The following is a 112,200-nucleotide window of genomic DNA, read 5'->3' as shown; positions in this document are numbered from 1 at the left end:
ACTTCGCCGGCGTCGATGTCTCGAGCCGCCAAGAGCCAAACGGCGAGGGCGGTGTCGATACCGTCGTGATGCTGCGGCAACTCGAAGGCGCGATGGCCTCCAACGTCTCGGCCGGTGCCGGTCCGATGTACCGGGCCATGAGCCAGCAATTCGCACGCGCGGGAGCCCGTTGACCATGGCAGCACTACCTTCCTACGTGCGGTTCAAGCTCGCCGGCGCGAGCGAACAGCCGAGCCCGATCGTCGCGCGCAGCGAGATGGAGCGCGGCGTGCCGCGCACACGCCGAACCGCCACCGACCCGCTGATCACGCTCAGCGCAACGCTGATGTTCCGCACGGCCGCCGATGAGGCTGGATTTCGTGCCTGGTACTACAGCCCCGCCGGTGGCGGCGCCGGTGCCGCCTGGTTCGATTGGACCGACCCGCGCACGAACACCGTGCGCAGCGCGCGCTTCGTCGCGAGCTCCATGGGTGCCCTGGTGCCCCTGAAGGGCCGTTACGAGATCTGCGAGCAGGCCTGCGCCATCGAATACGTCCTGAGGACCTGAATTCATGACCACACTCACCCAAGCGGCTCGCGCGCAGCTGCAGCGCGTCGACGACCCTGACGGCCTGCTGATGCTCGTGCTGATCGATCACCCGAGCTTCGTGGGTGGCATCCGTATCGTGCAGGACACCCGCGACTGGACGATCGGCGGCACCTCTTACATCGGCCTGCCCATGAGCATCCAGCTGCCCCAGGATGTCGACCGTGAGGCGTCGCGCGCCCAACTGCGGATCGACAACGTCGGACGCGACCTGCTGGCCGAGCTCGAGGGCTTGCCGCCGGGCGCCTCGCTCGATGTGATGCTGCGCCTGGTCAGTCGCGCGGCGCCCACCGTGATCGAGTGGGAATACATGGCCGGCGCTTCGGCCGCCAGCGTCGACACCGATGCTGTCGCCTTGACGCTGGGCGATGAGGAGCTGCTGCGGCGCAACGCCGTCGCGCTGCGCTACGACCCGACCACCGCCCCGGGCATCTTTGCGGACTGACCCGCAGATGACCTTGGCACCCACGTCCCACGTTCCCATGACCCTCCCCACCCTGAGCGACGCTGAGCGCTACGTCGGCCGCGCCTACGTCGAGGGCGAGTTCGACTGTGCATCGCTCGCCGTGCTCGTGCAGCGCGAACTGTTCGGCCGCGAGATCGCATTGCCGGCGGCAGCCGATCGCGCGCGCGGTCGGCGCGGCCAGGCCCGTGACATCCGCGCCTTCCAGCCCACCCTTGCAGACCCCATCGACGCGCCGCAGACAGGCGCCGCTGTGATCTTCTGGCAGCACACCGCCCAGGGCGTGCCGCCGCTCAATCGCCTGTGGCACGTCGGCACGGTGTTCGTGCAGGCCGGCGAGGCCTGGGTGCTGCACTGCGCGAATGAAGCGCAGGGCGTCGTGCTGCAGCGGCTCGATCAGATGCTGCGCCACGGCCAGCACCTGGACGGGTTCTATGCCTGGCACGACGAGCCCAAGCACCTCGAGCTGGCGATCGCCGCGCATCCGCTGATGGGCCAGGTCGAGACCCGCACCACGCCGGCGGGCCGGACGCTGGCCGAGACGCTGGCTGCGGAGGGCGTCACTGGCTCCGGCTGGACCGTCACCGTCGGCGGCCTCGCAGTGCCTCCGGCGATGTGGTCGCGCATGCGCGTGAAGCCTGGGCACCTGATCGAGGCGCACGCGGTCGTGCGCAAGCAGGCGCTCAAGATCATCGCGATCGTGGTGCTGAGCTACTTCACCTTCGGCGCGGGCGGTCTGGGCGCCGGCGGCCTTTTCGCGGCGGGCGGCGCGATCGGCGGCGGCTTCCTGGCTGCGGCGGCCGTCTACGTCGGCGGCTCGATGATGATCAACAAGCTGCTCACGCCCAAGGCGAGCAGCGCCGGCGACCAATCCGCCAACCAGCCCCCGCCGACCTATGCACTGCAGGGCGGCCGCAACCGTGCCCGGCCTTACGAGCCCCTTGCCCTGGTGCTGGGCGAGACGAAGGCCGTCCCTGACAACGCGAATCAGCCGTTCACCTGGTTCGAGGGAGACGACCAATATCTCTCGACGATGTTCCATGCCGGCATCAACTGCGGCACGGTCTCCGACATCCGCCTCGGCGACACCGTGATCGAGGCCTACGACGGCGCGGCCGTCACGCGCTACGGCTTCCCGGACGGCAACAGCGCGCAGCCGCCGATCCTCGGCACGTCGGTCGACAGCGTGCAGGGTGGGCTGCTCGATGCTCCCACGGCCCCAGGCCCGTGGGTCACGCGCACCACCAGCGCGGGCACGGTGCAGATCGCCGTCGACCTCGAGATGAGCCTGTCGTCCATGAATGGGAAGGGCAACTACGAGGCGATCAGTGTCTGGGTCGAGGTGCAGGCCCGGCAGATCGACGGCTTCGGTGGCGCCTGGTACGCCCTTGCCGTGCCGCAGTTCTCGAACAACGGCAGCAAGCCGGTTCGCCGCACGCTCAGCTACACGATGCCGACGCCCGGCCAGTACGAGATCCGGCTGCGGAAACTCGACATCAACGCCAGCGCCGTGGGCGCGTCCAACACGGTGAGCTGGGCCGCCCTCAAGAGCTACCAGAGCGACACGGCGGACTATGGCAGCCAGCCCCGGGTGAATCTGCAGCTCAAGGCCAGCGGCCAGCTCAGCGGTGCGCCGGATGAGGTCAACTGGATCGCACGCGCGGCCGCGATGCCTTATTGGAACGGCTCGCAGTGGGTCACGGCCACCGAGCCCGGTGCTGCGGGGCTGAGCAACCCGGGCGCTCAGATCCTGATGCTGCTGCGCGGCCTCTACCGTGCGAGCGACGGCCGGCTCATCGCGGGCGCCGGGCTCTCGGACGCCCGCATCGACATCGAGAGCCTGAAGGGCTTCATGGTGCGTTGTGCCGCTAAGGGCTTCCGCTTCGATGCCTTGATCCAAGAGGCGATGAACCTGCAGGATCTGCTCGAGAGCATCGCAGCAGCGGGCCTGGGCTCGCTGTCGCGCCATTCCGGGCGCATCGGTGTCGTCTGGATGGCGGAGGACCAGCCGATCGAGGGCGTGGTGAACATGGCCTCGATGAAGGCGCGTTCGTTCACCGTGCAATACGACCTGATGGCGACGGCCGACGAGTACCAGCTCGAGTTCTTCGACGCGGAACGCGGGTGGTCCTGGCAGCCGGTGCGGGTCCAAGCACCTGGCACCGTCACGCCGCAGCGCACCAGCACGGAGAACGTGCGCGGCGTCACACGCGCGGCGCACGCCGCCGTGATGGCGCGCTTCGCGATGGGGCAGAACATCTATGGCCGCAAGTCGATCAGCTTCGAGATGGACCTCGAGCACCTGGTGTACCGGCGCGGTGCGGTACTGTCCTTGTCGCACGATCTGACCCAGTGGGGGTATGGCGGTCGAGTGGTCGCCGTGACGACGGCCGCCGGTGCGTTCACCGTCGAAGTGGACGAGCCGGTGCCCACGGTGCAGCAGCCGGGCCGCACGCTCGGCCTGCGCCTGGTGGGCGAGCAGCAGATGCGGGTCTTCAACGTCGCGAGCGTCTCCGTTGACGGTCGCGTGCTCAGCATCGCGCAAGCCTGGCCAGCCAGCGCGGCGTTACCTGGTGTCGGCGGCGCCGCGCATGACGCGCTGTGGATGTACGACTTCAAGGCCACGCCCGGCTATCGCGTGCGGGTCACCAGCATCGAGCCAGGTGACAACATGGGCGGCGCCCAAGTCACCGTGGTGCCAGAGTCGCCGGAGTTCTGGAACTACGTGCTCAACGGCACGTATGTGCCACCGCCGAACAACTCGTCGCTCGCGCAGGATCTGCCGGTCGCGATGAACCTGCGCGTGACGCGCGCGAGGGTGCGACAGGGCGAAGGGTGGGGGCACGAGCTCACGGCCACCTTCGACGTGGTGGGGCGCTTCGATCACGCGCAACTCTGGGCGGCGCCGGCTGGCAGCGCGTTGGCCCAGATCGGCGGGCCGGTGCACGGCACGCAGGTGACCTGGGCGGTGCCGTCCGATCAGGTCTGGACGGTCGAGATCCGGCCCTTCGACCCCCTGGGCCGCATGGGCACGCGGGTGTCGGTGAACTTCGTCGATCCGGCTGAAGTCGTGGCGGGGGTGACCGCCTTCACGGTGACGGTCGAGGCGACCGGCGTGGTGGCGCGTTGGAACGCACCGCAGGGCCTGGACGCGGTAGCGTGGGCGGTCACGCAGATCCGGGAGGGCACCACCTGGGAGACCGCCTCGCCGATCTTCGAGGGGCGCGTCGACAGCGCCTCTCTCGGCTGGCTCGCGGCCGGCGCTCACATCTTTTGGGCGGCACACCGCAACAGCGCGGGCGATTGGTCGGCCCCGGTGGCCGCTGCGATCCAGATTGACGCGCCGTCGCAGCCGGTGGTGACCGGCGAAGCCTGGCGCGATCAGGTTGAACTCGGATGGCAAGAGTGCACGACCACGCAGCCTCTGCGCGGCTACGAGATCCGCGTTGGCGACATCTTCGACCAGGCGGCCGTCCTGAGCTTCGTCAATGGCCTGGGCTACGTGCGGACTGAGAGCGAGCCGGCCACTCGGCTGTATTGGGTCACGGCGGTCGACCTGGCCGGCAATCGGGGTGCGCCTGGCTACAAGTCCGTCACCACGCTGCCCGGCATCACCGAGGCGCTTGATGAACTGCAGGAGGGGCTCGACGGCGTTCTCGAGAAGATCGACGGTCTGGAGACCTACGAAGGGAAATGGGGCGTGCGGGTGGTCGACGCCGACGGCAAGAAGGTCAGCGGCATCATCCTGAACAACGACGGTGAGCAGAGCGACTTCATCGTGCTGGCCGATCGCTTCGCCTGGGCCAGCGAGATCAATGGAGAGGTGAAATACCCGGTGGTCTTTGGGCAGATCAACGGAGAGGCGTCCTTTGGTTTCGCGGGGAACATGTTCCTCGACGGCGTGCTCAAGACGCGCATGCTCGAGGCCGAGGCGGTCACCGCAGACAAGATCCGGGCGAAGAGCATCACGGCAGACCAGATCAAGGCCGGCGCGATCACCGCGGACGTGGTGAACGTCGGGACCGGCCGCAACATGCTGCCCAATGCCTCGTTCACCGCGAGCCTGGACTACTTCGGCACGGCCGACACCATCGGTGGCCAGGTCTTCGGGATCGACGTCGCCGGCGCCGACTGGAAGCTGCCGAACTACGGCACGGCCACGATCCAGCAGCCGAACGCCAGCTATGCAGGCCAAGACAAGAACCTGCGATATGGGGAGATCTACTCGACCGAGATCCCGGTGCTGCCCGGCTCGCGCTATGAGTTCTCGATCTACACGGCCGCGCACCGCTGCGAGGTCTATGCCGTGGTGGGCTACAAGGACGCGGTGGGCGCGTGGATCAGCACGGGCTACGTCGAGACCAACACGAACAATGAGCAGGCCAACGGCGGGCGGGTGCTGTCGGCGTTCAAGCGGATCTCGTGCTTCTCGGTGGCCCCGCAGAACGCTGCGAATGCGGTCGTGATCCTGCGCAAAGGCCCGACCAAGCCGGGCCAGGCGAACAGCTACGGCTTCTTCACCTTGGGGTTCTTCGGTGAGGCGACAGCCTCGCAGACGGTGCTCTCGGCCTGGTCGAGCAGCGGGCAGGGCGTGAAGATCACCGCCAGCGGCATCAGCACGCCGAGCATCTCCGCGATCAGCGCCAACCTCGGGACGATCACTGCGGGTCAGATCAATCTGCAGGGCACCGACGGCACAGCGAGCTTCGTTCGCACAAACAGCAAGTGGTATGGGGACGGGCAATGGGGTTTCGTCATCGCCCGGGAAACGAACGGCGTGGTGTTTCTGGACTTCAAGGCCGGCCCCTGCACGATGTGGATGCACAGCGATGGCTCGGCAGGCTGGCAGTCGCCCGGCATCACGATGAGCAATGGCGGGTTGACCATCAGCCAGGCCAACGTCATCAACACGCTGAACGTGGCCGGAGGCGCGGTGGCGTTCTCCGAATGGACCCAGGGCAACATGAACGCTGCGATGGGAATCTCGGTGCCAAGCGGCGTGATTTTTCGTGTCCTCCTCGTGGCGCACTTTGCCGGTGCGCTTGGCCATGCCGCAGGGACACGCGGAAACGTAGTTGACTGCAGTTTGACCGGTGTCGCTCCATCCACTGTGCTCATTCAGTCGTATGCCGCAGGCGACAGCGAGGGCGGCACGAACTACGGTTCTGTGCGCTCGCCACAGACGATGACGAGTCTGATCGACCTCGGCCCCGGCTACCACACCCTCAGCGCATCCATGACGCAGCTTGGCGGTATGAGTTGCCTCATCACCTTGACTGCAAGCATCGTTAAGCGGCCCCAGTAATGCAAGCTCAGATCACATACCTCGAAGGCACCCCGCTGGAGGACGACCTACCGGTCGTCGTCGACGGCGAGCCGCACACCTCCTTCCCATTCACCGTCTACGAGGATGCGACCGGTCGAGCTCTCTTCGGCGGCACCACCATGCACATGCGCGACCTCGCACCAGAAGGCTGCATTGCCGTCGCCGAGCCATTCGTGCCGAACAGCTACCGCAAGGACGGCGTGGTGAAGTTGTACCCGGCCCAGCCCTTCGACGGCGCGACCTTCAACCATGCGACCGAGATGTGGGAGGACGGCCGCACCCTCGAGCAGGTGCAAGCGGACAAATGGACTCAGATCAAGCGCACCCGTGACTCGCTCGAGGCCACCAGCTTCCCCTACCTCGGCAAGGTGCTCGACAGCAACAGCCGCAGCGTGCAGCGCATCAATACCGCGGTGCAGGCGGCACAGGCCGCCATGCTGGCCGATGAGCCTTTCGAGATCGCCTGGACGTGCTTCGACGACACGGTGCTCAAGCTCGATGCGGTGGGAATGATCGGCATGCCGGCAGCGCTCGCGCTGTACGGCGACCAGCTGCATCAGACCTCCCGAGCGTTGCGCGCCCAGATCTACGCAGATGACGCGACGCGCGAATCCATCGCGGCGATCGCCTGGCCCGCATCTGCGACGGCGCCGCTGCCGTGAGCACGCCACAACAACCTGACCAACCCGCTACGGCGGGTTTTTTTATGCCCAAAGGGAATGCATGAAGCAAGAAATCAAAGACATCGCCGTGGAGCTCGCTGTGCGGACAGCGCCTGCGAGCGGAGTCGCCTGGTACACAGACATCAGTTGGACCACGACACTGACTTGCGTGCTGGTGGTCCTGCAGATTCTCTACCTGCTGCGCAAGTGGTGGCGCGAGGAGTCGGAGTGGGGCGTGAAGCTGCGCGACTGGGCAGAGCGCCATGGCATCACCAAACCGGCGCCGCTCGAATGAAGGCGCGCATGGCCATCGGCGCGCTGAGCCTGAGCGCGGCCGCACTCGTCGGCATCTTCGCGCGCGAGGGCTACACCGACCGCGCCGTGATCCCTACCAAGGGCGACGTGCCGACCGTGGGCTTCGGCAGCACGATAAAGGAGGGGGGCGTGCCTGTTCGCATGGGCGACACCACCAACCCCGTGCAGGCTGCGAAGCGCTCCCTGGCGCATATCCAGAAGGACGAGGGCGTCATCAGGCAGTGCGTCAAGGTGCCGCTGAGCCAGGCTGAGTACGACGTTTATGTCGATCTGGCCTACAACATCGGCGCCGGCGCGTTCTGTGGGTCGACCATCGTCAAGCGGCTCAACGCAGAGAACTATGCCGGTGCGTGCGAAGCGATCTTGATGTGGCGCTACGCCGCAGGCTTCGACTGCGCGACGCCGGGCAACAAGCGCTGCGCCGGGCTGTGGACTGACCGACAGCGGTCGCATGCCAACTGCCAGGCGGCGCAATGAAGACGCTGCTGTCGATCTGGCGCCTGGTCCTGATCGCCGTGCTGCTGGCCGCGCTGGGCCTGCAGACCGTGCGCCTGGCCAGCCGCGGCGAAGAGCTGGCCGCCGAGCGCTTCGCGCGCGCCACCGAGACCAATGACCGCAATCGCGCCGCGCTGCGCGAGTCCGAGCGTGTCGCCACCCTGCAACTCACCCACGCTGCCCAGCAGCAGGAGACCGTCCATGCCTTCGAGCAAACCATCCGCACCCTGGAAGCTGGCCGCGCTGGCGATGCTGCTCACGCTGAGCGCGTGCGCCTCCAGTTCGCCGCCACCGCCGCCCGTGATCGCGCCGCGGCCCGTAGCGACCCCGCTGCCTGCGAGCGTGTCGCAGATCGATCCGAACTCATCGCAGCCGCTGCTGCAGAGGGTGGAGAGCTACTTGCAGAAGCTCGACGTGCTCTCGCGCGGCGAGACGCCGAAATAGCCCTGCTGCTGGGCATCGTGCGCAGCGACCGTGCACTGCTCGCACCCTGAACAAGACATCGAACAGAAAGGTTCACTCAATGTCCTCTTGCTACGACTCGTGGAGGGACTTCAAGGCCGGCAGCACGTTTGCCCAGGTAGGCACGGCCGCGCTGCCACCGGGCCTCTGGTCAGCGTCCTGCCAGCTGCGCCACTTCGACACACACGAACTCATTGCGCCGCTCGAGATCGCGCTCGGCACGCCCGTGGACGGCCTTACGCCCTTCACGCTGAGTGCTGATGCCTCAGTCACCAAGGCATGGAACAGCGGCCCGATCGCGCGCCTGTTCGTCTTCGACTTTCGCTTCGTCGACCAAGACGGAAATTCTCTCAACAGCCAGACCAAAGGTCTGCGCGTCCTCCGCGCCATCACGGAACCCTCAGCATGAACCAGGTAGCAATTTCTTTCGGATCGGACAACCCGCTTGTCGTGGCCCAGTGGCAGGCGATGCTTCGCGGTCTTCGCGGGCTCAGCGCCTACGAGGTTGCCGTCAAGAATGGCTTCGTCGGCACCGAAGCGGAATGGTTGGAATCCCTCCATGGCGGGGGCTCCGGCGGAAGCGGACCCCCTGGCCTCAGTGCATATCAAGTCGCCGTGAAGAACGGCTTCGTGGGCACGGAAGCGCAGTGGCTGGCGTCCCTCGAAGGCCGGCCAGGAGTCGATTCGACCGTGCCAGGGCCGCCGGGTCTCAGTGCTTACGAGATCGCGGTCAAGAACGGCTTCGTCGGCAGTGAATCGGCCTGGGAGGCCTCTCTCATCGGACCACCTGGCCAGGACGCCCCGGGCGGCGGCGAGCGCTCGCGCGCCGATCGCGTGCTGCAGACCCTCATCAGCAAAGCCGCCTTCACGATGGGCAACAACCGATTCCGCACATCGGCGCTGCGAGACGCGCCCACGATGACGCCGGTGGGCGCGATCGAGGGCGCCATGACGCGCGGCTACAGCGCCATCACGGACGGCCCTAAGCCATGGCAGATCCTGGGCGGCGCGCCGGTGGTCGACGGCTTCGGCATCCGAGGCATCAATACTAGTTTCAAGCCGGGCGTGCAGCTCAGCATGCTCTACTGGGTCGACCAGATCATCGACGGCAACGCCTGCAATGTGATCTTGGAAAAGGGCACCCCGTACCGGCTGCTGGTCGAGGAGGACAGCGTCATGAAGTACGTGCCCGATTCGAGCATCACCCTCGCTACCGGCACCGGCCAGCAGGTGTATCGCATCGCGTTCCCGAACCCGACCGGCCCCCGCGCGCGCCGCCGCTTCTGGATCGAGTCGCCATTTTTCCAACCGGTCGAGGCCACGGCCACCGCCGGGCGCTTCGGCGGCACCTATGTCGCCAAGCAGGATCAGATCGTGCGGCCCGCGAAGCAGCTCCTGCGCGCGGTTCACATCGGGGACAGCAACATCCAAGGGGTCAACGGCCCACACGGTGGCAGCCACTCGTGCGTCATGGCCGCCCACCTCGGCATCGAAGACCACTGGATCTCGGCTATCCACACCACCGGCGAGCTGCAGGCCAACATCGGCGGCTTCGTCTGGCACGAGCGCCGCAACGACTGGCGAGACCCGAAGCCGGACATCCTGTTCTTCAATCTGTCGTGGGTCGACCGGGAAGTGGTGAAGAACGGGGAGTTCACCCTGTCGGCCGCCGTGACGCGGATCATGGGCGAGTTCAACGCCGCGCGCTTCGAGTTCCCGCAGATGCCCGTCATCGTGCTGGGCCTGCTGTGGTCGGCGGAACAGTACGCGCTGAACCCCGACATCCAGGCCTTCAATGACGCCTTCCAGGCCGCTATCGCTGCCAAGGCGGACCCGTTGCTGATCTTCGTGGACGGCGCACGCTACCCCGAAACTCCCATCACCGGGCTTGGCAAACAGGGCAGCGAGACGGGGGAGGGGAACGCCGATGTCTACCTCGGCAGCGATGGCCACTACACGCAGGCGGGTGACGAGTGGGTCGGCATCACCGGGGCCCAGAGCGTGCTGGAGAAGCTGACCGAGGCCTTCTACGGCGGCATCTCGCCACCGCCCAGCGTGGCCATCAGGCCGTCGTCTCTGACAATCACCGGCGCCCCGGGTAGCTCGGCCGCAGGCAACCTCGGCACCGTCTCCAACGGCACCGCGACCGGCATCGTGTCGGTCACGCCGGCCGTGCCGGGCGTCACGTTCTCCATGTCCGGCCAGACCCTCGTGGCGGCTGGCACCTTCCCCTCGACCGCCGGCACCTACCAAACGGCCATCGTGGTCGGCACCTCGGCGGGTAATGTGACGTTCAACCTGGTCGCGAACGTCGTGGCTGCAGGCCCATCGATCAATCCGGCCTCGGCAGATGTCGCGGCCAGGGCGAATGAAGCGATCGACGTGCTCCTGACCACGGTGTCGGGTGGAACGCTGACCGGCATTACCGGCGCCCTGCCGGCGGGACTGAGCTACACGCGCAGCGGCCAGGAGGTGCGGCTCACAGGCACGCCCTCGGCCCCAGCTGCACAGTCTGCGCGCGCGGCGGTCATCGCCACGTCGACCGGCAACATCACGCTCAACTGGAGCCTGACGATCGGCGCAGCCGCGGCCGATGAACGGACAGTCGCGGAGCTGCGATTCGAGGGGACGCAGGGCTCGCAGGTCATCACCAACTCGGCGACCGGGCCGGGCGCGCTGACGTTCTCGATCCCCAGCGGGGCAACTTGGATCAGCACCGGCCTCGGCGTGAAGGAAGGTCTGCGCGCGCTGCAGCGCCGCGATCCGGGCTTCAGCGACCCGGGCGTTGTGTCGACCGAAACGCTGACGCTGAACGGAAAATTCTTCTGGGGCGGCTGGGCCGTGCATGACGGCAATGGGTGCGTGTTCGCGCTCGGCGACTACAACGGCGCCAGCTATCTCGACATCGAGATCAACGGCGAGAAGCTGGAGGTCTACCGCCAGCAAAGCGCCGTGGGCGGCGATCAGTTGATCGAAGCCTCTGCCGCCGGCTGGCCTGCCAACACGCCGGGCTATCTCTCGCTGAGCCGCGACGACGCCAACACGCTCGCCCTCGGCCTGAACGGCATCGCGCTGGCAACTCGCACAAACGTCACGGACGTGTTCACCGGTCGCTTCGGCATCCTGAACCAGCCCGAGAACCCAGGCTATGGCCTGCAGGGCGGGTGGGCTGACCTGTGCAAGGTCATCGTCGGGGGCAGCGGGCCGGCCTTCCCCTTCATGCCGCCGACAACATGAGGCCTGGGTTCGTTGAGCCTGACCAGTCCGCCGTGTAGCCCCTGGCGCTTCGGCGCAGGGGGGGCGGCGTTGCCAAACCGCTTGCAGATGTCCTTCCGTGCGCGCACAGTGACGCCGATGAACCAAGCCATGACTATTCGAAAGATGGTCGAGCTGGCGAAGGCTGGTGGCAGTCCTCCTGCCGATGAGGCCCTAGCTAGTCTTGCCGCGGTGATCGACCGTCTCGACATGAACAGCGACACCTATGAGGCAGATGTAGTGGCCCTAATAGGTGCAGGCGCGACGGTATGGGCGCTGAGCGGGCCGGGCGATGAACAGGCTAGGGCAGCCCCTCATTAGGGTCCGCGCTGCAGAAAGCCAACTGGCGCCACCGCTGAGTGCGTGCAACGCTACGCGTCGATCCTCACGGGCGTATCGTCGGCAGAGATCAGCACAGCCGGCGCTCCATCGTCGATCTCTATCGCTACACCCATGAAGCGTGTGGGGTCGACCTGGGCCGCCTCGGTTTCGGTCTTCGTCATCTTCCGCCGGCGCATCAGGTCCGCGTGCTGTGAGGTCGACAGGATGAGCTTCTGCGGGTTCTTGTTGGCGTGCGCTTTCCAGTGCGCCGACAGGGCCTTCGTGATCGCGTCGTAGATGTTGCTCATTCTGAAATTCGGGCTTGCGCGTTCAGGTCGTGCTTATCGCCCCGCTCCTCGAGCGTGCATCTCAGTGCATGCAGTGCGCTCTCCGTCGCGTCCAGCATATGTGTCACTTCCTCCGAATTCAGAGCAGGATATCCCGGCGTTGCCTTAAGAAAGTGGTGAAGCTTCTCGCAGGCAGCGTTCCAAGCAAGGGCGGCGCTCTTCTGTTCGAACGTGAGGCGAGGGTTGTTCTGTGGCATTGAAATATCGTAGCGCTCGCACTTCTCGCAGCTACAAATCCCCCAACTCAAGTAGCGTTTTGCTCAGTGCAAGGTGGGCGCCGCGGCGCTCGGTTCTTCTTCGCCGATCAACTGGAAATACTCGCACTGGGCCCGGAATTTGCCGTCATCGGCGGGGGTGAAGGTGTCGGGGCACTCGTAGACCCCGCGCGCCAGGTACGCATTCGCGGACTCGTAGAAGGCGGTGTCGCTCGGGAACTCGACTAAGCGAGTGCCGAGGTACTTGAATGTCAGGTTTGCCGGGGTCCCGAGTGGAGCCTCCCCCACCATCGTGTGCGTGCTGGTGAGCAGGAGGGGGCCACGGACGGCGGCCAGCGCGCTCACGAGCGAATCAAACGGCTTCAGCGGCCCTTCCAGCTCTTCCTTCGAGATGTCGACCAGGCCGATCGAGATCTGGCCTTCAGCGGTTTCGAGGTAGGCGATGAACATGGCGCCACCTCAACCCAGCCGAACTTCGAAGTAGGCCTCGTCGGAGCCGCCGAGGTCATGGAAGCCGGCCATCTTCGCCTTCTCGTAAGCCTTGGGCCAGGCGCTGGCCAGGGCGTGCTCGTCGGCCGACATCTCGTCGGCGCCAGACTCGGCCGCCGAACTGTAGGCCTTGAGCACCAGCTCGAGGCTGTCGCCCAGGTCCTTGTCCAGGGTGGCGCAAAACCGCTTCTCGGCAGCAGCGATCAGATCGGCCGGAAGGCCTGGAAACTCTCTCAGCTTGGCGGTGTAGGCCATGGTGGGACTCCTTCAAAAGATCAGAATGGCGCCAGCGACGTCGACACGTCAACCGGTCCGATGCCGTCATAGACCACCTTGCCGGTGGCGCGCTCGACGACCTGCACGCGATCACCCTTCCGGACGATCTCGTATTCCTCGGCGGGCAGCACCAGGGGGATCTCGCTGTCGAGGCCCGGAATCCACGAGGGAGTGCGCAGTAGGGTGGGGTGGCGTTGTTCGGTCATGTTTCGGGATGGGTACGGTGGTACGTGGCTCGTGCCCAGTCGGCCTCGGTGCCGGCCGCGGGCTGGCACAGCCACACCTGGCGGTGCTCCCAGATTTTTCGCCCGCCGTCCGTGCAGTGGATTTCTGTTCCGGCGATGAGCAGGCCCTCGCTCTTGTTGGGCAGCAGCACAGGATCTATCAGCGTGGCCAAGCCACGCATATGCGACACGCCGAAAGCGGCCCAGAGCTCAACCTTCAGGATGTTGCGCTTGAAGTGGTTGGTGTCGCGGTCCATTTCGGTGATCTGAAAGGTGCCACGCAGGGGCGGCTCCCACTGGCTGCGTGGCAGCCGGAGGCCCTGTTTGCGAAGAAGTTGGACATCAAAAAGCACTGGATGAATATACAGTGTTTCGGTAGACTGGCGCAATGGACCAGAGACCCGGCACCGAATGGATAGCCGCCTGCGCCCACCGGCTGCACCGCCACTGGCGCACCGTCGACCCGCTCGAGCTGGAGGCCGTGGCCACCGATATCTCGCGCGACCAGCGCCTGCGCGCGATGCGTCCGTCCGAGGCTGCCACGGAGTGGCTGAAGCCAGTAGAGTCCGCCCATGTGCACTCGCTACATCCCGCCGGAGGTTGCTGAGATCGAACGCTTCTGGAGCCTGCCTCGGGGGCACCAGCCGGACCTGTGGCCGCGCGAGATGTTTCCGCGGTCGCCGGGCCCGTTCATCCGCCGCCGGCGCGACGCCACTTTCTACGAGCGTGAGCTGGTCGTTGGGCGGTGGGGCCTGATCCCTGAGCGCTCGGAGACATCCACGCCGCGCAAAAAGGACGGCAAGCTCTTGAGTACTGAAAATTCGCGCGGGGAAGAGGTCCACTGGAAGGACAGCTACAAGGGCCCCTGGGGCCTTGGACAGCGCTGCATCATCCCGGCGGCCACCTTCGACGAGCCGAACTGGGAGACGGGCAAGAACGTGTGGTGGCGCTTCCGCCGCGCGGATGGCGCGCCATGGGGGCTGGCCGGCCTGTGGAACACTTGGACTGACAAAGCCACGGGCGAACTGCACGAGAGCTACACGATGCTCACGCTCAATGCGAATGCCCATCCGTTGATGAGCCGCATGCACCTGCCAGTGGTTGACCCTGTCACCAAAGTGCCGCTGCCGCTCGACAAGCAGGACAAGCGCAGCGTCATCCCGCTTGACGCCAGCGACTTCGACCAGTGGCTCGAGGGGACAGTCGAGCAGGCGAGGGCGCTGATCGACGTATTCGACGCCGGGCCGGTCACCGAGTCGGCCTAGCGCCGAAGCGCGTGGACTCCGGTTTGTGTCTGAGCCTGATACCTAGGCAACCGTCAACGCGTCGACCGCTCTTCGGCATTCATCAAGGCGCTTCTGCAGCAGCATCAGTTCGGTGAGTGCGCCGGGCGCTCCCGCTCCAGCTCAGTTAGCTGAAGAGCATATGCATCTGAAGCGAAGTGCCAACGAGCGCATGCCGAACTTAGACTTTCGATCGGAACCGTCATTCGAATCCTCCTATCTTGGGAAGCGGCGGAAACGGCTACTGCGTCAGTACGCTGCCATGGGGAAACGTCGAAGAAGCACGGACAGGCGCATCAAGCCCTCCAACGCGGGACGAGCCAACATTCGCCGATGACTATCCAGCGCCTTCAGCCAATCGGCAGCAGAAGGCTGTCGTCTACCCTCCTCTGCCGAAAGGGCTTGGATGCGAGCGATAGCCTCGAGGCGACGTGACATCTGCGCAGTGTGTTGCACGAAGACACGCGCTAGCGTAGGGGAAAGACCTCAATCTGCTGAGGTTCCACCTGTTTCCCGAGTTTCGACCCAGTGAGTGCGAGGCCCGTAGACGACGTCTCCCGCCCTGACCATCAACTCAAGGTTTAGTGCGCAGGCGTCCGTCCTCACGCACCAATCGCGCAAGACCAGAATCTCTGCTCGGACGTGGAGGATTTCTGGGCTCCACTGCAGACGTATTTCGGTCATCTGTGCGCATTTTCCTTCACGCGCGTACAGACTTCCAATGTCTTAAGACAGTGCCGACCTGACTGCTCACCCAGCACTCGACTCTACTGTTGACAGATACGAACAGCGTCTGCAACTACTTAAACAACAGTTGGCGTGCTTTTTTGAGTGCGCCTCAGCCATTGCCATTCCGAGTATTTATCCCCCCTTTGGCGGATGTGCGTGTAGCGGCGAAGCGAACTCCAAGTCCGATGGCCGGAGACGCCCGCTACATGGGGAATATTCCAGCCCAGCTCAAACAGCCGGCTGATGCCGTCATGCCTCAGGTCATGGAAGTGCAGATCCTCAATGCCTAAAAGCGTGCATGCATCTGAGAAAAGCCGGCTGATCGTGTTGCTGTTGTAGGGGAAGATTCGGCCTGTTTGCTCGGGTGACTTGCGTCGATTTAAGACGATGGCCAGTGCCTCGGGCGTGAGGGTGCAGCGGACGTCGTTCCCATCCTTCTCGCCCGGATGTTTCATGTCTCGAACCCATAGGTCAGGTTGCGCTTCGTCCAGATCCTCGAAGGTCTGTCTAGTGATCTCTTCTTGCCGGCGCGTGCTGAAGATCGCGTAGCAGATGATCTCCTGCATCGGTGTGGTGTGTTTGCGCTTGACGCGACCGAAGTGGGCCATCAGCTTGTCGAGTTCCTCCAGGGTCGGACGCCTGTCGCGGCTTCTAGACCTCGACGTGAGGCCAAGAGATTTGCTGACCTTGCGTGCATCGGCAATAACCTGAGGGTCTAGCTGGTAGTTCCAAGCAGGTCGGGCCAGGCTATAGATCGAGGAGATGTGAGAGAAGTAGTTGCCTACCGTCTGAGGCTGCACGCCCAGGTCCTTGCCGAACTGCACCCAGTCGGCGCTGGTGATGGTCGATCCGCGCCGTTTGGCCAAGCTGCTTGCCGCCACCTTCTTGAGCACCTGCGCCTTGGTCGTTCCGAGTTCCCTGCGTGACTCGTCGATGTACTTCTGAATGGTCTCCGCAAAGGTTGGGTCCGGCGCTCGGAGCTTTTCGAGCGCGCCGGGCTTGCCCAGTTCGGCCTCGCGGGTCCTCATCCAGAGCTTGGCCGCGGCCTCGCGATCAAACGTCTCCGTTTCGCTATGGACGACCAGGCTGCCTTCCTTGATTCGGATGCGGGCCATGTGCGCTACGCTTCCGTCTGCGCGCTTGCGTTTCGTGATGGTACCCAAGGGTGCCTCTCTGGTGGTACATGAGTTTTTTGTGGCACGAAATGTACCACCGAGGGCGAAAAAACAGCGTTAAACGAGATCGAATGACACTAAACGAGAACCGCATAAACACTGGGCTGCAGCCTGATTCTCCTCTCGGCGCTTGGGTGGTCGATCCGATGCGCATGTCCGTTGCGCCGATGATGGACTGGACCGACCGCCACTGCCGCTACTTCCACCGCCTGCTCACCCGCCACGCGCTGCTCTACACCGAGATGGTCACCACCGGCGCGTTGATCCACGGCGACGTGCCGCGGCACCTGCGCTTCAACGCCGAGGAGCATCCGGTGGCGCTGCAGCTGGGCGGCAGCGAGCCGGCCGACCTGGCGCATTGCGCGAAGCTGGGCCAGGACTGGGGCTACGACGAGATCAACATCAACTGCGGCTGCCCCAGCGAGCGCGTGCAGCGCGGCGCCTTCGGGGCCTGCCTGATGAACGAGCCGCAGCTGGTGGCCGACTGCGTGAAGGCCATGGTCGACGCGGTCGACGTGCCGGTCACAGTCAAGCACCGCATCGGCATCGACAAGATCGAGAAGTACGAGTTCGTGCGCGACTTCGTCGGCACGGTCAGCGAGGCGGGCTGCCAGACCTTCATCGTGCATGCGCGCAACGCCTGGCTCAAGGGCCTGTCGCCCAAGCAGAACCGCGAGATCCCGCCGCTGCGCTACGAGCTCGTGCACCGGCTCAAGCACGACTTCCCGGCGCTGCGCTTCTCGATCAATGGCGGCATCTCGCAGACCGCGCAGGTGCACGAGCAGCTGCGCCTGCTCGACGGCGTGATGGTGGGCCGGGAGGCGTACCACAACCCCTGGTGGCTGGCCGAATGGGACGCCGCCTTCTTCGGCGCCGCGCCGCGCGAGATCGACCGCGAAGAGATCGAGCGGCAGATGTGCGACTACATGGTGCGCGAAGCGGCCGAGCACGGCACGCCGTGGTCGAACATCGCGCGCCACATGCTGGGCCTGCGCAACGGCCTGCCCGGTGCGCGGCGCTGGCGCCAGGTGTGGAGCGACCACAAGCAGAAGGGCCGGCCTCCGCACGAGGTGATGGCGCTGGCGCACGAGGCGGTCGAGCAGCCGGTCTGAGGCCGGCCCGGAAACTCAGGCGGCTTGCAGTGCCGCCTGGGGCTTGAAGGTCTGGGGGATGCCCGCGGCGGCCACGCCGCTTCGCATCGGCTCGTCGGGCAAGGACTCGCGCAGCAGCGCGCGCGCGGCCAGCAGCGCCGGCAGGTCGATGCCGGTGCGGTGGCCCATGGACTCGAGCATGAACACCAGGTCCTCCGTCACGATGTTGCCCGAGGCCCCCGGCGCGAAGGGGCAGCCGCCGAGGCCGGCCAGGCAGCTGTCGAAGTCGTGGATGCCCTGTTCCAGCCCCGCCAGCGCATTCGCCAGGCCCAGCCCCAGCGTGTCGTGCAGGTGCAGCTTGGTCAGGCGCGCGCCGATGGCGTCCTGCACCGCGCGCACGGTGTCGCGCACCAGGGCCGGGTGGGCGTAGCCCACGGTGTCGGCCAGGGCCACGCGGTCGACGCCGGTGGCGGCCAGGGCCGCGGCCACCTGCACCACGCGCTCGCGCGACACCAAGCCTTCCATCGAGCAGCCGAAGGCGGTGGCGGCGGCGGCGTCGATGCGCATCGGGCGCGACTGCGCGCGCACCCAGTCGACGATGCTACGCACCATCTCCACCTGCACGTCGGTGCCCTTGTTGACGTTGGCGTGGCTGTGCGTGTCGCTCACCGAGATCGGGATGGCCAGCACGTGCGCGCCGGCCTCGTGCGCGGCGATCGCGCCCTTGAGGTTGCAGGCCAGCGCGCAGACCGTCAGGCCCTCGATGGCCAGCGCGCCGCGCACCACCTCGCCGGTGTCGGCCATCTGCGGGATCATGCGCGGCGAGACGAAGCTGCCGACCTCGATCTCCTTCAGGCCGGCCGCGGCCAGCTGGCCGATCCAGCGCAGCTTGGTGTCGGTGGCCATGCGGCCGTGGGCCATCTGCAGGCCGTCTCGCGGCCCGACTTCGCATACGTTGACGTCAGGGGTCATGGTGAAGATTCCTGTGGTGCTCACTCGATCTTGATGCGGGCGGCGGCGATGATCTCGCGCGACTTCTGGATGTCGGCCCTGATCAGCGCGGCGAATTCTTCGGGCGAGCTGGGCGCGGCGTCGAAGCCCTGGGCCTGGAAGGCGGTCTTCACGTCGGGGCGGACCAGGATCTTGTTGATGTCGGCGTTTAGCCGCGCGACCAGCGGCGCCGGGATGCCGGCCGGGCCCATCACGCCGTAGAAGCTGATGGCGTTGAAGTCCTTGTAGCCGAACTCGGCCACGGTGGGCACCTCGGGCAGGCTGGCGTTGCGCTTGGCCGAGGTCACGGCCAGCGCGCGCACCTTGCCCGCATGGATCAGCGTGGCGGCCGACGAGATCGACGAGCCGGCGAAGCTCAGGTGGCCGCCCATCAGGTCGGCCAGCGCCGGGCTCGAGCCCTTGTACGGCACGTGCTGCATCTTGCAGCCGGCGGTGATCTGCAGCAGCTCCATCGCGATGTGCACGCCGCCGCCGGTGCCCGAGGTGCCGTAGGTCAGCTTGTCGGGGTCGGCCTTGGCGGCCTTGATCAGGTCGGCCAGGGTCTTGAAGGGCGAGTTCTCGTGGACCAGGATCACCAGCGGCGTGACGGCCGCCAGCGCGATCGGCGTCAGGTCCTTGATCGGGTCGTAGGCGGTCTTCATCAGCAGCGGGATCAGCGAGACGTTGTCCGACTGGGCCACGACCAGCTCGTAGCCGTCGGGCTTGGCCCGGGCCGCCTCGGCCAGCCCCAGCGCGGTGCCGGCGCCGGGTCGGTTGTCGGGCACCACCGACCAGCCGTTCATCTCCGACAGCTTGGTGCTCAGCAGCCGGCCCGTGAAGTCGGTGCCGCCGCCCGGTGTCGACGGGATGATCAGGCGGATCGCCCGTGCCGGCCAGGCCTGGGCCCAGGCGGGCAGGGCGCTCAGGCCGCCGGCGGCGCTCGCCAGCGCCATCAGGTTGAAGTGGCGTCGTTGCATTTTTTGTCTCCTGTCGTTTTTGGGATTCGTTTTCTTGGCGCGCAGCGTGGCCCCTGAGGGCTCGGGGCTACACCGCCACCACGCCCTGGCGCACCAGCTGCGCGATGCGTGCCGCGTCCAGGCCCAGGCCGTGCAGGATGTCCTGCGTCTGCGCGCCGATGGGTTGCGGGTCGAGCCGTTTGCCCACCTTCTGGCCGTCGAATTCGATGGGCAGCGCCGCGGCCGTGACCTGCTGGCCGTCGGGCATGGTGGTGGCGATCAGCGCGCCGCCGGCATGCAGGTGCGGGTCGTCCAGCAGGTCGTGCGGCTGGCGGATCGGGCCGTAGGACAGGCCCGAGGCCTCCAGCGCGGCGCACAGTTCGACGGTCTTCCAGTCCTTGAGGATCTCGGCCACGGCGGGCACCAGCCAGGGCCGGGCGGCTTCGCGGTCGATGGCGGAGAACAGGCGTTGGTCGTCCGCCCAACTGGGCGGCAGGAAGTCGCGGCAGAAGGTGCGCCAGTTGGCGTCGCTCACCACCGCCACGAACACGCGGCCGTCCTGGGTGTCGAAGATGTCGTACACGCCCCAGGGCGGCGTGCGCTTGTCGCCCATGGGGATGGGCGGCGTGCCGGTCAGCTGGTACTGCGCGATGAACTGCGCCACCAGCAGCAGGTTGTTCTCGAACAGGCCGGCGCGCACATGGCGGCCGCGGCCGGTGCGCTGGCGGTCGTTGAGCGCGGCCAGCGCGCCCACCACGCCGAAGGTGCCGCCCAGGATGTCGTTGACCGAGGGCGCGACGCGCTGCGGCGCGCCGGTGCCGCCGTTGATGTAGGCCATGCCGCCCATCATCTGCACCACCTCGTCGAGCGCGGTGCGCTGCTTGTACGGCCCCGAGAGGAAGCCCTTGAGCGAGACGTAGATCAGGCCGGGGTTGTCGGCCGAAAGGGATGCGTAGTCGAGCCCGTACTGCGTCAGGCTGTCGTCGCGGAAGTTCTCCACCAGCATGTCGCAGCCCTGCGCCAGCTGGCGCACCAGCGCCTGGCCTTCGGCCGACTTGAGGTCGACCGCCAGGCTCTTCTTGTTGCGGCTGAACACCGGGAAGTAGCCGATGCCCGAGCCCTTGAGCCGGCGCGTGCGGTCGCCGTCCAGCGGCTCGACCTTGATCACCTCGGCGCCCAGGTCGGCCAGCACCAGGCCGGCGGCCGGGCCCATGATCATGTGCGAGAGCTCCAGCACCTTGATGCCGCGCAGCGGCAGGTCGTCGTCGGGCAGGAAGTTCGGGGTCTTTGTCGAAGGGGTTGCAGTCATCCGGGGATGATCCGCCGCCGCCGCGAAACGAGAAAGTGGTGCTTCGGCACCGTTGCGCTCTCGTTCGAAGAGGGCCGGGTCAACCCCTAGTCCGTGACCGCGGCGCTGGCGCGCAGGTGGTCGACGAAGGCCCGCGCCGCCATCGGCAGCGTGTCGAGGTCGCGCACGGCGATGAAGCTGCGCGGCTGGGCCCAGTCGTCGGACAGCGGCACGAAGCGCAGGTCCAGCGTCTTCTTCTCGGCCGCCAGGTACAGCGGCGCCACGCCCACGCCCAGGCCGCGCGCGACCAGCGTGCAGATGGTCTCGAAGGAGCTGACGCGCGCGCGCACCGTGCGCGAGGTGCGCGCCTCGCGCGCGGCGTCGTCGAACACGTGGCTGATGCCGCTGTCGCGCGTGAGCTCGACCAGGTCGTCGCCCAGCAGCTGCGCATAGCGCAGCTTTTGCGCGCCCGCCAGCGCATGGCCGCCGGGCAGCACCGCCGCCAGCGCATAGCGCCGGTAGGGGAAGACATGCAGGCCTTCGTGGCTGGCGAACTCCGAGGCCACGCCCACGTCGGCCAGGCCTTCGCGCACGCGGCGGTAGATCACGGGCGTGGTGCGTTCCTCCACGTCGATCTCGATTTGCGGGCGCTCGGCGCGGAACTTCATGATGTCGGCCGGCAGGTCGCCCGACAGCGAGGTCACGCTGGCCAGCACCTTGATCAGCCCGCGCACGCCGTCGACGTAGCCGGCCATCTCGCGCTGCATGCGGTCCATGCCCTGCAGCAGCGCGCGCGCGTGGTGGGCCAGCGCCTCGCCGGCCGGCGTGGGGTGCACGCCCTTGACGCTGCGGTCGAGCAGCGGCACGCGCAGTTCGGACTCCATCTCGGAGATGCGCTTGCTGACCGCCGAGGGCACGATGTTCTCGCGCGCCGCGGCGCGGGCGATGCTGCCTTCCTCCAGGGTGGCGAGGAAGAGGCGGATGGAAACGGGGTCGAGGTCTCGCATGGTGGTCCGCCTTTCACATGCCCGAGGCATAGGGCGCGAAGCCGCGCTGGTTCTCGTCGATCTGCAGCGTGCGGCCCAGCGGCGGAAAGGCGCGCTGGGCGCAGTCGGCGCGGTCGCAGACCTTGCAGCCGGCGCCGATCAGCGTGGCGGCGTCGGGGTCGATCAGGTTCACGCCCTTGGCGTAGACCAGGCGGTCGGCATAGCGCGCGTCGCAGCCCAGCGCCACCGCGAACATGCGCTTGGGCGTGCCGTAGCCGCTGCGCCGGTGCTCGACGGTGCGGGCGATCCAGAGGTAGGTGCGGCCATCGGGCATGCGCGAGAGCTGCGTGAGGATCGTGCCGGGTTGGGAGAAAGCCTCGTAGACGTTCCACAGCGGACAGGTGCCGCCATGGCGCGAGAAATGGAAGTCGGCCGTCGACTGCCGCTTCGACACGTTGCCCGCGCGGTCGACCCGCACGAAGAAGAAGGGGATGCCCTGGCCCGGCGCGTGCCGCATGGTCGACAGCCGATGCTCGATGGTCTCGAAGCCGACGCCGAAGCGGTCGCTCAGCAGTTCCAGGTCGTAGCGCAGCGCATGGGCGGCTTCCTGGAACAGCCGGTTGGGCAGCACCAGCGCGCCCGCGAAGTGGTTGGCGAAGCCCAGCCGGGCCAGGCTGCGGGCCTGCGAGCTGTTGAAGGACTCGGCCGTGGTGAAGGCATCGATGCGGTCGCCCATCTCGAGGAAGGCGAGCTGCACGCCGAGCTGGAAGGCCTGCTGTCCCGCGTCCATGTCGGTCGCCAGCGAGAGCGTGCCGGTGGCCGCGTCGTAGCTGCGCAGCGCCTGGTCCGATGTGCGGCCGGCCGTGTCCTGCCGCTCCTGGATCAGCACCTGCACGCCGTGGCGCTTGCGCAGCCGCTCCAGCAGGCGGGCGCGCAGCTCGACCGCGCTCACGGTGCCGGGCGGCAGGCCGGCCATCAGCGTGGCGTGCAACTGCTCCGCGAGCTCGTCCAGCACGGCCATGTGGTGGTGGCGCGCATAGAAGAACTCGCGCACTTCCTCGTAGGGCTGCAGCCGGGCGGCGGGGTCGCCGGCCAGCCGGTCGCCGTCGGCGCCGGCGGCCAGCGAGGACAGCTGTTCCTCGACCGCGCGCGAGCGCTTGTGCAGGTTCAGCAGCACCCGGGTGACCGCCGGCAGCTGCGAGGCCACGACCTTGGCTTCGGCCAGCGGCACCGCGTTGGCCTCGGAGCCGTCTGCGAACACCGGCTGCAGTTCGCTCAGCCGCCGGGCGTTCTCGTCATCCGAGAACAACTGCAGGTCGATACCATGGGCGGCCTGCAGGCGCAGCAGCACGGGCACGGTCAGGGGGCGCTGGTCGTTCTCGATCTGGTTGAGGTAGCTGGGCGAGATCTTGAGCGACGCGGCCAGCGCGGCCTGGGTCAGTCCCTGCTGTTCCCGCAACGTCTTGAGGCGAACGCCCATGTAAGCTTTGGTCATCTTCGCAAACCTTGCAAATTTACAGGGGCCATTGTCCACATTCCTTGCCCTCTGCCGTTGTTGATCGCCTCTATTTTTGCGAAGATTGCAACGTTATGACAGACTCGATTGAGAAAAACATGAGCAACGCCGCGGATCTGGAATCCTGGAACAAGGCCGCCGCCAAGTCCGCCCCCGGCGGCGACGTGAGCGCGCTGAACTGGCGCACGCCGGATGGCATCACGGTCAAGGCGCTGTACACCGCGGCCGACCTGGTGGGCCTGAAGTACACCGACACGCTGCCCGGCTTCGAGCCCTACCTGCGCGGCCCGCAGGCCACCATGTACGCGGTGCGCCCCTGGACCATCCGCCAGTACGCGGGCTTCTCGACCGCGGAAGAGTCGAACGCGTTCTACCGCAAGGCCCTGGCCGCCGGCGGGCAGGGCGTGAGCGTGGCCTTCGACCTGGCCACCCACCGCGGCTACGACAGCGACCATCCGCGCGTGACCGGCGACGTGGGCAAGGCCGGCGTGGCGATCGATTCGGTCGAGGACATGAAGATCCTGTTCGACCAGATCCCGCTGGACAAGGTTTCGGTGTCGATGACCATGAATGGCGCCGTGCTGCCGGTGCTCGCGGGCTACGTGGTCGCGGCCGAGGAGCAGGGCGTGGCGCAGGACCAGCTGAGCGGAACCATCCAGAACGACATCCTCAAGGAGTTCATGGTCCGCAACACCTACATCTTCCCGCCCGCGCCGAGCATGCGGATCATCGGCGACATCATCGAGTACACGGCGCAGAAGATGCCCAAGTTCAACTCGATCTCGATCAGCGGCTACCACATGCAGGAAGCCGGCGCCAACCAGGCGCTCGAACTCGCCTTCACGCTGGCCGACGGCAAGGAGTACGTGAAGACCGCGCTGGCCAAGGGCCTGGACGTCGACGGCTTCGCCGGGCGCCTGAGCTTCTTCTGGGCCATCGGCATGAACTTCTACCTCGAAGTGGCCAAGATGCGCGCCGCGCGCCTGCTGTGGTGCAAGATCATGAAGGAGTTCAACCCCAAGAACCCCAAGAGCCTGATGCTGCGCACGCACTGCCAGACCTCCGGCTGGTCGCTGACCGAGCAGGACCCGTACAACAACGTGGTGCGCACCACCATCGAGGCCATGGCCGCGGTGTTCGGCGGCACCCAGTCGCTGCACACCAACGCGCTCGACGAAGCCATCGCGCTGCCCACCGAATTCAGCTCGCGCATCGCGCGCAACACGCAGCTGATCATCCAGGAAGAGACCCACATCACCAGCGTGATCGACCCCTGGGCCGGCAGCTACATGATGGAGAAGCTCACGCAGGACATGGCCGATGCGGCCTGGACCATCATCGAGGAGGTCGAGGCCATGGGCGGCATGACCAAGGCGGTCGACAGCGGCTGGGCCAAGCTCAAGATCGAGGCCGCGGCCGCCGACAAGCAGGCGCGCATCGACTCGGGCCGCGACGTGATCGTGGGCGTGAACAAGTACAAGCTCAAGACCGAGGACGCGATCGACAGCCTGTCGATCGACAACGTCAAGGTGCGCGACGGGCAGATCGCCAAGCTGCAGGCCATCCGCGCCACGCGCGACACCGCTAAGACCCAGGCCGCGCTCGATGCGCTGACGGCCGCCGCCGAAAGCGGCGAAGGCAACCTGCTGGCACTGAGCATCGACGCGGTGCGGCTGCGCGCCACGGTGGGCGAGATCAGCGACGCGCTGGAAAAGGTCTACGGCCGCCATCGCGCCGACACCCAGAAGGTCACGGGCGTCTATGCCGCGGCCTACGACTCGGCCGAAGGCTGGGAAGCGCTGCAGCACGAGATCGCGGCCTTCGCCGAAGAGCAGGGCCGCCGCCCGCGCGTGATGATCTCTAAGCTGGGCCAGGACGGCCACGACCGCGGCGCCAAGGTGGTGGCCACGGCCTTCGCCGACCTGGGATTCGACGTCGACATGGGCCCGCTGTTCCAGACGCCCGAGGAATGCGCGCGCCAGGCGATCGAGAACGACGTGCATGCGGTGGGCGTGAGCACGCTCGCCGCCGGCCACAAGACGCTGGTGCCCGCGATCATCGCGGAGCTCAAGAAGCAGGGCGCCGACGACATCATCGTGTTCGTCGGCGGCGTGATCCCCCGCGGCGACTACGAGATGCTCTACGAGGCCGGCGTGAAGGGCATCTACGGCCCGGGCACGCCGATTCCGGCGAGCGCCAAGGACGTGCTCGAACAGATCCGCGCGGCCGTCGCCGCCTGACGATGGCGGTGGTTCCAACTTCCGTCACGGCCGAGGGGCTGCTGGCGGCCCAGGGTCCGTTGCAGCGGCGCGCGATCGCCAAGGCCATCACGCTGCTCGAATCGACCCGGGCCGACCATCGCCTGCGGGCCGACGAACTGCTGACCGCGCTGCTGCCGCACACCGGCCGCTCCTTCCGACTCGGCATCTCCGGCGTGCCCGGCGTGGGCAAGTCGACCTTCATCGAGACGCTGGGCCTGTTCCTGATCGAACAGGGCCACCGCGTCGCGGTGCTGACCATCGACCCTTCTTCCACCGTCTCCGGCGGCTCGATCCTCGGCGACAAGACGCGCATGGAGCGGCTGTCGGTGCACGAGCAAGCGTACATCCGGCCCAGCCCGTCCAGCGGTACGCTGGGCGGCGTGGCCGAGAAGACGCGCGAGGCCATGCTGGTCTGCGAGGCCGCGGGCTACGACGTGGTGATCGTCGAGACCGTGGGCGTGGGCCAGAGCGAGACCGCGGTGGCCGGCATGACCGACATGTTCGTGCTCATGCAGCTGCCCAATGCGGGCGACGACCTGCAGGCCATCAAGAAGGGCGTGATGGAGATCGCCGACCTGGTAGTCATCAACAAGGCCGACCTCGACCGCGACGCCGCCACGCGCGCCCAGGCGCAGATCACCTCGGCGCTGCGGCTGTTCGGCCACCATGGCAACCCGGCGCATGCCGAAGCCATGAAGGCGGCCCATGCCGCGCCCGGTTCGCCCGATGCCGAGATCCGCTTCTGGCAGCCGCAGGTGATGCAGCTCAGTGCCTTGCTGGGTACCGGCGTCGATGCCTTCTGGGCCGCGGTCACGCGCTTCAGGCAGCTGCAGTCCGCCAACGGCAAGCTCGAGACGCGGCGCGAGAAGCAGGCGCTGTCGTGGATGTGGGAACGCATCGACGCCGGCCTCAAGCAGGCCTTCCGCCAGCATCCGCGGGTGCGCGAGCTGCTGCCCGACACCCTGGCCCAGGTCGCCGCGGGCCAGCTGCCCGCATCGACCGCCGCCCGCAACCTGCTCGCCGCGCAAGCGACGCGAGCCTCCTGAATCCCATCGCTCTTCCGATTCATCTTCACGATCGAACGCCATGAAAGAAATCCTCGAACAACTCGAAAAACGACGCGCCCAGGCGCGCCTCGGCGGTGGCCAGAAACGCATCGACGCCCAGCACAAGAAGGGCAAGCTCACGGCGCGCGAGCGCATCGAGCTGCTGCTCGACGACAACACCTTCGAAGAGTGGGACATGTTCGTCGAGCACCGCTCGACCGACTTCGGCATGGCCGACAACAAGATCCCCGGCGACGGCGTGGTCACCGGCTACGGCATGATCAACGGCCGCCTGGTCTTCATCTTCAGCCAGGACTTCACCGTCTTCGGTGGCGCGCTCAGCGAAGCGCATGCCGAGAAGATCTGCAAGGTGATGGACCAGGCCATGAAGGTCGGCGCCCCGGTCATCGGCCTCAACGATTCGGGCGGCGCCCGCATCCAGGAGGGCGTGGCCTCGCTCGGCGGCTATGCCGACGTGTTCCAGCGCAACGTGATGGCCTCGGGCGTGGTGCCGCAGATCAGCATGATCATGGGCCCCTGCGCGGGCGGCGCGGTGTACTCGCCGGCCATGACCGACTTCATCTTCATGGTGCGCGACAGCTCCTACATGTTCGTGACCGGCCCCGAGGTGGTGAAAACCGTGACGCACGAGGACGTGACGGCCGAGGAACTGGGTGGCGCGCTCACGCACACCACCAAGAGCGGCGTGGCCGACATGGCCTTCGAGAACGACGTCGAGGCGCTGATGATGCTGCGCCGGCTCTACAACTACCTGCCGCTCAACAACCGCGAGAAGCCGCCCGTGCGCCCCAGCGGCGACCCGGCCGACCGCGCCGACCTGTCGCTCGACACGCTGGTGCCCGACAACCCGAACAAGCCCTACGACATGAAGGAGCTGATCGGCAAGGTGGTCGACGACGGCGACTTCTTCGAGCTGCAGCCCGACTATGCCAAGAACATCGTGATCGGCTTCGCGCGCATGGAAGGCCAGAGCGTGGGCATCGTGGCCAACCAGCCGCTGGTGCTGGCCGGCTGCCTGGACATCAAGAGCTCGATCAAGGCGGCGCGCTTCGTGCGCTTCTGCGACGCCTTCAACATCCCGGTCGTGACCTTCGTCGATGTGCCCGGCTTCATGCCCGGCACCAGCCAGGAGTACGGCGGCATCATCAAGCACGGCGCCAAGCTGCTCTACGCCTATGCCGAGTGCACCGTGCCCAAGATCACCGTCATCACGCGCAAGGCCTACGGCGGTGCCTACGACGTGATGGCCTCGAAGCACCTGCGCGGCGACGTCAACCTGGCCTGGCCGCGCGCCGAGATCGCGGTGATGGGCGCCAAGGGCGCGGTCGAGATCATCTTCCGCGAGGACAAGAACGATCCCGAGAAGCTCGCGGCCCGCGAAGCCGAGTACAAGGCTCGCTTCGCCAACCCCTACGTGGCCAGCACGCGCGGCTACATCGACGACGTGATCCTGCCGAGCGAGACGCGCAAGCGCATCTGCCGCTCGCTGGTCATGCTGCGCGAGAAGAAGCTCGAGAACCCGTGGCGCAAGCACGGGAACATCCCACTGTAAAGGCTTGCCCCCAGTCTTCGCGCACTTCGTGTCGCTTCGCCAACCCCCTACCGGGGGCAACACCAGCGGCCCGGCAAAGCCGGTTCCGCGGTGTTTCCCGAACAGACTTTCTGACGGACAGAACCATGTTTAAAAAAATACTGATTGCGAACCGCGGCGAGATCGCTTGCCGCGTGATCAAGACCGCCAAGAAGATGGGCATCCTCACGGTGGCCGTCTATTCCGATGCCGACAAGGACGCGCGCCATGTCGAGCTGGCCGACGAGGCGGTGCACATCGGCGGCTCGGCCAGCCGCGACAGCTACCTGCAGGCCGATCGCATCATCGCCGCCTGCAAGAAGACCGGCGCCGAGGCCGTGCACCCGGGCTACGGCTTCCTGTCGGAGAACGAGGCCTTCGCGCGCAAGGTCGAGGAAGAGGGCATCGTCTTCATCGGGCCCAAGCACTACTCGATCGCCGCGATGGGCGACAAGATCGCCTCCAAGAAGCTCGCGAACGAGGCCCAGGTCAACACCATCCCAGGCTGGAACGAGGCCATCGAATCGGCCGAGCGCGCGGTCGAGATCGCGCGCGACATCGGCTACCCGGTGATGATCAAGGCCTCGGCCGGCGGCGGCGGCAAGGGCCTGCGCGTGGCGCACGACGACAAGGAAGCGCTCGAGGGCTTCACCGCCTGCCGCAACGAGGCGCGCAACTCCTTCGGCGACGACCGCGTCTTCATCGAGAAGTTCGTGGTCGAGCCGCGCCACATCGAGATCCAGGTGCTGGGCGATTCGCAGGGCAACGTGATCTACCTCAACGAGCGCGAATGCTCGATCCAGCGCCGCCACCAGAAGGTGATCGAGGAGGCGCCGTCGCCCTTCATCTCCGAGGCCACGCGCAAGGCGATGGGCGAGCAGGCGGTGGCGCTGGCCAAGGCCGTGAAGTACCAGAGCGCGGGCACGGTGGAGTTCGTGGTCGGCAAGGATCAGAGCTTCTACTTCCTCGAGATGAACACCCGGCTGCAGGTGGAGCATCCGGTGACCGAGTGCATCACCGGCCTCGACCTGGTCGAGCTGATGATCCGCGTGGCGGCCGGCGAGGCGCTGCCGCTGGCGCAGGCCGACGTGAAGCGTGAGGGCTGGGCCATCGAGTGCCGGATCAACGCCGAAGACCCGTTCCGCAACTTCCTGCCATCGACCGGCCGGCTGGTGAAGTTCCAGCCGCCCAAGGAGAGCATGTTCTCGGCCGACACCGAGCACCTGTACGGCGTGCGGGTCGACACCGGCGTCTACGACGGCGGCGAGATCCCGATGTTCTACGACTCGATGATCGCCAAGCTGATCGTGCACGGCAAGGACCGCGCACATGCGATCGCGCTGATGCGCGAGGCGCTCAACGGCTTCGTGATCCGCGGCGTCAGCAGCAACATCCCGTTCCAGGCGGCGCTGCTCGCGCATCCGAAGTTCGTCTCGGGCGACTTCAACACCGGCTTCATCGCCGAGCACTACGGCAAGGGCTTCCACGCGGAAGACGTGCCGCATGCCGACCCTTCCTTCCTGGTGGCGCTGGCGGCCTATGTGCACCGCCGCTACCGCGCGCGTGCCTCGGGCATCAGCGGCCAGCTCGAAGGCCATGGCGTGAAGGTGGGCGAGCAGTTCGTGGTGGTGGAACTGGGCGCGGACGGCCGGAACGTGCAGCATCCGGTCTCGGTGTCCGACTTCCATGGCAAGACCGGCGCGAGCGCGGTGGCCGTGGGCGACCAGCACTACAAGATCGACAGCGGCTTCGCGCTGGGTGCGATCCGGGTCGAGGGCATCGTCAACGACAAGCCCTTCGTGGCCCAGGTCGAGCGCGGCGCGGGCAAGAACCCGCTGGCGCTGCGCATCTCGCACAACGGCACGCAGATCGAGGCCATGGTGCTGTCGCCGCTGGGCGCGCGCCTGCAGCAGCTGATGCCCTACAAGGCACCGCCGGACCTCAGCAAGTTCCTGATGTCGCCGATGCCGGGCCTGCTGGTCGAGGTGTCGGTGCAGCCGGGCCAGCATGTGCAGGCCGGCGAGAAGCTGGCCGTGATCGAGGCGATGAAGATGGAGAACGTGCTGTTCGCCACGCAGGACGGCGTGGTCGGCAAGATCTCCGCGGCCAAGGGCGAATCGCTGGCGGTCGACCAGGTCATCATGGATTTCGTCTGATGGGAGCCAACGACATGAACCACGCCGTCACGCTGCACCGCCCCGCGGCGCCCGTCGCTGCGCCGACTGCCGTCCGCTGGTCGGTCGAGGCCGTGCAGGCCCTGCTCGACAAGCCTTTCATGGAACTGCTGTTCGAGGCGCAGACCGTGCACCGCCGTCATTTCCCCGAGGGCGACATCGAGCTCGCGACCCTGCTGTCGGTCAAGACCGGCGGCTGCCCCGAGAACTGCGGCTACTGCCCGCAGGCGGCCGAGTTCGACACCGGCGTCAAGGCGCAGAAGCTGATGGAGGTCGACGAGGTGGTGCGCGCCGCGCAGGCCGCCAAGGACGCCGGCGCCACCCGCTTCTGCATGGGCGCGGCCTGGCGCGCGCCCAAGGACCGCGACGTGGAGAAGGTCGCGGTGCTGGTCGAGGCGGTCAAGGGCCTGGGCCTGCAGACCTGCGCCACGCTGGGCATGCTCGAGCCGCACCACGCCGAGCAGCTCAAGAACGCCGGCCTCGACTACTACAACCACAACCTCGACACCGCGCCCGAGTACTACGCCGACGTGGTGGGCACGCGCACCTACCAGGACCGGCTCAACACGCTGGCCCATGTGCGCGCGGCCGGCATCAGCGTGTGCTGCGGCGGCATCATCGGCATGGGCGAGACGCCGGTGCACCGCGCCGGCCTGATCGCGCAGCTGGCCAACATGGCGCCGTACCCCGAGTCGGTGCCGATCAACAGCCTGGTGCGCGTGCCCGGCACGCCGCTGGCCGATGCCGACCCGGTCGACCCGCTGGACTTCGTGCGCGTGATCGCGGTCGCGCGCATCACCATGCCGACCGCGCGCGTGCGCCTGTCGGCCGGCCGCCAGCAACTGGGCGACGCGGTGCAGGCGCTGTGCTTCATGGCCGGCGCGAATTCGATCTTCTACGGCGACAAGCTGCTGGTCACCGGCAACCCCGACGTCGAGGCCGACGTGCAGCTGCTGCGCAAGCTGGGCCTGAAGGCGCGACAGGTGGCCGCCACCCACGGAGAGCACGCATGAGCACCCGTCCCTTCAAGGTGCTGGGCATCCAGCAGATCGCCATCGGCGGTCCCGACAAGCTGCGGCTGCAGAAGCTCTGGGTCGAGATGCTGGGGCTGGAGGTCACGGGCACCTTCCGCAGCGAGCGCGAGAACGTCGACGAAGACATCTGCGCGATGGGCGTGGGGCCGTTCAAGGTCGAGGTCGACCTGATGCAGCCGCTCGACCCCGACAAGAAGCCCGCGGTGCACACCACGCCGCTCAACCACGTCGGCCTGTGGATCGACGACCTGCCCCGGGCCGTCGAATGGCTCACCGCGCAGGGCGTGCGCTTTGCGCCGGGCGGCATCCGCAAGGGCGCGGCCGGCTTCGACATCTGCTTCCTGCACCCGAAGGCGAACGAGGAGTTCCCGATCGCGGGGGAGGGCGTGCTGATCGAGATGGTGCAGGCGCCGCCCGAGGTGGTGACGGCCTTCGCGGCGCTGGCGGCCGGCCGTCCGGCGCCCTGAACCCGTTCGACGCCAGGCGCCTTGTGCGGTGTCAGGCGCCGGGTCGGCGCCACACGGCCAGGGTCGCGGCGAGCAGCCACATGCCGGCCGCGCAGCCGCGGTTCAGGGCCTTCACGCCGCGCTGCGAGAGAAAGCGCACGGCCTGCGTGCCGGCGCCGGCATAGGCCAGCATCACGCAGGTGTCGAGCACCACGAACACCGCGCCCAGCAGCAGGTACTGCGGACCCTGCGGCTTCGCGATGTCGACGAACTGCGGCAGGAAGGCGGCGAAGAACAGCACGGTCTTCGGGTTCGACAGCGCCACGGCCAGGCTGCGCAGCAGCGCGATGCGGCCATGCGGGCGGACGTCGTGCGGCGACCTGCTGGCCAGCGCGGCGCCGAGGTCGGTCGCCTCGCTGCGCCAGAGCTTGATGCCCAGCCACACGAGGTAGGCCACGCCGGCGATGCGGATCGCGTTGAAAAGCCATTCCGAAGCCGCGAGCAGCGACCCCAGCCCGAGGGCGACGACCGCGATCAGCGTGATGCTGCCGAGCGATGCGCCTGCGATGCCCCAGCTCGCGCGGCGCATGCCGCCCTCGATGCCGTTGGACAGCGCCAGCAGCATCGTCGGGCCCGGAATCAGGGCCAGTGCCAGCGATGCGACGGCGTAGAGGAGCAGGGTGTCGAAGCTCATGGCTTCGTCGCCTGGGTGCGTTGCTGCGAGGCGGCGCGGGCACGCGCCATCGCGGCCTCGACGATGGCGCGCTTGCGGTCTACCGGGGCGGCCGCCGGGTCCGGCGCTGGCGCGGGCTTGGGCTTCTGCAGGCGCGCCTGGTGCAGCGCGTAGCGACCGAGCGCCGCATCGGCCTGGGTCTTCGACCAGGCGGCCCAGCCGGTGTGGCCGGGCGTGGCATCCTCGAGCGCGATGCAGTCCACCGGGCAGACCGGAATGCACAGCTCGCAGCCCGTGCAATGGGCCTCGATCACGGTGTGCATGCGCTTGTTCATGCCGACGATGGCGTCGGTCGGGCAGGCATCGAGGCACAGCGTGCAGCCGATGCACCAGGCCTCGTCGATGACCGCCATGGCGCGCGGGCCCTCGGTGCCGAACTGCGCATCGAGCGGCAGCAGCGGCCGGCCGGTGAGTTGCGCCAGCCGCGCGACGCCTTCGGCGCCACCGGGCGGGCATTGGTTGATGGCGGCTTCGCCCTCGGCCACGGCCTGGGCGTAGCCCGCGCAATCCGGATAGCCGCACCGTGTGCACTGCGTCTGGGGCAGTGCGTCGTGGATGCGTGCGGCGAGTCCGTTCACGGGAGCAGTGCGCGCGGCTCAGCGCGTGGCGCTGGCGCCGGCCTTCTTGCGTGCCGCTGGCTTCTTCTTCGCCGCTGCGACGGGTGCCGCGACCGGAGCCGCCACGGCCGCCTTGGCCACGGCTTTCCTGGCCACGACCTTCTTGGCGGCCACCTTTTTGGCCGCCGGCGTGGCCGCGGTCACCGGCTTTGCATCTTCGGCCGCGAGCAGTGTCTCGTCGGCCGGCAACGCTTCGCCCGCACGGCTTTGTGGCGCGTCGTTGGCCGCGATGAATTTCTGCACCTTGGGGTAGACCAGTTCGCGCCAGCGGCGGCCGCTGAAGATGCCGTAGTGGCCCGCGCCCTTGACCTCGTAGTGCTCACGCTTGCCGTCGTCGATGCCGGTGCACAGTTCGTGCGCGGCCTCGGTCTGGCCCGAGCCCGAGATGTCGTCGAGTTCGCCTTCGACCGTGAGCATGGCGGTGCCGCGGATGTCCTGCGGCTTGACGCGCTCGACCGCGCCGTCGGCCGCCTTGACGTCCCAGGTGCCTTCGACCAACAGGAAGTCCTGGAACACCGTGCGGATGGTCTCGAGGTAGTAGTCGGCGTCCATGTCGAGCACGGCGTTGTACTCGTCGTAGAACTTGCGGTGCGCTTCGGCGCTGGCGTCGTCGCCCTTGATCAGGTCCTTGAAATAGTCGTAGTGGCTGGTCGCATGCCGGTCGGGGTTCATCGCGACGAAGCCGGTGTGCTGCAGGAAGCCCGGGTACACGCGACGGCCGGCACCGGGGAAGTTCTCGGGCACGCGGTAGATCACGTTGTTCTCGAACCACTCGAAGCTCTTGTTGGTCGCGAGGTTGTTGACCGAGGTCGGCGACTTGCGGGCATCGATGGGGCCGCCCATCATGGTCATCGACAGCGGCGTCTGTTCGCCGCGGCTGGCCATCAGCGAGATCGCCGCCAGCACCGGCACGGTGGGCTGGCACACGCTGATCACATGGCAGTTGCCGTATTCGGCCTGCAGGTGGCGGATGAAGTCCTCGACGTAGTGGATGTAGTCGTCGAGATGGAATTCGCCGTCGGTGGTGGGCACCGTGCGGGCGTTCTTCCAGTCGGTGATGTAGACCTTGTGGTCCTGCAGCATGGTGCGCACGGTGTCGCGCAGCAGGGTGGCGTAGTGGCCCGACAGCGGCGCCACGATCAGCACCACCGGCTGCTTCTTGAGCTTCTGCAGGGTTTCGGGCTGGTCGGTGAAGCGCTTGAAGCGTCGCAGCTGGCAGAAGGGCTTGTCGAGCTCGATCGCTTCCTGGATCACCACGTCGGTGCCGTCGACCTTGACCGAGGTGATGCCGAATTCCGGCTTCTCGTAGTCCTTGCCCAGCCGGTAGAGCAGGTCATAGCCGGCCGCCATGCGCTGCGCGAGCGGCGTGTGCGACAGCGGCGTGCCGTTGCTGTAGAGCTTGGCCGCGGCCTGGGCGAAGTCGGTCAGCGGTTCCATCAGGGACCGCTGGGCTTCATAGAGGTGGTAGAGCATCGTGATCCCTGTCGTTGATTGCTGCAGTGCAATATATCAACTTGGGACGACGCGCGTGTAGGGGCCTGCCCCTACACGTACGCTTCCCTCGCCCGTCAGATCACCTTGGCGATGCTCTGGCAGACGTAGTCGATGTTCTTGCTGTTGAGCGCGGCCACGCACATGCGACCGGTGTCGGTGCCGTAGACGCCGAATTCGTTGCGCAGGCGGACCATCTGGTCCTTGCTCAGACCCGAGTAGCTGAACATGCCGATCTGGGTGGTGATGAAGCTCATGTCCTGCTGCACGCCGGCCGCCTTGAGGCCATCGACCAGGGTCTGGCGCATGGCCTTGATGCGGGTGCGCATCTCGGCCAGTTCCTTCTCCCAGACCGCGCGGCGGGCCGGGTCGTTGAGCACGGCCGCGACCACGGCGCCGCCATGGATCGGCGGGTTGCTGTAGTTGGTGCGGATCGTGATCTTGAGCTGCGACAGCACGCGCGCGGCCTGGTCCTTGTCCTCGCACAGCACCGACAGCGCGCCCACGCGTTCGCCGTAGAGGCTGAAGCTCTTGGAGAAGGAGGTCGAGACGAAGAAGCTCAGGCCGGCTTCGACGAACTTGCCGATCACGGCGCCGTCTTCCTCGATGCCGTTGCCGAAGCCCTGGTAGGCCATGTCGAGGAAGGTGACGAGGTTCTTCGCCTTGACCGCCGCGACCACCTGGTCCCACTGGGCCGGGGTGATGTCGTAGCCGGTCGGGTTGTGGCAGCAGGCGTGCAGCACGACCACCGTGCCGGCCGGGGCGGCGTTGAGCGCAGCCAGCATGCCTTCGAAGTTCACGCCGCGCTTGGCCGCGTCGTAGTAGGGGTAGCTTTCGACCACGAAGCCGGCGTTGGTGAACAGCGCGCGGTGGTTTTCCCAGCTCGGGTCGCTGATCAGCACCTTGGCGTCGGGGTTGAGCTTCTTGAGGAAGTCGGCGCCGACCTTGAGGCCGCCCGTGCCGCCGATGGCCTGGATGGTCGCCACGCGGCCGGACTTGACCGGTTCGCTGTCGGCGCCGAAGACCAGGCCCTTGACCGCGCTGTCGTAGGCGGCGATGCCGTCGATGGGCAGGTAGCCGCGGGCGCTGGGCGCCTTCATCATGTCCTGCTCCACCGCCTGAACGCAGGCCAGGAGCGGCAGCTTGCCGTTGTCGTCGTAGTACACGCCGACGCCGAGATTGACCTTGTTGGGGTTGCTGTCGGCGGCATATTGCTCGTTGAGACCCAGGATGGGATCGCGCGGCGCCATCTCGACGGCGGTGAACATAGACATGAAGAAGTCCTCAGGATGAATCGGTTCGCCGGCGGTTCGGGAAGCAAACCGCCTCTGGCTCTGGGCCCGAAGCTGTATTAGGCTTTCGGGTTGCCTTGAATTTTACCGACCGCACGCCACCTGGTACGGACCCGCCATGCCCGAAATTTCCGAAGTCAGCTCCAAATCCCCCCACGCCGACCCCGTGGGACCCGCCAAGGAGGGGACTTTCATCTCCTATCCGGGCTCGCCCTTTGAGCTTTTCCAGCCCTATCCGCCCGCGGGCGACCAGCCCGCCGCCATCGAACAGCTGGTCGAGGGCGTGGAAAACGGCGAGGTGTTTCAGACCCTGCTGGGCGTGACCGGCTCCGGCAAGACCTTCACCATGGCCAACGTGATCGCGCGCATGGGCCGCCCGGCGATCGTGTTCGCGCCTAACAAGACGCTGGCCGCGCAGCTCTACAGCGAGTTCCGCGAGTTCTTCCCCAAGAACGCGGTCGAGTACTTCGTGAGCTATTACGACTACTACCAGCCCGAGGCCTACGTGCCCCAGCGCGACCTGTTCATCGAGAAGGACAGCTCGATCAACGAGCACATCGAGCAGATGCGGTTGTCGGCCACCAAGAGCGTGCTCGAGCGGCGCGACACGGTGATCGTGGCCACGGTGAGCGCGATCTACGGCATCGGCACGCCCGAGGACTACACCCAGATGCGCTTCATCATGCGCACGGGCGACAAGATCGGCCAGCGCGACGTGATCGGCCGGCTGATCCGCATGCAGTACATGCGCAACGAACAGGACTTCTCGCGCGGCACCTTCCGCGTGCGCGGCGACACCATCGACGTGTTCCCGGCCGAGCACAGCGAGCTGGCAATCCGGATCGAGCTGTTCGACGACGAGATCGAGACGCTGCAGCTCTTCGACCCGCTGACCGGGCGCATCCGGCAGAAGATCCCTCGCTTCACGGTCTACCCGTCGAGCCACTACGTGACGCCGCGCGACAAGGTCATGACCGCGGTCGAGACCATCAAGCTGGAGCTGGTGGACCGCGTCAAGGAATTCGTCGGCCAGGGCAAGCTGGTCGAGGCGCAGCGGCTCGAGCAGCGCACCCGCTTCGACCTCGAGATGCTGGCCGAGATCGGCCACTGCAAGGGCATCGAGAACTACTCGCGGCACCTCTCGGGCGCAGCGCCCGGCGACCCGCCTGCGACGCTGACCGACTACCTGCCCAAGGACGCGCTGATGTTCCTCGACGAGAGCCATCAGATGATCGGCCAGCTCGGCGGCATGTACAACGGCGACCGGGCGCGCAAGACCACGCTGGTCGAGTACGGCTTCCGGCTGCCCTCGGCCATGGACAACCGGCCGCTCAAGTTCGAGGAGTTCGAGAAGCGGATGCGCCAGTGCATCTTCGTCTCGGCCACGCCGGCGCAGTACGAGAAGGACAACTCCGGCAATGTGGTCGAGCAGCTGGTGCGCCCGACCGGGCTGATCGACCCCATCGTCGAGGTCCGGCCCGCCACCCACCAGGTCGACGACGTGCTGGGCGAGATCCGCATCCGCGTCGAGAAGAACGAGCGCGTGCTGATCACCACGCTGACCAAGCGCATGGCCGAGCAGCTGACCGACTACCTGGGCGACAACGGCGTGAAGGTGCGCTACCTGCACAGCGACGTCGACACGGTGGAGCGAGTCGAGATCCTGCGCGACCTGCGGCTGGGCGCCTTCGACGTGCTGGTGGGCATCAACCTGCTGCGCGAGGGGCTGGACATCCCGGAGGTGTCGCTGGTGGCGATCCTCGACGCCGACAAGGAAGGCTTCCTGCGCGCCGAACGTTCGCTGATCCAGACCATCGGCCGCGCGGCGCGCAACCTCAACGGCAAGGCGATCCTCTACGCCGACCGCATGACGGATTCGATGACGAAGGCGATCGGCGAGACCGAGCGCCGGCGCACCAAGCAGATCGCCCACAACGAGGCGAACGGCATCACGCCGCGCAGCATCGTCAAGAAGGTGCGCGACCTGATCGACGGCGTCTACAGCGAGAAGACCGGCAAGGAAATGGCCAAGCTGGAATTGGACCGCGCCAAGGTCGAGGACATGAGCGAGAAGGACGTGGCGCGCGAGATCAAGCGACTCGAGAAGCTCATGCTGGAGCATGCCCGCAACCTGGAATTCGAGAAGGCGGCGCGGGTGCGCGACCAGCTCTCGGTGCTGCGCGAACAGGCCTTCGGCGCCTCGGGCGGCGACCACATCCCGCCGGCTTGAACCGGTCTCGGGTTTACCCGAGCGCGGCAGAGGGCTTTCTGCTATACTTGAGCGAAACAGTCAACAACAAGAAAAACTTCGCGATGAAGGACCGGTTCGCACCTCGCGGTGACGGGTCGGCAAGGGCGGAGACCACGCCACCGGGCCTCGGCTTCGGTGTCTATGTTACGAGCACACAAGGAGCTTGCGATGCGTCTCACTACCAAAGGTCGTTTTGCGGTCACCGCCATGATCGATCTGGCCCTGCGCCAGAACACAGGGCCGGTCACGCTGGCGGCCATCAGCCAGCGCCAGCAGATCTCGCTGTCCTACCTGGAACAGCTGTTCGGCAAGCTGCGCCGGCATGAGCTGGTCGAGTCCACCCGCGGCCCCGGCGGCGGTTACAGCCTGGGCCGCAAGGCGGCCGACATCACCGTGGCCGACATCATCGTGTCGGTCGACGAGCCCATCGATGCCACGCATTGCGGCGGCAAGGAAAACTGCCTGGGCGAAGCCGGCCGCTGCATGACGCATGAGCTCTGGGCCTCGCTCAACCAGCGCATGGTCGAGTTCCTCGACTCCGTCACCTTGCAGAAGCTGGTCGACGACCAGATCGCCAAGGGCGTGCAGATCGAGAACAAGCCCGCGATCAAGCGTGCGATTTCGAGCCAGCCGGTCGTCAAGCCCATCCGCGTGAACGCGCCGAATTCGGTGTTCGCGCTGGGCAACGTGTTTGCCAAGTCGTGATGAAGGGCGGCGCCTCCGGGTGCCGCATCCCCGCATCGCCTGAGATCAACAACATTCCCACGCAGTCTGAGTGAGCCATGGACGTCACCCCGCATTTCCCCATCTACCTTGACTACGGCGCGACCACGCCGGTCGACCCGCGCGTCGTCGACGCGATGATCCCGTGGCTGCGCGAGCACTTCGGCAATCCCGCTTCGCGCAGCCATGCGTGGGGCTGGGAAGCCGAAGAGGCCGTCGAGAAGGCCCGCGACCAGGTCGCCGAGCTGATCGGTGCGGATCCGCGCGAGATCGTCTGGACCAGCGGCGCAACCGAGTCGATCAACCTGGCCCTGAAGGGTGCCGCCCAGTTCTACAAGGGCAAGGGCAAGCACCTCATCACGCTCAAGACCGAACACAAGGCCGTGCTGGACACCATGCGCGAGCTGGAGCGTGTCGGCTTCGAAGTGACCTACCTCGATGTCAAGGAAGACGGCCTGGTCGACATGGAGGCCCTGAAGGCCGCCATCCGCCCGGACACCGTGCTGATCAGCATCCTGTTCGTCAACAACGAGATCGGTGTCATCCAGGACATCCCCGGCATCGGCGCGCTGTGCCGCGAGAAGGGCATCCTGTTCCACGTCGACGCGGCGCAGGCCACCGGCCGTGTCGAGATCGACGTCAAGACCCTGCCCATCGACCTGATGAGCATGACCGCGCACAAGACCTACGGCCCCAAGGGCGTCGGTGCACTGTATGTGCGCCGCAAGCCGCGCGTGCGCCTGGAAGCGCAGATCCATGGTGGCGGCCACGAACGCGGCATGCGTTCGGGCACTCTGCCCACGCACCAGATCGTCGGCATGGGCGAAGCCTTCCGCATCATCAAGCTCGAGATGAACGAGGTGAATGCCAAGGCCGCGATCCTGCAGAAGCGTCTGCTGGACGGCCTGAAGGACATCGAACAGGTCTTCATCAACGGCAGCGTTGAGCACCGTGTGCCGCAGAACCTGAACATCAGCTTCAACTACGTCGAAGGCGAGTCGCTGATCATGGGCATCAAGGGCCTGGCGGTGTCGTCGGGCTCGGCCTGCACCTCGGCCAGCCTCGAACCCAGCTACGTGCTGCGCGCCCTGGGCCGCAGCGACGAGCTGGCGCACAGCAGCCTGCGCATGACCATCGGCCGTTTCACGACCGAGGAAGAGATCGACTACGCGATCTCCACCATCAAGCACAACGTCGCCAAGCTGCGCGAACTCAGCCCGCTGTGGGAGATGTTCAAGGACGGCATCGACATCAGCACGATCCAGTGGTCGGCCCACTGAACGTTCTTCCCAACATTCCGAAAAGAGGTACCCCATGGCTTACTCCTCCAAGGTCATCGACCACTATGAAAATCCCCGCAACGTCGGCTCCTTCGAAAAGGGCGACGATTCGGTGGGCACCGGCATGGTCGGCGCACCGGCCTGCGGCGACGTGATGAAGCTGCAGATCAAGGTCAATCCCGAAACCGGCGTGATCGAAGACGCGCGCTTCAAGACCTACGGTTGCGGCTCGGCCATCGCCTCGTCCTCGCTCGTGACCGAATGGGTCAAGGGCAAGACGCTCGACGAAGCGGCGGCACTGAAGAACGCGCAGATCGCCGAAGAGCTGGCGCTGCCGCCGGTCAAGATCCACTGCTCGATCCTGGCCGAAGACGCGATCAAGGCCGCGGTCAACGACTACAAGCAGAAGCACGCCGTCGGCGCTGCGGCTGCTGCCGAAGCGGTTCACTGACATGGCCGTGACGCTCACCGAGGCCGCCGCGCGCCACGTCAATCGATACCTCGGCAAACGAGGCAAGGGCGTGGGCGTGCGGCTGGGCGTCAAGACCACGGGCTGCTCGGGCCTGGCCTACAAGCTCGAGTACGTGGACGAGTTCACGCCCGAGGACGTGGTCTTCGAGGACCAGGGCGTGAAGGTGCTGGTCGACCCGAAGAGCCTGGCCTACATCGACGGCACGCAGCTCGACTTCGTGCGCGAAGGCCTCAACGAGGGCTTCAAGTTCAACAACCCCAACGAGCGTGATCGCTGCGGTTGCGGAGAGAGTTTCAGGATCTAGTCCACCCCCCGAAGCGGCTCACAACGCGCAAGCCGCCTTCCCCTCAAGGGGGCGACACCAGCGGCCCGGCAAAGCCGGTTCGGCGGTGTTTCTGGAATGAACAACGCCGCCGCCTCATTTGGCGGCGGCATTTTTTTGCGATGAACCTCAACGACACCGACTTCGAACTCTTCGCCGTCCCGGCGACCTTTGCCCAGGACCGCGGCGCGCTCGACGCACGCTGGAAGGAACTGCAGCGCGAGGCGCATCCCGACCGCTTCGCCGCCCAGGGCGCCGCGGCACAGCGCGTGGCCATGCAGTGGTCGGTGCGCATCAACGAGGCCTACCAGCGGCTCAAGGACCCGGTCCGCCGGGCCAGCTACATCTGCGAACTGCACGATGCGCCGCTGAACGCCGAGAACAACACCGCCATGCCGCCGGCCTTCCTGATGCAGCAGATGGAATGGCGCGAGGCGCTGGACGAGGTCGGCGACGTGGCCGCGCTGGAGGCGCTGCAGGCCGAGGTCGAAGCCGGCCGTGCGCGTGCGCTGTCCTCGCTCGACTGGCTGATCGACGAGAAGGGCGACTACCCGGCCGCCGCGCAGCAGGTGAGAGCCCTCATGTTCATTGAGCGCTTCGGGCAGGACGTCGAAAGCAAATTCGATCAATTGGGACAATAGCGGCATGGCTCTTCTTCAGATTTCCGAACCCGGCCAGGCGCCCGATCCGCACCAGCGCCGCATCGCCGTGGGCATCGACCTTGGCACCACGCATTCGCTGGTGGCCTCGGTGCGCAACGGCGTGGCCGAATGCCTGCCCGACGAGCAGGGCCGCGTGCTGCTGCCCTCGGCCGTGCGCTACCTCCAGAACGATCGCCGCCAGATCGGCTTCGATGCCCTGGCCGCGCGCGCGCAGGACCCGGCCAACACCATCACCTCGGTCAAGCGGCTCATGGGCCGCGGCCTGGCCGACATCGCGAACCGTGAGGACATGTCCTACCGCATCGGCGGCAGCGACGCCGGCATGGTGACGGTGCAGACGCTCGCGGGCGAGAAGTCGCCGGTCGAGATCAGCGCCGAGATCCTGGCCACGCTGCGCTACCGCGCGCAGGACACCTTCGACGACGACGAACTCTACGGCGCGGTCATCACCGTGCCCGCCTACTTCGACGAAGGCCAGCGCCAGGCCACCAAGGACGCCGCGCAGCTGGCCGGCCTCAACGTGCTGCGCCTGATCAGCGAACCCACGGCCGCCGCCATCGCCTACGGCCTGGACAACGCGAGCGAGGGCGTCTACGCGGTCTACGACCTGGGCGGCGGCACCTTCGACATCTCGATCCTGCGGCTCACGCAGGGCGTGTTCGAGGTGATCGCCACCGGCGGCGATTCCGCGCTGGGCGGCGACGACTACGACCACGCACTGGCCGACTTCGTGCGTGCCGAAACCGGGGTGCAGGTCGGCAGCGACGCCGACAAGGCCTCGCTGCTGGTGGCCGCGCGTGCCGCCAAGGAAGCGCTGACCGCGTCGACCTCCACCACCTTCAGCGCCGAGGTAGCGGGCCAGCCGGTCGTGTTCGCGCTGAGCCGCGCGCAGTTCGATGCCGCCACCCAGGCGCTCACCGATCGCACCATCGCCGCCGTGCGCAAGGCGCTGCGCGATGCCAAGCTCAAGCCCGATGCGCTGCAGGGCATCGTGCTGGTCGGCGGCTCCACCCGCATGCCGCAGGTGCGCAGCGCGGTGGCCGCGTTCTTCGGCCGCGAGCCGCTGGTCAACCTGAACCCCGACGAGGTCGTGGCGCTGGGCGCGGCGATCCAGGCCAACCAGCTGGCCGGCAACAGCAGCACCGGCGACCTGCTGCTGCTCGACGTGATCCCGCTGTCGCTGGGCATCGAGACCATGGGCGGGCTGGTCGAGCGCATCGTGCCGCGCAACCAGACCATCCCCACCGCGATGGCGCAGGACTTCACCACCTACCAGGACGGTCAGACCGCGCTGGCGCTGCACGTGGTGCAGGGCGAGCGCGACCTGGTCGCCGACTGCCGCAGCCTGGCGCGCTTCACGCTGCGCGGCATCCCGCCCATGGCGGCGGGCGCGGCGCGCATCCGCGTGACCTTCACCGTCGACGCCGACGGCCTGCTGAGCGTGAGCGCGAAGGAGCAGGGCAGCGGCGTCGAGGCCAGCGTGGCCGTCAAGCCCTCGTACGGGCTGTCGGACGATCAGGTCGCGACCATGCTGCGCGAGAGCTTCTCGACCGCGCAGCAGGACATGCAGGCGCGCGCGCTGGTCGAGGCGCGGGTCGATGCCGACCGCATGCTGCTCGCCACGCAGAGCGCGCTCAATGCCGACGGTGACCTGTTGGCCGAGGCCGAGCGTGCGGCCATCGACGCGCTGATGAGCGCACTGCGCGGCACGCTGGCCACCGCCACCGAGGCGGCCGTGGTCGAGGCCGCCACCAAGGCGCTGGCCGACGGCACCGAGGCCTTCGCGGCCCAGCGCATGAACCAGGGCATCGCGCGCGCGCTGTCCGGACGCAAGGTCGAATCCCTCTAGAACACAATGCCCACGATCAAGATCCTTCCCCATCCCGAGTACTGCCCGAACGGCGCCGAAGTGAGCGCGCCCGCGGGCACCTCGATCTGCGAGGCGCTGCTGGACCACCACATCAACATCGAGCACGCCTGCGAGATGAGCGCGGCCTGCACCACCTGCCATGTGGTGGTGCGCCAGGGCTTCAACTCGCTCAATGCCTCCGAAGAGATCGAAGATGACCTGCTCGACCGCGCCTGGGGCCTGGAGCCGCAGTCGCGGCTGAGCTGCCAGGCGATCCTGGCGCAGGCCGACGTGACGATCGAGATCCCCAAGTACTCGATCAACCACGCCAAAGAGAACCACTGAGAAAGAGTCGTCGCATGTCACGCCAGATCGTCCTCGACACCGAAACCACCGGCCTGTCCGCCGAGAACGGCGACCGCGTCATCGAACTCGGCTGCGTCGAGCTGCTCAACCGCAAGCTCACCGGCAACGACCTGCACATCTACTTCAACCCCGAGCGCGAGAGCCACGAGGAAGCGTTGAAGGTGCACGGGCTCACGACCGACTTCCTGCGCGACAAGCCCAAGTTCGCGACGCTGGCCCAGGACGTGATCGAGTACCTGCGCGGTGCCGAGCTGATCATCCACAACGCGGCCTTCGACGTGGGCTTCCTCAACAAGGAGTTCGAGTTGGTCGGCCTGCCGCCGCTGCGCACCTTCGTGAGCGAGGTGACCGACACGCTGGCCATGGCCAAGCTGGTCTACCCCGGCAAGCGCAACTCGCTCGATGCGCTGTGCGACCGTTTCGGCGTCGACCGCTCGAACCGCACCTTCCACGGCGCCAAGCTCGACGCGCAACTGCTGGCCGACGTCTACATCAACCTCACGCGCGGCCAGGACGCGCTGCTGATCGACGAGGCCTCGAACGAGCCGACCACGGGCACGGTGGTGGCGGTGGACCTGAGCAGCTTCGTGCCGCCGGTGCTGATGGCGGCGGAGCACGAGTTGAGCGCGCACGAGGACCTGCTCGCGCAGCTCGACAAATCGAGCAAGGGAAAAACGATTTTTCGACAAATTGACGTGACGTCCCAAAACTCTGTGGCATAATCAGAGGCTTCGCAGGACGCGAAACACTGAGTGGCACGAAGGTGCTGCAAGGGCGGTTAGCTCAGGGGTAGAGCACAGCATTCACACTGCTGGGGTCGGAGGTTCGAAACCTCCACCGCCCACCAACACAACGGCAAAAGCCGCTGACTGAATTCGGTCAGCGGCTTTTTTCATGGGTGCATCGGAAGGACGGAAGCGGCTTCGTTCTGACGCCGCCTTCGGAGAAGCGATCGGCTCATCGCCGTGCGGTGAGCCAGGACGCATAGAGCGCTTCGACGGTGGCTCTCCATTCCCGCACCGCCTGCTCGTACAGGGGATCGATCTCCTGCCCACGCCCGCCGCCTTCGTCCCGCCTGCTGTATCGCGGCCGTTCCATGACGTTCCGGTTGGGAAACGTGGGAACAACGGCGCCCTCCTTGCGAAGGATCGATTCCTTTTGGCCTATCGAGAGCATGTGGAGGCTCCTGAACTTCAAGCGATAGTTTAGTCATCTGGGATAAAAATACTATCTCCGACAGGCTCGCAGTGTTACCGCCGGATTCTCTTGGTCCGGCCCCTGCGAAGGGCTACGCTCGCAGCCATGAACCGGACGCAAGCGATGGTGCGGATCGAAGAGATGGCGAAGCTCGGTGGTGCCTTGCCGCTGCCGCAGGCCATCGCGAACCTCGCGGCCGTGATCGACCACCTGGACATGTACAGCGACACCTATGAGTCGGATGTGGCCGCACTGGTGGGCGTGGGCGCAGCCATCTGGCGTATCGATGGTGAAGCCGGGCCTGTGCGGCCGGCGCCTCAGGAGTAAGGCATGACGATTCAGGTATTCCAGCGTGCGGACGACCGGTGGCTCTGGGCGCTGCACGGCCCCGATGGTGTGCCGCTCGCGGCAAGCCGCCGGGCATTTTCGACTTCCGTGCAAGCGATGCGCGATGGAGAGGCGGTGCTGGGGCGCATGGGCGCGCCGGTGGTCGAGGACAGCGGGTACATCGCCATACCGCCGCCTGCGCACCTGGAGGGTTCGGTGCTGCGGCCTTAGGCGCGTGTCCGGCGCTTGCGATGGGCGGGCCTTGTCCGACGCGCCTTGCCTTCTTTTTCTTGCCTGCTGCGCGCCCGGACGGCCGCAGCGTCGTCATCCCTCACTGGAGAACGCCATGGCAGACGACAAGAACATCCGCGGGCCGGCAGATGCCGCGCGGATCGACATCAACGAAGACCACGAGCTGCGCTACTGGACGAAGACCCTGGCCGTGTCGGAGACGAAGCTCCGATCGGCCGTGGCCTATGCGGGCGTGATGGTCACGGACGTCCGTACCTACCTCGGGCTGCCGGAGCGTTGACATGCCCGGCGCCTTGCGTGCCATCGCCGTGACGGTGGAAGAGCCGGAGCCCGGCGCATTCGTCTGGGTGCTGGTGGAGCAGGGCTGCGGATGGGCGCAGCTCTCGCAGGCGGAGAAGGCCCGCGGCAGCTACGCCCAGGCCATGGCCGACGGTCTTCTGGCGCTGCAGGACCTGATCGAAGACCTGGAGATTGGCCCCCGCATGCCCGAAGTCCGGCACAGCCCGGCGGAGCGGGCCTCGTTCGGCTTCGGCTTCGGTGGGCTGAAGTAGGACCGCCGGCCCCGCGGCCTCGCGGTCCTGCGTAACGGAATCAGCCCGACGCGCGTGCCGTGAGCCACTGCGCGGGCGGCAGCGGCTTGGCGACGATGCGGATCTCGCCCATGGCGCCCAGGAAGCCGCCGCCGGGGCCGTTGCCCTGGTAGTAGCCCGCGCCCACCACCCACGGCAGGTTCTGCGATGCCAGGCCCACGGTGTTGACCGTGTTGCGCAGGATCGGCGCGCCTTCCACGTACATCGTGGTCTCCTTGGCCACCGGGTCGTTGACCACCGCGATGTGCAGCCAGCTGTCGAGCAGGATCTCGCCCGACCAGTTGGCGCGCGAGGAGGTCGGCGCGGGCTTCTGCGGGATCACTTCGAACTGCACCTCCTTGAGGTTCGAGATCGCGAACTGCACCGGCGGCGAGGCGTCCCAACCCTGGAAGCCGGGGAAGTTCCGGTTCCAGCCGCCGCGCGTCATGATGTTCATCCAGGCGTTCTTGTCGGTCCAGTTCTTGTCGAGCTTGATGAAGGCCTCGATCGTGTAGCCCGTGGCCTCGAAGGTCTCGCTGTTCAGCGCGGCGGCGGCATCGGTCATGAAGTAGCTCAGGCGCGCGCTCTCGGCGTTGCTGAACTGCACGCTGCCGGGTGCCGACGACAGGCGATGGCGGTCGCTGCTCCAGCGCAGGTCGGCGAGCTGGGCGGTGTTGCCCGCCGGTGCGTTGAGCGCGCCGCGCGTCAGCTTCGCACCCTTGCCCGAGGCGTCGGCGATGACCTCGCGGTCGTTGAGCGCCGCGCCCACGGTGCCGCCGAAGAAGCGCCAGTGGGCCAGGGTCTCGGCGATGTGCGGATAGTCTTCCGCATTCGCCGCGGGCTTGGCTGGCGGGGTCTCGATGGCATTGAAGCCATCGAGCATCAGCGACGTGGCGGCCAGCGTGCGCGGCGTGGCGCTCGGCGCGGCCGGCTTGAAGTTGGGCGCGAAGCGGGCGAAGCGCTTGGCGAAGTCCATCTGGATGGTGAACTCGTTGTTGGCGTCGCGCAGCATCACGTGGTCGAACTCGTTGAGCGTGGCCGCCGGCTTCTGCCGTACCCAGGGCGAGAAGGACAGGGCGCGGATCTCCTTGGCCGTGAGGTCGAATTCGTAGAAGCGCATCAGGCCGTTGCCGCCCTGGTAGGCCATCTGGTAGTCCACCACCATCTCCTCGACCGCGTTGCCGAAGTCGTTGGTCTTGGTCAGGTGCGCCGAGCCGTGGTGGTGGCCGTTGACCGTCATGAAAATCTGGTCGTTGTCGCGGATCAGCTTTTCCCACAGCATCAGGCCGTAGTCCACTTCGAGCGGCTTCACGCCGTCGGGCGCGATCGCGATCAGCTGGTGGTTGACCAGGATCGCGGGCAGCGTCGGGTTGTCCTTGAGCACGCGGCGGGCCCAGACGATGCCGTTGTCCGACACGCGCCACGAGAGCGAGAGCACCAGGAACTGCTGGCCCTCGGCCGTGAAGACGTGGTACTCGTGGAAGCCGCTCGGGTCGCGGCCGCCGAAGGTGCTCTGCTTCTTCGCGCGCTCGGTGCCGAACCATTGCAGGTAGGGCTCCTTCGCGAGGTCGCGCTGCGCATCGGTGCCCACCGACTGGCCGTTCTCGAAGCCGATGTCCTGCAGCACGTCGTGGTTGCCGGCCAGGATCGAGTAGGACAGCTTCTTCGTCTCCAGCGCCTGCATGGCCTTGTCGGCGATCTCCCATTGCTGCGGCTTGCCGACCTGGTCGACGATGTCGCCCACGTGGATCACGAAGGGGATCTTGAGCGCGGCCGCGTTGTCGGCCAGCCACTGGGTCTGCGCGAGGAAGGGCGTGCTGCCGAAGCGCTTGTCGAACTGGTTGCCCGTTTCCGCGCTCGCGTAGCGCGCATAGAACTGCGTGTCGGGCAGCACCGCCAGCCCGAAGCTCGAGACCCGCGTGTCGACCACCGGTTCACCGGGATTCGGTGGCGGGTTGGACGGATTGCCGCCGCCGGGCGGCGGCGTGCCCGCCCCCGAGTCGCTGCCACCGCCGCAGGCGGCGAGCAGCGAGGCCGCGCCGAGCGTGGGCACCAGGGAGCCGGCCTTCAACAGGCTGCGGCGATGGAGGAGGGGGCTGCGGGACGAGGAATCGGAAGACAAGGATGCTGCTCCAGTGAATGCATGAAGAGGAGCAGCCAAGCCTAGGGAGGCTGGATGACAGCGCGGCGATGACCTTGCGCGCGCTGCGCATAGCGAGACGATGTGACACACGGACCTGCTAGCGCCGGCCGCGCGGGCCGGCGCCTTGCTCAGTTCGCGTCCACCGCGTTCGCGGCCAGCGCCGCCGCGTCGCGATGCCACCAGCCGCCGCCCAGCGCCTGGAACAGCAAGGCGCTGTCGGCCAGCCGCGCGGCCCGCGCCTGCAGCAGGCCCAGCTGGCCCTGCCGGTGGTTCTGCTCGGCCGCGATCAGCGCGAGCCGGTCGAGGTAGCCGAGGCCGTGCTGGCGCCGCGTCAGGTCGAGCGCGGTCTTTGCGGTGTCGTTGACCGCAGCGGCGGCGGTGAGCGCCGCGGCATCGGCCTCGATCGCATGCAGCGTGTCGGCCACGTTCTGGAAGGCCACGATGACCGTCGCGCGGTACTGGGCCGCGGCCTGGCGCTGCTGCTCGATGGCCGCGCGCTCCTTGTGCCGCAGCGTGCCGCCGTCGAACAGCGGCTGGGTGATGCCCAGCGCCAGGTCGAAGAAGCGGCCGCTGTTCCAGAACATCACCGGCCTGCGCCTCGGGTGGCGCGGGCGGCCGAGGCGCCGGACACGGCCTCGATGCGCGCGGTAGTGAACGAACTGGGCGCCACCACGCAGCGCACCGCGCGGCTGGTGCAGCAGCTGCTGTCGATGGGGCGGCTGGACCTCGAGGGCCGCAGCGACCTGGCGCTGGTGCCGGTCGACCTGGGCGCGCTGGCGCGCGAGGTCGGCGAGACCTACCTCGATGCGGCGCTGGAAAAACAGATCGAACTGGAGCTGGTGGCGGGCGACACGCCCGTGTGCGTGCGCGGCGAGCCCGACCTGCTGGGCGAGGCGCTGGGCAACCTGATCGACAACGCCATCCGCTGCACGCCGGCCGGCGGCAGCGTGCTGATCGCGATCAGGCGCTCGCCGCCCTCGCTCGGCGTGGCCGACTCGGGGCCGGGCGTGCCGGCGGAACAGCGCGCGGCGATGTTCGAGCGCTTCGTGCGCGGCCCGGAGCCGAGCGGGGAGGGCACTGGCCTGGGGCTGGCCATCGTGCGCGAGATCGCCGTGCTGCACGGGGCCGAGGTCCAGCTGGGCGACAGCGAGGCGGGCGGGGCCAGCGTGACGATCCGCTTCCCGGCGGCCGAGGCCGCGACCGGCTGAGGCCTTGCCCGCCGCGTCGGGCCCTGTCGGTCCGCACCGACGGCGAGTGCGGGCCTGGGCTGGCGCGCGGCCAGGGGCAGGCTCGTAGAAGGAAGGCCTGAACCAAGGAATCCATCATGGCCACCAGTCCCGACCTTCCCCCGCCCATCACGCCCGATCTGCCCGACACGCCCGAGCCCGCGGATCTCCCGGTCGAACCGGACGAAGGCAGTGTCTCGCGCTTCCCGGTCCGCCTCTCGCTGCACCTGCAGGCGCACCGCCAGTTCATGAGCGCGGCCTGCTTTCGCTGGACGCTGGGCCGCACGCGCGCCTGGATCCTCTGAGGCGTCGCTCAACCCGTCGGTTGCCGCGCTAAGCTCGCGGCATGGACGAATTCGATTGCGCCGTGATCGGCGCGGGTGTGGTGGGGCTGGCCGTCGCGCGGGCCCTGGCGTTGGCGGGCCGCGAGGTCATCGTGCTGGAGGCCGAGGGGGCCATCGGCACCGGCACCAGTTCGCGCAACAGCGAGGTGATCCATGCCGGCATCTACTATCCCCAAGGCTCGTTGAAGGCCCGGCTCTGCGTCGAGGGCAAAGAGGCGCTCTATGCCTATGCGGCCGAACGCGGTGTGCCGCACCGCCGCTGCGGCAAGCTGATCGTGGCGACGTCCGAGGCCCAGGTCGGGCAACTCGAAGCCATCGTCGCCAAGGGCCGCGCCAACGGCGTCGACGACCTTGTCATGCTCGCGCGCGACGAGGCCCGCACCTTGGAACCGGCCCTCGAATGCCTGGCGGCGGTGCATTCGCCCAGCACCGGCATCGTCGACAGCCACGCGCTGATGCTGAGCCTGCAGGGCGACCTGGAGAACGCCGGCGGCGTGGTGGCGCTCAAGTCCGCGGTGCGCCATGCGGAGTGCACGCCGCAGGGCATCGTGCTGCACACCGAGGACGGCACCGTGCTGCGCTGCGCCAGCGTGGTCAACGCCGCGGGCCTGTCCGCGCCCGGCCTGGCGCGCGGCTTCGAGGGCCTGCCGCCCGAGACCGTGCCGGGCGCCTGGTTCGCCAAGGGCAACTACTTCACGCTGGCTGGCCGCGCGCCTTTCGGCCGCCTGATCTACCCCGTGCCCGAGGCCGCGGGCCTGGGCGTGCACCTGACGCTGGACCTGGGCGGCCAGGCCAAGTTCGGGCCCGACGTGCAATGGGTGGAATCGGCGGATGACCTGGTGGTCGATGCGCGGCGCGGCGATGCCTTCTATGCCGAAGTGCGGCGCTATTGGCCGGCCCTGCCCGACGGCGCGCTGATCCCCGGCTATGCAGGCATCCGGCCCAAGATCTCGGGGCCTGGGGAGGCCGCGCGCGACTTCGTGATCGACGGGCCGGCGCGCCACGGCGTGCCCGGCCTGGTCAACCTGTTCGGCATCGAGTCGCCGGGGCTGACGAGCAGCTTAGCCATCGGACGACATGTGGTTGAACTGCTGGCGCAATGATCGTCAACCTGTACCATGGAATGCCGCGCCGTTTGTGCCGGCGTCCAGTCGCCGGCGCCTTTGCCGGCAGTCCACCCACGGAGGAAGATTTCAATGAGTGCATCCAACAACCTCGAAGCCGCAGCCAACGCCGTCGTCGAAGACATCGCCAACGACGTCAAGGGCGTGCTGGGTGGCAAGGACCTAGAGTCGAATCCGCAGATCAAGGCGCTGCGCCAACGCGTTGAGGCCAAGCTGGCCATCGCGCGCGAGCTCGCGGCCGAGAAGAGCAAGATCGCCGCCAAGAAGGCCAAGGACGCCGCCAGCACGGCCAACGCCTACGCCCACGACGAACCCTGGCAGATCGCCGCCGGCGCGCTGGCCGTGGGTGTGCTCGTGGGCCTGCTGCTGGGCCGTCGCTGAGCGCATCCGCGCATCTGAGGAGAGCCGCGCCGCCGCGCGCGTGACCGGGAGGATCGAATGAACAAGTTGCTGTCACTGCTGGGACTGGATGCGCGCATCCGCCGCCTCAAGATCGCCGCGGGCGAAAGCGCGATGGCGATCGAGGACCGCACCCAGCTCCTGCGCATGGCGTGGGACGACGAGAAGGACCGGCTGCAGCGCATGCTGCTGCTGGTCATCGCGGTGCTCGGGTTGACGACCGTCGCCGTGGCCCTGCTGTCGGTGGCCGTGGTGGTGCACTTCTGGGACACGCCGCACCGCGCGACCGCCGCCTGGTCGGTGGCGGGCGTGTGGATCGCCCTGTGGGCCGTGTCGCTGATCGGCCTGCTGTCGACGCTGCGCGGCGCCAGCGGCGCTTTCGCACCGAGCCGGCAGGAATTCGAACGCGACTGGGCCTGGGTGCAGGACCGGCTGGGCATCGGCAACCAGGGCCAGCCCGAAGGCACGCCGCGTCCGACGCGCCCGGCAACCCGCGAGGAACTGCTCGCGCGCATCGCTCGCCAGCGCCAGCGCATCGCGGTGCTTCAGGCTGCGAGCGAAGATGCGGCCACGGCCCAGGCGGCACCGCCGCCGCCCGACGAAACCCCCAGCGAGACCGCCATGCGCCTGCTGCGCGCCCATCCCGTGGCCGCGGGCGTCGCGGCCGCCGCCGTGGTGGCGGTCGTCAAGCCGCGCCGGCTATTGCGCTGGGCCGCCTTCGTGGCCCCGGTGCTCTGGCGGATGCGCTGATCAGGCGGCGCGGGCCTTCAAGGCCTGCGCCACCTCGCGGACCAGCGCCGGTCCGCGGTAGATCAGGCCGGTGTAGACCTGCACCACGTCGGCGCCGGCCGCCAGCTTGGCCTGGGCATCGGCACCGTGGAGGACGCCGCCCACCCCGATGATCGGATAGCCCGTGCCCAGCGCGGCGCGCAGCTGAGCGATCACGCGGTTGCTGGCCTCGCGCACCGGCGCGCCCGACAGGCCGCCGGCTTCCTCGGCATGCGGCAGGCCCGCCACCGCCGCGCGCGACAGCGTGGTGTTGCTGGCGATCACGCCGTCCACGCCGTGGCGTTGGAGCGTCGCGGCGATCACCGTGACCTGCGCATCGTCGAGATCGGGTGCGATCTTGAGGAACATCGGCACCCGGCGGCCATGCTGCTGCGCCAGTTCGGCGCGGCGTGCCACCAGCGCGCCCAGCAGCGCATCGAGCGCCTCGTCGCTCTGCAGCGAACGCAGGTTGGCGGTGTTGGGGCTGGAGATGTTGATCGTCACGTAGTCGGCATGCGGGTAGACGCCCGCCAGGCCGATCAGGTAGTCGTCGGTGGCCCGCTCGATCGGCGTGGCGGCGTTCTTGCCGATGTTGAGGCCCAGCAGCATCGGTGCCGCCTTGGCACCACCCTGGCGGAAGCGCGCGCGCTGCACGTTGGCCAGGAACACGTCCAGCCCCTCGTTGTTGAAGCCGAGCCGGTTGATCAGCGCGTCGCGCTGGGGCAGGCGGAACATGCGCGGCTTGGGATTGCCCGGCTGGGCCTTGGGCGTGACGGTGCCGACCTCGACGAAGCCGAAGCCCATGGCCGCGAAGGCGTCGATGCAGCGGGCGTTCTTGTCCAGGCCCGCGGCCAGCCCGACGCGGTTGGGGAAATGCAGCCCGGCCAGCGTGACCGGATCGTCCACCCGCCGCGACGCGTAGGCGCAGGCCAGCGGGGTGTTCTGGGTCCGCGCGAGGCTGTCGAGCGTGAGTTCGTGGGCGTGTTCCGGGTCGAGGCCGAAGAGGACGGGGCGGGCGAGTCCGTAAAGGGACGAAAGCAGCGGCAGGGGCATTGGATAATTCTCGGCTTCGTTAGCTCCAGGATTGTCCCCGATGACCGCACCCTCTTTGACCCAGGATGAACTCAAGGCCCAGGTGGCCCGCGCCGCGCTCGCGTATGTGGTGGAGGGCGAGATCGTCGGGGTCGGCACCGGCTCCACGGTCAACAAGTTCATCGAGGCGCTGGCCACGATCAAGGACCGCATCCGTGGCGCGGTGTCGAGCTCGGTCGCCTCGACCGAACGCCTGCGCGCGCTGGGCATTGAGGTGTTCGACAGCAATGCGGTGGAAGAGCTGTCGGTCTACATCGACGGCGCCGACGAGATCGACGGCCGCGGCTTCATGATCAAGGGCGGCGGCGCGGCGCTCACGCGCGAGAAGATCATCGCGGCCCAGTCGCGCTCCTTCGTCTGCATCGCCGACGCTTCCAAGCGCGTGCATGTGCTGGGCGCCTTCCCGCTGCCGGTCGAGGTGGTGCCGATGGCGGCGCGCCGGATCATGCGGCAGTTCGAGCGGCTGGGCGGCGTGGCGCAGGTGCGCGAGAAGGACGGCGTGGCGCTGGTGACTGACAACGGCCAGCACATCGTCGACGTGAGCGGCCTGAAGATCACCGACCCGCTGGGCTTCGAGACCGAAGTGAGCCAGTGGCCCGGCGTGGTGACGGTGGGCGTGTTCGCGCACCAGCGCGCCAACGTGTGCCTGCTGGGCACGCCCGCGGGCGTGGAAACCCTGCGCTACGACTAGAAACGGATGCCGGCCGGGTTCGACGGCGTCGGGCCTGCCGCGGGCGCGACCGGCGCTGCCGGCGGTGCCGCCTGCGTTGCGGGCGGCGCGCTCACCGGTGCCGGCCGCAGCGCCACCATGGGCTGGGGTGGTGCATTGCGGTAGCCGGTGGGCAGGCGGATGCTCTTCGGGTAGCCGGCCGCGTCCAGGTACTGCGACCACTCGCCGTCCGAGAAGCCCCGCAGCTGCTGCGAACCGATGGTCAGCAGCGGCAGCGAGTTCTGCCCGCTCAGGCGCTGCAGTGCATCGCCATCCTCGTTGGTCTTGACCTGCCGTTCGGCGAAGGGCACGCCGCGCGTCGTGAGCAGCGAGCGGCCGGTGTCGCAGGGCGCGCAGTTGTCGCCGGTATAGAGCGTGATCGGATAGCGCTGCACCACCTGCTGCAATTCGTAGGGCAGGGCGGCCGAGCCGCTCTCGTTGGACCCCGCACCGGCGCGCGGTGCAGCGGGGCGCGCATCGGCCGCCGGCGGCTGGTCGGAGAAGACGACCTTGCCGTTCTTGTCCACCTGGCGGTAGACCTGCTGGGCCGATGCCGCGGTGGCGGCGACGGCCAGCAGCAGAAGGAGGAGGCGCGCGTTGCGGTGCATGAAAAAGGCTCCGGGCTCGGGGATCGAAAGCCGGAGTATCTCAGGCCGCGTGGCGCGCGCAATCCCTGCTTCAGGCCGGCTGGGGCTCGGCCATGCCCTGGTGGCGCAGCAGCGCGTCGAGCTGCGGTTCGCGGCCGCGGAAGGCCTTGAAGGACTCCATCGCGCTGCGGCTGCCGCCGGCCTCGAGGATGGCCTGGCGGTAGCGCCGGCCGGTCTCGATGTTGGGCTCGCCGCTGGCGCCCGCGGTCTCCTCGAAGGCCGCGTAGGCGTCGGCGCTCAGCACCTCGGCCCACTTGTAGCTGTAGTAGCCGGCCGCATAGCCGCCCGAGAAGATGTGGCTGAAGGTGTTGGGCGTGCGGCTGAAGGGCGGCGAGGGCATCACCGCCACCTCGGCGCGCACCTTGCCCAGCAGCGCCATCACCGCGCCCGGCGGGGCGGTGGCGGCCTGGTACTCGGTGTGCAGCAGCATGTCGAACAGCGAGAACTCGATCTGGCGCAGCGTCTGCATGCCGCTCTGGAAGTTCTTCGCGGCGGTCATCTTGTCGAACAGCGCGCGCGGCAGCGGCTCGCCGGTGTCGACATGGGCCGTCATGTGCGCGAGCACGTCCCATTCCCAGCAGAAGTTCTCCATGAACTGGCTCGGCAGCTCGACCGCGTCCCACTCGACGCCGCTGATGCCCGACACGTCGCGCTCGTTGACCTGCGTGAGCATGTGGTGCAGCCCGTGGCCGAATTCGTGGAACAGCGTGGTCACGTCGTCGTGCGTGAGCAGCGGCGGCTTGCCGTCGACGCCCTCGGCGAAGTTGCACACCAGCTGCGCCACGGGCGTCTGCAGCACGCCGGTGTCAGGGCGCAGCCAGCGGGCGCGCACGTCGTCCATCCAGGCGCCGCCGCGCTTGCCGGCACGGGCCGAGGGGTCGAGGTAGAACTGGCCGACCCGCTGGCCGTCGCGCTCGATGCGGTAGAACTCGACGGTCGGGTGCCAGACCGGCGCGGCGTCGCGGCGGATCGAGACCTCGAACAGCGTCTCGACGATCTTGAACAGGCCGGCCATCACCTTGGGCGCCGGGAAGTACTGCTTGACCTCCAGTTCGCTGAAGGCGTAGCGCGCTTCCTTGAGCTTCTCGCCCACGAAGGTCCAGTCCCAGGGCTGCGGATCGGCCAGGCCCAGGGTGGCGGCGAACACCCGCAGGTCGGCCAGGTCGCGTTCGCCGAAGGGCTTGGCGCGCGCGCCCAGGTCGCGCAGGAACTTCACCACCTGTTCGGGCGTGTCGGCCATCTTGGGCACCACCGACAGCTCGCCGTAGTTGCGGTAGCCCAGCAGCTTGGCCTCTTCCTCGCGCAGCGCCAGGATCTCGGTGATCAGCGCGGTGTTGTCGAAGGCCGGGTCGCCGAGTTCGCTGGCGCGGGTCACGTAGGCGCGGTAGAGCGTCTCGCGCAGCGCGCTGCTTTTCGCGAACTGCATGACCGGCAGGTAGCAGGGCATCTTGAGCGTGAGTTTGTAGCCGGGCTTGCTGTCGGCTTCGGCGCCCGCGCGGGCGGCCGCGATCACGTCCTCGGGCAGGCCGTCGAGCTCGCTGGCTTCGGCGTAGTAGGCGAAGGCGTCGGTCGCGTCGAGCGCGTTCTCGCTGAACTTCTGGCTCAGCTCGGCCTGGCGTTCCTGGATCGCGGCGAAGCGCTCCTTGGCCGCGCCCTGCAGCTCGGCACCGCCCAGCACGAAGTTGCGCACCGCGTTGCGATGGGCCTGCTTCTGCTCGGCGTTGAGCGTGGCGGTGTCGATGGCCTTGTACTTGGCGTAGAGGCGCTCATCGGAACCCAGCCGGGTCCAGAAGGCCGTGACGCGCGGCATGGCCTCGTTGTAGGCGGCGCGCAGCTCGGGCGTGTCGGCCACCGCGTTCAGATGGCCGATCGCGCCCCAGGCCCGGCTGAAGCGCTCCGACGACACGTCGAGCACCTTCGAGATCGCCAGCCAGTCGGCCGGGAAGCCGGCGGCGGTGACGGTCTGCAGCGCGGTCTCGGCGTCGGCCAGCAGGGCGTCGACCGCGGGCGCGACATGGGCCGGCCGGATCTGGTCGAACAACGGGAGATCGGTGAAGTCGAGGAGCGGATTGGTCATGGAGAGCATCTGGCGCCGGGCGCCGCAAGTTCAAGTCAGTGGGCGCTGCGTTCAGCGGCTTCTAAGGTGTTGACGAGCAGCATGGTGATGGTCATGGGGCCGACCCCGCCAGGCACCGGAGTGATGAAGCCCGCGACCTCGCGCACGCCGTCGAAATCGACGTCGCCGCAGAGCTTGCCTTCGTCGTTGCGGTTCATGCCCACGTCGATCACCACCGCGCCCGGCTTGACCATGTCGGCGGTCAGCACGTTGCGCTTGCCCACGGCCGCGACGATCACGTCGGCCTGGCGGGTCATGGCGCCGAGGTCGGGCGTGGCGCTGTGGCAGATGGTCACGGTCGCGTTCTTGGCCAGCAGCATCAGGGCCATCGGCTTGCCGACGATGTTGCTGCGGCCGATGACCACCGCGTGCTTGCCGCGCAGGTCGTAGCCGATGGATTCGAGCATCTTCATGCAGCCGTAGGGCGTGCAGGGCCAGAAGCCCGGGGCGCCGGTCATGAGCGCGCCAGCGCTGGCGACGTGGAAGCCGTCGACGTCCTTCTCGGGCGAGATGGCCTCGATCACCTTCTGCGCGTCGATGTGCTTGGGCAGCGGCAGCTGCACCAGGATGCCGTGGATGGCCGGGTCGTCGTTGAGCGCGTCGATGCGCGTGAGCAGCTCGGCCTCGCTCAGTTCGGCCGGGTACTTCTCGAGCACCGAGTGCAGGCCGTTGTCTTCGCAGGCCTTGATCTTGTTGCGCACATAGACCTGGCTGGCCGGGTTCTCGCCGACCAGGACCACGGCCAGGCCGGGCGTCACGCCACGGGCCTTGAGGGCCGCGGCGCGCGCGGCGACCTCGGTGCGCAGGGTGCGGGAGAGGGCGTTGCCGTCGATCAGTTGGGCAGTCATCGTGATTTGATTTTCCAAGTAGAAACGCCCGCTTGCGCAGGCGTCGGGGGACTTTGTGGCTATCTCGCCGATAGCGATCAGGAAGCCTTGGCGGTGGGCTGGGCCTGGCCGAGCGCGATCTTCAGCAGGTCGGCCACGGTGTTGGCGTTGAGTTTTTCCATGATGTTGGCGCGGTGCGCCTCGACCGTCTTGATGCTGATGCCGAGGTCGTCGGCGATCTGCTTGTTCAGCCGGCCGGCGACGATGCGCTCGAGCACCTGGGCCTCGCGGCCGGTGAGCTTGGACAGCAGCGCGTCGCGGCTGGCCGACTGCTGGTGCTGGGCGAAGGCGCCGCGCGCATGCTCGAGCATGCGTTCGACCAGCGAGACCAGCTCGTCTTCGTTGAAGGGCTTCTGGATGAAATCCATCGCGCCCTTCTTCATCGAGTCGACCGCCATCGGCACGTCGCCGTGGCCGGTGATGACCATGATCGGCAGCGGCGAGCGCCGTTCGATCAGGCGGTCCTGCAGCTCGATGCCCGACATGCCGCCCATGCGGATGTCCACGATCAGGCAGGCCACCTCGCGTGGGTCGTAGCGGGACAGGAATGACTCTGCGGAGTCGAAGCAGCGGACTCGGTAGTCCTTGCCTTCGAGCAACCATTGCAGCGAGTCACGCACGGCTTCGTCATCATCGACGACATAGACCGTGCCCTTCTTCGGAATCAAACTCATGCGGGTACCTTTGCCTCGTCGTTTGCTACGGAACTGCTAGCGTCCATCACCGGAATCCAGAAGGAAAAACGGCATCCGACCACGTCCGGACCATTGTAGATGTTCTCCGCCTGCATCCGGCCGCGATGCGACTCGACGATGGTGCGGCACAGGTTCAGGCCGATGCCCATGCCCTCGGGCTTGGTGGAGAAGAAGGCCTCGTAGAGGCGGTCCATGACCTCGGGCGCCAGGCCCATGCCGGTGTCCTGGACCGAGAATTCGATGGTGTTCTGGCCGTCGATGACCTTGGGCAGCACCCGCAATTCGACGCTGCGGCGCGCCAGCGGGCGCTGGGCCAGGTCGATCGATTCGGCCGCGTTCTTCAGCAGGTTGACCATCACCTGCTCGATCAGGATCGGGTCGACCCGCACGATCGGCAGCCGGGCCGCCACGTAGTGGTTGAGCCGCACGTTGCGCCGGCGCAGCTCGATGCCCGCGAGCTCGACCGCTTCGCTCACCATGGTGGCGACCTCGGCCGGCGTGCGGTTGGGCTCGCTGCGCTTCACGAAGGAGCGGATGCGCTGGATGATCTGGCCCGCGCGCTGGGCCTGCTTGGCGGTCTTCTCGAGCGCCGCCAGCAGCGCGTCGTTGTCAATCGACTGCCCCTTGATGCGCGACATCATGCCGTTGCAGTAGTTGGTGATCGCGGTCAGCGGCTGGTTGAGCTCGTGCGCGACGCTCGAGGCCATCTCGCCCATGGTGATCAGCCGGCTCGACGCATGCGCGCGATCGGCCTGTGCCGCCGCCTGCTCCTCGGCGTCGCGCCGGGGCGTGATGTCGGTGGCGATCACCAGCTGCGCCAGGCGGCCGTCGACCCAGGTCAGGTAGCGCGAGCGCACCTCGAGCCACTTGCCCAGCTCGGGCACGAAGATCTCGTTGTTGGCGGGCTGGGCCGTGGTGAGCGTGTCGATGGGCAGGCCGGCGAAGGGGTCGACGTCGTCCAGCTCCTCGTCGTGCGCTGCCGAGGCCGGCACGCCGGCCTGCGCCACCATGCCCAGGTGGCCCACGGTGTCGGAACCGAACCAGAGCCGGTAGAGCTTGTTGGCGAACAGCAGCTCCTCGCTCCCGATCGGCGCCACCGACACGGCCGCATCCAGCGCCTCGAGCACCGTGGTGAAGCGCTCGTAGGAGGCCGACAGCTGCTCGCGGATGCGGGTGGGCTCGGTGATGTCGGTCATCGAGGTCATCCAGCCGGTCTGGTGGCCGCGCGCGTCGATCAGCGGCGAGACGTAGAGCCGGGCGTTGAAGATGCTGCTGTTCTTGCGCTTGACCCGCACCTGGAAGCCGCCGGGCAGGGCGCGGCCGTGCAGCTCTTCCTCGAGCCGCTCGTTCATCACCTCGCGGTCGGACTCCAGCCAGTAGGGGAAGGGGGGCGTCTGGCCGACCAGTTCGGTCTCGCTCCAGCCGGTCATGGCGCAGAAGGCGGCGTTGACGTAGGTGATGCGGCCTTCGAGGTCGAGCACGCGCATGCCGGTCAGCATGGAGTTCTCCATCGCGCGCCGGAAATTGGTTTCGGCGACCAGCGCCTGCTGCGCCTGCAGCCGCTTGCGCGTGTGGCGCCAGGTGCCGATCAGCATCCAGGCCGTGAGCACGCTGAGCGCGCCCACCAGCCAGAACAGGCCGTTGCCCACCAGGCCGGGCGAGGTCCGGTAGGCCTGGGCGCGCAGCATCATGGCGTTGCCGATGGGCGAGACCGGCACTTCGTAGTCGTTGGTGTGCTCGATCCAGGGCAGCAGCCGGGTGCCGGCCTCGCGCGGGTTGACCGTGTTGCCGGCCAGCAGCCCGCCCTTGGCGTCGAGCAGCGCCACCGCGTAGCGCGCGCTGACCTCCGGCGGCACGCCGTAGCGCAGCAGGCTGTCAACCGAGAACTCGCCCAGCACCATGCCGGCGAACAAGCCCTGGTCGAACAGGGGGATATGCAGCTGCAGCATGCCGGGCGGCTCGCCACCGGCCACCGGTTGCGAGAACACCGGCTGGCGCAGTTCGCGGGCCAGCGCGTAGTTGCTTTCGATGTCGCCCGGCCGCAGCACTTCTTCCAGCGCATGCTGCTGGGCCGGTGGCACGCCGGGGGCCGCGTAATTGGCCTTGAAGCGCCGGCGGTCATCGATCCAGCTGATGGCCTGCAACTCGGGATACTGGCTGATCAGGGACTCGGCGCGGCTGGTGAATTCGGCCGCGTCGATCTCGCGGTTCGAGGCATCGCGCGCGATGCGCATCAGCTGTTCCTGGCGTTCGAGCAGGCGCAGCCGCAGGCGCTGCTGGGCGTACTCGACGTCGCGCTTGACCGATTCCTGCTCGCGCTCGATCTCCTCGGCGCGCAGGTACCAGAAGGCACAGACGATGGCCGCGAGGAACAGCATCACGGCCGCCAGGGGGGCGAGCATCGCCACGGTGTCCTGCAGCACCGGCGTCTGGCGCTTCCACCAACGCCGCCACCAGGAAAGGGGCGACGATTTGACGGCGCTGCGAGCGGCGGCGAGCGGACTGAAGAAAGGCATCTCTCGAGTGTAGGGGAACCCCTAGTGAGAGCGATGCGGTGGGTTCATCAAAAGCGTTCAGACTGACAGCGGCGTGCCGCCCGGCGCGATCCCCGTGAACACAAGTTATTTCACATTAAGAAAAGACAAAACACCATTTGAAATTTGACCTGTTCTGTGCGACATTTCCGCCCAGTTTCAGATCCACAGCCACGCCCACAAGGAGACAAGCATGTCGGCAACCCCCGAGAGAGCATTCGGCTCGGCCGCGAACGACGCGGATGCGCAGGAAACCCGTGAATGGATGGACGCGCTGTCCGCCGTCATCCAGAGCGAGGGCCCCGAACGGGCGCACTTCCTGCTCGAACAGCTGCTCGAGCATGCGCGGCAGAACAGCATCGACAAGCCCTTCTCGGCCAACACCGCCTACGTCAACACGCTCGAGACCGACCAGGAAGAGCGCTCGCCGGGCAATGCCGAGATCGAGGAGCGCCTGCGCTCCTACATGCGCTGGAACGCGATGGCGATGGTGGTCAAGGCCAACCGCCTGCACCCGGCCGACGGCGGCGACCTGGGCGGCCACATCGGCTCCTTCGCCTCGCTCGCGACCATGTTCGGCGCCGGCTTCAACCACTTCTGGCGCGCCGAGAGCGAAGGCCATGGCGGCGACTGCCTCTACATCCAGGGCCACGTGTCGCCCGGCATCTACGCGCGCGCCTTCCTCGAGGGCCGGCTGAGCGAAGAGCAGTTGCTGAACTTCCGCCAGGAAGTCGACGGCAAGGGCCTGTCGAGCTACCCGCATCCCAAGCTGATGCCCGAGTTCTGGCAGTTCCCGACCGTGTCGATGGGCCTGGGCCCGCTGATGGCGATCTACCAGGCGCGCTTCCTCAAGTACCTGCATGCCCGCGGCATCGCCAACACCGAGAACCGCAAGGTCTGGGTGTTCTGCGGCGACGGCGAGATGGACGAGGTCGAGTCGCTGGGCGCCATCGGCCTGGCCGCGCGCGAGAACCTCGACAACCTGATCTTCGTCATCAACTGCAACCTGCAGCGCCTCGACGGCCCGGTGCGCGGCAACGGCAAGATCATCCAGGAACTGGAAAGCGAATTCCGCGGTGCCGGCTGGAACGTGCTCAAGCTGATCTGGGGTTCCAACTGGGACCCCCTGCTGGCGCGCGACAAGGACGGCGCGCTGCGCAAGCTGATGATGGAAACGAACGACGGCGATTACCAGTCGTTCAAGGCCAACGACGGCGCCTACGTGCGCAAGAACTTCTTCGGCCGTGACCCGCGCACGCTGGAGATGGTCAGCAAGATGAGCGACGACGACATCTGGCAGCTGCGCCGCGGCGGCCACGATGCGCAGAAGGTCTTCGCGGCCTTCGACTCGGCCGTCAAGCACAAGGGCCAGCCCACGGTGCTGCTGGTGAAGACCGTCAAGGGCTTCGGCATGGGCAAGATCGGCGAAGGCAAGAACAACGTCCACCAGACCAAGAAGCTGGCGGACGAGGACATCAAGCTCTTCCGCGACCGCTTCAACATCCCGATCCCGGACAGCCAGCTGGCCGAGATCCCCTTCTACAAGCCGGCCGACGACACGCCGGAAATGCAGTACCTGCACGAGCGCCGCAAGGCGCTGGGCGGCTACCTGCCGCACCGCCGCGTGAAGGCCGACGAGAGCTTCACCGTGCCCGCGCTCGAAACCTTCAAGGCCGTGCTCGAGCCCACGGCCGAGGGCCGCGAGATCTCGACCACGCAAGCCTACGTGCGCTTCCTCACGCAGCTGCTGCGCGACCAGGCGCTGGGCCCGCGCGTGGTGCCGATCCTGGTCGACGAAGCCCGGACCTTCGGCATGGAAGGTCTGTTCCGCCAGATCGGCATCTACAACCCGCACGGTCAGCAGTACACCCCGGTCGACAAGGACCAGGTCATGTACTACAAGGAAGACAAGGCCGGCCAGATCCTGCAGGAAGGCATCAACGAGGCCGGCGGCATGTCGAGCTGGATCGCGGCCGCCACCTCGTACTCGACGAACAACCGCATCATGGTGCCGTTCTACGTCTACTACTCGATGTTCGGCTTCCAGCGCATCGGCGACCTGGCCTGGGCGGCCGGCGACATGCAGGCCCGCGGCTTCCTGCTGGGCGGCACCTCGGGGCGCACCACGCTCAACGGTGAAGGCCTGCAGCACGAAGACGGTCACAGCCACATCCTGGCCAACACAATTCCGAACTGCGTGAGCTACGACCCGACCTTCGCGCACGAAGTCGGTGTGATCCTGCACCATGGCCTGAAGCGCATGGTCGAGAAGCAGGACAACGTCTACTACTACCTGACGCTGCTCAACGAGAACTACGCGATGCCCGGCCTGCAGCCCGGCACCGAGGAGCAGATCCTCAAGGGCATGTACCTGAGCAAGCAGGCGCCGGTCGTGAAGCCCGCCAAGGGCAGCAAGGAAGCGCCGAGCGTGCAGCTGCTGGGCAGCGGCACCATCCTGCGCGAGAGCTTCGCGGCACAGGAACTGCTGGAGAAGGACTGGGGTGTGAGCGCGGGCGTCTGGAGCTGCCCGAGCTTCAACGAACTCACGCGCGACGGCCAGGACGCCGAGCGCTGGAACCTGCTGCACCCGACCGAGGAACAGCGCGTGTCCTTCGTGGGCCAGCAGCTGGCCGCGAGCACCGGCCCGGTGGTGGCATCGACCGACTACATGAAGGCCTATGCCGAGCAGATCCGCCCCTTCATCCCGAAGAGCCGGACCTACAAGGTGTTGGGCACCGACGGCTTCGGCCGCAGCGACTTCCGCAGCAAGCTGCGCGAGCACTTCGAGATCAACCGCCACTTCATCGTGGTGGCTGCGCTCAAGGCCCTGGCCGAGGACGGCGTGCTGCCCGCGACCAAGGTCGCCGAGGCGATCAAGAAGTACGGCATCGATGCCGACAAGGCCAACCCGCTCTACGCGTAAACCAACCCGAACAACCGACGCGCCCGACGGGCGGGAGACAACGATATGGCAGCAGTGGATGTGAAAGTGCCGGACATCGGCGATTTCGATGAAGTCGCGGTGATCGAGGTGCTGGTGAAAGTGGGCGACACGGTGAAAGCCGAGCAGTCGCTGATCACGGTGGAATCGGACAAGGCCTCGATGGAGATTCCGTCGTCGACGGCCGGTGTCGTCAAGGAGATCAAGGTCGCGGTGGGCGACAAGGTCAAGGAAGGCTCGGTCGTGCTGGTGGTGGAAGCCGAAGGCGCGGGCGAGGCCGCGGCGCCGGCCCCGGCCCCGGCGGCCGCGGCACCTGCCCCTGCGGCGGCGGCCCCCGCGCCGGCCGCCGCACCGGCGCCCGCCGCATCGGCCGGCCCGGTCGACGTCAAGGTGCCCGACATCGGCGACTTCAAGGACGTCTCGGTGATCGAGCTGCTGGTCAAGCCCGGCGACACGATCGCGGCCGACCAGTCGCTGATCACGGTGGAATCGGACAAGGCCTCGATGGAGATCCCGTCGTCGGCCGCCGGCGTGCTCAAGGAGCTCAAGGTCAAGATCGGCGACGTCGTGAACATCGGCGACCTGATCGCGGTGCTCGAAGGCGCGGCTGGCGCGGCACCGGCACCCGCGCCGGCGGCCGCTCCTGCGCCCGCAGCCGCTGCGGCAGCACCCGCCGCGGCCACGGCTTCGGCCCCCGCGCCGGCGGCTTCGGGCCCTGCGCCGGCGGCGCACAACCCGACCACGGCCCCCACTGGCAGCCTGCCGCACGCCTCGCCCTCGATCCGCAAGTTCGCGCGCGAGCTGGGCGTGCCGCTGGAAGAGGTCAAGGGTTCGGGCCCGAAGGGCCGGATCACGCAGGAAGACATCCAGGCCTTCACCAAGGCCGTGATGAGCGGCGCGGCCAGCACCAAGGCGTCGGCGGCCAAGGCCCCGGCCGGTGGTGGCGGCGACGGCGCGGCGCTGGGCCTGATCCCCTGGCCCAAGGTCGACTTCACCAAGTTCGGCACGGTCGAACGCAAGGAGCTGTCGCGCATCAAGAAGCTCAGCGGCGCGAACCTGCACCGCAACTGGGTGATGATCCCGCACGTCACCAACAACGACGAGGCCGACATCACCGCGCTGGAAGCCTTCCGCGTGGCGACCAACAAGGAGAACGAGAAGTCGGGCGTGAAGGTCACGATGCTGGCCTTCGTGATCAAGGCGGTGGTCTCGGCGCTGAAGAAATTCCCCGAGTTCAACGCCAGCCTCGATGGCGACACCCTGGTCTACAAGCAGTACTACAACGTCGGCTTCGCGGCCGACACGCCCAACGGGCTGGTGGTGCCGGTGCTCAAGGATGCCGACAAGAAGGGCATCCTGCAGATCAGCCAGGAGATGGGCGAACTCGCCAAGAAGGCGCGCGACGGCAAGCTCGGCGGCGCCGACATGCAGGGCGGCTGCTTCTCGATCAGCTCGCTCGGCGGCATCGGCGGCACGCACTTCACGCCCATCATCAACGCGCCCGAAGTCGCGATCCTGGGCCTGTCGAAGAGCGCGATGAAGCCGGTGTGGGACGGCAAGCAGTTCGTGCCGCAGCTCACGCTGCCGCTGTCGCTGTCGTACGACCACCGCGTGATCGATGGCGCCTCGGCTGCGCGCTTCAATGCGTACCTCGGCCAGGTCCTGGCGGACTTCCGCCGCGTGCTGCTCTGAGAACAAGGAACCCGAGATGAGTGAACAACAGATCAAGGTTCCGGACATCGGCGACTTCGACGAGGTCGCGGTGATCGAGGTGCTGGTGAAGGTGGGCGACACGGTCAAGGCCGAGCAGTCGCTGATCACCGTGGAGTCGGACAAGGCCTCGATGGAGATCCCGTCCTCGGCCGCGGGCACGGTGAAGGCCGTGGCCGTGAAGATCGGCGACAAGGTCAAGCAGGGCTCGGTGGTGCTGACGCTGGAGGTGGCGGAAGGTGCCGCGGCGGCACCTGCGGCTGCGCCCGCGCCGGCCGCCGCTGCGCCTGCGAAGGCTGCCGAGCCCCCACCCCAACCCTCCCCCAGCGGGGCAGGGAGCAAGCCCATGCCGGTGTCGAACTTCGGCGGCCAGGTCGATGTCGAGTGCGACGTGGTCGTGCTCGGTGCCGGCCCCGGCGGCTACTCCGCCGCCTTCCGCGCGGCCGACCTCGGCCTCAAGGTGGTGCTGATCGAGCGCTACGCCACCTTGGGCGGCGTCTGCCTCAACGTGGGCTGCATCCCGTCGAAGGCGCTGCTGCACGTGGCCTCGGTGATGGACGAGGTCAAGCACTTCGCCGACCTGGGCGTGGATTTCGGCGCGCCGACCATCGACCGCGCCAAGCTGCTGGGCCACAAGAACAAGGTGGTGGGCAAGCTCACCGGCGGCCTCACGGCCATGGCCAAGATGCGCAAGGTGACGGTGGTGCGCGGCGTGGGCAGCTTCATCGACGCCAACCACCTCGAGGTCGACGAGACCTCGGGCACGGGCTGGGACACCAGCGGCAAGAAGCAGGTCGTGAAGTTCCGCAACGCGATCATCGCGGCCGGTTCGCAGTCCGTGAGCCTGCCCTTCATGCCCAAGGACGACCCGCGCATCGTGGACTCGACCGGCGCGCTGGAGATGGGCATCGAGCCCAAGCGCATGCTGATCCTGGGCGGCGGCATCATCGGCCTGGAGATGGGCACGGTGTATTCGTCGCTGGGCGCGCGCCTGGACGTGGTCGAGATGCTCGACGGCCTGATGCAGGGCGCCGACCGCGACCTGGTCAAGGTCTGGCAGAAGATGAACGCGCCGCGCTTCGACAACATCATGCTGAAGACCAAGACCGTGGGCGCCGAGGCGACCAAGGACGGCATCAAGGTCACCTTCGAAGGCGAGAACGCGCCCAAGGAGCCGCAGCTGTACGACCTGGTGCTGCAGGCCGTGGGCCGCAGCCCCAACGGCAAGAAGATCGGTGCCGAGAAGGCCGGCGTGACCGTGACCGACCGCGGCTTCATCCCGGTCGACATCCAGATGCGCACCAACGTGCCCAACATCTTCGCCATCGGCGACATCGTGGGTCAGCCCATGCTGGCGCACAAGGCGGTGCACGAGGCGCATGTGGCGGCCGAGGTCATCGCGGGCGAGCAGAAGGGCGACAAGGAGCTCTCGAGCGCGGCCTTCAACGCCCGCGTGATCCCCAGCGTGGCCTACACCGATCCCGAGGTGGCCTGGGTCGGCCTCACCGAGGACCAGGCCAAGGCCGAAGGCATCAAGGTCAAGAAGGGCCACTTCCCGTGGAGCGCTTCGGGGCGGGCGATCGCCAACGGCCGCGACGAGGGCTTCACCAAGCTGCTGTTCGACGCCGAGACCCATCGCATCCTGGGTGGCGGCATCGTCGGCACCCACGCGGGCGACATGCTGGGCGAGATCGCGCTGGCCATCGAGATGGGCGCCGACGAGATCGACATCGGCAAGACCATCCACCCGCACCCCACGCTGGGCGAAAGCATCGGCATGGCGGCGGAAGTCGCGCACGGCACCTGCACCGACCTGCCGCCGGCCAAGCGCTGAGCGGCGCGCCCGGCCTGCACGAAGAATCCCGCCGCCGGCGGGATTTTTTCTGGGTGCGCGGGCGATACCATCGAGCGAGCGCTCCTGCTCCGTCGCGATGAACGCCATCGCCCCTCCACGCCATCCGCCGCGGCCCGCCCGCGCCATCGAGGTTCGTATCCAAGCCCTGCTCGACACCATCGCCCGCATGGAGCGGCCCACCGACGCCGCCCGCATCTTCCACGGGCGCGGCGGCCTGCACCCGGGCTGCGAAGACTGGGCGCTCGACGCCTTTGCGCCCGTGCTGCTGCTGACCTGCTTCCGGCCCGTCGGCGACGCGGAACTGATCACCGTCGGCGAGGCGCTGGCCGCGCGCTGGCGGCAGTTCGATGCCGGCCCCCTGAACTGGGTCCTGCAGACGCGCGAAGGGGGCGGGCAGACCGAGACGCGGCTGATGGCCGGCGAAGTGCCCGAGGTGCATGAAGTGGCGGAGCAGGGCACGCGCTACCGCGTCCACCTGCTGCAGGGGCAGAACCACGGCCTGTTCCTGGACATGGCCGCCGGCCGCCAGTGGACGCGCGCGCATGTCGCGCAGCGCGCGGCCGCCAACGCCACGGCACGCGCGGCGGGCGGCTGGGCGCCGGGCCTGAAGGTGCTCAATCTCTTCGCCTACACCTGCGCCTTTTCGGTGGTCGCGCTGCAGGCCGGCGCGGACCAGGTGCTGAACATGGACATGAGCAGCCGCGCGCTGGCCGTCGGCCAGCAGAACCACCGGCTCAATGGCGTGTTGAAGGGGGCGAGCTTCCTGGGCCACGACATCTTCAAGAGCTGGGGCCGCATCGGCCGCGCCGGGCCCTACGACCTGGTGATCGTCGATCCGCCGAGCTACCAGAAGGGCAGCTTCGTCGCCACCAAGGACTACGCCCGGCTGCTGCGGCGGCTGCCGGAGCTGCTCGCGCCCGAGGGCCGTGTGCTGCTGTGCCTCAACGCGCCGGAACTGGGGCCGGACTTCCTGCAGGCGCAGGTGGCGGCCTCGGCGCCGTCGCTGGCCTTCGTCGAGCGGCTGGCCAATCCCCCGGCGTTCGCCGATGCGGCGCCCGATCGGGCGCTCAAGGTGCTGCTCTACCGCGCGGGCTGAGGCCGTTGCCCCATGAAAAATGTCCGCTGTCAAGTCTTTGATGTAGACGGACAGTTCCGTAAAAGGTCTTATGGAATAACAGGTTAGTCCATATTTTGGTCGCTACGCATCCTTGCTGATTTGCGAGCTAGGTGCCACATAGGCGCTTTGCAGTGGCAAACGTAAGGATGTCTCAGCGAGCAAAGTCGCATCATCAAAGTTTCGGTCTATCACCATCTTCCTACAGAAGGCAGTTCGAGAAGGGCGTTTATCGTGTTTGCCCCCCCAATCTGCCAATCGATAGCTCGCACCGTCGAAGCCGATGATGCGGGCGATCCATTTCGATGTGGCATTTGCGCCTGCGTCCGGTGATGTTGGCCGCGTGTGTCCTGTGCCAATGGGATCGCGCCCATGGGGCGCTTGCGCAACGCGAAGGCTGAGGCGGGCGGTAGGATGCTCTCGAAGCGTTCGCCCCAACGAGGTCTGCTTCTATGGGGCATGCCAGTGCAAGCGACTGCTGGAGGCGCAGTAATCACATGGGAGCCGTGTCGATGGGTTGTTCAGGCTCGGCACGCGAGCAGTACTGCTCTACCCACTTCACGGACTGAGCGATGCCTCCGAATGGAAAGAAATGCAGGCTCACCTTTCCATGTGCTTCGGTCAGGCGGGTGGTCAGACGATCCACAAAGAGATCCGGGCCTGCTATGCCGAACAGCTTGCTGATCGAGATGCCGTACTTGGACAACATCGACGCGCATGCGCTAACGCCACACAAGGCGGCATAGCGCGCCAGCACCGCCACGCCTGCAGGGCCCGGCACGCCCACGCGTACGGGATGTTCGACGCCACGCCCGCGCAGGGCTTCCAGCCAGGCCAGCACGATGTCGGCATCGAAGGCAAATTGCGTGACGATCAAGGGCGCCATGCCGCGCCCTTCGATGCAGCGACACTTGTGTTCGAGCACTTTCCAACGATCAGATGTGCTCATGACCGGATGGCCCTCGGGATGGCCACCCACGCCGACCATCTGAATGCCCGAGCGCTCGAACACGCCTGATTCGATCAGTGAGGAGCTGTCGGCAAACGGCCCCAGCGGGGTGGACGGATCTCCAGCGATCACGAAGCAACGCTTGACGCCGGCTTCCGCGACCGCGCGCTGGATGAACGACTCCAGTTTTGCGAACGAGGCGATACGGCGTGCAGCGAGGTGAGGCATGGGCTCAAAGCCGAGTCCGCGAACGGCCTGCGCTGCGGCCAGTCGCGCGTCGTTGTCCTGGTTCGCCAGGTAGGGAATGGAAATGGTTGACCCGGGCAATACACGCGGCGCCGCTGCGGTCAGCGCAGAGATATCCTTCGCGTTGACCTCTAACGAATAGGCGTCGGTGATGTTGCCGATGGGCTTGGACTTGTCGGAATGAAGCAAGGGGCTTGCCATATCTGGCGACTGTTGGGAGAGTTCCGACCCGCCAGCGCTGATCGGGTCGGTTGGAAGCCATGGAGCGGCATCGCTCACCCGGCAGGGCGCGTCAATCTTTGGGGGGCTGTTCGTCACCGTAGAACGTCACGCCGAGCTGGATGCGCTCGCGGCCGCTTTCCACGCGGTGGCGGTTCGTGTCGCGCAGCGAGTAGACGCAGCCGCAGTATTCCTGTTGGTAGAAGTTCTCGCGCTTGCTGATCTCGATCATGCGCGCCGAGCCGCCGCCCTTGCGCCAGTTGTATTCCCAGTACATCAGGCCAGAGTACTTGGCCGCCGCACGCACGCCGCAGTCATTGATCTGCTGCATGTTCTTCCAGCGCGAGATGCCCAGGGAACTGGTGATCACCGGAAAGCCGTGCTCATGCGCATACAGCGCCGTGCGCTCGAAACGCATGTCGAAGCACATGGTGCAGCGCACGCCGCGTTCGGGCTCGTGCTCCATGCCCTTGGCGCGCTCGAACCAGTTGTCCCGGTCGTAGTCCGCATCGACGAAGGGCACGCCGAACTGCTCCGCGAAGCGGATGTTCTCGTTCTTGCGCAGCTCGTATTCCTTGAGCGGATGAATGTTGGGGTTGTAGAAAAAGATGGTGTAGTCAATGCCCGAGGCCAGCATGGCCTCCATGACCTCGCCTGAGCACGGCGCGCAGCACGAATGCAGCAGCACCTTGTCGTGGCCTCCGGGCAGCGCAAGCGCTTTGCGTTCGACGGTGGTGTTCATCCCTTGGCTCCTTGGGCAATAGCGGTGGTGGCAGTTGCAGGCTGGCGGGCCAGTTCGACGAAGGCCCGCACGTAGTCAATGGCGGTATCCGCCTCGCGTGCGCCCAGGAAGATCTGCTTGGCAATACCGCGCGCGCCCAGCCGCACAGGCACCACGTCCATCCTGGCCGCATATTCCTCGACCAGCCAGCGCGGCAGCGCGGCGACACCGCGGCCGCTGGCCACCATCTGCACCATGATGTCGGTGGTTTCGATGGCTTTGTGGCGCTTGGGCGTCACGCCGGCCGGCAACAGGAACTGGCTGTAGATGTCCAGGCGTTCGATGTCCACGGGGTAACTGATGAGCACTTCCCGGGTCAGCTGCTGGGGCTTCACGTAGGCCGTAGAAGCCAGGGGGTGGTCTTTGGCCACGACCAGCACCTGCTCGTAGTCGAACACGGGTTCGAACTTCAGCCCCGGCTTGAACAGCGTGTTGATTTCCACCCAGAAGTGACCCACTAGCCCCCGGTGGGGGTGCGGATAAAAACTTGGACTGGTTTTATGCGGCTAGGCCAAGTTTGTGCCGGTATTCCACAGGACTTAAACGTCCCAGAGATACCTTGATACGTTTTTCGTTGTACCAACGAATGTACGCATCGACAGCTTCAATGAACTGCTCAATCGTTGTTGATTGCCAGTTGTTGGGATAGAACAGCTCCATCTTTAGCCTTCCAAAAAAGCCTTCGCACGCAGCGTTGTCTGGTGAGCACCCTTTGCGAGACATCGAGCGAGTCAACTTTGCATCATGGACCCTCGAGAGCCAGCCTGGCCAGCGGTAGTGAGCTCCACGATCAGAATGAATCACAGGGCGGCTCTCGCTGCCTTGAACAGCATCAATGGCCGCATCCAGCATTGTGTTGACGAGATGTGCGTTGGGATGAGTCCCAATCGACCAGCTCACCACCAGCCCGTCAAAGCAATCAATGACTGGCGACAGGTAAACCTTGCCAGCAGGAATCTGGAGTTCAGTAATGTCGGTGAGCCACTTCTCATTGGGCGCAGCGGCACGGAAGTCTCGATTGATGAGGTTTTGCGGGGCGGCACCTATCTCTCCAAGGTAGGAGTTATATCTGCGGCGTTTGGGCTTGGCCACGATCAACCCCTCCTGCTTCATCAGCCGACGAACCACCTTCTCTGAGATGCCCGTGCACTCCTTGAGCAGAGATGCCTGCACCCTGCGATATCCATAGCAACGGTAGTTGTTGTCGAAGATCTCTGTGATGCTTCGGCGTAAATCAACGTATTTGTCAGCCAGCTTCAGCCGAGCACGATGGTAAAAATACGAGCTTCTAGCAAGGCCAACAAGAGAAAGCAGTTCTGGCAATTCATACTGCCCGTGCAACGCTTCAACCAGCACAGCCTTATCTTTGTTTGCCAGCCTATGCAGATCAATGTCAGCCCCATTTTTTAAGATTTCATGGGCCTGCTTGAGAAGCTCACGTTCTATCTTCAGCCGCCGAACATCCTGGCGCAATGATTCAACTTGGCGCCTGAGTGCTGCTTCATCCAACACTGGCGATCGCTTTGGACTGTGTTTCATTGAGGCTGGGGCACAAGGGCCAAGCAACTGATTTTTCCAGTTGTACAAGGTCCCCCTACACACCCCTAACTTGTCCGCAATCTGCTGTGCACTTGATCGACGGGCACACAGCTGCACCACGCCCTCACACATCAAGGCATCAGGCTTTGTAGCCGGCCAAGATCTGCCTACTCTCGATTTGCAGGTGTCAGGGCAGTCTTGCCGAACCCACGCAGTCAACGTTCCTCGACCCGGATAACCCAAAGCCCTCATCGTTGCAGCAATACAGCGATCATGGGCGAGGTAATGAGCAATAGCCACCTGCCTTTGCTGCAGCGAATATTTTGGTGCTCTTGGAGCTTGGCTTGCTGGCAAATCCTGATGCTTCAGGTAGTGCTGATACCAGCCTTTCAATGCGTTCTTGGTTGGGTACCCCAACTGGCGAATCGTGGCTCTGACACGCAAGCCAAGCTTGATGTAAAGCGCAACTGCACGAATCCTGTCTGCGTATGAGTACATGAACTACCTCCCCTGGTAGTCCAAGTTTTTGTCCGCATCCCCGGCGGGTCAGTTCTGCGTGGAAATCAACAGCCTAGATTCATTGAGATGCATCAAAGCAGTCTATCGGCGACAACGCACCTCGTCGTCTGCGTGAACTCTAAGGCAGACCCTAAAGGGGCGAGGGAGACACTTTCGGCGGTGCATCTCAACACTCTGCGCAGTGCGGTTGTATTAGACCTAGGGTTCAGCCGTGCAGTCCAAGAACTCGCAAAGCAGCGTCACCTCTACTACGAGCCGAATGTAATGACCTCAGCTGAAACGTCCTGGGTTGAAACCACTATCAGAGGCCAAGAACGATCAGTGTTGTAGCCTGACCCCTCGAAGTATCTGGTGTTTGCCATGCGCCCATTTGGGCTTACCCCATGAGCTGCGCCGTGCAGAGAACATCATCGCTAAACCACTTCGATGATGACTCAAGTCATTTCCCCTTGGCGAGCAGGATGGCATCACACGGGCAGGTTGCACCCAGCCATAGGACATAGGCTCTGAAGCCGCGCCCATTTCAGCTGGCGTGCAAACCGCCGAGCAACCATACCTATGCTGCCGCGCTGGCCTCGACAGCAACATCACTCAAACTCTCGCCCCTGAGTGAGCGGACTAGGTTCTCAGCAGCCCGCATTTCAATTTCGAACCGTACGCGTCTCACAGCCGAGCCGATGTGGGGAGTGAGTACTGTTCTGGCGTTGTTGGTCAATCCCGGATGAATTTCGCGAGGTCTGTCTGGAAGTAGCCAATCTTCCATCTCATAGACGTCAGCGGCGTACGCGCCAAGTTGCTCATTCGCCAAGGCATCGACAACCGCCCTTTCGTCGACCACAGACCCCCTACCCACGTTTACAAGGATCTGGCCCTTTTTCGATAGTTGAAGCATCCTGGAGTCAACCAGGTGGCGCGTATCGCTAACAAGAGGCACTGCCAGGAACACATAGTCCGATGTGCTGACAGCCTCATCAAGCGTGACCAGTTCGACCTGATCTAGACGCACACTTGGGTCTACACCAAGCAGCCGCGCGCAGCCAAAGCCCGCGAGTCGCGCCAATATGGCCTGCCCAACTTTTCCGAGACCGATCACGCTGGCCACCGACCCATGAAGCCCGGTTCCGTATAGAGCTGGCCTCCACCCAGAGTAGCCTGCTCTTGTAGCGGCGTCACCCTGAAGCACGTTCCTGCCAGCAGCAATAGCCAATCCGATGGCCAGCTCGGCTGTGGGCTCTGTGAGGAGGTCAGGAACAAAGGTGACGCTCACCCCGGCTTGTGCGCAAGCCCTCAGGTCGAAGTTGTCGTACCCCTTGAGTGCACAGGAGATGGTCTTGAGCCTGGGAGCGTTCAGCAGCGACTCTTTGGTCACACTGTCTGTCATGAAGGCCATCATGGCATCAGCATCCACGAGGTACTCCCTGAGCTGGCTGGGGCTCCAGGGGTCAGGCCCTGGATTCATGATGACCTCACCCTCAGCCTGGAGCTTCCTTAGAACCTCTTCATGAACTGGCTGCGTTACGACGATTTTCCGATGATTCATTTTTCGATTTACTTGAGACGCTTTCGCAGCATCGATCCAATGCTGTCAACCACGAGGACACAGGCAAGAATCGACAGAAGGATGGCTGAGACCTCGTCATACTTGACAAGGCGAAGTGCTGCCATCAACTCGAAGCCGATGCCACCTGCACCGACAATGCCAAGTACTGCGGAGGCCCTGAAGTGGTACTCCCAGCGATAGATGGTTATGTCTGCCAACTGTGGAAGGACTTGGGGGATAACGGCATGCGAGATGACCTGAAAGCGGCTTGCGCCTACCGCAGCAGCTGCTTCAAGTGGCTTCGGATCCACGTGCTCAATGGCTTCCGCGTAAAACTTTGCGACCATTCCCGTGGAATGCAACGCTAGTGCGAGCACCCCAGGTAGAGCACCAAACCCTACGGCTGCCACGAACAGAATGCCAAGAATGATTTCTGGCACGGACCGGAATGCCGCCAGGATGACTCTGGCCACTCTTCCCACCAAAGGATTGGGGGTGGTGTTTGGAGCCGCCAGGAGCGCCAGCGGAAGTGAAAGCACGATAGTCAGTGCTGTGCCGGCAATCGACATCGCCAAGGTGTCCCTCAGCGGGATGACCCAGTGCTCCCAGCGGTCGAAGTTGGGAGGGACCATCTCAGATGAGAGCTGCTTGACAGCCGGGGCGCCTTCGATGAACCGCTGTGCATCGAAGAACCCCGTGACGTACAGGGCTACAAGGCAAACCAGAAGGACGAACGCTGTATTGCGCAGTCCAATGAACTGCTCCCGCTTGTCGCGACTGATGATGTTCTCGAATGCAGCCGAGGTCATTGCATACGGCCCAAATCAAGCTTCAGGATGGTTGCGGTATCCCTAAGGACGTCATATGCAGCGTCATCAGTGGCGGCAAACGCCTGGACACGAAACGCCTTGAGCACCTCAGCATCCTTCATGTCCAGAAAGGCAGAGCGGATGGCAGCTTTGAGCTCAGGCTTGAGGTCCCCCTGCATGACGACCGGATAGTTTGGAATGGGAGCAGAAAGGTCAAGCTGAACAATCTTCGTGGCATCAATGCTTCCTCGAGCGATGAGGTTGTCCAGAATCGGCTTGGACAGAGCCCCGGCTGGAATCTGACCCGACTGCACCGCACGTGCGACCGCGTCATGTGCCCCAAGGTGAACTGGCCGATAGTCCTTCTCACCATCAAGCTTGTACTTCTTGAGCAGGTGTGCACGTGGTGCAAGGTGGCTTGATGTGGACGCCTGGTCGCCAAATCCGAAGGGCTTGCCGCGCACGTCTTCAAGCGTTTTCACCGGCCCTCCGGCCGTTGCGATGAGGACCGACTGGTATGTGGGCGACCCACGTTCAACGCCCACCGCAAAGGGCTCAATCCCGGACGCCTTAGATTTGGCCAAAACGTACGAAAACGGTCCAAAGTACGCTACCTCAATCCGACCGAACCGCATTGCCTCGATCATCGAGGAGTAATCGGTAGTCACCACAATCTCAACATCCTTCTTGAGCTGCTGTTCAAGATAGCGCTTAAGAGGCTGCGCGTTCTGGATGATGCTGGCAGCGTTCTCATCTGGAAGAAGGGCGACACGAAGCTTTGATGGATCCTTTCCCTGCGCATGAGCCCACAGAGGAAGGAGTGCAGCAAAAGAAGCTGCGCTGACAACAAGAGAGAAGTTACGGCGATTCAGCATGGCAAGAGCTCCTTGGTTTGACTGGATTGAAGAGTTCGGGGGCTATCAGTGGACGCACTCGTGTTGGAAGCGTTGGACTGCTTTGCATAGAGGTTCCGCGCAACATCAGGACTCAGCTGCTCTGCCCTACCCTCGAATACAACAGCTCCCTGGCGGAGCCCAATGATTCGGTCTGCAAACGAGCGCGCGAGCTCCACCTGGTGAAGACTCACGATTGCGGTGAGGTGGTCCTTTTTGCAGATCTCATGCAACAAGGTGAGCACGCTATGTGCGGTTGCCGGGTCCAGGCTGGCAACAGGCTCATCGGCCAGCAGGATTCGTGGCTTCTGTATTAGCGCCCTAGCTATGCCTACGCGCTGCTGCTGCCCCCCAGACAAGGCATCAGCCCGGGAGAGCGCCTTTTCGAGCAGCCCGACACGCTCAATCACTGTGAGCGCCTCCAGCTTGTCCTTCTTGCTCCACGGCCATAGCGAAGCGAATGCACCCCTGTCACCGAGCTTTCCCATCAGAACATTCCTGAGGACCGACTGACGTCCAATCAGATGATGCTGCTGGAAAACCATCCCACAGCGCTTGCGGTGCTCTCTCAGCGTCTTTGCGTTGACTACCCCACCTGCCAGGCCAGGTATCGATACCTCGCCTTTTGTGGGCAGCACCAGTCCATTGATGCTTCGTAACAAGGTGGACTTCCCTGCGCCCGAGGCGCCCAGAAGCACCAAAAACTCTCCCTGCTTCACATCCAGACTCGTCGGGTGCAAGGCCACGGTCGAGTCAACGTAGCGGACGGAAACTCCCTTGAGACTCAGAACGTCTCGGTCCTTCTCCAACTTCATGTTGTTACCTTTGCAAGTTTCTGCCTGCGAGCAGCGCGAGAGCGCTTATGACGCACATTTGCCGCAGAAAGAAGTTCGATACGGCTAGGCATGCGTGCAGTTTGTTCGTGGAACGTGTCATCAATATGAAACTTGCACCCCGAAAAATAGGGGTATCTATAGATAACACCTATGTCTGGACTCACGCTACTTGCGGCTTTGAAAGCCTTTGATGCGACGGCAAGGGCCGGAAGCATGACTGCTGCTGCGAAGCTGCTTGATCTACAGCAGCCCACCATCTCAGCGCATATTCAGCGCCTGGAGAATGAGTACGGCGTGGAGCTTTTTCTTCGTCAAGGCCGCCGGCTTGAGCTGACTACCTTTGGCAGGACTCTGCTGGACTACACGCGGCGGGCATTCAGCGGCGAGGAAGATGCGCACGCCCTTTTGGCAGCAGCCAAAAACCGATTCGTCGGGCGTCTTGTGATTCACGCGATCGGCCCGTACAACGTAGTCCCTGTTCTGAAGGCCTTCGGGAGCCGCCATCCCCAGGTCGAGGTCTCTGTCCGTGTAGGCGACTCCCGCTCAATCACGGAAAAGCTCCTCGACTACCAGGGTGATGTCGGCGTGGTCCTCAATCACGCCGAGCACCCCGAACTCCATTGCATGCCATACAGGTCACAGCGCCTGGTGGTCTTTGCGAACCGAGAGCACGCCCTAGCCCGGTGCGGTGAGATAGTGCTCAAGGACCTTCAGAGCCAGCGCTTCGTCATACGTGAGGAAGGTTCAACGACAAGAAGAGTCTTCGAGAGCGAGCTAATTGCCCGCAATATCAACATCCAGGTTGCGCTGGAGATGGGAAGCCGGGAGGCTGTCCGCGAGGCAGTCGCACAAGGAATAGGACTAGGCGTCGTTGCCGAGACAGCCTATGTTCCAGATCCGCGTCTTGTGAAGCTGAAGATTCTGGATACAGCAATGGCCACCCACGTCGACTTCATCTGTCGTCGCGAACGACAGAACGCTCCGCTGATAGCAACGATTTTCGACTTGGCAAAAGAGGTGAGAAGAGGCCTGGCCTAAAGATTCACGAACTTGGCGACAGGGCCCGAGTGGATCATTCATGCCAAGCCTATCGTTAGCAGCCATGCTGTCAGTCAAACAGGCCTGAGACGTCCCCACGTACAAAGGTGTCGATCTGACCGGTGCAACCTATGCCACGGACATCCGGCTCTCCGACCCGGATGGCAATGAGCGCACGCTGGCGGACTTCCGAGGCAAGGCCATCCTGGTCTTCTTCGGCTTCACTCAGTGCCCAGATGTCTGCCCGACGGCCCTGGCGCGGGCGGCCGAGGTCAAGCGGCTTCTCGGCCCCGACGGCGAGCGCTTCCAGACACTGTTCGTCACGGTCGATCCCGAGCGCGACACGCCCGAGGTGCTCAAAGCCTACACGGCTGCATTCGACCCCAGCTTTATCGGTCTGTACGGCGACCTGGAACGCACCGCACAGATCGCCAAGGACTTCAAGGTCTACTACAAGAAAATGCCGACGGGATCGTCCTACACCATGGACCACACATCGCTCAGCTACGTCTACGACCCGCTAGGAAAGCTGCGCTTGGCCCTGCGCCATGAGCAACCCGCCCAAGACTATGCGGACGACATCCGCAAGCTCTTGAACCCTGCCTGACCCTCTATCCCCTCAAGGAGAACACCATGAAACTCGTCATCCGCACAGCCATCGTCGCCGCCTCGCTGCTCGCGGCCACCGCCCAGGCGCAAGTCACCGTCAAAGATGCCTGGGTGCGCGCCACCGTACCGCAACAGAAAGCCACCGGCGCCTTCATGCAGTTGAAGGCAACCAAGAATAGCAAGCTGGTCTCGGCCAGCTCGCCGCTTACGCCCGCCGTCGAGGTCCACGAGATGGCCATGCAGGACAACGTGATGAAGATGCGCCAGGTGCCGGCCGTCGAGCTGCCCGCAGGCAAGACCGTGGAACTCAAGCCCGGCGGCTACCACGTGATGCTGATGGACCTGAAGCAGCAGGTGAAGGAAGGCGACACGGTGCCTCTGACCCTCGTCATCGAGGGCCCGGACGGCAAGCGCGAATCGGTCGAAGTGAAGGCTCCCGTGCGTGCGCTCAACGCCAGCGCCCAGCCGGCTGGCCACGATGCCCAGGGCGGCCACAAGCACTGAAGCACTTGGCGGGTGGGTGAATGGCGCACCTGTAGCACACCCCACCGCTTGCAGCCCTCGAAATTCGAAGCCGCGATGCCAACTCCCGCAACCTAGGTCACGCATAGCCAAAAAGCTCACGGCGTACGGCAACCGGAGATGGTTACTCCACCAGCGTTTTGCAATGCGTGTTTACTAGCGCTGTTTCTCTGAAACCCACGGTCTCCTTGCATGAAGGCCTCTAGCATGTGCGGGATCAGCGTCGTGGCATCGACCGCTTCGCCGTACACCTGCGCGTGCAGCGCGGCGTAACGGTCGAGGTCGGCTTTCAGGCTGACCGGGCACGCAAAGGCCAGCTTGACGCTCTCGACCTTGGGCAGCGGCCCAAGCCGCAACTTCCTGGTGGTGTTCATTTCGCAATTCCACGGTTGAAGAACATAGGCTGGTACGGCCGCAGCACAAAATCGCGGTTGACGATGATCCGCACCGGCAGGCCCGGCCGCTCGGTCAGCGTCGGCTGGATGTTCATGTTGCGCCGGGTCATCTCTTGGCCGACCTGGTTGATGCTGTCCTGCGCGCTATCGCGCCCAGCGATCACGATGCGGTTGCCATCCTGCCGGTTTTCCGGTGCGGCCAACTCGGCACCCACGCCCAGCAGGGTCGTCAGCGCCGCACCCGCGAAGACGCGATCCCAATGCCAATCGACGCCATCCTCCAGGCCGGAATAGCCGGCAGGGTCAGTGCCCGCCAGGTTGTCTAGCTTCAGCGAGGACGTGTCCGGCAGGATGACGCGGTTCCACACCACCTGTACGCGGCTCTGCCCGTAGCTCACCTGGCTGTTGTACTTGCCCAGGATGCGCGATCCCTGTGGGATCAGCAGGAACTTGCCAGTGGCCGTGTCATAGACCGGCTCCGTCACCGTGGCTATCACGTCGCCCGGCAGATCGGACTTGATGCCCGTCACCAGCGCGCCCGCGATCACCGTTCCCGCCATGACCTGATACGGCGAGGCCGGCATCTGGAGATTGCCGGAATTGCGGGTTTCCGTAGAACCGCCTTTCAGGAAAGCCTCTTTCTGGTCTTGCCGGTTCTGCACGGCTGTCGGGTCGGATGGCTGGGCCGCCGTCGAGGCCGGGCCAGCGGCCAGCGGGTCGAAGCCCGCCAAGGCGCTGCCGGGCGCAGCCGCAGCGGCTTGCGCCGTGACCGGCGCGGTGGCCTTGCCTTGGTTGCCCGAGCGGAAAAACACCGACGAGTTCGCCGCCGCATCGGCCTCCTTGCGCCACGCATCCGCCGGATCATGTCCCGGCGGTGCGTAGGCCGGCGTCACCGGCTGCTGCGACTTCACGATGGCTGGGCCGAGATCACCCGGCAGCGGCGGCCCCAGCTCGGGCACCTTCGGCGGCAGCTTCGAGTAGTCGGCCGGCAGACCATCCAGCCCCTCGGACTTCGAGACGCGATCGACGTTGTAAAGCTCGGTCTGCTCGCCCGTGCCGCGCCGGTGCGGCTGCAATGACCAGATCGTGGCCCCGAGCACGGCGACCGACAGGACGCCGACGAGGATGGCCAGCGTGCGCCGGTTCAGGCGCGTGACCGGGCGCGGCTGGGCGCGCAGCGCCACCGCCTCGGGCGCGACCTTGCCCGCCTGCGCCGCAAGATCAGGGGAATCGTCCTGGCTCATGGTCAGTTCCTCCGTGTGCCGTCCGTGCGCTCAATCCGCACCACGTCGCCTTTGTCCCCGCCCAGGCGCAGTTCGGCCGCGCCGAACAGGCGATCAACGATGTAGTACGGCGCACGGAATCGGTAGTTCACCAGTTGCCCGTCGCCTTGCGCGCCGATCACGAACAGCGGCGGCAGCTCGCCCTGGGCGATGCCGGGCGGGAACTGGATGTAGACCTTCTCGCCGTCATCGAAAGCACGCAGCGGCTTCCACGGCGGATTGCTGCCGCTGATGGCATAGCGGAAACGGATCTTCTCCAGCGACAGGCCGCTATCGACCGGGGCGGCGGCGCTGGCCGCCTGCGCCTGGCGCTGCAAGGCCAGCATCTTGTCCTTCGGGTACTCCCAGGACACCGACGCCATCCACGTCTTTTCGGTCGAAGTCAGCTCCAGCAGATACGTCCGGCGGCTGGTGGTGATGACCAGATTGGTCTTCAAGCCCGAGCGGATCGGCTTGACCATCACGTTGACGCGCAGAGCCTCACCGCTGCCGCTCGACGTGTCCCCGACGATCCAGCGCACCGTGTCGCCGGCCGCGACCGTCACCAGTTCCTCGCCGGGCTGCAGCGAAACCACCGTCACGCGGCCCACGGCCGCATAGAGCTGGTAAAGCGCGCCATCGGTAAAGGGCCAGACCTGGATCGCGTTGACGTAGCCTTCGCGCGTGGGCGCGACACGGGCCTCGGCATTGGCGCGCGAGACGCGCACTTTCTCATCCGCGGGTTCCGGCGCGGGCTTGGCCTCCTCGGTCTCTGGCAGTGGTTTCAACTGCGACGGCAGCGCGAGCGGCTGCGGCACCGTGACCACCTCCACCGGTTTTGGTGGCTCCGGCAGCGGCTGGGCCTGCACCGGCTCATCGAGCGAAATGGTCGGTGGCGGCTTGCCCTGAGTAGCGCAGCCAGAGAACAGCACGGTCGAAGCCAGAAGCATCACCGGCAAGGCGGATTTACGGAAAAGATCATTCATGGTTTTGCTCCTTCGTTAGCTTCCAGTTCGCGGCTCCACGACAGCCCGTTGACGTAGATGCCCAGGGGGTTCTTGCGCAGACGCTGCTCGGTGCGCGGGGTTTGCAGCACCGTGGAAATCACCGCGTTCCAGCGTTCGGTGCGATCCAGCGCGCCATTGACGAAGCGCGTTTCCGTCCAGCGCACGTTGAAAGACGTGTCGCTGGCGCGGGTCACGCTGGTGATCTGCACCGTCACCGACTCCTTGCCGATGCGCGCGAACGGGTCATTCGTGCGGGCGTACTCGTTGAGCACGACCGCGCCTTTGTCGGTCGTGTAGTCGTAGGCATCGAGCCAGTTCTGCCGCACCACGATGGGGTCGATGGACAGCGAGCGCACCAGGCCGATGAAGCGGCCCAGGTGGTAGGCGATCTGCGCATCGCTGGGCTTGTAGGGCGTGGCGGCCTCGCCGACAGCGCGCACCTGGCCCGCGTTGTCCACCTCAATGACGTAGGGCGTGACGATGGACTGCGCCGAGCGCCAGACTAGGCCGCCCGCCATCAGCACGGCCAGCGTGAGGCAGCCAAAGGCCATGAAACGCCAGTTTCTGGCCTGCACGCGGGCCGAGCCGATGCGCTCGTCCCAAACCTGGGCGGCGGATTGATACGGAGTAGCAGGCTGTGGCGTATCGGCGTAGCGCACCTGCGGTCGTTTGAATCGCATGGGAGTTCTCCTTGAAGATCAGGAATCGGAATCGCGCAGGCTCGGGCCTTGGCTGGAGCTGCCGCCATCGCCGCCGCGCAGCGTGTGGGCGGCGGTCGTCGCGGCATGGGTGAGCTGCTGCCTGCGATGCAGGCGCTTGGCCCAGGCGGGTTGCGCGGTGGATGGGGTTGGCTCGTTTGCAGCCTGTGCGGCACCGCCCCCTGACGCCGATCCGGCGTCATCGGGCCGGAAGGCGGCGGCGACACGCTCCTTCATCGAGCGCGCACCATCAGCCACCTTCTGCCCGGCCGCCTGCGCGCCGGTCTTGGCGACATTGCCCACGCCGGCGGCGGCGCCCTTGAGGCCACCGCCGGCGGATGCAGAACCCGCCTGAAACGCCGACCGCGCGCTGCTGGCGGCCCCAGTGGCGGCACGCGCTCCGCTACCGGCCAGCTTGGCGGCTGCGGGCGCCATGCGCGCCCCGGCGGCGACTGCGCCGCCGACGCCCGTAGCCGCAGCGCCCACGGCAACAGCAGCGCCGGCCGCGCCCAGCGCCGCACCGGCCATCGCACCTGCGCCGAGCTGCGGGCTGCCGGACACCAGCCCGGTTGCAATGCCCGGCCCGAAGATGCCCAAGGCCAGCAGCGTCAGCGAGGCCAGCATCACGACCACGGAGTGGTCGATGGATGGTTCGGCGGGCTGTACCTGAAACTCGGCGAACAGGCCCGAGCCGATGCCCACGATCACCGCCAGCACCAGCACCTTGATGCCGGACGACACCACGTTGCCCAGCACCTTCTCGGCGAGAAATGCGGTCTTGTTCCAGAGCGCGAACGGCACCAGCACGAAGCCGGCAAGCGTGGTCAGCTTGAACTCGATCAGCGTGATGAAAAGCTGGATCGCCAGCACGAAGAAGCACAGCAGGACGATCAGCCAAGCGAGGAACATCACGACGATGGGCGTGATGTTCACGAAGACTTCGGGGAAGCCCGCCATGTCGCCGATCTGTTTCAGGATCGGCGCACCGGCGTCGATGCCGACCTTCGCCAGCCGGCCCGGTTGCAGGAAGTTCTCCATGCTCAGGGTCGAGCCGCTGGCCGTCAGGCCCAGCCCGGCGAAGGAGCGGAACACGATGCCAGCCAACCAGTTGAAGTTGCCGATGATGTAGGCGAAGGCGCCGACGTACAGCACCTTGCGGATCAGCTTGGCGATCACGTCCTCGCCCTGGCCGGTGGCATGGCTCATCGCCCAGAACAGCCCGGCGAGCGTCATGTCGATGACGATCAGCGTGGCGGTCAGAAACGCCACTTCGCCGTGCAACAGGCCAAAGCCCGAGTCGATGTAGCGCGAGAAGGTGTCAAGGAAGCGGTCGATGACCGTCACGTCGTTCATGGCGAGTCCTCCTGCCCAGGCAGAGCGATTGCCGCGCTGCCATCGGCGGGTTCATCGAAGCTGGGCGGGATCGGCGGCAGGTCGGCCAGCGTCTGGTACTCATTCGGCCCGGCCTGGCCGGAGAGAAAGCGCCGCAGGTCGGCCTGTGCCACCTGCGCGCAAAACGCGCCGTCGTGCGCGCCCGCGCGGCACTGCGCGCGCAGCGCGTGCAACCGGGCCGGGTCGGCGGCGAGCGCATTCACCGACACTTGCTGCGGCCGGTCACAGCCGGCCAGCACCAGCGCATGAATGGCGAAAGCAAACACGACGGGCGTGCGTTGCATGGCAGCCTCCGTCAGCGGTTGTAGAAATTGACGGGCTGCGGCGTGTACGGCGTGCCTTCGCCCAGGAAGCGGCGCGTCACTTCGCGCCCGCGCTCCGTGGCCGCCGCCTGCCGCGCCAGTTCCAGCGAGGCCGCGCGGTCTTGCGTGATCTGGAGCCGCTGCGTCTGGATCGACTGCTTGGCCTGCAAGGCCAGCAACTGGTTCATGGCCTGCATCGCTTGCAGCGCGCCCTCGGCCGACTGGCTCTTGCCCACGAGGTCGGCCAGCACGCTTTCGTCGTCGCTCAGGTTCTGCGACGCCTGGGCCTGCATCTGCATGGTCGTTTGCAGGCCGTTGAGCGTGTTCTTCCAACGCTCCTGCGCATCGAGGTACATCTGATTGCCGCTCACCGTGGCGGCGTACTTCTCGGGATACAGGCGCACGAATTCGCGGTCGATGCTTGTCACTTCGTAGGCCAAGCCCTTGGCCTGCGCGATCAGTCGCTGGGTGGTCGCCAGGTTCGCGCGCAACTGGCCGACCACGCTGGACGGCAGGCTGGCCAGGTTGCGCGCCTGGTTGATGAGCATCTGCGCTTCGTGCTGGAGTTGCTGGATCTGGTTATTGATCTGCTCCAGCGTGCGAACGGCGGTGAGCGTGTTCTGCACCAGATTGGTCGGGTCGAGCACGATGTCGCCGACGCCGAACAAGGCGTGGGCGGGTTGCGCGATGCCGAATGCGAGCACGCAGGCGGCGGTCAACGCGGCGAGCTTGGGGGTATGCAATTTCATAGTTGGTTCTCCTGGGGGTGGTCAGCGGTACGGAGGGAACCCGGCGCGTAGCCGGGGAACGAGGGCAGCAGGTCGGCCGCCCAATCGAGGCCGCGATGGCGCAGCCAGGCGCCCGCGAAGCCGGGCACGCCGGCGTCCTGCGGCACGCGGCCAAGAACCTCATCAATGGCGCGCTGGTCTTGCGGCGTGGAAGCACCCGCGAAGGCCAGCGTCGCCGGCCCCAGGTCGAGGTCGAACACGCGGTTGCCGAGGCGGGATTGGTAGTAGTAGTCGCGCTTGGGCTGCGCGGTGGCGACGATCTCGATCTGCCGGCTGTTGAGGCCGAAGCCCTCGTAGATCGCGCGAATCTGCGGTTCGGTCGCTTGCGGGTTCGGCAAGAAAATCCGGCTCGCGCAGCTTTCGATGATGGCCGGCGCGATGGCCGAATCCTTCACGTCCGCGAGCGACTGCGTGGCGAAGATGACACTGACGTTCTTCTTGCGCAGCGTCTTGAGCCACTGGCGGATGCGCGCCGCAAACACCGGGTCATCGAGGAACAGCCAGGCTTCATCGAGGATCAGCAGCGTGGGCGCACCATCCAGCCGCTCCTCGAAGCGCGCGAACAGGTAGCGCAGCACCGCGAGCACAGCAGCCTTGCTGTGCATCAGCTCCTCCATCTCGAACGCCTGCACGTCGGATGTGCCGAGGCGGTCGTGGTCGGCATCCAGCAGCCTGCCGTGCGCGCCGCCCAGGACGTAGGGCGCGAGTGCCTGGCGCAAGGTGTTCGATTGCAGCAAGGCCGTCAGGCCCGTGAGCGTGCGCTGCTCCACCGGCGCGCTGGCCAGGCTCCCCAGCGCAGACCAGATGGCCGCCTTCTCGTCCGGGCCGACGGCCGCGCCTTCGTGCAGCAGGCGGCCTTCCACCCATTCGCTGGCCCAGGTGCGGTAGCCCTCTCGGTCGATGCGCGCCAGCGGCTGGAAGGCGATCTCGTCGTCCGCGCCCAGGTCGTAGTGCTCGCCGCCCATGCCCAGGATGGCCGCGCGGATCGAGCGCCCCATGTCGAAGGCGAAGATGCGCGAGCCGCGATAGCGGTGGAACTGCATCGCCATCGTCGCCAGCAGCACCGACTTGCCCATGCCGATGGGGCCAACCACCAGCGTGTTGCCCACGTCGCCGATGTGCGTCACCAGCCGGAACGGCGTGGCGCCGTCTGTGCGCGTGACGATCAGCGGCGGCCCATCGAGATGCGCATTGCGTTCCTGGCCGGCCCATACCGCCGACACCGGCATCATGTGCGCCAGGTTCAGCGTCGAGACGATGGGCTGGCGGACATTGGCGTATGCGTTGCCCGGAATGGACGACAGCCACGCATCCACGGCGTTGAGCGTTTCGGGGATGGTGACGAAGCCGCGCCCCTGGATGACGCGCTCCACCATGCGCAGCTTCTCGTCGGCAACGGCGGCGTCCGCGTCCATGACGGTGACGGTCGCCGTCAGGTAGCCGAAGGCGACCTGATCGCTGCCCAGCTCCTGCAAGGCAGCATCGGCGTCGGCGGCCTTGTTGTTGGCGTCGGTATCGACCAGCGGGCTTTCCTGCTGGAAGATCGTCTCGCGCAGCAACGCGATGACGTTCTTCCTTTTCGCAAACCACTGGCGGCGCAGTCGGGCGAGTTCTTTTTCCGCCTCGGCTTTGTCGAGGCACAGAAAGCGCGTACTCCAGCGATACGCGAAGCCCAGGCGGTTGAGGTCGTCCAGAATCCCCGGCCAGGTCGAGGTCGGGAAACCGCGCACCGACACCACGCGCAGGTGCTGGTCGCCCAGCATCGGCGCCAGGCCACCGACCAGCGCGGAATCGGTCAGCAGCGCGTCGATGTGGAACGGCACTTCGGGAACGCCGACGCGGTAGCGGCGCGTCGAGACGGTCGAATGCAGGTAGGTCAACGTCTGGCTGTCATCAAGCCAGGCGATCTCCGGCATCACGCCATCGAGCAGGTCGAAGATGCGATCCGTTTCAGCGACGAAGGCGTGCAGCCGCTCGCGCCAATCCACGCCTTCGGTGGGCCGGTTTTCGTACAGCAGGCCCGCGGCCCGAGCACGGGATTCCTCGGACGGCAGGTAGGCCAGCGTCAGGTGATAGCCGCTCTCGAAGTGGTTGCCCGAATCCTCGAAGGCGGCGCGGCGTTCTTCATCGACCAGCCAGGACAGCGGTTCGGGGAAATCGGAGTGCGGGTAGTCGGCGGCAGACCGGCGCTCGGCTTCGATGAACAGCGCCCAGCCCGAACCCAGGCGGCGCAGCGCGTTGTTCAAGCGCGCCGATGTGGCGATCAGCTCGCCTTGCGTCGCGCTGTCGAGGTCGGGGCCACGAAAGCGCGCCGTGCGCTGGAAGCTGCCGTCCTTGTTCAAGACGACGCCCGGTGCCACCAGTCCGGCCCAGGGCAGCCAGTCGGCGAGCAAGGCCGGTCGCTGGCGGTATTCGGCGAGGTTCAGCATCGCGGCGTCCTCCCCTACACGTCCAGCAGCGGGCGGTGCTTGATGTGCCGCGCGAACACGGCCATGAACTGCGGATCGACGCGCGCGCCCCGCATCGCCAGCGAATGGCCGACGATCCAGAGCACGACACCGGGAATCCACAGTTGCAGGCCTAGCCCGACAGCGGCGGCCAAGGTGCCGTTGGCGATCGCCACGGTGCGCGGTGCGCCGCCCAGCAGGATCGGCTCGGTGAGCGAGCGATGCAGCGGCACCTCGAACCCGGCCGCGAAGGTGTCCGGGGCACTCATACGACGGCCCCGCCCGAGAAGCTGAAGAACGACAGGAAGAACGAGGACGCGGCGAAGGCGATGCTCAAGCCGAACACGATCTGGATCAGCTTGCGAAAGCCGCCCGACGTGTCGCCGAACGCGAGCGCGAGGCCCGTGGCGATGATGATGATGACCGCGACGATGCGCGCCACCGGCCCCTGGATGGATTCAAGGATGGATTGCAGCGGGCCTTCCCACGGCATCGAGGAACCGGCGGCCTGTGCAGTGCCCGCAAGCAGCAGCATGAAGGCAGCGAGCATCAAGCCTTGCATGGCCGGGCGGGCCAGGCCATCCAGCCGCGCGGGACTGGAGCGGCGGGAAAGCGGATTTACAGAAATACGGAAAGCATCAACGTGCGTCATGGCAGTTCTCCAGAAAGGTCGAGGGATGGGGAAGTCGCCGCAGCGGGTGCGGCATCGGGAAGTGGCGGCAGCTCGGGAAACGGCGCGTCCATCGCATCCGCCAGTCGGTAACCCACGCCGTCGAAGCCGACGACGCGGGCGATGCTCTCGATGCGGCGCTTGCGTCCGCGCCCGGCGATGTGGATCACCACGTTGACCGCCTCGGCGATCAGCGCGCGGGGCGGGTTCACCGCCACTTCGAGAATCAGTTGCTCCAGGCGCAGCAGCGCGCCGAGGGCGGAGCCGGCGTGGATCGTGGCAATGCCACCCGGATGGCCCGTGCCCCACACCTTGATGAGATCCAGCGCCTCGGCGCCGCGCACCTCGCCCACGACCACGCGGTCAGGCCGCAGGCGCATGGACGAGCGCACAAGCTCGGTCATCGACACCACGCCTGCGCGGGTGCGCAGCGGAACGTGGTCGCGGGCCGCGCATTGCAGTTCCACCGTGTCTTCGAGCACCAGCACGCGGTCGCCCGTGGCGGCGATCTCGGCCAGCAGCGCATTGGCGAGCGTGGTCTTGCCGCTGCTGGTGGCGCCGGCGATCAGGACGTTCTGCCGCTCGCGCACGACACGAACGAGAAAGCCCGCCTGCGCGCTGGTCATCATCCCGTCGATGACGTACCGCTCCAGCGGAATCACACCGATGGCGCGCTTCCGCAGCGCGAAGGCCGGCCCTGGCGCGGCGGGCGGCAAGATACCCTCGAAGCGTTCGCCGGTTTCGGGCAGTTCGGCGGACAGTAGCGGCTGGCCGCGATGGACTTCTGCGCCAACGTGGGCGGCGACAAGGCGGATGATTCGCTCGCCGTCCGCCTCGGACAGCTCCACGCCCATCGGTGCGCGGCCCGATGAAAGCCGATCCACCCAAAGGGTGCGATCAGGATTGAGCATGACTTCCACCACGTCCGGGTCTTCGAGCGCGGCAGCGATCAGCGGCCCCATCGCCGTGCGCAGCATCTGAATGCGGCGGTCGAGCGAGGTGGCGAAGGACGAAGGTGCGACGCTCATGAGGCGCGCTCTTGCGCTTCGGCAACTGCCGCCGCGTCATCCATCCGCGCCGGGTCGGGGTGCAGTTCCTCCACCACATCGCGCACCAGGCTTCGACCGCGCAGCAGGTGGCGACCCAACTGTTCAACGAACTGCTCGAAGCGCGCTTTGCCCTGTGCGCGTGCCGCGTCTTGGTGCGCCTCGGGAACTGGCGTGCTGACCGTGAGGTAATAGCGGATGAACAGCGCCAGCGTTTCGATGGCGATGTTCTGGTCGCGCTCCATGCGCTCGGCCTGGCGCGAGAGGCGATCAAGCCGCTTGGCAATCGCTGCCTCGCGCTGGTCGGCAGCATCGGGCGACAGCCACGATGCGAGCGCCGCCGCGACGATGCTGGATTTCGATACGCCTTTCTTGGCGGCCAGCTCGTCCAGACGCTTGGCATGCTCCGGCTGGATGAACAGGTTGAGGCGGTAGTGGCTCATAGCTCGATTCCGTCGTTGGGGTCGAGGGAAGCCAGCCGGGCCGTGCGCTGCATGGCCGGGTCAAGCTGGCGAGGAAGGGGAAGCGGCAGGTCGTCATCGTCATCGAGCAACCCGAGGTCGGCTGCGGACGCGGCCAGCTCGGGGTCGTAGGCGACGGCTTCGGAAAGTTCGGGCTGACGGCGCGGTCCGCCGTCGTCGGCCGAACCCAAGTGCTCCAGGCCATCAGTAGGTGCAGTGGCCGCTGCGGCAGGCACGGCGGGAATCGCCAGCCCGCTCCAGTCGTCGGCTCGCGAGGGCGGAACGTCGGCATAGCGTCCGGCCGCAAGCACGGGCGGCGGCAGCACGCGCCGCTTGAAATTGGTGTCCGCGTAATAGCGCAGCTTTTTGGCCTTGATCGGCGCCACGCTGGACACCATCACCACGGCTTCATCCGGCGGTAACTGCATCACTTCGCCCGGCGTCAGCAGTGGGCGCGCGGTCTCCTGGCGCGACACCATCAGGTGGCCCAGCCACGGCGCGAGCCGGTGGCCTGCGTAGTTGCGCTGTGCGCGCAGCTCGGTTGCAGTGCCCAGCGTTTCGGAGATCCGCTTGGCCGTGCGTTCGTCGTTGGTGGCGAACGTCACGCGGACATGGCAGTTGTCCAGAATCGAATGGTTCTGCCCATACGCCTTGTCGATCTGATTGAGCGACTGCGCGATGAGAAAGCTGCGAATGCCATAGCCCGCCATGAAGGCCAGTGCCGTCTCGAAGAAGTCGAGCCGCCCGAGCGCCGGGAACTCGTCAAGCATCAGCAGCAGCTTGTGGCGGCGCTCGATGCCGTCGGAGCCATCGAGCGATTCCGTCAGCCGTCGCCCGATCTGATTGAGGATCAGGCGGATCAGCGGCTTCGTCCGCGAAATATCTGAAGGCGGCACCACAAGGTACAGCGATACCGGATGCTCGGCCGCGATCAGGTCGGCAATCCGCCAATCGCAACGCGACGTGACTTCGGCCACCGTAGGGTCGCGGTACAGGCCGAGGAACGACATGGCCGTGCTCAACACGCCGGAACGCTCGTTGTCCGACTTGTTGAGCACTTCGCGCGCCGCCGATGCGACGACCGGATGCGGGCCATAGCCGAGATGCGGCGTGGTCATCATCCGGTGCAGCGTCAGCTCGAATGGGCAAGCCGGATCGGAGAGGAAGTTGGCGACGCCGCGCAGCGTCTTGTCCTCGCCCGCATAGAGCACGTGCAGGATGGCGCCGACCAGCAGAGCATGGCTGGTCTTCTCCCAATGGTTGCGCCGCTCCAGCGCGCCTTCGGGATCGACCAGGATGTCCGCGATGTTCTGCACGTCGCGCACCTCATGGGCGCCGCGACGCACCTCCAGCAGCGGGTTGTAGGCCGCTGACTTCGCATCGGTCGGGTTGAACAGCAGGCAATGCGAGAAGCGCGAGCGCCAGCCTGCGGTGATCTGCCAGTTCTCGCCTTTGATGTCATGGATGACGGCGGACGCGGGCCAGCTCAACAAGGTGGGCACCACCAGGCCCACGCCTTTGCCCGAGCGGGTTGGTGCGAAGGTCAGGACGTGTTCCGGACCTTCGTGGCGCAGGTACTGGCGTTCGTGCTGGCCGAGGAACACGCCGTCCGGCTGCGTGAGACCGGCCTCGCGAATGTCATCCGCGTTCGCCCAGCGCGCCGAGCCGTAGGTCGTGACCAGGCGCGATTGCCGCGAGCGCCAGATCGACATGCCGATGGCCACCAGCACGGCCACCAGGCCGCTGCCACCCGCAATGGCGCCGCCGATGTCAAAGACGCTGGGCGCGTAGGCATCGAAGAAGAACCACCACTCGAACAGCCGCCACGGGTGATAGACCGGCGTACCGAAGAAGTCGAACCAGGGCGAGCCAAGGCGTAGCTGATAGCCCAGGGCGGCGGCTGTCCATTGTGTGGCTGCCCACACGCCGGCGATCACGATGCCGAATACCACGGCGATCTGACCGAACAGCACGTTCGTCCCTTGCATGATCCCGCCTCCAATCACGGCACAACAACGTGCCGCGTGCATCAGGATCAAGGCGTGTGCATAGGTCGGTCAAAGACCGTTATGGCGGGGATTTAGGCCGAAAAAGCCTGATTTCTTGCAGGAGCGAAGGCAATAAAAACGCCGCAGACGGGAGCGCGTTGCGGCGTAGTGAGGTGTCAGCGAGAACTTTGTCGCTGCGAAGCGACTACAACAGAGCTATTTGGACTTCTGCTCAGGTCGGTCACCGAAGAAACGCCGATTGGCGGCTTCGGCAGCACGGCGGCAAAGTTCATCACCGACTTTTGTGCGATCTTCCTTGCATTGCCGTTGAATCTCCTTGATGCGCTCGGGATGCGCCGCGAGGAAATCCACGGTTTCCGAAGGTTGAGACGAGCCACATGCGGTCAGTGCGACGGTCAGCATCAGTAGCATCACTCTGTTCATGATTCCAGTCCTTTCGTCGGATGGTTCAGGCATCGTCGGCAGCGTCGATACCGTCTGCCGAATCAATGAAGGCCACACGCTCGATGAACCGAGCCAGCATCTCGGACGGCTCCGCATCGCGGCGTAGCAGATAGGTCGTAAGCATGTATGGCTTGCCTGCCAAGCGGCGGGCCACGACACCCGGCTCGCGGCTGGAGGCGATATGCGCCTCGCCCGCTAGGCCCAAAGCCAGGCCAGCGGAAACCAGCGTCATCATCACGTCGAAGGTTGCCACGCGCTGCGCAATCAGCGGCTCCTGATCGAGCTTGCGCAGAAAACGATCGATCTGCCGCGCGTGGCCTTCGCAGACCGCCGGGTCGCCCAGTGCCAACGGATAGCGCAGCACTTCTTTCAGCGGAACCTGTTTGAAGGCGAGCACGGGATGGCGGGCTGGCACCGCTACCATCAGTTCATCTTCCCAAGCAGGTGTGACCAAGATCCCATCGCCTCCATCCTCTGCCATCGAAAAACCTACGTCATACAGATCTTCATGCAAACCCTTGATCTGCAGCCCGAGCGGCACCTCAAACAGACGCATCTCAACTTCAGGGTCCTCTTCACGGCATCGCGCCAGCAAAGTTGACAATCGTGTGGGTGTTACACCATCAGACAAGGCAATGCGTAACTGGCCTAAAAATCCGTTGGTGGCCGACTTGACGCCATCACGGGCCTGATCCAATGCGGTAAAAATGCGCGGGACATGCTCCAAAAGCTGTCGCCCGGCACGGGTTAGTTGAGTGCTTCGGGTAGTACGAATGAATAAACGAGCACCAAGTTCCTCTTCTAATTCTTTGATAGTGCGTGAAAGTGGAGATTGGTCGATATGTAGTCGTTCAGCGGCGCGAGCGAAATGAAGTTCCTCCGCAACGATGAGAAAGCAGCGAAGATGTCGAAGCTCCATTGTGCTCACTCCACTTTAATTCGTCTAATTTCATTTGCGCGGCTAATTAATCAGCCTTTGCCAGAGTGCTGACAGCCAAACCCCCCCAGTCAGCAAAGTGGCTAACAGCACGGCAGCGCTTCCCATGTCCTTTGCACGCTTTGATAGCTCATGCCATTGAGGGCCAATACGATCAATCGCCGATTCCACAGCAGTATTGAGTAGCTCCACAATCATCAAAATAAGGATACTTCCTGAGAGAAGAGCGACTTCGACCCATCCCTGCCCCAACCAGAAGGCCAATGGGACCAACACAAAGGAAAATACTGACTCAAGTCTAAAGGCCGGCTCATTCCATCCAGCGCGCAATCCCTGAATTGAGTAATGGGACGCATGCCAAATTCTCAATATTCCTCGGCGAGATTTTTGTTTATTTTCGAATGCGGACATGGAATCAGCTGCGATTGTGTGTTTTTTATCTTTCATGAGAACAACTCTTATATATTCTTATCATCACAGCCAAAGAAAAAATCGAAATTCCTATCGTACTCACTTGTTTTAACCTGCATTAGCCCCAAGACAGACGAAAACAATGCGTCGTGATTCGCATAAGAGCGGGCTCGCTCACTCAAACAGCCAATATTCAGCCCTCGACTTTGAGTAAACGTTGAAGAGAACCACATAACCAAAGGAACACGAGTCTGCTCTTGTGGAGCAATCGCATAAGGCATGCCGTGCAGAAAAAGTCCCTTCTCGCCCAGGGATTCGCCGTGATCCGAGACGAATATCATAGCTGTGTCGTAGTCGGAAAGGCCCTGCAATTTTTTAATGACTTGGGTTAGGAAATGATCTGTGTAGAGAATAGCGTTGTCGTAGCTATTCACAATCTGTTCGCGGGTGCATTTCCCCATTTCCGGTGTGTCGCATGTTGGGATGAATTTTCGATACGCTGCTGGGTATCGTTGAAAGTAGCTGGGGCCATGATTTCCAAGCTGGTGCAAAAAAATCACACGATCACCGGGATTTTTGCGAGCCTGAGCTGGTAAGTCTTCAAGCAAAATCTCATCGAAACACCGACCATCAACGCATAAAGAGGAACTTTGTGCATTCCCTAGGCTTTGATATTCGAGACCATCGCACACCCCTTTGCAACCTGACTGGTTATCTCTCCATAAGGTGGTAATACCGGCGCGCTCCAGAACATGCAGTAAGGATTGGTGTGAGCGAATCTTGTCTTCATCGTAGTTTCGGCGACCAAAGGACGAGAACATGCAAGGCACAGAAACCTCGGTATTAGTTCCACAGGAGTGCATGTCGGAGAAATTGATCACACCCATCTGAGTCAATTGAGGCGTTGTTTCGCGTGCATAGCCGTTCAATCCCCAGTTTTGGGCGCGAGCCGTCTCGCCTACGACAAAGACTAATAAACGTGGCCGACTGCCTTCGGGCCTGACTGTTGCAACGGCATCAGCTCCAATGGGTATTTTTTCGGCGGACTGCGTGATAGAGGAACCTGTCAGTGCCTTCGGCAAACCCACCAGATAGTTTCCCGGTGTAATCAAGTATCGCACTTCGCGATGATTTCTCATCAGTGCGGACATGTCCTGAAATGACAGCATGACACCGCCCGAAATCATCAGTGTCGAAAACAGCATCAATCCCATACGCCACACGGTTGCTTTCAGCCAAGTACGCCCGAGCAATCGGATTCGCCAAAGAAAAATAATCGGAACTACTGCCAGTAGGCTTAGTGGAGCAATCAATGCAGGCGTCAGTAGCTCGCGACTTTCCTTGAAGTCTGTGGCTAGAACATTGCGCAACATGCTCGAATCGAGGTAGATATGAAAGCTGCGCATGTAATGTGTTGCGAGGGCAGAGGCAACAAAAAGCACCGCAAGTAAAACCTTGGCATTCCAGCGCCACACAACCAAACTCAACAGCAGACTGTGAATTCCCACCAGAAACAGCAGTACGGATGTACCCATGCGTAAGCTGGACTGGACGCCTAAGGCGCTACTCCAAAATAGACCATTGCAGGCTAGTGCAAAGAAAATACTGGTCATCAAGATCAGCCACTCGACGCTGCATTGTGGTCGCCAATGGCTTAGGTCCTTGAGGTTTGCAGTTCTGAATCGCGGCATCAGACCGAGAGCCTGTTTGAAAGTTCTCATGCTTGGAACCCCGATGAATAGACATCGCCTGAGCCATCAACAAACCAGCGTTGCCAGACCATGAAAAGACCCAAGGCAACGACCCAACAAATCAGGAGCGTCCACAAGTCATGGGAAAGGAAGTGGGCTCCGCGCACCTGCTGGGTCCATCCAAAGATGGCACCTATCATCAAACTTGCAGCCAAGGCCATCCAACGCCAGGCAGGACGAACCATCAAGGTAAAGAAATATAGGCTGACCCATGCATATCCGGCACTTGCATGCCCTGCGGGAAAGCACACACCGCGCGGCATACCGGGCGGGCGTGTTTCAAACAGGCCCACAAACACTCGCGCTCCGCCATAGCGCACCAAGTTCCAGGGGCAATCCATGTTAGTGAACGATTTCAGCGCCGAAACCGTCAGTGCCCCGATCAAGTACGCACAAAAAAGATACAGTAGCGGCCAGCGTAGGTATGCCGAGCATTTGTTGCTACGTTTTTTTCTCCAAGCCCAGATGCACGTTGCTGCAACCGCAATTGCCAGGAAGGTGGAAAGATTCTTCCCACCACGATGCAGCAGGTTGCTGGTTAGCCAGGCATCCCGCAAAGCCCATCGGCTGCCCTGCAAGCGATAGAGATGATCGGCGACCCAGAAGTCCCCACCGCCATCCATCAATAGACTGCTGATGATCAGCGCCGCACCCGCTGGTAGCGCTAAATGAGTGATTAAGAATCGAGGTGCGAATGGTGCGTTGGATAGTGGGGCGTTGCCCAGTAGTCGGGATTCATTGAGGGGCATCGGCATGTGCCCCCTTCGAATGCCACAGCGCATGCGCATCGATACGCACCAGTGCTGACGCTTGCAGCGCATCGATGCGAGCCTGTGCCTCACCGAGGCGTGTCTGGCGCAGGTTTCGCAACGTCAAGAGGTATTCGGCCAAGGGGGCCTCTCCCAGTTCCCAAGCTCGCCGCGTGCGGTTGCTGGCCGTGGTCTGCGCGGCCAGCGCCTGCGCGAATGACTGCCACTGCGTGCGCTTACTTTCAGCTGCCTGCGCGGCTACCCACGCACTTTGCTCCACCGCGCGCCGCACGCCGAGCGCCTCTGCCTCTGCGGCAGCTGCGTTGGCGCTTTCCGTGGCAGCCATTGCACTGCGATAGTCAGTGCCAAATGGCACCGTCAGGACAACGCCAATGACACGTTCCGTCCCACCGCGTTCAGACATCATCCGTACCCCGACTGTGGGGTCGGGCGTGCGGTTGGCGCGAGCTCGCTCGGCCACCTTGGCAAGGCGCGCTGCCTCTCCATCGGCAATGCCGATTTCGACGCTTTGTCGCACAATTCGCGCCAGCCACTCCTGTACCCCGCCCGGCAAAGGATCGGGATCTGGCAGCGTGGATGGCCGCGCGGGAGTCTCAATGCCCGGGAACTCGATCACCATCGTTTGTCGTGCTGCCCGTTCTGCGTCGCGCGCAGCGCTAACCTGGGCTGCAAGCATCGCGCGTTCGGCTTGCAGAACGTCGCTGTCCCGCTGCGCTGCATCGCCCAGGGCCACGCGGCGGGCCATTGCTTCCTGCTCACGTCTAAGCAACTTTTCCTGAGCTTGCATCTCGTCGGCTACGACGAAACTGCGCAGCCATCCGGCCCAGACTTCCAACAGTCGCCTTGCCATTTGGTGCTCGGCATCTTCAAGGCGCATATCGGCCACCCTACGGGTGCGGCTGCCGATGTCCCGATCTATACGCGCCTTGTTTGGCAAGCGAACAGCACGGCTGAGCTGGATTTCCCATTCGTTGTAGCGACGCGCTTCGTTGGTCACGTTGCGACGTTGTAGGCCACTACTGAGTTCAAATTCGTGGCTACCGGCTTCAAGGGCGCTTTGCGTGGCGGCCGCCGCGTCCAAGCGAGCGGCTGCGGCATTCACGACCGGCTGGATTTTTATCGCCGCTTCGACTTGCGCCTGCGCAGGCAGCCACGAAAGATCATCGGCGCGCGCTTGCGCGGGATGAAATGTCAAAGCCGCGATAGCCACCATGACGGCACCAGTCGGTAGTACCAGGCTGCATCCTTTGTTTTTACTCGTCATACCAGTCTTCCACTTGCCAACACCGACTCCACCCACCAGCGGACATCGCTAGACGCGATGCGCTGGCGCAGATGCGCCAGGACCTGTTCCAGTTGTTCATATTCGATCAACACCCAAATGACGCGCCGATCCACACGGCCGCGAACCTTCTCGCGAATGGACGCGCGCGCGAAGTCGCCGGTATGCCCTTCGGCGTGCAACAGGGTGAACCCTGGCAGCACCGGGTCGGCCATCAGGGCATCGGTGACGGCGTCTTCGAGCGTGGGTGGAAACACCAGATTCAGGCGCACCAGTTGCGCTTCTTTCAATCCGTTCATGCGTGGACTCCTTGTTGTGAGGAGATGGCCTGGCCGAATCGCCGGTACAGCACCGGCAGCAGGACCAGGGTCAGCGCAGTGGAACTGACCAGTCCGCCAATCACCACGATGGCGAGTGGGCGCTGGATCTCAGAGCCAGGGCCACTGGCCAGCAGCAGGGGCACTAGGCCAAAGGCGGTGATGGAAGCCGTCATCAGCACGGGGCGCAACCGTCGCAGCGAACCTTCGCGCACCACCTGTTCCATGGGCAGGCCTAGCGCGTGCAGGTGGTTGAAGTGCGTCATCAGCACCAATCCGTTGAGCACGGCGATGCCCAGCAGCGCGATGAAGCCGACCGAAGCAGGCACCGACAGGTACTGCCCCGACAGCCACAGCGCCGCCACGCCGCCGACCATGGCAAACGGCACGTTGCCGAGGATGAGCGCGGCCTGCCGCACCGAGCCGAAGGTCATGAACAGCACGAAGAAAATCAGCCCCAGGGCCACCGGCACCACCATGCCAAGGCGGGCCGCTGCGCGTTGCTGGTTCTCGAACTGCCCGCCCCATTCGACGCGGTAGCCGGGCGGCAGCGGCACGTCGCGCGCTACGGCGGCGCGCGCTTCATCCACGAAGCCGACAAGATCGCGCCCGCTCACGCTGGACTGGATCAGCGCGAAGCGCGAGCCGTTCTCGCGCCGCACCAGCACGGGGCCATCAGTGGTGGCGATGCGCGCCAGCGAGGTCAAGGGGATTTCGCCCTGATCGCCGCGGGCGAGCTGCAAGTCCTTGAAGCGCTCGGCCGAGCCGCGCAGGCGGGCGTCGCCGCGCACCACGATCGGCGTGCGCCTGTCCGGCTCAATCACCAGCCCGGCCGGAACGCCTTCGAGTTGCGCGCGCAACTCGTCCTGAACCTGTGTCACGGCCAGCCCGGCGCGCCCCGCCGCCTGCGCATCCACCTTCACCTGCAGGTATTCCACGCTGTCGCTGGCCTGGGTGAGCACGTCGCGCGCACCGGGCACTTTCTCGATGCGAGCGGCCATGCGCTGCGCCAGATCGCCCAGTGTTTGCAGGTCAGGGCCGAACAGCTTGACGGCCACGTCGCCCCGGCTGCCGGTGAGCATTTCCGAGATGCGCATCTCGATGGGCTGGGTAAAGCCGAATTCCAGGCCGGGGAAGGCATCCATCACCTTGCGTATCTCGGCACTCAACGCGTCCTTGTCGGCTGCATGCCAATCCTTGCGCGGTGCGAGCTGCATGAACAGGTCGGTTTCGTTCAGGCCCATCGGGTCGAGCCCCAGCTCGTCGGAGCCCACCCGCCCGATGCTGTGCCGCACCTCGGGCACCGCCGCACCGATGGCCTTCTGCACCGCCAGGTCAATCTCCAGCGAGCGCTGCAACCCAATGGACGGGGGTTTTTGCAGTTGCAGCAGGATATCGCCCTCGTCCATCGTCGGCATGAACGCCTTGCCCGTGCCAAGGTAGGCCACCACACCCAATGCCAGGGCCGCGATGGCGACCGCCGATGCGCGTAGCGGGTGGTGAAGCGCAGCCTCCAGCAGCGGTTGGTACAGGCGCGTGGCCCAGCGCATCACCCACGGCTCGGTGTGAGCATGTTCCTTGAGCAGCAGCGAGGCCAGCACCGGCACCAGCGTGAGCGACAGCAGCAGCGAGACGCCCAGGGCGAATACGATGGTCAGCGCCACCGGCACAAACAGTTTGCCTTCCAACCCTTGCAGTGTGAGCAGGGGCATGAAGGTCAGACAGATGATGAGGATGCCCGAGGCCACAGGCATGGCGACCTCGCGCGCCGCGGCGAATATGCGGTGCAGGCGCGGCTGGTGCGCACTGGGCGCGTGCGGGTCGAGCCGACTGACGGCGTTTTCCACCACCACTACGGCAGCGTCCACCAGCATGCCGATGGCGATCGCGAGGCCCCCCAAGCTCATCAGGTTGGCGCTCATGCCGACCAGACGCATCAGCAAGAAGGTGCCCAGTGCCGCCAAAGGCACCATCACCGCCACAACCAGCGCGGCGCGAAGCTCGCCGAGGAACAGAAGCAGCAGGATAACGACCAGTACCGTCGCTTCCAGCAAGGCGCTTTCCACCGTGCCCACGGCGCGCTCGATCAGCGTGCTGCGGTCATAGAACGGCACCACCTTGACGCCGGGCGGCAGGCTGGGAGTCACCTCGTCCAGCCGGGCTCGAATGGCTTTGACCAGCGCCGAGGCATCGGCCCCGCGCAGCGCCACCACGATGCCTTCCACCGCTTCGCCCGCGCCGTCCCGGGTGACGGCGCCATATCGCGTCACGCCTTCGATGCGCACCTGGGCCACGTCGCCCAGGCGAACTGGGGCCGTACCATTGGCCCCCGCGCGCAGGATCAGACGGGATAAATCGTCCAAAGTGTGGATCGCGCCTTCGGCGCGCACGATCAGCGTGTCTTCGCCTGCATCCAGGCGGCCCGCACCGTCATTGCGGTTGTTGCGGCCGATCGCCGTGATGACATCAGAGAAGCTGAGGCTCGCAGCGGAAAGCCGTGCGCGATCCGGCACCACAGCAAAGCTCTTGGCTTCTCCACCCAGCACGTTGACATCAGCAACACCGGGCAGCGTGCGCAGGGCCGGGCGCAGCGTCCAGTCCAGCAGGGCGCGGCGCTCGCTCAACGTGAGGCCACCGCCTTCGATGGTGAACATGAACACGTCCGACAGCGGTGTCGAAATCGGCGCCAGCCCGCCGCTGACGCCTTCGGGCAGGCTGCCCGAAACGCCGGCATAGCGTTCAGCCACCTGCTGACGCGCCCAGTAGATGTCGCTGCCTTCGGCAAAGTCCACCGTGATGTCGGCGATGGCGTACTTGGCCGTGGAGCGCAACATCACGCCCCGGGGCACGCCGAGCAACTCCATCTCCAGCGGCGTGATCACGCGCGACTCCACCTCCTCAGGCGTCATGCCAGGAGCCTTGATAATCAGCTTGACCTGCGTGGGGGAAATATCCGGATAGGCGTCGATCGGCAGTTGCAGGAAGGCCGCTAGGCCCGCACCCGCCAAAGCCAGCACGCCAAGCAGTACCAGCGCACGTTGGCGCAGGGAAAATTCAATCAGACGGGACAACATGCGTGGTCGCCCCTCATTGCAATGGAATCATGGATTTGAGCAGTGCCGTACCGCGCACGACGACCTGCATGCCTGCCGCAAGCGGCGCAGTGTCTGGCGAGACTGCACGCACGGCGCTTGACGCCTCTGATTCGTCTTGCCCCAGCAGTTGCACCGGAACAGCGCGGACGCGTAGGTCGCCTTGCTTGTCTTGCGATGACGGCTCAGCAACGTAGACCACGTGGGCGCTGCCCGCTGGCAGCAGTGCGGCCGATGGCACGCTCAAGGTGCCCTGCGGTGCTGGCAGCAACAGCGCGACACTGATCTGCTGCCCGGCCGCATAGCGGTCTGCCCCTGCCTGATCTGCATCGACGCGGGCACGTACCCGCAGGCTCTGACTACTGAGGTCAGTGTCGCCACCAACAGCCGTCACGCGAGCGATCGTGCCATCGGGAAGACGCACTTCCAAGCCTGGGTGGAGATCTGAGCGCCAGCGCAGCGGAACCGCGACGCTGACATCCAGCGGGCCAGGCTGAGCCACTATAAAGGCGATGTCGAGCGGCGCGACCGCCTGCCCGAGGCTCAGGTGACGACGCATCACCCGCCCGGACAAAGGCGCCAGCAATTCATACTCGCCGGCCTGCCCGCCGCTAACGGGTCGAAGCCGTGCGAGGGCGCCATTGGCCTCTTGCAACGTACTTTGCGCAGCCGCTGCGCGCGCCTGAGTTTGCTCGTTGCGCGCGGCGGGGATGATGCCCTCGGCGAGCAGGGCAGCATCGCGCCTGGCCTGCGTGGCGGCTGCGGTCGCGTCCGTGCGGGCACGCGCCAGATCGGCTTGCGCCGCCAGAACATCCTTGCTCTGGATGCGCGCCAAAGCCTGTCCTTGGCGCACTGCGGCACCTTCATCGACCAGAACGCGCGTCACCACACCGCCATAGGGTGCCACAACCTGCGCGCTGGCCGAGAGCGGTGCCACGGTCTGCGCGGGCAAGCCATCCAGCGGTATTGCTGCGGCGTCCTTGACGATGGCGGTTTCCACGCCCTGCGCGCGGAGTTGAGCGGCGTTGAGCTGAACGCTGCCAGCACTCGGCTGGGCGACGGCTTCGTTCGCGTCTTTATCGGCTACGGTTGTCTGCTGCGTTGCCCAAGCCCACCAGCCGTACCCTACGGCAGCCAGAACTGCCACACCGACGGCGGACAGGGCCAAGGTCTTGGTTCGGCTGGAGGTGCCCGCCGCTTTCAAGGTCGGGAAGCTCATGCTTGTGCCGCCCCAAATGACGTAGAGCAGAGTAGAGAGCACACAGCGCGAATTGAAAATTCGTCGCATATGAAGCGGTGCGCGAGGTTAATGAGGCGAAACATGCGGTCGATCTCTTGTAAAGATCAGCTCATGTTCTTCGGTGAAGCTTTGAGAAAGCTTTGGAGAAAGCGAAATTTTCTCTGTACGATCTATTCAGAAAAAAACCGCTTGTCTTGAGCCACAAGCTGCCGGCAAGTTGACTTCTCAGTCACTTGATCCGATAGCCAGGATAGCCAGCGGTTCGCTTTTTTGCCATCTCAAACATCGGGGCCATGCGCCATGGACATCAAGAATTCCGAATACCGTTTCAGTCCCTTGGTCATAGGCTTGCACTGGCTGACCGTGATTCTCATCATTGCGGTCTATGCGAGCATGGAATTGCGCGGACTGGCACCCAAGGGAGCCTTGAGAGACGCCATGAAGTCCTTGCACTACCTGCTGGGCCTCAGCGTTCTGGTGATCGTCGTGATCCGTATCGGGGTGCGCATCCAGGCGGGCGTGAAGCCCGCGATCCAACCACCCATGCCACGCTGGCAGGCCACGCTCGCCGATGGCATGCACTATGCGCTCTACAGCTTCATGCTCGCCATGCCGCTGCTCGGATGGCTCACCTTGAGTGCGGCGGGCAAGCCGATTGTTCTGTTTGGCTTGCCCGTTCCCTCTCTGATCGGCACCGACGTTGCTTTGTCGCGCCAACTCAAGGATGTCCATGAGGCGCTGGCGACATTGGGCTATGTCTTGATCGGATTGCATGCGATGGCGGCGCTGTTGCACCACTACGTCATGCGTGACAACACACTGGTTCGCATGCTTCCCGGTCATCGCACCTGAACTGCTGGCCTTGGGCTGCTTCACATGGATTTGATTTTTCAATGACAAAATTTCATCATCGCGCTCACCCTGAAAGTCATCGCACTGAACATATCGGATGGCTACGCGCAGCTGTTCTGGGTGCCAATGACGGCATCATTTCCACGGCCAGCCTAGTTGCAGGCGTGGCTGCGGCCCATGCAAGCCATGCCAGCATCATGACCACGGCCATCGCGGGGTTGGTAGCCGGTGCCATGTCCATGGCTGCAGGCGAATTCGTATCGGTCTATTCACAAGCTGATACGGAGAAGGCGGATCTGGCGCGGGAACGTGATGAACTGAAGAACAGTCCGGAAGCCGAACATCGCGAACTCACGGCCATCTATGTTCGGCGTGGCCTGGATCATCGACTCGCGGATCAGGTCGCCACGCAATTGATGGCGCATGATGCGTTGGGCGCGCACGCGCGCGATGAATTGGGCATTTCTGAAACCTTGAGCGCTCGCCCGCTGCAAGCCGCCATGGCGTCCGCTGGAAGCTTCGCCGTGGGTGCGGCCATGCCGCTGGCCGTGGTTCTGTTGGCGCCGGAGCAGAGCCTGCTCTATTGGATCGTCGCGACGGCGATTGTCTTCCTGGCCCTGCTCGGCGCTGCGGCTGCTGCCGTGGGTGGTACGCCGCTGTTCAAAAGTGCACTGCGCGTCGCGTTCTGGGGCACATTTGCCATGGCGGTGACAGCGGGCGTGGGAGCCATGTTCGGCACCGCGGTGTAAATCTGCGTCAATCTCAGAGCAGCGCTGGCCAAGGGCCAAGCCGCGCGGACAGCCGACCGTTGTCCAGTGAGAACGCCAGCGGCAGGTCTATGGCATGCGCGAGCGCCAGGGCCAGTGCAAGTCCCAACCCGGCGTGGTGCGCCGTGCCACCTTCGGAATCCTTGCGCCAGAAGCGAAGGCCGAATTGATCCAGATCGGATGCCAGCAAATTGGGAGCTGTGTTGACGATGGTCAACATCCAGCCGGAAGCTTCGCGCTCCAGCCCGCATTGAATGTCGTCGCCTTCGGGCGCGTATTCAATGGCATTGCGCAAGAGGTTGGAGACGATGCGTTCGATCACGCCCTGATCACTTTGCACCCATGCCGATTCAGGCAAAGTCACGCGGATGGGTGACTTGGGTGCCATTTGCTGGACGTTAAGTCCCGCCAGCAACTCTCGCAGCAAAGCAGTTAGATCCAGAGGATCCAGCGCCATTGTGTGTTGGCCGGACTCAAGTCGCGCCAACAACAGCAGAGTGTCCACACTGCGCTGCATGCGTGAACTGGCCTGGATCATTGCATTCAGGGCGCGCTGGATTCGGGCCGGGTCGGCATCGATCAAAGCGCTTTCTGCGCTGATGCGGATTTCCGCCAGGGGCGTGCGCAACTCGTGGGCCACATCGCGGGAGAAGCGGCGCTCGCGGACAATGGCCACATACAGGTGATGCAAGCCCTGATTGAAGGCTTCGGCAAATGGACGCAGTTCACGGGGAAAGTCCGCTCCGATCCGCGCAATCGGCCGATCCGAACGCAGATCGGCCAGTTGCTCGCCGACCCGCTCCAGCATGACCACGATATGCCGAACCATGAGCAGCGCCAGGCCCGTCGCTAGCAGCGTTGCCAGCACAATACCGCCCAAGAGCGCAAAGTGGATGCGCCGCTCGGTTTGATCCCAATCCCGGCGTTCTGTTGCGACGACTAATAGCTGAGACCTCTCTCCAGTTACCGACACGCGCGTCGCCAGCGCGCGGCCCGCGTGGCCATCCGGAAGTGTCACGTCGTAATAGCGCGGGGTGCCTTGCTCCACCGGGCCAAGCGATAGCTCGGCGCCTGCACTGCTGGGAGAGCGTAGCAAGGCCCGGTGGGTCTGCGAATCGAAGACCGTGAAGAACTCGGTATGCCCGCCAGGCTCATATTCCGGCATGAGGCTTTCGAGCTTTCTCGCATCCAACTCCTGCAGCACGCGCCCCACCGCCGCTGATCGTTGCATCAGGGTGGTATCCATCCGTCGATAGATTTCGTGGTCAATCCAGTAGTCGAGGACGGGAAACAGGATCGCGAAGGTTCCTCCAATGCAGATCACCAAGCTGGCAGCCAGCCGCCGCTGCAAGGACCAGGATCCGCCTTGACTCGCATCAGAAAGGGCTTCGGAATCGGGACGTACCATCGTTCAGGGCAGGATGTAGCCGAAGCCACGGCGTGTCACGATCAGTTCATCCAGGCCGCACAGGGCAAGCTTGGTTCGCAAGGTGCTGACGATCACCTCTACCACTTTGTCCGATGCATCGCTGCGGCTGTCGTACAAATGTTCAAAAATCTGCGAGCGCGACAGCGTGGCGCCGCGCCGACGCAGCAGCAAGTCGAGCAGTCCATACTCCTTCGGCGTGAGCCCAAGATCAATGCACTTGAACCTCGCGATGCGCGAGCGCGGATCGACCTCCAGATCGCCGTGGCGCAGAACTGGAACGTCCCGTTGCGGCGGACGCCGTACTAGCGCCCGCAGGCGAGCCAGCAGTTCGGCTAGCTCGAAGGGTTTTGTCAGGTAGTCATCGGCACCCGCATCCAAGGCCCGCACCCGGTCGTCGAGCAGTTCGCGCGCGGAGAGCACCAACACCGGTGCGGCATGGGCCTCCCGGCCCAATGCGCGCAACACGCCAAAGCCGTCCAGCCGGGGCAGCATCAAGTCCAGAATGATGGCGTCGTACCGGTAGCTGGCAAGAAACTTCAGCGCGGACACGCCATCGGCTGCTGTATCGCAGGCATAGCCTTCCGACTGAAGGCTCTGGCTCAGGGCTTCGGCCAGCGTTTGCGAGTCTTCCACGATCAATACGCGCATGTGCTTTCTTCCATTCAGCGCATCTCGAAAAGCTCCTGGTGGAACGCCTCCGGCTCCAGCCCCTGGGCCAGCAGGTCGGCGCGCAACGCGCGGCCGAAGGCCGTGGGGCCGCAGAACCAGACGCTGGCGTCTTTCCAACCCGGCACCATGGCACGCAGGCGTTCACCCGTCAGGCGACCGTTCTGCTTGTCGATGAGCAAGTGCAGCACAACGCCGGCCGCCTGGCTGTCGGCGCGCAGTTTCTCGATGGCCTGCGGATCAACGTCGCTCGTAGGATGAAACAAATCGACCGGGCGTGCGTCTTGGCCTTTATGCTGCGCCAAATACTTCATGCGCGCAATGAATGGCGTGATACCGATGCCGGCGCCGATCCAGATCTGGCGGGCCTTCTCGTCGTCGAAAGTGAAGCAGCCGTAAGGCCCCTCGACCGTTACCTGGTCGCCTACCCGTAGGCGCTCAGGCAGCCGGCGGGTGTGGTCGCCCAGCGCCTTGGTGATGAAGGTAATGCGCCGGTCTTCCGGCACCCAGGCTGAGGCTAGCGTGTAGGGGTGCGGGCCTTCTTTCGGGTTGGACATGGCGAAGGCAAACTGTCCGGGCCGGTGGCCGGGCCAGCCCGGGTCCATCCGCAGGGTGGTTTCCAGCACGTTCAGCGCAGGGTAGGTCTGCAGCGATTCGATGACACCGTGCGCGGTGCGCTGCGCACCGACTCGGCCCAGCAGCACCCACACCGCCGATACCGTGCCGCTCGCCAGCAGCATAGCCAAAGCCCAGCCCACGGGCTGGGCCCAGTAGGAGAACTGCACCAACACCAAGGTGTGGAAGGCCAGCACCAAGTAGATCGCTGCCATCCAGTGGTGCGTCTTGGCGAACAGCCGGTAGGGAAAGCGCTTAACCAAAGCCAGCACCAGTAGCACGGCGACGGCGTAGAAGGCCCATTCGCCCAAGTCCTCGGCCAGTCCACGCCAGCCACGCAGCGCCGATTCAATGGAGCCCATTGAATCAGCCGTTGCGCGGGGCTTGCGCGCGGGGCGCGTCAGCCAGCCCCAGCCTACGGCCCATTTAGTACCCTGCGCCCACAGCCAGTGTACTGTTGCAGCGGCCAGAGCAGCGATGCCGAGCCACTTGTGCAGGCGGTATATCTTGTCCAGTCCGTTCAAGCTGGGCTCCAGCCACGCCGGGCGCGTGGCCAACATCATCGCCACGGACATCGCGCCGATGGCCAGTACGCCGCTGTATTGAATCCATACCGTTCGCAGGGCGAAGTAGTTGGACTGTGCAGGCCAGAGCGTATCGGTAAAAAGCCATAAAGCGCTCAATGCCAGCGCAAAAAACCAGAACGTCCAAATTATTCTCTTCATCGTGGATTTGCCCCAAATTCTGCGGAAGGCGCATGCGGCACTGGTCGGAAACCATCAATCCATATACGCGATAGCGTGCCTTTGAATGTGGCCGTGTATCCGAAATTACAGATAATTCTAATTTTGACATCCCAACCTTTGGTAACGCTTTGGATTGATCACCCATCTATGGATAAAATCTAATTTTGCCCACCGGCTTGTGGCTTTACCTTGACTCAAGAAATGGTTGGCCCCCGATGCCGCCCAATCTCCCAGGACGCCCCGCCGCCGCGAACCGTCGCGGAAAGCTGCTGCCCCAATCGCTGTTCGATCACCGGCTTCCACGGCACCAGCGAGAAGCCCATGCCGTCATCAAGCATCGCGTAGCGCCCGCTGGCGAGCATGACGCTGCGCCGGTAGATGCCGGCCACGCGCTGCCCGTCGGCCACGGGCCGATGCTCCAGGCCCGTTTCGCCTGCAATGTCCTTCGCGGCCTGCGCCAGCTCCCGGTTGCGCAGCGTGCCCAGCAGGTTGCGCGCCAGGATCACGCGCTGCCCGCGCCGCTCGGCCAACCCCTGTTCGGCCAGGAAGTCGGTGCGCTGCTGCATGGCCTGTTTGGCCTCGCCGCCAAAGCCCAGGTCGCCCAGGCCCGAGCCGCCGCCGATCAGTTGCTGGTCGAGCCAGGTGGCCCCGATCACGCGGGCCTGCCGCTCGATGGGCAGGTGCGATTTCAGTTCCACGGCCACGCTTCCCAGGCGCTGCGCGTCGTACTGACGGCCACGCTCGGGCAGATCGTCCGGCACCTTCCATAGACCTTCGGCCACACGCTCCACGATGCCGGCGCGGCGCAAGGCTTCCAGTCGGCGGACATGGGCCGCGACGACTTCCTGCGGATCGCGGCCGGGCACGGCCTGCCCCTGGGCGATGGCGAGGTGATGGTCGGTACGGTACAAGCCATCGCTCGCCAGCGCGGCGATGTTCTTGTCCGCCGCGCGCACGTCGGCCGATCCTTTCACCTCCACCACGGCGCCGCTGGGATAGTTCGCCAGCTCGTCGCGGGCATTGAGCGCGACGTAGTGGGCCTTGCCGTCCACGCCGTCGATGACCAGATAGCCCCGGTCGCGCAGTTCGTCGGCCAGCCCCTTCGCGGCTACGCGGCCGAGAATAGTTCGGCCATCGTCGCCCGGCTCGAACACCGCCAGCTCGCGCGGCTGGCCGCTCATGGCCCGCTGGATGGTGCGGATGATGTCTCCACGCTCGCCCAGGGCGCGCAAGGTCTTCTCGGCATCGGCATGGACGGCCCAACTGCCGGGCTGCGTCTCGTCGACCAGGCCCAGGTGCTGCAAGCGTTGCAGGCGGCTGATCAGCAGCAGGCGCTGGCGTTGCAACGTCGGTTCGTTGAAGCGTTCGATCTGTACCCGGCCATCCTCGCCGGCCTCGCGTTTCAACGTGCGATCCAGGCTAGTCCACCGCTCTTGCTCCACCTCGCGCTGCAAGGTCTGCTGGATCTCCAGCTCGGTGCGTGGCCCCAGCCATTCGGTCGCCAGCTCGGCGGCGCGATGACGAAAACCATCAGTGATGTAGTCGCCCGCGATGATGAGGTCTTTGCCGGTGTCGTCGCGCCCGCGCACGATCAGGTGGGTGTGCGGGTTGTCGGTATTCCAGTGATCGACCGCCACCCATTCCAGCCGCGTGCCCAGGTCGGCCTCCATGCGTCCCATCAGGTGCCGCGTGTAGGTGCGCAGGTCTTCCAGCTCGGCCCCTTCCTCGGGCGAAACGATGAAGCGAAAGTGGTGCCGATCATCGGCGCAGCGCTCCTTGAATGCGTTCAGATCAGCTTCGTCGGTCTGCGGCCCATAGGCCCGACCCGGTTCGCCGTCGCGGCCCACGCCGTCGCGCTCGATGTAGCGCAGGTGCTTGGCGAGCGACTGCGGACTGGCCCGCTGCTGGTTGACCAGTAGTGTCTTGATGGTCACGCGCCGCGACATAGGCGTGAGCTTCGCCCCTGCGAAGCGCGCCGCCGTGTGGCCGCGTCCCAGGCGCGATCCGGGCCGCTGGCCGGTGCCCTTGCCACTGCCGCCAGGACGGCGCACCGTGGACTTGCCGCCGCTGGCCTTGCCTGCCTGCTGGAGCACCTTGGATACGAAGCCCTGGCCCCGGTTCTTCGGTGCGCTGGGGCGGATGCGGAAATCATCGTCGCGGCGGTTGGTCATGCCTGCGCTCCCTGCAAACTCTGGCGTGTCCGGGCGTGCGAAGCACGCGGACATGCCTGTATCGGTGCGTGCCTCACGCCCCAAGCGGCACGGCGGCAAAGCCGCTGCGTGCCTCGCCCCCCCACGTGCAGACTGGCTTTGCGGGCCGACAGGTGCCGCCCCCTTTTGTCTTGCCTTCCGCCTTTGCCCCTCGCTGGCGCTCCGGGCAGCGGCGGCCCGGCGGCGCTGCTGCGCGAGCAGCCAGCGCGCCGGCGAACGCGGACACGGCCGCAGGCCGGGCGCGTTCGAGGCAAGACGCCTGCACGTTGGATGGCTGCGCCGAAGGCAACGCGAAGTGCGGCGCGAATGCGCTCGCACTGCACGCGCGACGACACGGCGACGAACGGCAGAACGACACGCCCGATGGCACGATGAGATGCACGGCGACGTGCAGCGAGTCGGCGGCCATCATGGGCGGGACTCCAGCCAGACCGGATGCGCGACGCCGATCACGGCGGATGCGCTGACCGGCCCGAAATACCGGCTGTCGAACGATGCAGGGTTGGTCACACTGAGCAAGAACAGTTCGCCGGGTTCAAGGCGGCGGCATTGCTGCCAGGATGGCAGAGGCCGGCCCCAGCGGTCGGCAGGCAGCACGGCGGCCGAAGGCACGCCGTCGATGCGGACAATGTCGCCAGCGATGCACACTTCCTGCGGCGCGACGGCGCCCACGCGCTTGAGCAGCGGCAGGCGCGCCGGCAGGTAGCCGCGCTGCGCGGCCAGCGCGGCGGCATCTGGCGGCAGCGTGGTCAGGACGATGCTGCCCACGGACAAAGGACGTGGCAGCGAGTCGGTGCCGTGGCCCTGCGGATCGACGCGATACCAGCCGACCGCCACGCTGTCGGACGGGTTGTAGATCAGGCGCGGCAGCGGATGCACGAAGGACGCCCAGGCCAGCGCAGCGAGGCCGCAGGCGGACAGGCCCGCCAGCACGATGCGAGCGCGCAGGCGCGAGTGAGGACGCGGCGGAATGCCCGCTGCACCGGCAACGGCGGATGGAAGCGTCATGGCAGGGCCCTCCCGGTCAGCCAGGCGGCGTGCCGCTCGGCGGTGTATTCGGGCAGCGGCAGGCGCGCAGCGAGCCGGTTGGCGAGCGTGCGCCAGTACGCGGGCGAGGCACCGACAGGTGCGATGCCCAGCGCCTCGATGGCGTCGATGCGCTCCAGCACGGCGCGCACCTGATTCTCGCCCTCGGCGTGCAGCAGCAGGCGTGCGCCCGGCTGCACGCCGGGAATGCGCTGCGCCGCATCGAGCGGCGTGCAAGCCTGCATCACCATGAGCTGCCAGCGGATCGTGCCGTAGTCGTTGGCCTGCCAGCGGATGCGGCACAACATCGCGCCCGGCAGGAACACGGCGCAGCGCCGCCAGCGGTCGAGCTGGTGCGTGCGCGCAGGTTCGCCGAAGCGCAGGTAGAGCTTGAAGCGCGGTTCGATGTAGGCCAGTGCCACGCGCGTCAGCGGCGCCCTGGCAGGATGGCCGGAAGGAGCTGCGAGCGCAGCCGTAGCCGCGCCAGCGGCAGGCGAAGCGGATGCGGTCATGGGGTGTTCTCCCTGCGATGCTCGGGAAACTCCCGCTCCAGCAGGCCCCGCAGCAGATCGGCCACGGTCACGCCTTGCGTGAAGGCCGACACCTTGATGCGCGCGCGCAGCGCGGGCGTGATGTCGAGGGTCAGGCGGGCGGTGTAGAGGTCGCCCTTGTTGAGCGCATCGGCGTCGCCTTGGCGAATCCACGCCTCGGCGTGCGGATTCGCGGGCGGACGCGCGCCGATGCCGACGCGCTTTGCCGTGCGTCTGCTGTTCGGTGGCGGCTTCTCGGTCATGTCGGCCACCGCAGCAGTTCGTCCACCAGCGCGGTGATTTCACGCGCGGCGGCGCTGTCCGGCGCCGTCTCGCGTGCGAGCCGACCGGCGGCCACGCTGTCGGCGAAGACGATGCGCTGGCGAACCTCGGCGCGCAGCGCCGGCAGCGGTTGGTCGGCCAGCGACTGCCGCGCCTCGCGCCCGATGATCGTGGTGCTGACGCGCCGGTTGATGACGAAGGCCGCGCGCAGCGCAGGCCGGAACACCTGGGCCTCGCGGATCAGCGCCACCATCTCGGCGCTGGCCCACAGGTCGTAGGGGCTGGGTTGCACGGGGATCAGCACGCGCTCGGCCGCCAGCAGCGCGGAGCGCGCCAGTGCCGCGATGCGTGGCGGGCCGTCGATGACGACGTGATCGGCCCGCCTGGCGAGTTCTGGTGCTTCCTGATGCAGCGTTTCGCGTGCCAGGCCCACGGCGCTGAACAACCTTGGCAAACCCTGCTGGCTTCTGCGCTGTGTCCAGTCCAGCGATGAACCCTGCGGGTCGGCGTCCAGCAGGACGACGTGCTGGCCGCGCATCGCCAGCTCGCCGGCGATGTGTGTGGCGAGCGTGGTCTTGCCCACGCCGCCTTTCTGGTTGAGCAGAGCGACGATCATGGCGCGGCCCTCCATGCTGGAAAGCCTTGCATTGATCGGCCTGCAAAACCTGTCGGCTGGTGGCTGGTTTTGCCTGCCGTTTGTGGCCGCGTGGTGGTTGTCCACCGCAGCGGCGTTTCCCTACTAAAAGTTAGAGAAATTAAGTTAGGGAAGTTAGAGGACGCGCAATCCCAATGCTGGCGCGGGTTTGCGGCCGATTTTGTTGCCTGATAGCACGAGGATTCGTTGCCTGATAGCACGATACCTTTGTTGCCTGATAGCACGAGCCCATCCACAGGCTTTGCCGTAGTTATCCCCGTGCCGTTTGCGGCACGGGCCGGAACGTCAGCAGCGGCGAGGAAATCCCGGATACGTACTCGATTCCCAACTGGTAGCCGGGCAAGGTTTGCCGCGCCACCAGCGCCCGCAGGTCGGCGGCGAAGTCGTAGTACCGCGCCACGCTGCCCGATTTGCGATACAGGTGCTGGAAATCGAACTGCCAGCCGCCCGGCTGCCGTCCACCATGCTTGCGCACCAGGCGGTACAGCCATC

General features: G+C 65.6%; 112 protein-coding genes, 1 tRNA gene and 1 pseudogene (2 of these 114 only partly in view). 49 read left to right on the top strand and 65 right to left on the bottom strand.

Going from position 1 to position 112,200, the window contains the following annotated elements; all coding sequences use genetic code 11:
- The 11 genes from A9977_RS25810 to A9977_RS25760 all read left to right on the top strand — a co-directional run.
- Positions 1–173 carry the end of a phage tail tape measure protein gene (locus A9977_RS25810; RefSeq protein ID WP_183027651.1) on the top strand. The gene continues 2,347 nt to the left of window position 1, outside the view, so 173 of the gene's 2,520 nt are visible here — the last part of the coding sequence; its start codon lies beyond the left edge, outside the window; the stop codon is at positions 171–173.
- Positions 174–175: 2 nt separating this feature from the next.
- Entirely contained in the window at positions 176–547 is a 372-nt protein-coding gene (locus tag A9977_RS25805) for a hypothetical protein (protein WP_183027650.1), read from the top strand.
- Positions 548–551: 4 nt separating this feature from the next.
- On the top strand, positions 552–1,031 hold the full coding sequence (locus A9977_RS25800) for a DUF1833 family protein (RefSeq protein WP_183027649.1): 480 nt from the start codon (positions 552–554) through the stop codon (positions 1,029–1,031).
- Positions 1,032–1,068: 37 nt separating this feature from the next.
- Positions 1,069–6,354: a host specificity factor TipJ family phage tail protein gene (locus A9977_RS25795; RefSeq protein WP_183027648.1), complete on the top strand. Its 5,286-nt coding sequence runs from the start codon at positions 1,069–1,071 to the stop codon at positions 6,352–6,354.
- Positions 6,354–7,037 carry a DUF4376 domain-containing protein gene (locus A9977_RS25790; RefSeq protein WP_183027647.1) on the top strand — a complete coding sequence of 228 codons (684 nt, stop codon included), beginning with the start codon at positions 6,354–6,356 and terminating at the stop codon, positions 7,035–7,037. The genes A9977_RS25795 and A9977_RS25790 overlap by 1 nt, the downstream gene beginning before the upstream one ends.
- A gap of 61 nt (positions 7,038–7,098) precedes the next feature.
- Positions 7,099–7,332 (top strand): hypothetical protein, encoded by a 234-nt coding sequence (locus tag A9977_RS25785; protein ID WP_183027646.1) that lies wholly within the window; start codon positions 7,099–7,101, stop codon positions 7,330–7,332.
- An 8-nt stretch (positions 7,333–7,340) separates the two neighbouring features.
- On the top strand, positions 7,341–7,829 hold the full coding sequence (locus A9977_RS25780) for a lysozyme (RefSeq protein ID WP_259652146.1): 489 nt from the start codon (positions 7,341–7,343) through the stop codon (positions 7,827–7,829).
- The gene (locus tag A9977_RS25775) at positions 7,826–8,341 is read left to right on the top strand and encodes a hypothetical protein (protein WP_183027644.1); all 516 of its coding nucleotides are present in this window, start codon (positions 7,826–7,828) and stop codon (positions 8,339–8,341) included. The genes A9977_RS25780 and A9977_RS25775 overlap by 4 nt, the downstream gene beginning before the upstream one ends.
- Positions 8,342–8,370: 29 nt before the next feature.
- Positions 8,371–8,718: a hypothetical protein gene (locus A9977_RS25770; RefSeq protein WP_183027643.1), complete on the top strand. Its 348-nt coding sequence runs from the start codon at positions 8,371–8,373 to the stop codon at positions 8,716–8,718.
- Positions 8,715–11,546, top strand: a complete 2,832-nt coding sequence (locus tag A9977_RS25765; protein ID WP_183027642.1) for a hypothetical protein — start codon at positions 8,715–8,717, stop codon at positions 11,544–11,546. The genes A9977_RS25770 and A9977_RS25765 overlap by 4 nt, the downstream gene beginning before the upstream one ends.
- 117 nt (positions 11,547–11,663) lie before the next feature.
- Positions 11,664–11,885, top strand: a complete 222-nt coding sequence (locus tag A9977_RS25760) for a hypothetical protein (protein WP_183027641.1) — start codon at positions 11,664–11,666, stop codon at positions 11,883–11,885.
- A 50-nt stretch (positions 11,886–11,935) separates the two neighbouring features.
- Here A9977_RS25760 and A9977_RS25755 read toward each other — a convergent pair whose 3' ends face one another.
- From A9977_RS25755 to A9977_RS25730, 6 genes are all read right to left on the bottom strand, one after another.
- A complete protein-coding gene (locus A9977_RS25755) occupies positions 11,936–12,193 on the bottom strand; it encodes a hypothetical protein (protein ID WP_183027640.1) in 258 nt (85 codons plus the stop codon).
- A complete protein-coding gene (locus tag A9977_RS25750) occupies positions 12,190–12,429 on the bottom strand; it encodes a hypothetical protein (RefSeq protein ID WP_183027639.1) in 240 nt (79 codons plus the stop codon). Before A9977_RS25750 ends, A9977_RS25755 begins: the two co-directional genes overlap by 4 nt.
- A gap of 63 nt (positions 12,430–12,492) precedes the next feature.
- Complete coding sequence (locus A9977_RS25745) at positions 12,493–12,897, bottom strand: hypothetical protein (protein ID WP_183027638.1); 405 nt, start codon at positions 12,895–12,897, stop codon at positions 12,493–12,495.
- A 9-nt stretch (positions 12,898–12,906) separates the two neighbouring features.
- Positions 12,907–13,191: a hypothetical protein gene (locus A9977_RS25740; protein WP_183027637.1), complete on the bottom strand. Its 285-nt coding sequence runs from the start codon at positions 13,189–13,191 to the stop codon at positions 12,907–12,909.
- 20 nt (positions 13,192–13,211) lie between these two features.
- Positions 13,212–13,418 (bottom strand): hypothetical protein, encoded by a 207-nt coding sequence (locus tag A9977_RS25735; protein ID WP_183027636.1) that lies wholly within the window; start codon positions 13,416–13,418, stop codon positions 13,212–13,214.
- Positions 13,415–13,693 carry a hypothetical protein gene (locus A9977_RS25730; protein ID WP_183027635.1) on the bottom strand — a complete coding sequence of 93 codons (279 nt, stop codon included), beginning with the start codon at positions 13,691–13,693 and terminating at the stop codon, positions 13,415–13,417. The genes A9977_RS25735 and A9977_RS25730 overlap by 4 nt, the downstream gene beginning before the upstream one ends.
- A 131-nt stretch (positions 13,694–13,824) precedes the next feature.
- Here A9977_RS25730 and A9977_RS25725 point away from each other — a divergent pair, with 131 nt between their 5' ends.
- Positions 13,825–14,043: a hypothetical protein gene (locus A9977_RS25725; RefSeq protein ID WP_183027634.1), complete on the top strand. Its 219-nt coding sequence runs from the start codon at positions 13,825–13,827 to the stop codon at positions 14,041–14,043.
- Entirely contained in the window at positions 14,009–14,701 is a 693-nt protein-coding gene (locus tag A9977_RS25720; protein WP_183027633.1) for an SOS response-associated peptidase, read from the top strand. Before A9977_RS25725 ends, A9977_RS25720 begins: the two co-directional genes overlap by 35 nt.
- A gap of 821 nt (positions 14,702–15,522) precedes the next feature.
- On the opposite strand, the gene A9977_RS25715 is transcribed toward A9977_RS25720, so the two are convergent.
- On the bottom strand, positions 15,523–16,611 hold the full coding sequence (locus tag A9977_RS25715) for a tyrosine-type recombinase/integrase (RefSeq protein ID WP_183027632.1): 1,089 nt from the start codon (positions 16,609–16,611) through the stop codon (positions 15,523–15,525).
- 158 nt (positions 16,612–16,769) lie between these two features.
- Between A9977_RS25715 and dusA the strand changes: the two genes are divergently transcribed.
- Entirely contained in the window at positions 16,770–17,735 is a 966-nt protein-coding gene (gene dusA, locus A9977_RS25710; RefSeq protein ID WP_259652145.1) for a tRNA dihydrouridine(20/20a) synthase DusA, read from the top strand.
- A 15-nt stretch (positions 17,736–17,750) separates the two neighbouring features.
- On the opposite strand, the gene A9977_RS25705 is transcribed toward dusA, so the two are convergent.
- The 5 genes from A9977_RS25705 to A9977_RS25685 all read right to left on the bottom strand — a co-directional run bounded on the left by A9977_RS25705 (position 17,751) and on the right by A9977_RS25685 (position 23,429).
- Positions 17,751–18,686, bottom strand: a complete 936-nt coding sequence (locus tag A9977_RS25705) for a hydroxymethylglutaryl-CoA lyase (RefSeq protein WP_183027630.1) — start codon at positions 18,684–18,686, stop codon at positions 17,751–17,753.
- 20 nt (positions 18,687–18,706) lie between these two features.
- Positions 18,707–19,681 carry a tripartite tricarboxylate transporter substrate binding protein gene (locus A9977_RS25700; protein WP_183027629.1) on the bottom strand — a complete coding sequence of 325 codons (975 nt, stop codon included), beginning with the start codon at positions 19,679–19,681 and terminating at the stop codon, positions 18,707–18,709.
- Between the two features lie 67 nt (positions 19,682–19,748).
- On the bottom strand, positions 19,749–20,969 hold the full coding sequence (locus A9977_RS25695; protein ID WP_183027628.1) for a CaiB/BaiF CoA-transferase family protein: 1,221 nt from the start codon (positions 20,967–20,969) through the stop codon (positions 19,749–19,751).
- A gap of 86 nt (positions 20,970–21,055) precedes the next feature.
- Complete coding sequence (locus tag A9977_RS25690) at positions 21,056–21,955, bottom strand: LysR family transcriptional regulator (protein ID WP_259652144.1); 900 nt, start codon at positions 21,953–21,955, stop codon at positions 21,056–21,058.
- Between the two features lie 13 nt (positions 21,956–21,968).
- Complete coding sequence (locus A9977_RS25685) at positions 21,969–23,429, bottom strand: short-chain fatty acyl-CoA regulator family protein (protein ID WP_183027626.1); 1,461 nt, start codon at positions 23,427–23,429, stop codon at positions 21,969–21,971.
- A 119-nt stretch (positions 23,430–23,548) separates the two neighbouring features.
- Between A9977_RS25685 and scpA the strand changes: the two genes are divergently transcribed.
- From scpA to A9977_RS25655, 6 genes are all read left to right on the top strand, one after another.
- Positions 23,549–25,690: a methylmalonyl-CoA mutase gene (gene scpA / locus A9977_RS25680; RefSeq protein WP_259652143.1), complete on the top strand. Its 2,142-nt coding sequence runs from the start codon at positions 23,549–23,551 to the stop codon at positions 25,688–25,690.
- 8 nt (positions 25,691–25,698) lie between these two features.
- A complete protein-coding gene (meaB, locus tag A9977_RS25675) occupies positions 25,699–26,757 on the top strand; it encodes a methylmalonyl Co-A mutase-associated GTPase MeaB (RefSeq protein WP_310936193.1) in 1,059 nt (352 codons plus the stop codon).
- 40 nt (positions 26,758–26,797) lie between these two features.
- Positions 26,798–28,330, top strand: coding sequence for an acyl-CoA carboxylase subunit beta (locus A9977_RS25670; protein ID WP_183027623.1), 1,533 nt, complete (start codon positions 26,798–26,800; stop codon positions 28,328–28,330).
- A gap of 125 nt (positions 28,331–28,455) precedes the next feature.
- Complete coding sequence (locus A9977_RS25665) at positions 28,456–30,504, top strand: acetyl/propionyl/methylcrotonyl-CoA carboxylase subunit alpha (RefSeq protein ID WP_183027622.1); 2,049 nt, start codon at positions 28,456–28,458, stop codon at positions 30,502–30,504.
- A complete protein-coding gene (gene bioB / locus A9977_RS25660; RefSeq protein ID WP_183027621.1) occupies positions 30,504–31,535 on the top strand; it encodes a biotin synthase BioB in 1,032 nt (343 codons plus the stop codon). The genes A9977_RS25665 and bioB overlap by 1 nt, the downstream gene beginning before the upstream one ends.
- On the top strand, positions 31,532–32,023 hold the full coding sequence (locus A9977_RS25655) for a VOC family protein (protein ID WP_183027620.1): 492 nt from the start codon (positions 31,532–31,534) through the stop codon (positions 32,021–32,023). Before bioB ends, A9977_RS25655 begins: the two co-directional genes overlap by 4 nt.
- Positions 32,024–32,054: 31 nt before the next feature.
- Here A9977_RS25655 and A9977_RS25650 read toward each other — a convergent pair whose 3' ends face one another.
- The 4 genes from A9977_RS25650 to A9977_RS25635 all read right to left on the bottom strand — a co-directional run bounded on the left by A9977_RS25650 (position 32,055) and on the right by A9977_RS25635 (position 36,117).
- The gene (locus tag A9977_RS25650) at positions 32,055–32,696 is read right to left on the bottom strand and encodes a LysE family translocator (RefSeq protein ID WP_183027619.1); all 642 of its coding nucleotides are present in this window, start codon (positions 32,694–32,696) and stop codon (positions 32,055–32,057) included.
- Positions 32,693–33,313 (bottom strand): RnfABCDGE type electron transport complex subunit B, encoded by a 621-nt coding sequence (locus A9977_RS25645; protein ID WP_183027618.1) that lies wholly within the window; start codon positions 33,311–33,313, stop codon positions 32,693–32,695. The genes A9977_RS25650 and A9977_RS25645 overlap by 4 nt, the downstream gene beginning before the upstream one ends.
- Positions 33,314–33,331: 18 nt before the next feature.
- A complete protein-coding gene (locus A9977_RS25640) occupies positions 33,332–34,825 on the bottom strand; it encodes a polyhydroxyalkanoate depolymerase (RefSeq protein ID WP_183027617.1) in 1,494 nt (497 codons plus the stop codon).
- Positions 34,826–34,920: 95 nt separating this feature from the next.
- A complete protein-coding gene (locus A9977_RS25635) occupies positions 34,921–36,117 on the bottom strand; it encodes an amino acid aminotransferase (protein WP_183027616.1) in 1,197 nt (398 codons plus the stop codon).
- Positions 36,118–36,253: 136 nt separating this feature from the next.
- Between A9977_RS25635 and uvrB the strand changes: the two genes are divergently transcribed.
- From uvrB to A9977_RS25585, 10 genes are all read left to right on the top strand, one after another.
- A complete protein-coding gene (uvrB, locus tag A9977_RS25630) occupies positions 36,254–38,365 on the top strand; it encodes an excinuclease ABC subunit UvrB (RefSeq protein ID WP_220812078.1) in 2,112 nt (703 codons plus the stop codon).
- Between the two features lie 189 nt (positions 38,366–38,554).
- The gene (gene iscR / locus A9977_RS25625) at positions 38,555–39,091 is read left to right on the top strand and encodes a Fe-S cluster assembly transcriptional regulator IscR (RefSeq protein ID WP_140842281.1); all 537 of its coding nucleotides are present in this window, start codon (positions 38,555–38,557) and stop codon (positions 39,089–39,091) included.
- A 77-nt stretch (positions 39,092–39,168) separates the two neighbouring features.
- Positions 39,169–40,389 carry an IscS subfamily cysteine desulfurase gene (locus A9977_RS25620; RefSeq protein ID WP_183027615.1) on the top strand — a complete coding sequence of 407 codons (1,221 nt, stop codon included), beginning with the start codon at positions 39,169–39,171 and terminating at the stop codon, positions 40,387–40,389.
- 34 nt (positions 40,390–40,423) lie between these two features.
- Positions 40,424–40,840 carry a Fe-S cluster assembly scaffold IscU gene (gene iscU, locus A9977_RS25615; RefSeq protein ID WP_183027614.1) on the top strand — a complete coding sequence of 139 codons (417 nt, stop codon included), beginning with the start codon at positions 40,424–40,426 and terminating at the stop codon, positions 40,838–40,840.
- 1 nt (position 40,841) lies between these two features.
- Positions 40,842–41,165: an iron-sulfur cluster assembly protein IscA gene (gene iscA / locus A9977_RS25610; RefSeq protein WP_183027613.1), complete on the top strand. Its 324-nt coding sequence runs from the start codon at positions 40,842–40,844 to the stop codon at positions 41,163–41,165.
- 140 nt (positions 41,166–41,305) lie between these two features.
- A complete protein-coding gene (hscB, locus tag A9977_RS25605; protein WP_183027612.1) occupies positions 41,306–41,824 on the top strand; it encodes a Fe-S protein assembly co-chaperone HscB in 519 nt (172 codons plus the stop codon).
- Between the two features lie 4 nt (positions 41,825–41,828).
- Positions 41,829–43,694: a Fe-S protein assembly chaperone HscA gene (gene hscA, locus A9977_RS25600; protein ID WP_183027611.1), complete on the top strand. Its 1,866-nt coding sequence runs from the start codon at positions 41,829–41,831 to the stop codon at positions 43,692–43,694.
- Positions 43,695–43,700: 6 nt separating this feature from the next.
- Positions 43,701–44,039: an ISC system 2Fe-2S type ferredoxin gene (gene fdx / locus A9977_RS25595; protein WP_183027610.1), complete on the top strand. Its 339-nt coding sequence runs from the start codon at positions 43,701–43,703 to the stop codon at positions 44,037–44,039.
- Positions 44,040–44,053: 14 nt separating this feature from the next.
- Positions 44,054–44,782: a DNA polymerase III subunit epsilon gene (gene dnaQ, locus A9977_RS25590; RefSeq protein ID WP_183027609.1), complete on the top strand. Its 729-nt coding sequence runs from the start codon at positions 44,054–44,056 to the stop codon at positions 44,780–44,782.
- A gap of 50 nt (positions 44,783–44,832) precedes the next feature.
- Positions 44,833–44,907 (top strand) — tRNA-Val (locus tag A9977_RS25585).
- A gap of 110 nt (positions 44,908–45,017) precedes the next feature.
- Here A9977_RS25585 and A9977_RS25580 read toward each other — a convergent pair.
- On the bottom strand, positions 45,018–45,236 hold the full coding sequence (locus tag A9977_RS25580; RefSeq protein ID WP_183027608.1) for a hypothetical protein: 219 nt from the start codon (positions 45,234–45,236) through the stop codon (positions 45,018–45,020).
- 126 nt (positions 45,237–45,362) lie between these two features.
- Here A9977_RS25580 and A9977_RS25575 point away from each other — a divergent pair, with 126 nt between their 5' ends.
- From A9977_RS25575 to A9977_RS25560, 4 genes are all read left to right on the top strand, one after another.
- Entirely contained in the window at positions 45,363–45,584 is a 222-nt protein-coding gene (locus A9977_RS25575; protein WP_183027607.1) for a hypothetical protein, read from the top strand.
- Between the two features lie 3 nt (positions 45,585–45,587).
- On the top strand, positions 45,588–45,815 hold the full coding sequence (locus tag A9977_RS25570; protein WP_183027606.1) for a hypothetical protein: 228 nt from the start codon (positions 45,588–45,590) through the stop codon (positions 45,813–45,815).
- Positions 45,816–45,930: 115 nt separating this feature from the next.
- Positions 45,931–46,116 carry a DUF3606 domain-containing protein gene (locus A9977_RS25565; protein ID WP_183027605.1) on the top strand — a complete coding sequence of 62 codons (186 nt, stop codon included), beginning with the start codon at positions 45,931–45,933 and terminating at the stop codon, positions 46,114–46,116.
- Position 46,117: 1 nt separating this feature from the next.
- Positions 46,118–46,387, top strand: coding sequence for a hypothetical protein (locus A9977_RS25560; RefSeq protein WP_183027604.1), 270 nt, complete (start codon positions 46,118–46,120; stop codon positions 46,385–46,387).
- Positions 46,388–46,427: 40 nt separating this feature from the next.
- On the opposite strand, the gene A9977_RS25555 is transcribed toward A9977_RS25560, so the two are convergent.
- Together A9977_RS25555 and A9977_RS25550 are read right to left on the bottom strand one after the other, a co-directional pair.
- Entirely contained in the window at positions 46,428–48,527 is a 2,100-nt protein-coding gene (locus A9977_RS25555; RefSeq protein ID WP_259652142.1) for a LamG-like jellyroll fold domain-containing protein, read from the bottom strand.
- Positions 48,528–48,676: 149 nt separating this feature from the next.
- A complete protein-coding gene (locus tag A9977_RS25550) occupies positions 48,677–49,132 on the bottom strand; it encodes a TolC family protein (protein ID WP_183027602.1) in 456 nt (151 codons plus the stop codon).
- Positions 49,133–49,186: 54 nt separating this feature from the next.
- Here A9977_RS25550 and A9977_RS25545 point away from each other — a divergent pair, with 54 nt between their 5' ends.
- From A9977_RS25545 to A9977_RS25525, 5 genes are all read left to right on the top strand, one after another.
- A complete protein-coding gene (locus A9977_RS25545) occupies positions 49,187–49,756 on the top strand; it encodes a sensor histidine kinase KdpD (RefSeq protein ID WP_183027601.1) in 570 nt (189 codons plus the stop codon).
- Between the two features lie 116 nt (positions 49,757–49,872).
- A complete protein-coding gene (locus tag A9977_RS25540) occupies positions 49,873–50,079 on the top strand; it encodes a hypothetical protein (protein WP_183027600.1) in 207 nt (68 codons plus the stop codon).
- 41 nt (positions 50,080–50,120) lie between these two features.
- On the top strand, positions 50,121–51,221 hold the full coding sequence (locus tag A9977_RS25535; protein ID WP_183027599.1) for an NAD(P)/FAD-dependent oxidoreductase: 1,101 nt from the start codon (positions 50,121–50,123) through the stop codon (positions 51,219–51,221).
- A gap of 93 nt (positions 51,222–51,314) precedes the next feature.
- A complete protein-coding gene (locus A9977_RS25530; RefSeq protein ID WP_183027598.1) occupies positions 51,315–51,623 on the top strand; it encodes a glycine zipper domain-containing protein in 309 nt (102 codons plus the stop codon).
- Positions 51,624–51,680: 57 nt separating this feature from the next.
- Positions 51,681–52,391, top strand: coding sequence for a phage holin family protein (locus A9977_RS25525; protein ID WP_183027597.1), 711 nt, complete (start codon positions 51,681–51,683; stop codon positions 52,389–52,391).
- Here the strand turns inward: A9977_RS25525 and A9977_RS25520 are convergent, their stop codons facing one another.
- Complete coding sequence (locus A9977_RS25520) at positions 52,392–53,462, bottom strand: quinone-dependent dihydroorotate dehydrogenase (RefSeq protein ID WP_183027596.1); 1,071 nt, start codon at positions 53,460–53,462, stop codon at positions 52,392–52,394. It lies immediately after the preceding gene.
- A gap of 40 nt (positions 53,463–53,502) precedes the next feature.
- Here A9977_RS25520 and rpiA point away from each other — a divergent pair, with 40 nt between their 5' ends.
- A complete protein-coding gene (gene rpiA / locus A9977_RS25515; RefSeq protein ID WP_183027595.1) occupies positions 53,503–54,192 on the top strand; it encodes a ribose-5-phosphate isomerase RpiA in 690 nt (229 codons plus the stop codon).
- On the opposite strand, the gene A9977_RS25510 is transcribed toward rpiA, so the two are convergent.
- The 5 genes from A9977_RS25510 to A9977_RS25490 all read right to left on the bottom strand — a co-directional run bounded on the left by A9977_RS25510 (position 54,189) and on the right by A9977_RS25490 (position 61,071).
- A complete protein-coding gene (locus tag A9977_RS25510) occupies positions 54,189–54,818 on the bottom strand; it encodes a glutaredoxin family protein (protein WP_183027594.1) in 630 nt (209 codons plus the stop codon). The two genes, rpiA and A9977_RS25510, sit on opposite strands and share 4 nt — an antisense overlap.
- A gap of 70 nt (positions 54,819–54,888) precedes the next feature.
- The gene (locus A9977_RS25505; RefSeq protein WP_405054705.1) at positions 54,889–56,943 is read right to left on the bottom strand and encodes a M3 family metallopeptidase; all 2,055 of its coding nucleotides are present in this window, start codon (positions 56,941–56,943) and stop codon (positions 54,889–54,891) included.
- A 26-nt stretch (positions 56,944–56,969) separates the two neighbouring features.
- Positions 56,970–57,821: a bifunctional methylenetetrahydrofolate dehydrogenase/methenyltetrahydrofolate cyclohydrolase FolD gene (folD, locus tag A9977_RS25500; protein WP_183027592.1), complete on the bottom strand. Its 852-nt coding sequence runs from the start codon at positions 57,819–57,821 to the stop codon at positions 56,970–56,972.
- Positions 57,822–57,898: 77 nt separating this feature from the next.
- A complete protein-coding gene (locus A9977_RS25495) occupies positions 57,899–58,534 on the bottom strand; it encodes a response regulator transcription factor (RefSeq protein ID WP_183027591.1) in 636 nt (211 codons plus the stop codon).
- Positions 58,531–61,071, bottom strand: coding sequence for a PAS domain S-box protein (locus A9977_RS25490; protein ID WP_183027590.1), 2,541 nt, complete (start codon positions 61,069–61,071; stop codon positions 58,531–58,533). The genes A9977_RS25495 and A9977_RS25490 overlap by 4 nt, the downstream gene beginning before the upstream one ends.
- Positions 61,072–61,282: 211 nt before the next feature.
- On the opposite strand from A9977_RS25490, the gene aceE reads away from it, so the two are divergent.
- The 4 genes from aceE to A9977_RS25470 all read left to right on the top strand — a co-directional run bounded on the left by aceE (position 61,283) and on the right by A9977_RS25470 (position 68,691).
- Positions 61,283–64,012 carry a pyruvate dehydrogenase (acetyl-transferring), homodimeric type gene (aceE, locus tag A9977_RS25485; protein ID WP_183027589.1) on the top strand — a complete coding sequence of 910 codons (2,730 nt, stop codon included), beginning with the start codon at positions 61,283–61,285 and terminating at the stop codon, positions 64,010–64,012.
- A 45-nt stretch (positions 64,013–64,057) separates the two neighbouring features.
- Entirely contained in the window at positions 64,058–65,722 is a 1,665-nt protein-coding gene (gene aceF, locus A9977_RS25480; RefSeq protein ID WP_183027588.1) for a dihydrolipoyllysine-residue acetyltransferase, read from the top strand.
- Between the two features lie 16 nt (positions 65,723–65,738).
- The gene (lpdA, locus tag A9977_RS25475) at positions 65,739–67,574 is read left to right on the top strand and encodes a dihydrolipoyl dehydrogenase (RefSeq protein ID WP_183027587.1); all 1,836 of its coding nucleotides are present in this window, start codon (positions 65,739–65,741) and stop codon (positions 67,572–67,574) included.
- Positions 67,575–67,731: 157 nt separating this feature from the next.
- Positions 67,732–68,691, top strand: a complete 960-nt coding sequence (locus tag A9977_RS25470; protein ID WP_183027934.1) for a class I SAM-dependent methyltransferase — start codon at positions 67,732–67,734, stop codon at positions 68,689–68,691.
- A gap of 511 nt (positions 68,692–69,202) precedes the next feature.
- On the opposite strand, the gene A9977_RS25465 is transcribed toward A9977_RS25470, so the two are convergent.
- From A9977_RS25465 to phnC, 8 genes and pseudogenes are all read right to left on the bottom strand, one after another.
- Positions 69,203–70,093, bottom strand: a complete 891-nt coding sequence (locus tag A9977_RS25465) for a methylenetetrahydrofolate reductase (RefSeq protein WP_227472608.1) — start codon at positions 70,091–70,093, stop codon at positions 69,203–69,205.
- A 103-nt stretch (positions 70,094–70,196) separates the two neighbouring features.
- Positions 70,197–70,865 (bottom strand): epoxyqueuosine reductase QueH, encoded by a 669-nt coding sequence (locus A9977_RS25460; RefSeq protein WP_003056085.1) that lies wholly within the window; start codon positions 70,863–70,865, stop codon positions 70,197–70,199.
- A pseudogene (locus tag A9977_RS25455) lies at positions 70,862–71,332 on the bottom strand (LysR substrate-binding domain-containing protein); the annotation flags it as partial. The pseudogene A9977_RS25455 and the gene A9977_RS25460, both read right to left, overlap by 4 nt.
- Before the next feature lie 70 nt (positions 71,333–71,402).
- The gene (locus tag A9977_RS25450; RefSeq protein ID WP_003056089.1) at positions 71,403–72,941 is read right to left on the bottom strand and encodes an IS3 family transposase; all 1,539 of its coding nucleotides are present in this window, start codon (positions 72,939–72,941) and stop codon (positions 71,403–71,405) included.
- Between the two features lie 577 nt (positions 72,942–73,518).
- The gene (locus A9977_RS25445; RefSeq protein ID WP_011517523.1) at positions 73,519–74,502 is read right to left on the bottom strand and encodes an NAD(P)-dependent oxidoreductase; all 984 of its coding nucleotides are present in this window, start codon (positions 74,500–74,502) and stop codon (positions 73,519–73,521) included.
- Between the two features lie 8 nt (positions 74,503–74,510).
- On the bottom strand, positions 74,511–75,311 hold the full coding sequence (gene phnE, locus A9977_RS25440) for a phosphonate ABC transporter, permease protein PhnE (RefSeq protein ID WP_003056093.1): 801 nt from the start codon (positions 75,309–75,311) through the stop codon (positions 74,511–74,513).
- Positions 75,308–76,186: a phosphate/phosphite/phosphonate ABC transporter substrate-binding protein gene (gene phnD, locus A9977_RS25435; RefSeq protein WP_003056094.1), complete on the bottom strand. Its 879-nt coding sequence runs from the start codon at positions 76,184–76,186 to the stop codon at positions 75,308–75,310. The genes phnE and phnD overlap by 4 nt, the downstream gene beginning before the upstream one ends.
- Positions 76,180–77,019, bottom strand: coding sequence for a phosphonate ABC transporter ATP-binding protein (gene phnC / locus A9977_RS25430; RefSeq protein WP_003056095.1), 840 nt, complete (start codon positions 77,017–77,019; stop codon positions 76,180–76,182). The genes phnD and phnC overlap by 7 nt, the downstream gene beginning before the upstream one ends.
- Positions 77,020–77,190: 171 nt before the next feature.
- Between phnC and A9977_RS25425 the strand changes: the two genes are divergently transcribed.
- The 3 genes from A9977_RS25425 to A9977_RS25415 all read left to right on the top strand — a co-directional run bounded on the left by A9977_RS25425 (position 77,191) and on the right by A9977_RS25415 (position 79,191).
- Positions 77,191–78,078 carry a LysR substrate-binding domain-containing protein gene (locus tag A9977_RS25425; protein ID WP_027011074.1) on the top strand — a complete coding sequence of 296 codons (888 nt, stop codon included), beginning with the start codon at positions 77,191–77,193 and terminating at the stop codon, positions 78,076–78,078.
- Positions 78,079–78,193: 115 nt separating this feature from the next.
- On the top strand, positions 78,194–78,685 hold the full coding sequence (locus A9977_RS25420) for an SCO family protein (RefSeq protein WP_076841736.1): 492 nt from the start codon (positions 78,194–78,196) through the stop codon (positions 78,683–78,685).
- A gap of 26 nt (positions 78,686–78,711) precedes the next feature.
- The gene (locus A9977_RS25415; protein WP_003056114.1) at positions 78,712–79,191 is read left to right on the top strand and encodes a copper chaperone PCu(A)C; all 480 of its coding nucleotides are present in this window, start codon (positions 78,712–78,714) and stop codon (positions 79,189–79,191) included.
- A 116-nt stretch (positions 79,192–79,307) separates the two neighbouring features.
- On the opposite strand, the gene A9977_RS25410 is transcribed toward A9977_RS25415, so the two are convergent.
- The 22 genes from A9977_RS25410 to A9977_RS25305 all read right to left on the bottom strand — a co-directional run bounded on the left by A9977_RS25410 (position 79,308) and on the right by A9977_RS25305 (position 101,909).
- A complete protein-coding gene (locus tag A9977_RS25410; protein ID WP_003056116.1) occupies positions 79,308–79,583 on the bottom strand; it encodes a DUF2274 domain-containing protein in 276 nt (91 codons plus the stop codon).
- A complete protein-coding gene (locus tag A9977_RS25405) occupies positions 79,580–80,848 on the bottom strand; it encodes a TrbI/VirB10 family protein (RefSeq protein ID WP_003056119.1) in 1,269 nt (422 codons plus the stop codon). The genes A9977_RS25410 and A9977_RS25405 overlap by 4 nt, the downstream gene beginning before the upstream one ends.
- Before the next feature lie 2 nt (positions 80,849–80,850).
- On the bottom strand, positions 80,851–81,852 hold the full coding sequence (trbG, locus tag A9977_RS25400; protein ID WP_003056120.1) for a P-type conjugative transfer protein TrbG: 1,002 nt from the start codon (positions 81,850–81,852) through the stop codon (positions 80,851–80,853).
- A complete protein-coding gene (trbF, locus tag A9977_RS25395; RefSeq protein WP_003056121.1) occupies positions 81,849–82,553 on the bottom strand; it encodes a conjugal transfer protein TrbF in 705 nt (234 codons plus the stop codon). The genes trbG and trbF overlap by 4 nt, the downstream gene beginning before the upstream one ends.
- A gap of 18 nt (positions 82,554–82,571) precedes the next feature.
- On the bottom strand, positions 82,572–83,924 hold the full coding sequence (gene trbL, locus A9977_RS25390; protein ID WP_043372004.1) for a P-type conjugative transfer protein TrbL: 1,353 nt from the start codon (positions 83,922–83,924) through the stop codon (positions 82,572–82,574).
- On the bottom strand, positions 83,921–84,247 hold the full coding sequence (locus A9977_RS25385; protein ID WP_003056123.1) for a hypothetical protein: 327 nt from the start codon (positions 84,245–84,247) through the stop codon (positions 83,921–83,923). The genes trbL and A9977_RS25385 overlap by 4 nt, the downstream gene beginning before the upstream one ends.
- A gap of 11 nt (positions 84,248–84,258) precedes the next feature.
- A complete protein-coding gene (gene trbJ / locus A9977_RS25380; protein WP_003056124.1) occupies positions 84,259–85,014 on the bottom strand; it encodes a P-type conjugative transfer protein TrbJ in 756 nt (251 codons plus the stop codon).
- Positions 85,011–87,482: a conjugal transfer protein TrbE gene (gene trbE / locus A9977_RS25375; RefSeq protein ID WP_043372001.1), complete on the bottom strand. Its 2,472-nt coding sequence runs from the start codon at positions 87,480–87,482 to the stop codon at positions 85,011–85,013. The genes trbJ and trbE overlap by 4 nt, the downstream gene beginning before the upstream one ends.
- 14 nt (positions 87,483–87,496) lie before the next feature.
- Positions 87,497–87,769: a VirB3 family type IV secretion system protein gene (locus A9977_RS25370; protein WP_003056130.1), complete on the bottom strand. Its 273-nt coding sequence runs from the start codon at positions 87,767–87,769 to the stop codon at positions 87,497–87,499.
- Positions 87,766–88,152 (bottom strand): TrbC/VirB2 family protein, encoded by a 387-nt coding sequence (locus A9977_RS25365; protein WP_003056137.1) that lies wholly within the window; start codon positions 88,150–88,152, stop codon positions 87,766–87,768. The genes A9977_RS25370 and A9977_RS25365 overlap by 4 nt, the downstream gene beginning before the upstream one ends.
- Positions 88,149–89,198 carry a P-type conjugative transfer ATPase TrbB gene (gene trbB, locus A9977_RS25360; protein WP_043371999.1) on the bottom strand — a complete coding sequence of 350 codons (1,050 nt, stop codon included), beginning with the start codon at positions 89,196–89,198 and terminating at the stop codon, positions 88,149–88,151. The genes A9977_RS25365 and trbB overlap by 4 nt, the downstream gene beginning before the upstream one ends.
- Positions 89,195–89,659 carry a ribbon-helix-helix protein, CopG family gene (locus A9977_RS25355; protein ID WP_003056139.1) on the bottom strand — a complete coding sequence of 155 codons (465 nt, stop codon included), beginning with the start codon at positions 89,657–89,659 and terminating at the stop codon, positions 89,195–89,197. Before A9977_RS25355 ends, trbB begins: the two co-directional genes overlap by 4 nt.
- A complete protein-coding gene (locus A9977_RS25350) occupies positions 89,656–91,665 on the bottom strand; it encodes a conjugal transfer protein TraG (RefSeq protein WP_043371996.1) in 2,010 nt (669 codons plus the stop codon). Before A9977_RS25350 ends, A9977_RS25355 begins: the two co-directional genes overlap by 4 nt.
- 216 nt (positions 91,666–91,881) lie before the next feature.
- A complete protein-coding gene (locus A9977_RS25345) occupies positions 91,882–92,109 on the bottom strand; it encodes an EexN family lipoprotein (protein ID WP_003056142.1) in 228 nt (75 codons plus the stop codon).
- A gap of 25 nt (positions 92,110–92,134) precedes the next feature.
- A complete protein-coding gene (locus A9977_RS25340; protein WP_012204568.1) occupies positions 92,135–93,049 on the bottom strand; it encodes a LysR family transcriptional regulator in 915 nt (304 codons plus the stop codon).
- Positions 93,050–93,091: 42 nt separating this feature from the next.
- Positions 93,092–93,514 (bottom strand): diacylglycerol kinase, encoded by a 423-nt coding sequence (locus tag A9977_RS25335; protein ID WP_012204569.1) that lies wholly within the window; start codon positions 93,512–93,514, stop codon positions 93,092–93,094.
- Between the two features lie 11 nt (positions 93,515–93,525).
- On the bottom strand, positions 93,526–95,169 hold the full coding sequence (locus A9977_RS25330) for a phosphoethanolamine transferase (protein WP_046984619.1): 1,644 nt from the start codon (positions 95,167–95,169) through the stop codon (positions 93,526–93,528).
- Between the two features lie 26 nt (positions 95,170–95,195).
- Positions 95,196–95,984 carry a phosphatase PAP2 family protein gene (locus tag A9977_RS25325; RefSeq protein ID WP_227472611.1) on the bottom strand — a complete coding sequence of 263 codons (789 nt, stop codon included), beginning with the start codon at positions 95,982–95,984 and terminating at the stop codon, positions 95,196–95,198.
- A complete protein-coding gene (locus tag A9977_RS25320; RefSeq protein ID WP_230391045.1) occupies positions 95,965–97,263 on the bottom strand; it encodes a TolC family protein in 1,299 nt (432 codons plus the stop codon). The genes A9977_RS25325 and A9977_RS25320 overlap by 20 nt, the downstream gene beginning before the upstream one ends.
- On the bottom strand, positions 97,260–97,580 hold the full coding sequence (locus A9977_RS25315; RefSeq protein WP_003056157.1) for a DUF3240 family protein: 321 nt from the start codon (positions 97,578–97,580) through the stop codon (positions 97,260–97,262). The genes A9977_RS25320 and A9977_RS25315 overlap by 4 nt, the downstream gene beginning before the upstream one ends.
- The gene (locus tag A9977_RS25310) at positions 97,577–100,672 is read right to left on the bottom strand and encodes an efflux RND transporter permease subunit (RefSeq protein WP_043371994.1); all 3,096 of its coding nucleotides are present in this window, start codon (positions 100,670–100,672) and stop codon (positions 97,577–97,579) included. Before A9977_RS25310 ends, A9977_RS25315 begins: the two co-directional genes overlap by 4 nt.
- Before the next feature lie 13 nt (positions 100,673–100,685).
- A complete protein-coding gene (locus tag A9977_RS25305; RefSeq protein ID WP_043376323.1) occupies positions 100,686–101,909 on the bottom strand; it encodes an efflux RND transporter periplasmic adaptor subunit in 1,224 nt (407 codons plus the stop codon).
- 321 nt (positions 101,910–102,230) lie between these two features.
- Between A9977_RS25305 and A9977_RS25300 the strand changes: the two genes are divergently transcribed.
- Positions 102,231–102,782: a cytochrome b gene (locus tag A9977_RS25300; protein WP_033460303.1), complete on the top strand. Its 552-nt coding sequence runs from the start codon at positions 102,231–102,233 to the stop codon at positions 102,780–102,782.
- A gap of 41 nt (positions 102,783–102,823) precedes the next feature.
- Positions 102,824–103,531, top strand: a complete 708-nt coding sequence (locus A9977_RS25295; RefSeq protein WP_021028154.1) for a VIT family protein — start codon at positions 102,824–102,826, stop codon at positions 103,529–103,531.
- Between the two features lie 13 nt (positions 103,532–103,544).
- Here A9977_RS25295 and A9977_RS25290 read toward each other — a convergent pair whose 3' ends face one another.
- The 10 genes from A9977_RS25290 to A9977_RS25245 form a co-directional block, all read right to left on the bottom strand.
- On the bottom strand, positions 103,545–104,957 hold the full coding sequence (locus tag A9977_RS25290) for a HAMP domain-containing sensor histidine kinase (RefSeq protein WP_003056166.1): 1,413 nt from the start codon (positions 104,955–104,957) through the stop codon (positions 103,545–103,547).
- 3 nt (positions 104,958–104,960) lie between these two features.
- Positions 104,961–105,626: a response regulator transcription factor gene (locus A9977_RS25285; protein ID WP_003056167.1), complete on the bottom strand. Its 666-nt coding sequence runs from the start codon at positions 105,624–105,626 to the stop codon at positions 104,961–104,963.
- Positions 105,627–105,640: 14 nt separating this feature from the next.
- The gene (locus A9977_RS25280) at positions 105,641–106,984 is read right to left on the bottom strand and encodes a ferric reductase-like transmembrane domain-containing protein (protein ID WP_003056168.1); all 1,344 of its coding nucleotides are present in this window, start codon (positions 106,982–106,984) and stop codon (positions 105,641–105,643) included.
- Positions 106,985–107,199: 215 nt separating this feature from the next.
- On the bottom strand, positions 107,200–109,176 hold the full coding sequence (locus tag A9977_RS25275) for a relaxase/mobilization nuclease and DUF3363 domain-containing protein (RefSeq protein ID WP_011517536.1): 1,977 nt from the start codon (positions 109,174–109,176) through the stop codon (positions 107,200–107,202).
- A 73-nt stretch (positions 109,177–109,249) separates the two neighbouring features.
- Complete coding sequence (locus A9977_RS25270) at positions 109,250–109,627, bottom strand: hypothetical protein (protein WP_259652141.1); 378 nt, start codon at positions 109,625–109,627, stop codon at positions 109,250–109,252.
- A complete protein-coding gene (locus tag A9977_RS25265) occupies positions 109,624–110,223 on the bottom strand; it encodes a S26 family signal peptidase (protein ID WP_043371988.1) in 600 nt (199 codons plus the stop codon). Before A9977_RS25265 ends, A9977_RS25270 begins: the two co-directional genes overlap by 4 nt.
- Positions 110,220–110,753: a DUF2840 domain-containing protein gene (locus tag A9977_RS25260; protein WP_043371986.1), complete on the bottom strand. Its 534-nt coding sequence runs from the start codon at positions 110,751–110,753 to the stop codon at positions 110,220–110,222. Before A9977_RS25260 ends, A9977_RS25265 begins: the two co-directional genes overlap by 4 nt.
- Entirely contained in the window at positions 110,750–111,034 is a 285-nt protein-coding gene (locus tag A9977_RS25255; RefSeq protein WP_043376321.1) for a hypothetical protein, read from the bottom strand. Before A9977_RS25255 ends, A9977_RS25260 begins: the two co-directional genes overlap by 4 nt.
- Positions 111,031–111,669: a ParA family partition ATPase gene (gene parA, locus A9977_RS25250; RefSeq protein ID WP_043376318.1), complete on the bottom strand. Its 639-nt coding sequence runs from the start codon at positions 111,667–111,669 to the stop codon at positions 111,031–111,033. The genes A9977_RS25255 and parA overlap by 4 nt, the downstream gene beginning before the upstream one ends.
- Positions 111,670–111,958: 289 nt before the next feature.
- A protein-coding gene (locus tag A9977_RS25245) for a replication initiator protein A (protein ID WP_043376315.1) crosses the window boundary here: on the bottom strand, positions 111,959–112,200 show its end. It continues 592 nt past the right edge of the window; 242 of the gene's 834 nt are visible here — the last part of the coding sequence; the start codon falls outside the window, past its right edge; the stop codon is at positions 111,959–111,961.

This window comes from Variovorax sp. UMC13 (assembly GCF_014170375.1).
Taxonomy (GTDB): domain Bacteria; phylum Pseudomonadota; class Gammaproteobacteria; order Burkholderiales; family Burkholderiaceae_C; genus Variovorax.
Note: the sequence above shows the minus strand (reverse complement) of the source record. Positions and strands in the feature narration are given on the sequence as shown.

Coding starts and splice junctions, on each gene's coding strand:
- A9977_RS25780 (WP_259652146.1), top strand. CDS start 7,341: ATGGCCATCGGCGCGCTGAGCCTGAGCGCGGCCGCACTCGTCGGCATC.
- A9977_RS25345 (WP_003056142.1), bottom strand. CDS start 92,109: ATGAACAGAGTGATGCTACTGATGCTGACCGTCGCACTGACCGCATGT.
- A9977_RS25635 (WP_183027616.1), bottom strand. CDS start 36,117: ATGTCTATGTTCACCGCCGTCGAGATGGCGCCGCGCGATCCCATCCTG.
- A9977_RS25545 (WP_183027601.1), top strand. CDS start 49,187: ATGCGCGCGGTAGTGAACGAACTGGGCGCCACCACGCAGCGCACCGCG.
- hscA (WP_183027611.1), top strand. CDS start 41,829: ATGGCTCTTCTTCAGATTTCCGAACCCGGCCAGGCGCCCGATCCGCAC.
- A9977_RS25770 (WP_183027643.1), top strand. CDS start 8,371: ATGTCCTCTTGCTACGACTCGTGGAGGGACTTCAAGGCCGGCAGCACG.
- trbL (WP_043372004.1), bottom strand. CDS start 83,924: ATGAACGACGTGACGGTCATCGACCGCTTCCTTGACACCTTCTCGCGC.
- A9977_RS25510 (WP_183027594.1), bottom strand. CDS start 54,818: ATGCACCGCAACGCGCGCCTCCTCCTTCTGCTGCTGGCCGTCGCCGCC.
- A9977_RS25460 (WP_003056085.1), bottom strand. CDS start 70,865: ATGAACACCACCGTCGAACGCAAAGCGCTTGCGCTGCCCGGAGGCCAC.
- A9977_RS25550 (WP_183027602.1), bottom strand. CDS start 49,132: ATGTTCTGGAACAGCGGCCGCTTCTTCGACCTGGCGCTGGGCATCACC.
- trbB (WP_043371999.1), bottom strand. CDS start 89,198: ATGAGCGTCGCACCTTCGTCCTTCGCCACCTCGCTCGACCGCCGCATT.
- A9977_RS25620 (WP_183027615.1), top strand. CDS start 39,169: ATGGACGTCACCCCGCATTTCCCCATCTACCTTGACTACGGCGCGACC.
- A9977_RS25300 (WP_033460303.1), top strand. CDS start 102,231: ATGGACATCAAGAATTCCGAATACCGTTTCAGTCCCTTGGTCATAGGC.
- A9977_RS25295 (WP_021028154.1), top strand. CDS start 102,824: ATGACAAAATTTCATCATCGCGCTCACCCTGAAAGTCATCGCACTGAA.
- A9977_RS25335 (WP_012204569.1), bottom strand. CDS start 93,514: ATGAAAGATAAAAAACACACAATCGCAGCTGATTCCATGTCCGCATTC.
- A9977_RS25305 (WP_043376323.1), bottom strand. CDS start 101,909: ATGAGCTTCCCGACCTTGAAAGCGGCGGGCACCTCCAGCCGAACCAAG.
- A9977_RS25445 (WP_011517523.1), bottom strand. CDS start 74,502: ATGAATCATCGGAAAATCGTCGTAACGCAGCCAGTTCATGAAGAGGTT.
- uvrB (WP_220812078.1), top strand. CDS start 36,254: ATGCCCGAAATTTCCGAAGTCAGCTCCAAATCCCCCCACGCCGACCCC.
- A9977_RS25700 (WP_183027629.1), bottom strand. CDS start 19,681: ATGCAACGACGCCACTTCAACCTGATGGCGCTGGCGAGCGCCGCCGGC.
- A9977_RS25365 (WP_003056137.1), bottom strand. CDS start 88,152: ATGACGCACGTTGATGCTTTCCGTATTTCTGTAAATCCGCTTTCCCGC.
- lpdA (WP_183027587.1), top strand. CDS start 65,739: ATGAGTGAACAACAGATCAAGGTTCCGGACATCGGCGACTTCGACGAG.
- fdx (WP_183027610.1), top strand. CDS start 43,701: ATGCCCACGATCAAGATCCTTCCCCATCCCGAGTACTGCCCGAACGGC.
- A9977_RS25415 (WP_003056114.1), top strand. CDS start 78,712: ATGAAACTCGTCATCCGCACAGCCATCGTCGCCGCCTCGCTGCTCGCG.
- trbF (WP_003056121.1), bottom strand. CDS start 82,553: ATGCGATTCAAACGACCGCAGGTGCGCTACGCCGATACGCCACAGCCT.
- A9977_RS25730 (WP_183027635.1), bottom strand. CDS start 13,693: ATGGACCGCGACACCAACCACTTCAAGCGCAACATCCTGAAGGTTGAG.
- A9977_RS25755 (WP_183027640.1), bottom strand. CDS start 12,193: ATGAGCAACATCTACGACGCGATCACGAAGGCCCTGTCGGCGCACTGG.
- A9977_RS25800 (WP_183027649.1), top strand. CDS start 552: ATGACCACACTCACCCAAGCGGCTCGCGCGCAGCTGCAGCGCGTCGAC.
- A9977_RS25735 (WP_183027636.1), bottom strand. CDS start 13,418: ATGACCGAACAACGCCACCCCACCCTACTGCGCACTCCCTCGTGGATT.
- A9977_RS25260 (WP_043371986.1), bottom strand. CDS start 110,753: ATGACCGCATCCGCTTCGCCTGCCGCTGGCGCGGCTACGGCTGCGCTC.
- A9977_RS25340 (WP_012204568.1), bottom strand. CDS start 93,049: ATGGAGCTTCGACATCTTCGCTGCTTTCTCATCGTTGCGGAGGAACTT.
- A9977_RS25760 (WP_183027641.1), top strand. CDS start 11,664: ATGAACCAAGCCATGACTATTCGAAAGATGGTCGAGCTGGCGAAGGCT.
- A9977_RS25320 (WP_230391045.1), bottom strand. CDS start 97,263: ATGACGAGTAAAAACAAAGGATGCAGCCTGGTACTACCGACTGGTGCC.
- A9977_RS25330 (WP_046984619.1), bottom strand. CDS start 95,169: ATGCCGCGATTCAGAACTGCAAACCTCAAGGACCTAAGCCATTGGCGA.
- A9977_RS25725 (WP_183027634.1), top strand. CDS start 13,825: ATGGACCAGAGACCCGGCACCGAATGGATAGCCGCCTGCGCCCACCGG.
- A9977_RS25255 (WP_043376321.1), bottom strand. CDS start 111,034: ATGACCGAGAAGCCGCCACCGAACAGCAGACGCACGGCAAAGCGCGTC.
- A9977_RS25670 (WP_183027623.1), top strand. CDS start 26,798: ATGAAAGAAATCCTCGAACAACTCGAAAAACGACGCGCCCAGGCGCGC.
- rpiA (WP_183027595.1), top strand. CDS start 53,503: ATGACCGCACCCTCTTTGACCCAGGATGAACTCAAGGCCCAGGTGGCC.
- A9977_RS25560 (WP_183027604.1), top strand. CDS start 46,118: ATGCCCGGCGCCTTGCGTGCCATCGCCGTGACGGTGGAAGAGCCGGAG.
- A9977_RS25570 (WP_183027606.1), top strand. CDS start 45,588: ATGACGATTCAGGTATTCCAGCGTGCGGACGACCGGTGGCTCTGGGCG.
- A9977_RS25355 (WP_003056139.1), bottom strand. CDS start 89,659: ATGAGCCACTACCGCCTCAACCTGTTCATCCAGCCGGAGCATGCCAAG.
- A9977_RS25270 (WP_259652141.1), bottom strand. CDS start 109,627: ATGATGGCCGCCGACTCGCTGCACGTCGCCGTGCATCTCATCGTGCCA.
- A9977_RS25310 (WP_043371994.1), bottom strand. CDS start 100,672: ATGTTGTCCCGTCTGATTGAATTTTCCCTGCGCCAACGTGCGCTGGTA.
- A9977_RS25315 (WP_003056157.1), bottom strand. CDS start 97,580: ATGAACGGATTGAAAGAAGCGCAACTGGTGCGCCTGAATCTGGTGTTT.
- A9977_RS25565 (WP_183027605.1), top strand. CDS start 45,931: ATGGCAGACGACAAGAACATCCGCGGGCCGGCAGATGCCGCGCGGATC.
- A9977_RS25690 (WP_259652144.1), bottom strand. CDS start 21,955: ATGCGAGACCTCGACCCCGTTTCCATCCGCCTCTTCCTCGCCACCCTG.
- A9977_RS25275 (WP_011517536.1), bottom strand. CDS start 109,176: ATGACCAACCGCCGCGACGATGATTTCCGCATCCGCCCCAGCGCACCG.
- A9977_RS25425 (WP_027011074.1), top strand. CDS start 77,191: ATGTCTGGACTCACGCTACTTGCGGCTTTGAAAGCCTTTGATGCGACG.
- A9977_RS25405 (WP_003056119.1), bottom strand. CDS start 80,848: ATGAGCCAGGACGATTCCCCTGATCTTGCGGCGCAGGCGGGCAAGGTC.
- iscU (WP_183027614.1), top strand. CDS start 40,424: ATGGCTTACTCCTCCAAGGTCATCGACCACTATGAAAATCCCCGCAAC.
- A9977_RS25290 (WP_003056166.1), bottom strand. CDS start 104,957: ATGGTACGTCCCGATTCCGAAGCCCTTTCTGATGCGAGTCAAGGCGGA.
- trbG (WP_003056120.1), bottom strand. CDS start 81,852: ATGAATGATCTTTTCCGTAAATCCGCCTTGCCGGTGATGCTTCTGGCT.
- A9977_RS25790 (WP_183027647.1), top strand. CDS start 6,354: ATGCAAGCTCAGATCACATACCTCGAAGGCACCCCGCTGGAGGACGAC.
- iscA (WP_183027613.1), top strand. CDS start 40,842: ATGGCCGTGACGCTCACCGAGGCCGCCGCGCGCCACGTCAATCGATAC.
- A9977_RS25280 (WP_003056168.1), bottom strand. CDS start 106,984: ATGAAGAGAATAATTTGGACGTTCTGGTTTTTTGCGCTGGCATTGAGC.
- A9977_RS25370 (WP_003056130.1), bottom strand. CDS start 87,769: ATGAGTGCCCCGGACACCTTCGCGGCCGGGTTCGAGGTGCCGCTGCAT.
- A9977_RS25495 (WP_183027591.1), bottom strand. CDS start 58,534: ATGAGTTTGATTCCGAAGAAGGGCACGGTCTATGTCGTCGATGATGAC.
- A9977_RS25525 (WP_183027597.1), top strand. CDS start 51,681: ATGAACAAGTTGCTGTCACTGCTGGGACTGGATGCGCGCATCCGCCGC.
- A9977_RS25450 (WP_003056089.1), bottom strand. CDS start 72,941: ATGTACTCATACGCAGACAGGATTCGTGCAGTTGCGCTTTACATCAAG.
- phnE (WP_003056093.1), bottom strand. CDS start 75,311: ATGACCTCGGCTGCATTCGAGAACATCATCAGTCGCGACAAGCGGGAG.
- A9977_RS25265 (WP_043371988.1), bottom strand. CDS start 110,223: ATGACGCTTCCATCCGCCGTTGCCGGTGCAGCGGGCATTCCGCCGCGT.
- A9977_RS25695 (WP_183027628.1), bottom strand. CDS start 20,969: ATGACTGCAACCCCTTCGACAAAGACCCCGAACTTCCTGCCCGACGAC.
- A9977_RS25655 (WP_183027620.1), top strand. CDS start 31,532: ATGAGCACCCGTCCCTTCAAGGTGCTGGGCATCCAGCAGATCGCCATC.
- aceE (WP_183027589.1), top strand. CDS start 61,283: ATGTCGGCAACCCCCGAGAGAGCATTCGGCTCGGCCGCGAACGACGCG.
- A9977_RS25765 (WP_183027642.1), top strand. CDS start 8,715: ATGAACCAGGTAGCAATTTCTTTCGGATCGGACAACCCGCTTGTCGTG.
- A9977_RS25505 (WP_405054705.1), bottom strand. CDS start 56,943: ATGCTCTCCATGACCAATCCGCTCCTCGACTTCACCGATCTCCCGTTG.
- A9977_RS25540 (WP_183027600.1), top strand. CDS start 49,873: ATGGCCACCAGTCCCGACCTTCCCCCGCCCATCACGCCCGATCTGCCC.
- A9977_RS25650 (WP_183027619.1), bottom strand. CDS start 32,696: ATGAGCTTCGACACCCTGCTCCTCTACGCCGTCGCATCGCTGGCACTG.
- dnaQ (WP_183027609.1), top strand. CDS start 44,054: ATGTCACGCCAGATCGTCCTCGACACCGAAACCACCGGCCTGTCCGCC.
- A9977_RS25795 (WP_183027648.1), top strand. CDS start 1,069: ATGACCCTCCCCACCCTGAGCGACGCTGAGCGCTACGTCGGCCGCGCC.
- A9977_RS25575 (WP_183027607.1), top strand. CDS start 45,363: ATGAACCGGACGCAAGCGATGGTGCGGATCGAAGAGATGGCGAAGCTC.
- A9977_RS25490 (WP_183027590.1), bottom strand. CDS start 61,071: ATGCCTTTCTTCAGTCCGCTCGCCGCCGCTCGCAGCGCCGTCAAATCG.
- A9977_RS25580 (WP_183027608.1), bottom strand. CDS start 45,236: ATGCTCTCGATAGGCCAAAAGGAATCGATCCTTCGCAAGGAGGGCGCC.
- dusA (WP_259652145.1), top strand. CDS start 16,770: ATGCGCATGTCCGTTGCGCCGATGATGGACTGGACCGACCGCCACTGC.
- A9977_RS25750 (WP_183027639.1), bottom strand. CDS start 12,429: ATGCCACAGAACAACCCTCGCCTCACGTTCGAACAGAAGAGCGCCGCC.
- A9977_RS25685 (WP_183027626.1), bottom strand. CDS start 23,429: ATGACCAAAGCTTACATGGGCGTTCGCCTCAAGACGTTGCGGGAACAG.
- A9977_RS25745 (WP_183027638.1), bottom strand. CDS start 12,897: ATGTTCATCGCCTACCTCGAAACCGCTGAAGGCCAGATCTCGATCGGC.
- bioB (WP_183027621.1), top strand. CDS start 30,504: ATGGGAGCCAACGACATGAACCACGCCGTCACGCTGCACCGCCCCGCG.
- A9977_RS25665 (WP_183027622.1), top strand. CDS start 28,456: ATGTTTAAAAAAATACTGATTGCGAACCGCGGCGAGATCGCTTGCCGC.
- parA (WP_043376318.1), bottom strand. CDS start 111,669: ATGATCGTCGCTCTGCTCAACCAGAAAGGCGGCGTGGGCAAGACCACG.
- A9977_RS25285 (WP_003056167.1), bottom strand. CDS start 105,626: ATGCGCGTATTGATCGTGGAAGACTCGCAAACGCTGGCCGAAGCCCTG.
- A9977_RS25805 (WP_183027650.1), top strand. CDS start 176: ATGGCAGCACTACCTTCCTACGTGCGGTTCAAGCTCGCCGGCGCGAGC.
- A9977_RS25705 (WP_183027630.1), bottom strand. CDS start 18,686: ATGACCCCTGACGTCAACGTATGCGAAGTCGGGCCGCGAGACGGCCTG.
- A9977_RS25325 (WP_227472611.1), bottom strand. CDS start 95,984: ATGCCGATGCCCCTCAATGAATCCCGACTACTGGGCAACGCCCCACTA.
- trbE (WP_043372001.1), bottom strand. CDS start 87,482: ATGCTGAACCTCGCCGAATACCGCCAGCGACCGGCCTTGCTCGCCGAC.
- A9977_RS25385 (WP_003056123.1), bottom strand. CDS start 84,247: ATGCAACGCACGCCCGTCGTGTTTGCTTTCGCCATTCATGCGCTGGTG.
- phnD (WP_003056094.1), bottom strand. CDS start 76,186: ATGCTGAATCGCCGTAACTTCTCTCTTGTTGTCAGCGCAGCTTCTTTT.
- folD (WP_183027592.1), bottom strand. CDS start 57,821: ATGACTGCCCAACTGATCGACGGCAACGCCCTCTCCCGCACCCTGCGC.
- iscR (WP_140842281.1), top strand. CDS start 38,555: ATGCGTCTCACTACCAAAGGTCGTTTTGCGGTCACCGCCATGATCGAT.
- hscB (WP_183027612.1), top strand. CDS start 41,306: ATGAACCTCAACGACACCGACTTCGAACTCTTCGCCGTCCCGGCGACC.
- A9977_RS25775 (WP_183027644.1), top strand. CDS start 7,826: ATGAAGACGCTGCTGTCGATCTGGCGCCTGGTCCTGATCGCCGTGCTG.
- phnC (WP_003056095.1), bottom strand. CDS start 77,019: ATGAAGTTGGAGAAGGACCGAGACGTTCTGAGTCTCAAGGGAGTTTCC.
- A9977_RS25640 (WP_183027617.1), bottom strand. CDS start 34,825: ATGCTCTACCACCTCTATGAAGCCCAGCGGTCCCTGATGGAACCGCTG.
- aceF (WP_183027588.1), top strand. CDS start 64,058: ATGGCAGCAGTGGATGTGAAAGTGCCGGACATCGGCGATTTCGATGAA.
- trbJ (WP_003056124.1), bottom strand. CDS start 85,014: ATGAAATTGCATACCCCCAAGCTCGCCGCGTTGACCGCCGCCTGCGTG.
- A9977_RS25520 (WP_183027596.1), bottom strand. CDS start 53,462: ATGCCCCTGCCGCTGCTTTCGTCCCTTTACGGACTCGCCCGCCCCGTC.
- scpA (WP_259652143.1), top strand. CDS start 23,549: ATGAGCAACGCCGCGGATCTGGAATCCTGGAACAAGGCCGCCGCCAAG.
- A9977_RS25350 (WP_043371996.1), bottom strand. CDS start 91,665: ATGCAAGGGACGAACGTGCTGTTCGGTCAGATCGCCGTGGTATTCGGC.
- A9977_RS25535 (WP_183027599.1), top strand. CDS start 50,121: ATGGACGAATTCGATTGCGCCGTGATCGGCGCGGGTGTGGTGGGGCTG.
- A9977_RS25410 (WP_003056116.1), bottom strand. CDS start 79,583: ATGAACACCACCAGGAAGTTGCGGCTTGGGCCGCTGCCCAAGGTCGAG.
- A9977_RS25720 (WP_183027633.1), top strand. CDS start 14,009: ATGTGCACTCGCTACATCCCGCCGGAGGTTGCTGAGATCGAACGCTTC.
- A9977_RS25785 (WP_183027646.1), top strand. CDS start 7,099: ATGAAGCAAGAAATCAAAGACATCGCCGTGGAGCTCGCTGTGCGGACA.
- A9977_RS25740 (WP_183027637.1), bottom strand. CDS start 13,191: ATGGCCTACACCGCCAAGCTGAGAGAGTTTCCAGGCCTTCCGGCCGAT.
- A9977_RS25530 (WP_183027598.1), top strand. CDS start 51,315: ATGAGTGCATCCAACAACCTCGAAGCCGCAGCCAACGCCGTCGTCGAA.